Raw genomic sequence first — 113361 nt, forward strand, 5'->3', positions numbered from 1 at the left:
GGTTGCAGGACGGGTCCGGCACCCGGAACTCGATGCGCTTGGCCTTCGGGTTGGAGCCCGTGATCGGGATGCGGACGCAGGCCGACCGGTTGCGCTGCGAGTAGACGAGGTTGACCGGCGCCTCGTAGCCCGGCACCAGGCGGTGGTAGGAGTTGACCGTCGGGTTGGTGAAGGCCAGCAGCGACGGGGCGTGCTTGAGCAGGCCGCCGATGTAGTAGCGGGCGGTGTCGGACAGGCCCGCGTAGCCGACCTCGTCGTAGAACAGCGGCGAGCCGTCCTTCCACAACGACTGGTGGCAGTGCATGCCGGAGCCGTTGTCACCGAAGATCGGCTTGGGCATGAACGTGACGGTGTGGCCGAACTCCAGCGCCGTGCTCTTGATGATGTACTTGTACAGCATCAGGTTGTCGGCGGTCTTGAGCAGCGTGCCGAACTTGAAGTCGATCTCCGCCTGGCCTGCGGTGCCCACCTCGTGGTGCTGCATCTCGACCTCGATGCCGCACTCGATGAGGTTGCGGACCATCTCCGAGCGCAGGTCGGTGAAGTGGTCCATCGGCGGCACCGGGAAGTAGCCGCCCTTGTAGCGCGGCTTGTAGCCGAGGTTGCCGCCCTCGGTCGACTTGCCGGTGTTCCAGGCGCCCTCGATGGAGTCGATGTAGTAGTAGCCGGCGTTCTGCCGGGTCTCGAAGCGGACGTCGTCGAAGATGTAGAACTCGGCCTCCGGGCCGAAGTACACCGTGTCGGCGATGCCGGTGCCCTTGAGGTACTCCTCCGCCTTGCGCGCGACGTTGCGCGGGTCGCGGCTGTAGGCCTCGCCGGTGAGCGGGTCGTGCACGAAGAAGTTGATGTTCAGCGTCTTGTGCTGGCGGAACGGGTCCACGACGGCGCTGGCCGGGTCGGGCAGCAGGAGCATGTCGGACTCGTGGATCTGCTGGAAGCCGCGGATCGACGAGCCGTCGAACATGAGTCCGTCAGTGAAGACGCTCGCGCTGAAGTTCTCTACCGGGAAGGTGAAGTGGTGCGTCGTCCCCGGCAGGTCGGTGAACCTGACATCGACGAACTGCACCCCTTCGTCACTGATGAACTTCAGGACGTCGTCGGCGGAGTTGAACACTCTCGAACCTCCCTGGGGACTGGCCATCATTGCGACGCTAGGGCTAAGCGGTTTCCGTACGGTGTCCCAATTGTTTCGCACGTGTTACGCAGCGTCAGGTCTCCTGGGCCCTCCCGCAGCCCCCGCCGGGCTCCGGTTCGCCGGCGAACCTCGGGTGGATGTAGCCGTCGCCGGTGTCGCAGCGCGCCGGCGTGGCGTCGGCGCCCCACGAGGTCACCCAGGTCACCAGCCGGCCGCCCTCGCGGTGGATCCGCACCTCGCCCGAGGCGTGCGTGACGACCCGGACGACGGTCTCCGGCCGCCCGGGGCGTCGCACGGCGTACACGATAAGGTGGTCGAGCCGCACCTCGGCGCCGCCCCGGCCGTCCGCGCCGGACGGGCCGAGCGTGATCCGGCCCGTCACCTTGACGACGTCGGAGGCGAGCTCGGCCTCGCCGGGCGCGAAGCTGCTGACCCAGGACCGGCCGGGCCCGTCCGCGCCGGGCCGCGGCGTGAAGGCGGCGCGCTGCCCGGGGTCGAGGGCGGCGACGAAGGCGTCGGGGTCGCCGCCCCGCAGCGTGTCGCGATCGAGGTAGGCGGCGGCCAGCAGGTCGCGGACGCGGGCCAGCCCCTCGGCCACGTCCTCGCGCGACAGGCCGCCCACCGCCCTGGCCTCGGGCAGGACGAAGCCCGCGATCCCGTCGGCGTAGCGGGCGGCCGGCGACCCGGCGAACGGGTCGCGCGGGACGGCGTCCACCGCGCGCGCGGCCGCCTCCTCGGCCGGCGGGGCCGGCAGGCCGGGACGGAAGGTCACGACCAGGCCCGCGGCGGCGATCAGCGCCGTGACCGTCGCCATCGCGAGCCACATCCGCCCGGGGCGGCGCCGCGGCGGGTCGTACGCGCGGCCGGGGGAGGCGGGTAAGCGCCTCCGCCTCGGGCGCGGTGGACGCGCTCTGGCGGCCTTGGTGGCGGCGGCGCGCATGCGGCGCTGCTCGTCGGCGTCGATCTGGCCGACCAGCTCGTAGAAGCGCTGGTCGAGGTCATCCCCGTGTGGCATGCGGTCCATGGTGGCGGCCGCATGACGCGGTTGGGTCACGACGCCGACCGGCCACCCGGGCGGATACCGTGGAGGGCATGAGCAGCAAGCAGCCCCGGTGGACGCAGACGTGGCTCGGCGGGGTCAGGTCCGCCGGCATCGACCTCGGCTACCCGGGGGAGCGCCTGGGGCTGCCCGAGGAGGGCAGCGGGTCGGTCTCCGGCTGGGGCCGCAGGATCGGGGCCCTGGTGATCGACTGGATGATCTGCACGTGGGTCGTCGTGCAGCTGCTGCTCCGGATCGACCCGGCCGGGTCGCCGTGGGCGCCGGTGGCCGTGTTCGCCCTGCAGTACCTGCTGCTGGTCGGCTTCATGGGGCAGACGTTCGGGCACCGGCTGATGGGCGTGCGGGTGGCGGCGATGGACGGCGGCGACCCCCGGCTGCTGCCCGTGGCGGTGCGCACCGTGCTGCTGTGCCTGGCCGTGCCCGCGCTCATCTGGGACCGCGACCACCGCGGCCTGCACGACCGGGTGTCCAACACCGTCGTCGTCCGCATGTGAGCGAAAAACCATACCGGGTTCAAAAACGTACCCGGTATGGTTTAGGCTGTCCGCATGATGATGGCAGGACTGCGGGAGCGGAAGAAGGAGCAGACGCGGCGGCGCATCGCCGAGACCGCGCTGCGGCTGTTCGGCGAGCGCGGCTACGACGCGGTGACCGTCAACGAGGTCGCCGAGGCGGCCGGGGTCGCCAAGGTCACCCTGTTCAGCTACTTCCCGTCCAAGGAGTCCCTGGTCCTGGACGGCGTCAAGGACGACGCCGCCGCGGTCGTGGACGGGCGGCCGGAGGGGCGGACGCCGCTCGCCGCGCTGCGCGCCCACTACAGCGCGCTGGCGCACCAGGGCGACGCGGCCGGGGTGGACGTCGAGGGCATGCTGCTCAGGGTCCAGGTGATCACCGGCAGCCCGGCGCTGCTGGAGGGCGTCCACCAGGCCCGCATGGAGCAGCGCCACGAGCTGGCCGCCGCGCTCGCCCGCGCCCTGCCCGGCCGCGGGCTGGCCCCCCAGCTCATGGCCGCCCAGGTCACCACCGCCGTCACCACGCTCCAGGAGGTCTTCTTCCTGCGGCTGTCGGAGGGCATGCCGCTGGAGCAGGCGGCGCGACGCCTCGGCGAGGACGTCGAGCTGGCCTTCGACCTCCTGGAGCACGGGTTCGCAGCGATCGAAGGGGAGAGAGCGTGAAGAAGGGCATCAACTACGACACCGGTTTCCTGCCGGGCCAGGCCCTGTCCAGGAAGGCGTGGGACCCCGCCATGGTGGCCCGCGAGATGCGGGTCATCGCCAGGGAGCTGCACTGCGACGCGGTGCGCATCGGCGGGCGCGAGCCCGCCCGCATCGCCCTCGCGGCCGAGCACGCCGCCGCCGAGGGCCTGGAGGTGTGGTTCTCGCCGATCCCGGTGGACCTCGACGCGGACCGCACATTGGAGGTGCTCGCCGACGCGGCCGGCCGCGCCGAGACCCTGCGCAAGGGCGGCGCCGAGGTGGTGCTCGTCACCGGCTGCGAGCTGACCGCCTTCGGCCCCGGCTACATCGACGGCGCCACCTACCTCGACCGGCTCACCCGCATGGGCGCCGCCGGCCTCGACTGGTGGATGGGGCTCATGCAGGTCATGCCGCGCTTCAACGCCTACCTGGCGCGCGTCGCCGCCACCGTGCGGCCGCTGTTCGGCGGCCCGCTCAGCTACGCCGCCGGCGCCTGGGAGCTGGTCGACTGGACGCCGTTCGACCTCGTCGGCGTCAACCACTACCGGGCCGCCCACAACGCCCACGACTACGCCGAGGAGCTGCGCGCCCGCTTCGCGGCCGGCAAGCCGGTCGTGGTGACCGAGTTCGGCACGTGCCCGTACCAGGGCGCGGGCGAGCGGGGCGGCATGGCCTGGACGGTGCCCGAGGGCGCGCGGCGCGACGAGGGCGAGCAGGTGCGCTACTACACCGAGCTGATGGACGTCTTCGAGCGCGAGGGCGTGGCGGGCGCCTTCTGGTTCATGTACGCCGCCTACAACCGCCCCGGCGAGGCCGACCTCGGCTCCTACGGCGTGGTCAGGATGCTCGACGACACCCGCTGGGAGCCCAAGGAGGTCTTCGCGGCCATGGCCGCCAGGAACCGGGCGCGGACCGCTAGGGACGCGCGCAGCTGAAGATCGCCGTGCCGGGCAGGTGGCGGCCCCGCAGCGGGCTCCAGCCGCCCCACGTCCGCTCGTGCCCCTCGGGCCACTCCGGCTCCAGCAGAGCGGTGATGGTCAGCCCGGCGGCCACCAGCAGGCCCACCCAGTCGCCCAGCGTGCGGTGGTGCTCGACGTACGTGGGCGTGCCGGCGTCGTCGCGCTCCACGTAGGGGGAGCGGTCGAAGTAGGACCGGTCGGAGGTCAGCCCGCGCGGCCCGGGATCGTCGGGGAACGCCCACCGCACCGGATGGCTCACCGAGAACACGAACCGCCCGCCCGGCCGCAGCACCCTGCGCACCTCGCGGAAGACGGCCCCGGCGTCGGCCACGAACGGCAGCGCCCCGAACGCCGAGCAGGCCACGTCGAAGGCGGCGTCGGCGAACGGCATCGCCTCGGCGTCGGCCTGCACCGCGGGCACGCGCACCCCGGTGCCGAGGTCGAGGCGCCGGGAGTGCTGGAGCTGCCGGTGCGACACGTCGAACGCCGCCACCGCGGCCCCCTGCCCGGCCAGCCACCGCGCGCACTGGGCCGCGCCGCAGCCGATCTCCAGCACCCGGCGCCCGCGCACCTCGCCGAGCAGCCGCGCCTCGGCCTCGTCCACGCCTTCCGGGCACCACACGAACCCGGCGTCGCGCAGGAAATCGCCGTGCTCCAGCTGGTAGTCGTCGGCGTTGCCGTCCCACCACCAGCGGTTGGCCCGCGAGGAGGACGACAGCACTAGCGCATCTTGGGGCCGCGCGGCATGCGGGCCCCCTTGGGCATCGGGCCCTTGGGCAGCGGCATGTTGCGCGGCAGCGACCGCAGGCGGTCCTTGACCTCGTTGACCGCCGGCTTCTTCAGGTTGCGCGGCAGCTTCATCAGATGGCGCTGCAGCTTGCCGAGCGGCACCTGGCCCTCGCCGTCGCCGCACTGCACGTCGTAGATCTCGACGCCCAGCACCACCCGCGCGACCCGCTTCTTCTCGGCCGCCAGCATCTTCGCCACCCGGTTGCCCGGCCCCTCCGACACCAGCACCACGCCCGGGTGGCCGACCACCAGGTGCACGAGGTCCTGGTCGCGGTTGACCGCGATGGCCGGGGTGACCTGCCAGTTGCCGCGCATGCCCTGCAGCACCGCCGCCGCCGCGCCGGTCTGCCCGTGCAGGATCGAGTACTGGGCCTTCTGGGCGAGCTGCCCGAACACCACCAGGCCGACCGTGAACGCGGCCAGCACGCCGATGAACACCGAATACCACAAATAGCCCGTGACCAGGCCGATCACGACGATCACGGCAAGCGTGCCCACCGCGGAGAGGAAGACGAGGGGCATCCCCTTGGGGTTGGCCTGCTTGATGATCTGCGCGATCATGCGGAGCTGCTTGATGCGCCCCGGCTTCTCTGGGTCCTCGGACTTTGCCATGCTCTGAAGGATACAAACCAACTGGTGGAGTATGGAAAACGCGGCGGCCTATTTCGCCGTGGGCGGGATCCGGACGGTGACGGACGGCCCCGGCCCGGTGACGCCGCGTCCCGCCGTGACCACGTGCTCGCCCTCGATCGGCCGCCAGCCGCCGTCCTGCCACTCCTGGAAGGCCCGCTCGTCGAGGAACACGGTGGCCAGCACCGTCTGCCCGGGATCGGCCTCGACCACGTCGAACCCGGCCAGCCGCACGTCGTCGCCGCCGGCGGGCCGCGCGTAGAGCTGCACGACCTCGCGGCCCGGCCGGTCGCCGGTGTTGGTGACGGCGACGGTGACGGTCGTGCCCTCGGCGGCGACCTGGTCGTACGACCACGTCGTGTAGCCCAGGCCGTGCCCGAACCAGAACGCCGGCTCCGCCCCCGCCCGCCGCCAGGCCCGGTAGCCGATGCGCACGCCCTCGTCGTAGGCGAGCACGCCGTCCACCGGCGTCACGGCGGTGACCGGCGCGTCGGCCAGCCGGCGCGGCCAGGTCGTCGGCAGCCGGCCGCCCGGCTCGGCGTCGCCGAACAGCACGTCGGCCAGCGCCGTCCCGGCCTCCTGGCCGGGGAACCAGGTCAGCAGCACAGCCGCCGCGTCCGCCGCCCACGGCAGCTCGACCGGCGAGCCCGCGTTGACCACCACCACGGTGCGCGGGTTGGCCGCGATCACCGCCCGGATCAGCTCGTCCTGGCGGCCGGGCAGCGCGAGAGTGACCCGGTCGAAGCCCTCGCTCTCCACCTCCGGCGTGGTCGCGGCCACCACGACCGCCACGTCGCAGGCGGCGGCCACGCGCACGGCCTCGGCCAGCAGCTCGTCCTCGCCCGGCCCGGGCGCGGCGTGGCCCAGCGTGAACGCCACGAACGCCATGCCGCCGAACACGCCCGACGGGTGCGTCACGCACAGCTCGTACGGGCGGCCCGCCGCCATCGGCACGCTCACCCGCTGCTCGGGCGGCGACAGGAACGCCGCCGCCGGGTCGCCGCCGGGCGCCTCGACGGTCGCGTCGAGGACGACTTCGCCGTCCACGCTCATCGTGAACGCGCCCACCCCGGCGACCGACAGCACGTGCTCGCCCGAGACCTCCGGCGTGTACGTCGTCCGCAGCCGGACCGCCCGCAGCCGCTCGCCGTCCACGTCGCGCGGGAGCTGCCCGATCCAGCGGGCCTCGGCGACGGGCAGCGGGTGCGCGGCCAGCACGCCGCCGTCTGCGTCCAGGAACTCGGCCCTGGCGGGGGAGGAGATCGGCGACAGGCGGACGCGGGGGTCGGTGCCGAGGGCGTGCCGGACCTCGGCGCGGGCGCGCAGGCCCGCCAGCGGGGAGACGACCCGGTCGGGGAAGACCTGGGCGCTGCCGCCGCCCATGATCCTGGCCTCGCCGGCGGCGGCGCCGATGACGGCGAGCGTGACGCCCTCGCGGAGGGGGAGCAGGCCGTCGTTGGTCAGCAGCGTGCAGCCCCGCACGGCCACCTCGCGGGCGAGCGCCACCCCGTCGATCTCCTCGCGCGCCGGCGCGGCCTCCGCGGCAGCGGCGGACGAGGAGGCAGCGGGGGACGAGGAGCCGGCGGGGGAGGAGGCGGCGGACGAGGAGCCGGCGGGCGGGCGGAGGGCGCCGACGCGGTGGGCCAGGCGCAGGACGCGCCGGACCCGGTCGTCGATCGCGGCCTCGGGCACCCGGCCCTCGCGCACCGCCGCCTCCAGCTTGTCCCCCCACGGCCCGTACGGCCCGGGCATCGCCACGTCGGTGCCGCCGAGCGCGGCGGCCTCGGTGGAGCGCACCGCCGTCCAGTCCGACACCACGAGCCCGTCGAACCCCCACTCGTCCTTCAGCACCCCGTTGACCAGCTCGGCGTGCTCGGTCATGGTCGTGCCGTTGACCGCGTTGTAGGCGGTCATCAGCCCCCACGCCCCGGCCCGCACGACCCGCTCGAACGGCCGCAGGTAGACCTCGCGCAGCGCCTTCTCCCCGACCCGCACGTCGGCGGTGAACCGGTCGGTCTCGAAGTCGTTGGCCACGAAGTGCTTGGGCGTGGTGGCCACCCCGCCCTCCTGCACGCCCTCGACGTAGGCGGCCCCGATCTCGCCCGTCAGGTACGGGTCCTCGGAGTAGCACTCGAAGTGCCGGCCGCCGAGCGGCGAGCGGTGCAGGTTGAGCGTGGGCGCGAGCAGCACGTGCACGCCCTTGCGCCGGGCCTCCTGGGCGAGCAGCCGCCCGGCCCGCCGGACCAGGTCGAGGTCCCAGGTCGCGGCGAGCGCGGTGGGGCTGGGCAGCGCGATCGACGGGTCGCCGGGGCTCCACTGCTCGCCGCGGACGCCGATGGGCCCGTCGCTCATGACGAGCCGGTCGAGGCCGATCCGGGGCATCGGGGGGAGCGACCACATGTCCGCTCCGGTGAGCAGCCGGATCTTGGCGGTCAGGTCGAGGGAGGCGACAAGCACGTCGAAGTCCACGCCGACAGTCTTCACCAGAAAACCGACCGCTCAATAGGTTTGTAACCTTAGCGTTACCTCTGGGCGAAGAACTCCAGCAGCTCGGGCGCCAGCGCCTCCACCGCCACGCCGTGCGTCTGGTCCTCCAGCACCCGGTGCGCCGCGCCGGGCACCGCCGCGGCGACGGCCGCGCCCGCGTTGCGCATCCAGGCGGGGCTGTCCTCGCCGGTGAGCACCAGCGTCGGCCGGTCGATCGCGGCCAGCCGGGCGGCCGGCAGCGCGTTGCCCGGCCCCAGCACGGCCGCCTCGTAGGCGAGCGTGTGCGCCACGGCCTCCGCCTCCGCCCAGAACGGCTCCGCGCGCATCGCGGCCACCGTCGCGGCGGGCATCTCGGCCGCCTCGACCATGAACCGCTCCACGGCCTCGCCGCGCCGGCCGGCCGCCACCAGCGCGCCGAGCTGCGCGGCGAAGTCGTCCGGCAGCGGCGGCGCGGAGTCGTCCACGTGGTACGGCGGCTCCCACAGCGCCAGCTCGCGCACCCCGGGCAGCCGCCCGGCGGCCTCCAGCGCCAAGGCCGCCCCCGACGACCCGCCGAACACCTTCGCGCTCCCGCCGGCCGCCGCGACGACCGCGGCCAGGTCCTCGATCTCCCGCTCGACGGCGTAGGGGGCGGTGTCGCCGCTGCCGCCCCGGCCCCGCCGGTCGTAGCTGTAGACCGTGAACCAGGGGGCCAGGGCCTGGGCGAGGCCCGCCAGCGTCGGGTGGCCGCGCTCCATCATGGCCCCGGCCACCAGCACCACGGCCGGGCCGGAGCCGTAGCGGTCGTAGGCGATGGGCGTGCCGTCCGCCGAGACGGCCGTGCCGCTCAGGACGACGGCTGCACCAGGCACAGCGCCTCCCAGTGGTGGCCGTCGAGGTCGGCGAAGCCGCGCTGGTAGCGCACGCCGTCCTCCTGCTTGACGCCTGCCGGGGTGGCGCCGGCCGCCAGCGCCTTGTCCACCAGCGCGTCCACCTGCTCGGGGTTCTCCATGCCGAGGACGAGGATCGCCTCGGTGCCCGCGGTCGCGTCGGCGACGGGCTTGTCGATGTAGGAGGCGAACACCGGCTCGGTCAGCAGCATCACCTGCGTCTCCTGGTTGATCACGACCGACGCCATGCCCTCGGCCATGCCGAAGATGGTGAAACCGAGCGCGGTGAAGAACTCCTTCGACCGGTCCAGGTCCTTGACCGGCACATTCACGAAGAGCTGCATTTCCGGATCCTTCCTCTGCCAATCGGCTGAACACCTTCGATTCTGCCGATCAGGGAGGCGCCGGTCTTGCACGCGCGTGCCAGGCCGGTTGACGTTCAGCGCACGGCGCCCGCGCGCCGGTACTCCGCCGGCGGCATCCCGTACGCGCGCCGGAACAGCCTGCTGAAGTGCGCGGAGTCGGGCAGCCCGTAGCGGGAGGCGATGGCGCTGACCGGCTCGCCGCCGCCCCTGGCCAGCTCCGCGCGGCAGCGCTCCAGCCGCCGCTGCCGGATCCAGGCGGCCACGGTGGTCTGCTCCGGCTCGAACAATCGGTGCAGGTAGCGCACCGACACGTGGTGGGCGGCGGCGACGGCCGCCGGGTCGAGCTCGGGGTCGCCGAGGTGCTGCTCGATGAAGGCGTGCACGCGCAGCAGCAGCGTGCGCTCCCTGGAGTCCTCCGGCAGCGCCCGCGTCAGCTCCAGCCGCTCCGCGACGGCCGTGCCGACCAGGTCCATCACGACGCCCGACAGGCGGGCGGCGCTGGCCGGGGCGTACGTCTCGTGGTCGGCGGCCACCCGCCGCAGCAGCGGCACCGCCAGGGCGGCCGTGCCCGACTCGCCGCCGATCGGCACCGCGGCCAGCCGGGCCACGGCGTCCACGGGCAGCGTCAGCAGGTCGCGCGGGAAGCTGAAGACGGCCAGCCGCACCGCGCTGTCGTAGGCCAGCTCGTACGGCCGGGTGAAGTCGTAGATCGCGAACTCGCCCCGGCTGAGCTGCGTGGCCCGGCCGTCCTGGGCCAGGCGGGGGCTGCCGGACAGGGTCAGCACCACCCGGTAGAGCTCCGGGTTGTCGCGGCTGATGAGGCCGGGCGTGCGGTGCACGCTGTGCGGCGTGGACGTGCGCACGCTGCCCACCCCGACCGGGCCGAGCCGGCCCAGCTCGATCTCGCCGCGCAGCGGGGCGTCGGGGTCGATGCGCAGGTCGAGCGGCCCGAGCGTGTCACAGACGACGCTGCGCCACATCTCGTGGCGGCGCCGGGCGGGTAAGTCGCTGGTGCGGATCAGGACACTCATGACATCGGCCCCCGTCGTCGGCAGTCCCGCCATCGTAACGAGCCCCGCGGACACCGGCGACGGCACGCGAAAGGGCCCGGGGCCGCGCCCCGGACCCTCCCGTCAGCGCTCTCAGGCGGTCTGCCGCGCCGCGATGGCCTGCTGGTAGAGCCGGCCCGCCCGGTAGGACGAGCGCACCAGCGGCCCCGACAGCACGCCGGCGAAGCCGATCGCCTCGGCCTCGGCCTGCAGCTCGACGAACTCCTCCGGCTTGACCCAGCGCTCGACCGGGTGGTGGCGCGGCGTCGGGCGGAGGTACTGCGTGATCGTCAGCAGGTCGGTGCCGGCCGCGTGCAGGTCGCGCATGGCCTCGACGACCTCCTCGCGGGTCTCGCCCATGCCGAGGATGAGGTTGGACTTGGTGACCAGGCCGGCCTCGCGGGCCATGGTGATCACCTTGAGGGAACGCTCGTAGCGGAAGGCCGGGCGGATGCGCTTGAAGATGCGCGGCACGGTCTCGACGTTGTGGGCGAACACCTCGGGCCTGCTGGAGAAGACCTCCTCGAGCTGGCCGCGGTCGCCGTTGAAGTCGGGCACCAGCAGCTCGACGCCGCAGCCGGGCAGCAGCGCGTGGATCTGGCGGGCGGTCTCGGCGTAGAGCCAGGAGCCGCCGTCGGGCAGGTCGTCGCGGGCGACGCCGGTCACGGTCGCGTAGCGGAGGCCCATCTGCTGGACGGACTCGGCGACCCGGCGCGGCTCGTCGCGGTCGTACTCCTTCGGCTTGCCCGTGTCGATCTGGCAGAAGTCGCAGCGGCGCGTGCACTGGTCGCCGCCGATGAGGAACGTCGCCTCGCGGTCTTCCCAGCACTCGTAGATATTGGGACAGCCCGCCTCTTCACAGACCGTGTGCAGGCCCTCGCGGCGCACGAGCGATTTCAGCTCGGTGTATTCGGGGCCCGTCCTCAGCTTGGTCTTGATCCACGGGGGCTTGCGCTCGATAGGGGTCTCGGCGTTGCGCACCTCCAGGCGGAGGAGCTTTCGGCCTTCAGGAGCAACGGTCACCTTCTCAGCTTACGTCCGCCCGCGACGTCACCCGGCCGGGGGTCAGCTGATGAGGCCGAAGCCGCGCACGGCCCGCGCGTAGTGGGCGCGCAGCTCCTCGTCGACGCGGTCGGAGTCGGCGCCGGAGAGCAGCTCGGCGTCCGGGGCGGAGGTGAGCACGCCGTCGTCGGTGAGCAGGAACCGGGTCAGCGCGCCCTCCCTGATCGCGGCCACGCTCTCGCCGCGCAGCGCCGCCGCCTGCATCGGCGCGAGGTAGCCGCGCCCGGCCGCCAGCGCCTCCAGCTCGGCCAGCTCCTGCGCGGGGACCGCGCGCAGCGCCCGCTCCCGCTGCCTGCGCAGCACCGCCTCCTGGCTCGCCGGGGCCAGCCGGGCCAGCGCGTAGCGGGCCAGCAGCACCGGGCCGCCCAGCACCCGGCCGACCAGGCGGCCGAAGAAGCCCGCCACCTCGTACGCGGTGCCCGGCTGGTCGGCGTACCCCAGCGAGGACGCGGTGATCCTGGTCTGGGCCTCCTCCCTGACGCGCAGCGGCGCGGCCTCCATCAGCGCCTCGCGCCAGGCCTCCAGCGTCTCCATCGCCCCGCCGACCACCAGCTCCTCCCCGCCGGGCGCCCGCGCGTACGCCGTCACCAGCAGCGTCACCCGCTGCCGGGCGGGCAGCGCCAGCCACAGGGGCAGCCCCACGACGAGCACCGGCCGGCGGGCCGCGCCGACGGGGCCGTACCAGGCGTCGGCGGCCAGGTCGCGGAGCGCGACCACGCGCGGGCGGCGCACCCCGACCCGGTCGGCCACCCGGTCGGCCAGCGCGTGCAACTCGGGCGCGGCGGCGCGCTCCAGCACCTCGGCGTCGGCGGGCAGGGCGGGCAGGTGCGGGCGCAACACCCAGGCGACGGCCAGGCTGAGCCCGCCCAGCAGCCACGCGATCAACGATCCCGCGTGCGCGGCGATCGCCCACAGGCCGACCGCGGCGAAGCCCAGCGTCATCAGGTGCACCAGCGACGCGAGGACGAGAGCGAGGAGGCGCTTCACACCGGCGATGGTAAAACGGCGCTTGTCCGGATTCTGTCGAATATCGGTGGCGATTCGGTCACCGGCCCAACCGTCACCGGCGCAGCAGGTCCTCCTCGTGCAGGTCGAAGCCCTCCCTGCCGAGCGCCTCGGCCAGCCGCTTCTCCGCGATGGGCAGGACCTCCTCGACCACGATCCGGCGGCCGGTCTCCGCCGACAACGACGAGACGCCCACGTCGGGCAGCCCGCACGGCGCGATCCGGTTGAACCAGCGGGGGTCGTTGGCGCAGTTGAGCGCGAAACCGTGCATGGTGACGCCGCGCGAGACCCGGATGCCGACCGCGCCGAGCTGGCGGTCGGGCAGCCCCAGCGCGGGATCGCCGATCGCCCACACCCCCGCCCGGCCGCTCACCCGGCGGGCCGAGACGCCGAAGTCGGCGCACACCTGGATCATCGTCTCCTCCAGGCGGCAGGCGTAGGCCACCACGTCGGTGACGCCGACGATCGGGTAGGCCACGAGCTGCCCGGGGCCGTGCCAGGTCAGCCGGCCGCCCCGGTCGACGTCCACGACCGGGGTGCCGTCGGAGGGACGCTCGGCGGGCGCGGTGCGCCGGCCCGCCGTGTAGACGGGCGCGTGCTCGAGGAACAGGACGGTGTCGGGCAGCTCGCCCGCCGCCCGTTTGCCGTGCACCCAGCGCTGCAGCGACCAGGCCTGCTCGTAGGGGACGTCGACACCGAGTCGGACGATGGCCAGTGCGTGGGGATCGTCCCCGGGGATGGGGCGCATGAGCCTATTGTGCCGTTCCCTCACCCTTGAAGGGTAATTCAGGGGGTCAGCATGCGGGGCTCGATCCGCAACTCCTTCACCCCGTCGGCCCCGTCGTGTTCCAGCCGGTAGGCGTAGCCGCCGGGCTCGACGCTGACCGCCTGGATGAACTCGGTGCCCACGTAGTGCAGGCCGACGCCCTCGTCGGCGGCGTAACCGCCGGGCAGCTCGCCGCTCGCCACCGACTGCTGCAGCAGCGGCCGGCGCTGCGGGTCGGAGTCGTAGTGCACGCCGCACGAGTACGGCAGCAGGCCCAGCCCGTCGGCCCACACCCGCAGCTCGGGGCCGAAGGAGTCGGTGTTGCCGCCCACGTGCCAGCACAGCGCGCCCGCGCTCTGCCCCGACAGCACCACGCCGGCCCGCCACGCCTCGCCCAGCGCCTCGTCCAGGCCGTGCAGCCGCCACAACGCCATCAGGTTCGCCACGCTGCCGCCGGAGACGTAGATCATGTCCTGTTCCAGGATCCACGCTCTCGGATCGGGCACGTTGGGCATGGGGAACACCGTCAGATGGCTCAGCTCCACGTCCCACCCGGCGAACGCGCCGTACATCTTCAGGATCCAGTCGGAGTCGTCGCCCAGCGCGGTCGCCATCAGGCCCAGCCGCGGACGGTCCTGCCCGGTCAGGTCGAGGCCGTAGCGCAGCAGCCCGCTCGCCTCCAGGAACGAGTAGCGCGGGCTCGGGCGGAACGAGCCGCCCCCGATCGCGAGGATGTGCGACTGGCCTGACCGTGTCATCTCAAGAACTCCCCACCGGCAGAGAAACGAACGGCCACTAGAGTACGGCGCGCAGCGCCTCGTCGAGTCGGGTATGGGCGAAGCGGTAGCCGCTCGCGGCCAGCTTGCCCGGCAGCACGCGGTGGCTCGGCAGCAGCCCCGCCCGCGCGAACTCCCCGAGGCCGAGCGACAGCGCGAACGCCGGCACCGGGATCGGCATCGCGCCGCGCCGCACCGCCCGCGCCAGCGTGCGGGTGAAGGCGGCGTTCGTGACCGGGCCGGGCGAGGTGAGGTTGACCGGCCCGCGCACCTCCCGCTCGCGCAGCAGGTGCAGCACCGCCCCCACCCAGTCGGCCTCGGTGATCCACGACCAGTACTGCCGGCCCGAGCCGAGCGGCGCGCCGAGCCCCATCCTGAACAGCGGCAGGACGCGGCCCAGCATCCCGCCCCGCCCGCTCAGCACCAGGCCGGTGCGCAGCGTGACGGTCCTGATGCCGGCCTCCCCGGCCCGCGCGGCCTCGCCCTCCCAGCGCTCGCACAGGTCGGCGAGGAAACCGTCGCCCTTGCCCTGGCTCTCGTCGATCTCCCGATCGCCGGTGTCGCCGTAGAAGTCGACCCCGGAGGCCGACAGCAGCACCTCGGGCGGGCTGGACAGCTCGCGCAGCGCGTCGACCAGCGTGCGGGTGCCCGCGACCCGGCTGGCGACCAGCTCGCGCTTGTACGCCTCGCTCCACCGCCGGTCGCCGATCGGCGCGCCCGCCAGGTGCACCGCGGCCTCGGCGCCCTCCAGCGCGGACGGGTCGGCGAGCTTGTCGCCCGGCCGCCAGGTCACCTCACCGGGGCCGCGGGCCGGCCGCCGCACCAGGCGCACCACCTCGCGCCCCTCGTCGCGCAGCGCCTCGACCAGCGCCGTCCCCAGCAGCCCCGACGCCCCCGTCACGATGATCCCCATGACCACACAGTACGCCCGCCGGGACGCGAGAGGCCGGACGCCCCAGGAAGGGACGCCCGGCCCGGCGCACGTGCGGGAACGGCCTTACGCGAGGCCGAGCTGGGCCTCGAAGCGGCCCTCCTCCAGGCGGCGCTTGATCGTCGTCAGGAAGCGGGCGGCGTCGGCCCCGTCGACCAGGCGGTGGTCGTAGGTCAGCGCCAGGTAGACCATCGAGCGCACCGCGATGACCTCGCCCTCCGGCGTGTCGAGCACGACGGGACGCTTGACGACCGCGCCCGTGCCGAGCATGCCGACCTGCGGCTGGTTGAGGATCGGGGTGTCGAACAGCGCGCCGCGGCTGCCGGTGTTGGTCAGCGTGAACGTGCCGCCGGTGATCTCGTCGGGCGTCACCTGGTTGTTGCGGGTGCGCTCGGCGAGGTCGGTGACCTTGCGGGCGAGCCCGGCGAGGTTGAGGTCGCCGGCGTTCTTGACGACCGCCGCGAGCAGGCCGCGCTCGGTGTCGACCGCGATGCCGAGGTTCTCGACGTCGAAGTAGGTGACCTCGTTGGTCTCGTTGTTGATCGTGGCGTTGAGCTTGGGGTGCTGCTTGAGCGCCTCGACCGTGGCCATCGCGAAGAACGGGGTGAAGGTCAGCTTGACGCCCTCGCGGCGCAGGAAGTCGTCCTTCGCCCGCGCCCGGAGCTGCGCGATCTTGGTGACGTCCACCTCGACGACCGAGGTGAGCTGCGCGGCGGTCTGCAGCGACTCGACCATGCGCTTGGCGATGGTCTGACGCAGCCGCGTCATCTTCTCCGTACGGCCGCGCAGCGTCGTGTCGACCTCGACCGGCTCGGGCGCCGCGGCGACCGGGGCCTGCGCCGCCGGGGCCGGGGCCTGGGCGGCCTGGGCGGCGGCCGGAGCCGGGGCGGCCTGGGCCGCGGCGGCCTTCTCGCGCTGCGCCTTGGCGGCCTCCAGCACGTCCTGCTTGCGGATGCGGCCGCCGACGCCGGTGCCGTTGATCGCGTCGAGGTCGACGCCGTGCTCGTTGGCGAGCTTGCGCACCAGCGGCGTGACGTAGGGGCTCTCGCCCGACGGCTGCGCCGGGGCGGGCGCGGCCTGCGGGGCCGGAGCCGCCTGCGGGGCGGGGGCGGCCTGCTGGGCGGGCTGCGGGGCCGGGGCGGGCGCCGGGGGCGGCGTCTGCTGGGCGGGCTGCTGGGCGGGCTGGGCGGGCTGCTCGGGAGCCGGCTGCGGGATGGAGGAGGCGGGGGCGGCCTGGGCGGGCTCGGGCTCCGGCTCCGGCTCGGGCTGCGCCGCGGGGGCCGGGGACTCGGCGGCCGGGGCGGCCGCGCCCTCCTGGGCGTTCTCGTCGATGATGGCCAGCTCGGCGCCGACCTCGACGGTCTCGTCCTCGGCAACGACGATCTTCGTGAGGACGCCCGCGGACGGCGACGGGATCTCGGTGTCGACCTTGTCGGTCGAGACCTCCAGGAGCGGCTCGTCGGCCTCGACGCGCTCGCCCTCCTTCTTCAGCCAACGGGTTACGGTGCCCTCGGTCACGCTCTCGCCGAGCTGGGGCATCTGTACGGAGACCGGCATCGTTATTCTTCTCTCGCGTTCTGATCTCGAGGGCTGGACTAGTTGTGTACGTGCAACGGCTTGCCGGCGAGGGCCAGCATCGCCTCACCCATCGCCTCGGACTGGGTCGGGTGTGCGTGGATCAGCTGGGCGACCTCTGCGGGCAGCGCCTCCCAGTTGTAGATCAGCTGGCCCTCCGTGACGAGCTCGCCGATGCGCCGGCCCACCATGTGGACACCGACGACCGGGCCGTCCTTCTGGGCGATGACCTTCACCGCGCCGGAGGTGCCGAGGATCTGGCTCTTGGGGTTTCCCGCCAGGTCGTAGACCTGCTCGACGATCTCGATGCCGCGCTCGGCGGCCTGGGCCGAGGTGAGGCCGACCGAGGCGACCTCGGGGTCGGAGTAGGTGATGCGGGGCACGCCAGCGTAGTCGATGGGCGGCGGGTTGAGGCCGGCGATGTGCTCGGCCACCATGATGCCCTCGGCGAACCCGGCGTGCGCGAGCTGCGGCGTCGGGATGAGGTCGCCGATGGCGTAGACGCCCGCGACCGAGGTGCGGCAGTGCTCGTCCACCACGACCGCGCCGCGCTCGACGGCGACGCCCTGCTCCTCGAAGCCCAGGCCGGCCGAGACCGGGCCGCGGCCGACCGCGACGAGCAGCAGCTCGGCGTCGAGGGTCTTGCCGTTGGCCAGGGTGACCACCACGCCCGTCTCGGTGGTCTTGGCGCTGTCGAAGAAGACGCCCAGCTCGTACTTGATGCCGCGGCGGCGGAAGGCCCGCTCCAGCAGCTTGGAGCTGGACTCCTCCTCGGTGGGCAGCAGGTGCGGCAGCGCCTCGACGATCGTCACCTCGGCGCCGAAGGAGCGGTAGACGCTGGCCAGCTCGACGCCGATCACACCGCCGCCCAGCACGATCACCGAGCTCGGCACGCGGTCCATCCGCAGCGTGTGCTCGCTGGTGATGACGCGCTCGCCGTCGATCTCCAGGCCGGGCAGCGACCGCGGGGCCGAGCCGGTGGCGAGGACGACGTGGCGGCCCTCGTAGACCTCGTCGCCGACCTGCACCCGGTTCGCGCCGACCAGGCGGCCCTCGCCCTCGACCACCGTCACGCCCGCGCCCTTGAGCAGGCCCTGCACGCCCTTCCAGGCCCGCGTGACGATCTTGTCCTTGAAGGCGTGCACGCCCTGCACGTCGATGCCCTCGAAGCGGGCCTTGACGCCGTAGGACGCGCTCTCGCGGGTCTCGTCGGCGATCTCGGCCGAGTGCAGCAGGGCCTTCGTGGGGATGCATCCCCTGTGGAGGCAGGTGCCGCCGATCTTGTCCTTCTCGATGAGGACGACCGACTTGCCCAGCTCAGCCGCCCGAAGCGCGCACGCGTAACCGCCGCTGCCGCCACCTAGGACGACGATGTCGTAGGCCACAGGAAGGCTCCTTGGTCGGGGTGTTCGTGATGGCTCATCTTTTCATCTGTTTCAGATGCTCGCGTGCCGCTCGGCGAGTCCGATCAGGGTGCGGGTGACCGCGCCCGTGCCGCCCTTGGGGACGTATCCGTACGGCTCGCCCTTGTTGAACGCGGGCCCCGCCATGTCGATGTGCGCCCAGCGCACGCCGTCCGGGACGAACTCCTTGAGGAAGATGCCCGCGGCCAGCATGCCGCCGAACCGCTCGGGGTGCAGGTTGGCGATGTCGGCGATGGGGGAGTCGAGGCCCTTGCGCAGCTCCTCCGGCAGCGGCATGCCCCAGGCGTTCTCGCCGGCGGCGTTGGCGGCCTCGACGACGAGCTCCCTGACGGCGTCGTCGTTGGCCATGACGCCGGCCGTGCGCCAGCCCAGGGCGACGATCTGCGCGCCGGTGAGGGTGGCCACGTCGACGATCAGGTCGGGGTGGTCCTCGGCGGCGCGGGCGATGCCGTCCATCAGCACCAGGCGGCCCTCGGCGTCGGTGTCGAGCACCTCGACGGTCTTGCCGCTGTAGCTGTGGATGACGTCGGAGGGGCGCTGCGCGGTGCCGCTCGGCAGGTTCTCGGCCAGGCAGAGGTAGCCGACGGCGTTGACCGGCAGCCCGAGGCGGGCGATGCCGAGCAGCGCGCCGAGGACGGCGCCCGCGCCGCCCATGTCGGACTTCATCCAGTCCATGGACGCGGACGGCTTCAGCGACAGGCCGCCGGAGTCGAAGGTGATGCCCTTGCCGACGTAGGCGAGCGTCTTGGTCGCCTCGGGGTGGCTGTAGGCGAGGCGGACCAGGCGCGGCGGGTTGGCCGAGCCCTGGCCGACGCCGATGAGGCCGCCGTAGCCACCGTCGCGGAGCTGCTTGTCGTCGAGCACCTCGACGCTCAGCCCGGCCTCGGCGCCCTTCTGCTCGGCGATCTCGGCGAACCTGGCCGGCCACAGGTCGGAGGGCGGCGTGTTGACCAGGTCGCGGACGAGCGCGACCGACTCGGCCAGCACGCCCGCGCGCTCGGCGGCGGAATCGGGCTGCCCGGAGACCACGGTCAGCTCGGCGACGGGGGCCTGCTGCTCGCCGGTGGTGCGGTAGCGGCCGAAGGAGTAGGCGCCCAGCAGGCCGCCGAGCGCGACCGCCTCGGCCTCCTCGGGGGTGCCGGCGGGCAGGGCGAGCGCGGCGCGGGCGGTGCCGGCCAGCGAGCGGACGGCGGCGCCGGCGGCCCGGCGCAGCGTCTCGGCGCCGGCGCCCGCGGGGGCGCCCAGACCGACCGCGACCAGCAGCGGGGCGGCGATGGCGCCGAACGTGGGCAGCTTGGCGAGCTCGCCGCTCTTGCCGGTGAAGGCGACCGCGCGGAGCGAGGCGGCGAGCTTGCCGCCGAAGGCCGCGTCGAGGGATTCTGCGCCCGCGGCGGGGACGGGTCCGTCCTGGCCGTGCGTGAAGCCGACGATCAACGCGTCGGTGTCTAGCGAGACGGGATCTGCTGAGTTCAGCCGCACAGTGGTCACGTAAACCGATGCTATCCACGTCTTCTGACTACTCACAAACAGGGGTTCATCCTACAAATCAGCGGGCTCTGTCGTTGTCGGCGACATGGTGCTAGTGTCATTAGCATCATGCTGCTGACGCTCGACCTGAACGACGCCCGGCCCCTGCACGAGCAGGTCGCCGGCGCCATCCGGCGCGCCATCGGAGAGGGCTCCTACGCGCCCGGCGACCGCCTGCCGCCCGCCCGCGACCTCGCGCAGGCGCTCGGCATCAACCCCAACACCGTCCTCCGCGCCCTGCGGGACCTGCGCGACGAGGGCCTGCTGGAGTTCCGGCGCGGCAGGGGCGTCAGCGTGGCGGGCCCCGCCACCGGCGCCGTCGCCGGCCGCGCCCTGCTCGTCCAGCGAGCGCGCGAGCTGCTGGAGGAAGCCCGAAGGTACGGCTACGGCCGTGACGACCTCATCACCATCCTGGAGGAGCTCCCATGAACCCCCGAGTGACGGCCGCCGCCTGGGGCCTGCTCGTCACCGCCGTCCAGATCGGGCTGCCACTGGCGGTGCGCGGCCGGCTGCCGGAGCCCATGGCCACGCACTGGGGCGTGGGCAACCGGCCCGACGGCTCGATGCCCTTCACCCGCTACGTGCTGATCGAGACCCTGTTCTGGGTGCTGCCCTGGGTCACGGCGCTCGCCGTCGCCGGCACGGGCCGCGCTCTGGAGCACAGGCAGGGCCGCATCGCCTGGTGGGGCGGGCTGTTCGGGCTCGGCGTGTTCGCCGCCGGCCTCAACGTGAGCACCGTGCTCGCCAACCTCGGCGCCGCCCACTGGACGCAGGCGCGGCTGACGGCGCCGCACCCGCTGGTCGTCGTCGCCGCCGCCTGCGCGGCCGGCGCGCTCGCCGCCTACCTGGGACGCGGCGAGCCGGACGTCCTCCCCGCCGGGCACCGCGAGCCGCCGCTGCTGCGCCTGCGGCCGGGGGAGCGGGCGGTCTGGGTCGGCCACGTCACCAACCCCTGGCTGGCGCTCATCACCCTGGTCGCGGCCGGCGGGCTCGTCGTGCTCGGCGCGCTCTCCCTGGTGGGCGTGGCCGGGGGCCAGGTGGCCGCCGCCGTCCTGCCCGCGCTGGTCATCATGCTGGCGGTCGGGCTGCTGACCTCCTCCGCCTCGGTGCGGGCGGGCGGCGACCACGTGGTGATCCGTCTCGGGCCGCTGCGCGTGCCGGTCCGCCGCATCCCGCTGGCGAAGATCGAGTCGGCCTGGGCCGAGGACCGCTACCCCAGCCAGGTCGGCGGGTGGGGCGTCCGCGGGCTGCCCGGCGGTGCCACCATCATGTTGCGCGGCGGCCAGTGCCTGGTGATCGCCTACCGGTCGGGGGGCCGGCTGGCCATCAGCGTCGACGACGCCGCCCGCGGCGCCTCCCTCGTCAACGCCCTCATCGCGGAGCGGGTGCAATCATGAAGAAGCCTCTCGTCGTCTTCGTCGTCCTGGCCTTCGGGCTGTCCTGGCTGGTGGCGCTGCCCCTCTGGCTCGGCGGCGGGCTCGGCTCGCCGCTGCTGGTCGGGCTGGCCACGCTGATGATGTTCACGCCCAGCGTGGGCGTGCTCGGGGCGTGGGCGGCCGGCCGCACGCCGGTGCGGCAGTGGGCCCGGCGGACCGGGCTGACGCTCGGCGAGCGGAAGGGCCGCACCGGCCGGTACGTGCTCGGCGCCTGGATCGGGGTGCCCCTGCTGGTGCTCGCCTCCATCGGGCTCAGCGCCGCCGCCGGGCTGCTCAGGCTCGACCTCGACGGGCTCAGCCTGCTGCGGGCGGCGTACGAGGCCCGCGGCGTGCCCGCGCCCGACGACCTCGGGACGGCGGTCACGCTGCCGATCCTGCTGGGCGTGCTCGCCGGGCCCGTGCTGAACGCCGTCCCGGCACTCGGCGAGGAATGGGGCTGGCGCGGCTGGCTGCTGCCCCGGCTCGTCTCCTCCAACGGCGTCCTGGCCGGGCTGCTGCTGTCAGGGGCGGTGTGGGGGCTGTGGCACGCGCCGCTCACCCTGCTCGGCTACAACTACCCGCGGCTCGGGTCGTGGGCGGCGCTGTTCTTCATCGGCTTCTGCACGCTGGCCGGGGTGCTGCTCGGGTGGCTGCGGCTGCGCACCGGCAGCGTGTGGCCCGCCGTGGTGGCGCACGGCTCGCTCAACGCGGTGGCCCCCGCGGTCCTCATGCTGGGGGACGCCGCCGCGCCGCCGAACGAGGTGCTGGCCGGGATCACCGGGCTGGTGGGATGGGCGGTGCTCGCGGTGGTCTGCGCGGTGCTGCTCCGCCTCGCCCCGGTACGCCCGCCCGCGCCGCCCACCCCGGCCGAGCCCGCCCCCGCCTCGGCCGCCTGACCCGCCCCCGCCTGGGCTGCCTGGCCCGCCCCCGCCTCGGCCGCCTGACCCGCCCCGCTTTCGGCCCGTCGCCCGCGCCCTCGCCGCTCAGCCCAGGACGGCGCAGGCCACCAGCGCCGCCGCCGTGGCGGTCTCCACCAGCGCGCCCAGCACGTCGCCGGTGATCCCGCCGAGGCGGCGGCGGGCCCGCCGCAGCAGCGCCAGGGCGGCCAGCAGGCCGGTGAGCAGGGCGGCGGGCAGGGTGAGGAAGGCCGGCAACCGCAGCCCGCACCCCACCGTCACCGGGCCGTCCCGAAGTTCATCCCCGGTGTCGTCCGAGGTGTCGCCCGCGCCCATGAAGCGCGGGTCCCACCCGAGGGCGCCATCGGGGGTCGCGAGGAACGCCTCGTTGATCGTCTCCTCGGTGTCGCGGGTGTCCGAGCCGGTGAGCCAGGCCGCCGTCTCCGCCGCCCACGCGCGCGGCGCGTCCCGCCACCAGCCGATGTCGACGCTCAGCCCGAGCCCCGCGAAGGCGAGCAGCGCGGCCAGGGTGACGAGCCAGGGGGCGGCGGGACGCACCGAGCCGGCGACCGTCGCCCCCAGCCCGTCGGGCCGGGCGGCGGGCACGCCGGCGCGGCAGGCCCAGGTCAGCGCCAGCCGTCCCGCCACGCAGGCGGTGACCAGCGCCGCGAGCCCGGTGTAGGTCAGCGCGGCCACCTGCACGAGCAGCGTGAACGTCAGCGTCACCACGCCGAACGGCCCGATGTCCGACTTTCTCATGATGTCGAGCGCCTGGCCGGCGGGTCTGCCGCTGCCGAGGCCGTCCGCCAGGTCGGCCAGCCCGTCGAGATGCAGGCCCCGGGTGAGCAGCGCCAGCAGCCCGAGCGCCAGGGCCGCGTCGAGCAGCGGCGGCACGGGCAGCAGCAGCGGCAGCCCGGCGACCGCCGCCAGCACGAGCCCGATGACCGGCGCCAGCGTCATCGCCTGCCCCGCGACCTGCCGGTCCACGCGATCCACCCGGACGCGGAAGACGGTGAGCGTGCCGGCCGCGAACCGCAGCCCGTCCGTGAGGCGCCGCATAACGGTTGATCCTAGGGCCACTAGTGTGGCGGGATGCACGTGGTTGAACTCGAAGGCGTAGCGGTCCGCGTCACCGGCAAGACGCTGCTGGACGCCGTGCACTGGCAGGTGGACTACGGCGATCACTGGGTGGTCCTCGGCCCCAACGGCGCGGGCAAGACGACGCTGCTGTCGCTGGCCGGCGCGGTGCGCCACCCCAGCGAGGGGGTGGTGAAGGTGCTCGGCCACCGGCTCGGCCGGGTCGACCTGCGCGAGCTGCGCCGCCACCTCGGCCTGGTCGCGGCCAGCCAGCGGCTCATCGACGAGGAGCTGATGGAGGAGGAGGGCGCGACCGCGCACACCGTGGTGCTGACCGGGCACACCGGGACCAGCGCCCCCTTGTGGGACAGGTACGGCGACTCCGAGCGCGACCGGGCCCACCGCCTGCTCGCCGACCTCGGCTGCAAGGACCTCGCCGACCGGCCGTTCCGGGTGTGCTCCCAGGGCGAGCGGGCCCGCATCCGGGTGGCCAGGGCGCTCATGGCCGACCCGGCGGTGCTGCTGCTGGACGAGCCGTTCGCGGGGCTCGACCTGCCGGCCCGCGAGGACCTCATCACCGCCGTCGAGGACCTGGCCGCGACCCGGCCCGTCCTCACCACCATCACCGTCACCCACCACCTGGAGGAGGTGCCGGCGACGACCACGCACGCCATGCTCATGCGCGACGCCCGGGTGCTGGCCGCCGGGCCGGTGGCCGACGTGCTCACCCCGGCCAACCTCTCCGACTGCTTCGGCCGCCCGCTGCACGTGGACCGGCTCGACGGCCGCTGGTACGCCCGCGCCCTCCGCCCCTGACCCTGCCGGACGTTCGGGGTCGTCAGAGCTCCAGCAGGCGGCCCGCGACGACCAGGGCCACGTACTCGGACTCGGCGGCGAGGCGCTCGTTGAGGCGGCCGAGCGCGTCCCTGAAGGCGCGCCCGCTGGCCGTGGCCGGCACCACGCCCATCCCGACCTCGTCGGAGACCGCCACGACCGGCCCGGGAGCCTGCCGCCAGGCCGCGACCAGCTCGTCGCAGCGCCGCTGGACGGGCGCGCGGTCGCCGTCCCACGCCCCGTGCTCGTCGAACACCGCCGCCAGCCACGTGCCGAGCCCGTCGATGAGCAGCGGCGTGGTGGCGCCGCCGACGGCCGTCACCAGGTCGGTGGTCTCGACCGTCGCCCAGTGCTCAGGACGGCGTTCGCGGTGCGCCCGCACCCGGTCCGCCCACTCGCCGTCGCCCGTGCCGGCGGGGCCGGTGGCGACGTAGGTGACGTGCGGCTCGGCCGCCAGCCGCAGCTCGGCCTCGCCCGACTTGCCCGACCGCGACCCGCCCAGCAGCAACGCCCGCCGCACCCGCACCCTCTCGGCACCCGGGGCGGAGACGCCCGGCTGCGTGCCGTCCGGCACGGCGGTGTCCAGTTGCGTGCCGTCCGGCACGGCGGTGTCCAGCTCCGTGCCGTCCGGCACGGCAACCGCGCCCCACAGCCGCAGCCGCCTGGCCAGCTCCTCCTCCGACCGCACCCGGTGGTCGAGCCCCACGGCCACCACCTGGGCCGACGGGCACGCCCGCCGCAGCCGGCCCAGACGCTCGGGCCGGTCGAGCAGGTCGATGAGCACCAGGTCGGGCCGGACGGGCAGGCGCGCGGGCGGCTCGTGTCCCGGCGGCACGCACAGCAGCGTCCCGCCGTCCGGGCCGGTCAGCCCGAGCCCGCCGCCCCACGCCCGATAACCGGGCGGCGCCTCGCCGAACGGGAAGGCGACCAGCCCGTCCACCAGCAGCTCGAACGGACGCCGGCCGGCGGTCAGCCCGGAGCAGGACGCGCAGCGGCACCCCGGCTCAGGCCACCCGCTCCCGCCCGCCGTGCCGGAGAGAAGCACTTTCACCGGCCCGAGCGTACAAGGGCCGCCTCCGCCGAGGCCCCGCCGGGAGCGCCGCGCACCCGCCCACCCGCCCGCCCGGCCGCCCGGCCGCCCGCCCGCCCGGCCGCCCACCCGCCCGCCCGGCCGCCCGGCCGCCCGGCCGCGCGGTCACGCGGCCCGGCGGTCAGAAGGGCGGAGAAGCGGCGCGGGGGATCAGGGACGTGCGGCGGAGCGGCCGCCGTCAGGGGTCCGGGGGCGGGCGCGACGGCGGGCGGCCAGGACCGCGGCGCCGGCCAGCAGGACGACCGCGCCCGCACCCCCGGCGATCACCCCCACCGGCGTTCCCCCTGAGCTCCCGCCGTCCACCGCCGGGGCGGGCGGCAGCGCGGCGGCCCCGGCCGCCCGCGACGGGTGGCCGTTGACCGACACGACCCCGCCCCGCCCGTCCACGCGCACCTGGGCGGCCCCCGCCAGCAGTTGCGCGGCCGTGGCGTCCTCGGCCCCCGACACGCACGCGAGCACCCGCGAGGGCGGCCGGTCACCGGGGTAGGCGTCACCGGCCCCGTCACCGGCCCCGTCACCCGGCCCCTCGTCGGCCCCATCGCCGGCTCCGTCGCCGAAGTCCACCGCCAAGGCCACCCGCTTGTGCCCCGAGGCCGCCACGTCCTTGCCGCACACCGTCCCGAACGTCGGCAGGTCCCCGCCGGGCGGCTCGCCGGAGGAGCCGAAGGAACCGCCGGGGACCGCCGAGAGGCGCCAGCCGACGACCGCGCCGTCCGCCGGCCGCGCCTCCGCCGAGGTGGCGAGCCAGGCCGTGCCGTCGCTCTGCCACACGCTCCACAACCGGGTGGCATCGGGATCGGCCGCGCCGGGCAAAGGGTTGATGAAACGCGAGGAGGAAGGAGCGGCGGCGGCGGGAAGAGTGAGGGAGAGCAAGGCGGCCGCCCCCAGGGCGGCCCCGGCCGCAACACGGCACGCGCGCAGCATCGATTGACCTCCGAGCTCGGGAGTAGGGTTCCAGTGCCGTCGGAAGGTGCGCCGGCGAACCCGCGGAAAAGGAGCGTATGGCATGACATGGCGGTGGCGTTATGAAAACGCAAATGGTGGTGAGGTGACGGACCGCCCTTTGCCGCGAGAGGTTTTCCCGAGCCAGGCGGACGCCGAGTCCTGGCTCGGCGAGAACTGGCGTGACCTGCTCGAATCGGGTGTCGAGCAGGTGGCGTTGCTCGACGAGGACCGCGTCGAATACGCGCGATTGTCATTGCGTCAGGAGTGAGCCGGAAATAAGGAAAAACCCCTTGAGCCGTTTGTGGCTCAAGGGGTTTTTGTTGTTCCGCCGCGTGCTCAGCGAGCGGCCGGCGTAATGCCCGGGGTCACGGGCGGGTGCGCGGGCTCACGGTCTTGGCCGGGTCGCGCTCGACGATCGGGCCGAGCACGTCGTCGATGCGCCGCAGCACGTCCTCCTCCAGCTTGACGCCTGCCGCCTTGACGTTGTCGCGCACCTGCTCGGGACGGCTCGCGCCGACGATGGCGCTGGAGACGTTCGGGTTCTGCAGCACCCAGGCCACGGCGAGCTGCGCCATGCTGAGGCCGAGGTCGGCGGCGATCGGCTTCAGGTCCTGGACGCGGGTCAGCACGTCGTCGTTCATGAAGCGGGAGATCATCGTGCTGCCGCCGGCGGCGTCGGTGGCCCGCGAGCCCTCCGGCGGCTGCTGCCCGGGCAGGTACTTGCCGGTGAGCACGCCCTGGGCGATGGGCGACCAGACGATCTGGCCCACGCCCTCCTTCTCGCTGAGCGGCACGACCTCGCTCTCGATGACCCGCCACAACATCGAGTACTGGGGCTGGTTGGAGACGATCCGGTCGAGACCCATCTCGTCGGCGATCTTCAGCGCCTGGGCGATCTGGTCGGCGCTCCACTCGCTGACGCCGACGTAGAGGACCTTGCCCTGGCGGACGAGGTCGTCGAACGTCTTCAGCGTCTCCTCGAGCGGCGTCTCGTAGTCGAAGCGGTGCGCCTGGTAAAGGTCGACGTAGTCCGTCTGCAGGCGGCGCAGCGAGGCGTGGATCGACTCGGTGATGTGCTTGCGGGACAGGCCGCGGTCGTTCTGCCCGGGGCCGGTCGGCCAGTAGACCTTGGTGAAGATCTCCAGCGACTCCCTGCGGACGCCCTTCAGCGCCCGGCCGAGCACCTCCTCCGCCTTGGTGCCGGCGTAGACGTCCGCGGTGTCGAACGTGGTGATGCCCTCGTCGAGGGCCGCCTGCACGCACTGCTTGGCGGCGTCCTCCTCGACCTGGGAGCCGTGGGTGAGCCAGTTGCCGTAGCTGATCTCGCTGACCTTGAGACCGCTGCGACCGAGGTGTCGGAATTCCATGGATCTGACCTTAGTAGCGACACATGGGGTGATCTGTTTCGGGATAGGGTGCGCGACGTGCTGAAGCTCGTACGGCTGGCGCTGACGGCGGCCGTCCTGACCGCGATCGCCGTCCGGCTGCGCCGCCGCGCCCGCCGTCCCGACCACCGCCCGGCCCCCGCTGGAGCGCCGAGGAGCGCGCGGCGGGCGCGGCGGGTGTCGGTGGCTTCGATGTGGGCCGGGATCGCGGCGATCGTGGCGGTCGTCCTGGCCGTGGCGCTGCTGCCCGGCAGGACGCTCGACGCGGCGACCGCCACCCCGTCCCCGCAGCCCCCGCGGACCTCCCGGCCCGCGGCGCCGTCACCGGGGGCGACCCCGCAGGCGATCGGCCGGACACCGCCCTCGGTCCCCGACCCCCACTGCTCTCCCGCCTCCCGCCCCGTCGTCGTGCGGCCGATCGACCCGAAGGTCCGGCGGGCCGTCGACCGGCAGTGGCGGCGCATCGAGCGCTGGCTCAGGGCCAACGCCCCCCGCACCTACCGGACGCTGAACGGCCCCGGCCGGGCGGGTACGATCGCCGTCGCCGAGGCCCAGATGGGCGTGGACTTCCCCGACGACCTCCGCGCCTCCCTGCTGCGCCACAACGGCTCGCGCGGCAGGCACGCGTTCGGGCTCGCGTACTGGGCGGAGAGCTCCTACAACCTGGGCATCAGGGAGATCAGGGACGTCTGGCGGTGGCAGCTGTGCGGGCGGGACGGCGACTGGGACGCCGCCGACATCCCGTTCCTGCTCGACACGCGGCAGGACTTCGCCGCCTGGGACTCCTACGCGGTGGTCGACACCGCCTGGCGCGGGATCGCCTGGGACGAGGGAGCCCTCGGCATCGAGCGCAGGTCGTCCTACTACGCGCTGCTGCGGGCCGTCGCCGGCGCCCTGGAGCGAGGCACGCCGATCGACGGCCGCCGGCCGGTCGTGGAGCGCGGCGTGCTGCGCTGGCAGGACGCGCCGTAGCGGCTATCGCTTCGGCGGGACGGGCTTGCCGCCCGGGCGGACCGTGGGCGGCGGGAAGCGCAGCTTGCGGATCTGCAGCGCCCGCATGGCCGCGTAGAAGCCGACGCCCTTGACGGGCTCGTCCGGCAGCTTGGCGGCGACCTCCCGCTTCACCTTCCAGGCCACGTAGGCGCCGGTGACGACCACGCCGACCATCATGATCGGCCAGCCGACCGCGATCACGATGTTGAGCACCATCGCGCGGATCTCGATCGGCCAGGGCACCCAGGTGGCCAGCAGGATCACTAGCGAGAACGGCAGGAAATACTGGCTCGGCAGCCGCCGCGAGTCGACCCAGTCGCGCGCGAACTTGCGCGCCGCGCCCTTGTCGCGCGCGGGGTAGTACCGCTCGTCACCTGCGAGCATGCCCTTGCGGGCGCGGTCGCGCTCGGCGGCCTGCTTGGCCCGCATCTGCCGGTAGGCCTCTTTGCGATCCTTCGGCGCGTGAACGGGCTGGCGCCGGCGGCTCTCCTGATCGCGGCGCTTGGGTGTGGGACGTCCTTTACCTTGGGGCTTAGGATCGTCAACGGGGACGGGGGTGTCGTCCACTGAAGTCTGGGAACGGCGTCGCAACACGCGTCAACCCTACCTGGAGTGCAACTTAGTGACGCCCCCGTGCGTTATGCGTAGGGTAATCCCAAGGCGGCTGCGCTGCATTGGGTGAACACCAGCACGACCTAGAAGGGGACGGCCGACGCGCATGAGCGTGATGAAGAGACTTTCGATGATCTTCAAGTCCAAGGCCAACAAGGCGTTGGACAAGATGGAGGACCCGCGCGAAACCCTTGACTACTCCTACCAGCGGCAGCTTGAGCTGCTGCAGAAGGTGCGCCGGGGAGTGGCCGACGTGGCCACGTCGCGCAAGCGGGTCGAGTTGCAGCTGAACGGGCTTGAGCAGAGCGCCAGGAAGCTGGAGGAGCAGGGGCGCAAGGCGCTGTCGGTCGGGCGCGAGGACCTCGCGCGCGAGGCGCTGCAGCGGCGCTCCAGCGTCCAGAGCCAGATGGCCGACCTCAAGGTCCAGCACGACAACCTCCAGGCCGAGGAGGAGAAGCTGACCACGGCCTCGCAGCGGCTGCAGGCCAAGGTGGACGCCTTCCGCACCAAGAAGGAGACCATCAAGGCCACCTACACCGCCGCCGAGGCCCAGACGCGCATCAACGAGGCCTTCTCCGGCATCTCCGAGGAGATGGGCGACGTCGGCCTCGCGATCCAGCGCGCCGAGGACAAGACGGCGCAGCTCCAGGCCCGCGCGGGCGCGATCGACGAGCTGCTGGCCAGTGGCGCCCTCGACGACTTCAGCGGCAGCCGCGGCGACGACATCCAGGCCGAGCTCGACCGCATGGGCGGTGGCATGGACGTCGAGCTGGAGCTGGCGCGGATGAAGGCGGAGCTCGGGCAGGGTCCGGCGCCGCAGTCCGCGATCGAGCAGGGGCAGCCGCAGCAGCAGGCCCAGCCTCAGCAGCAGGCGGCCCCGCAGCAGCAGGGCCAGGGCCCGACCCAGCAGTACCGCCAGCCCGGAGGGGAGGGCGCATGATCGTCAGAATCATGGGCGAGGGCCAGGTCGAGATCTCGCCGGACGACATCGCGGTGCTCAACGAGCTCGACAACGAGCTGGAGGCCGCCATCGAGACGGATGACGAGAAGGTCTTCCGCGTCAAGCTGCACGCGCTGCTGGACAAGGTCCGGCACGTGGGCAAGGCGCTTCCCGACGACGCCCTTGAGCCGTCAGAGCTGATCCTTCCCCCCGCGGACGCCTCGATCGAGGAGGTCCGGGAGATGCTGGGCGACCAGGGCCTCATCCCGGGCTAGCGCCGTGCGCACCCGGTTCGCGGCCGACCGCGGCCTGACCAGCCGCATGGTCGTGACGATGTTCCTGCTCGGGTTGCTCTACGTGGTGTTCGTCGGCGTCCTGATCGCCCTGGGGGTCCGGGCGCTGACCGTGCTGGTGTTCGCCGGCGGCCTGCTGCTGGTGCAGTACTTCCTGTCCGACCGCATCGCGCTGTTCGCGATGCACGGCCGGGAGGTGTCGCCGCAGGAGGCCCCCGAGCTGCACGGCCTGATCGACCGGCTGTGCGCGCTGGCCGACATGCCGAAGCCGCGCGTGGCGGTGGCGGAGTCCGACGTCCCCAACGCCTTCGCCACCGGCCGCGACCAGAAGCACGCGGTCGTCTGCGTGACCACCGGCCTGCTGCGGCGGCTGGAGCCGCAGGAGCTCGAAGGGGTGATCGCGCACGAGCTGTCGCACGTCGCGCACCGCGACGTGGCGGTCATGACGATCGCCTCGTTCCTCGGCATCGTGGCGGGGCTGATGACCCGCTTCGCGCTCTACAGCGGGCTCGGCGGCCGCCGCAACGGCGGCGGCCAGGGCGGGGTGCCGGTCGGGGCGATCATCCTGCTCGTCTCGGCCCTCGTGTACGCCGTCAGCTTCCTGCTCACCCGCGCCCTGTCGCGCTACCGCGAGCTGGCCGCCGACCGGGCCGGCGCGCTGCTCACCCAGCGCCCGTCGGCGCTGGCCAGCGCGCTGACCAAGATCAGCGGCGACATGTCCAGGATCCCGACGCGCGACCTGCGCGAGGCGGCGCCGTTCAACGCCTTCTACTTCGTCCCGGCGCTGTCCGGGGGCCAGTCGATCGCGACCCTGTTCTCCACCCATCCGTCGCTGGAGCGCCGGCTCGACCAGCTCGCCGGCCTCTCGCGCGAGCTCGGGAAGGGGTGAGGCCGATGGGCTGGCTCGACGCGCTGCTCGGCCGCTCCAAGCCGGTCGAGCCGGACCTCGACGCGTTGTTCGCGCTGCCGTCCGCCGCGGTGACGTTGCAGGCGGCGACCGGCCTCGCGCCGACCGGCCTCGGCTCGGTGGCCTTCCGCGCCGCCGAGGGCGGGGCCTTCGCCACGCTGGAGCGCGACGTCAGGGCGCTGCTCGGCGAGCGGGTGGTGCGGAGCGACGACGCGTACGGCTACACCTGGCTGCTGGTCAACCGGCCGCCCGAGGCGGTCGCCGACCTCGTCACCGAGCTGCACGCGGTCAACTCCTCGCTGGAGGGCGCCGGGTTCGGCGCCTCGCTGCTGTGCTCGCTGGTGTCCTTCGCCGACCCGGAGGGACGCCGGCTCGCCGTGGTGTACCTCTACAAGCGGGGCACGTTCTACCCGTTCGCGCCGCTGCCCGGGCAGAAGCGCGACAACGCCCTCGAACTGCAGGTCAGAGGGGTGCTGGACGGTGAGCTGCCGCTGGAGTCCGATCTCGGCCGCTGGTTCCCGGTATGGGGCGCTCCTGGGCTTTGATCGCCCTTAGTGATCTAATGACCACGTGGAGCGACGATTGTGCGTGCTCGCGGCCGCCGCGTTCATCGTGGCGGCCGTGCTGGGCAGTGCCTGGATCACCGGCCAGTTCACCACGCCCGCGGTCGACCGCGCCAACGGCTACGTCAGCGAGCTGGCGGCCCGCGACCAGCCGTGGACGTACCTGTTCCGGGTCAGCGACGCCCTGGCGGGGCTGGCCTGCCTGCTCGGCGTGGCCCTGGTGCCGCGGGTGCCGGGGGAGGGGCCGGGCTGGGGCGCGCTGGCCGGTTACGGGCTGCTGCTGGCCGCGGGGGCGGCCCTGCCGCTGGACTGCGCGTTCCTGAGCGAGCCCGGCTGCGGCGGCCCCGGCCTGCCGCCCGGCCGCCTCGCCCACCTGGCGGCCGGGGCGCTCGCCACGGTCGCCGTGCTGTCGGCCATGGCGCTGCTGGCGGCGCAGTGGCGGGCCCGCACGGCGTGGCTGCTGACCGGGCTGAGCGCCGCCGCCACCGCGCTGGTCGGGGTGGCGCTCGCCGCCGGCGCGGCGCGGGCCTGGCCGACCGGGCGCAGCTCACGCTGGTCGCGGTCTGGCTGGTGTACGTGGCCCTGCGCCTGCTGGTCGCGGACCTGCCGCCGGCCCCGCACGGCGCCCCGCACGTCGTGCAGGAGGGCGAGGGCCCCGCGGTGCTGGTCACGGCGGGGCCGGCCGGCGCCTGGTTCCACTGGGACGCGGTGGCCCGCGAGCTGGCCGCCGCCCGCCGGGTCATCCGCTTCGACCGTCCCGGGCTCGGCCTGAGCCCCCGCTCGCCCGCCCCGCCCAGCCTGTACGCCGAGGTCGCCCGCCTGGCCGCGCTCTCGCCGCCGCATCCCGAGCGGGTCACCGTCGTCGCCCAGGGCGCGGCGTGCTGGCACGCCGAGGCGTTCGCCCGGCTGCACCCGCTGTGCGTGGCGGGGCTCGTCCTGGTCGAGCCGGCCTGCCCGGACGGGCGCGGAGCCGCAGGCGGGCGCGCGGGTCCTCGGCCGGTGGCTGCCCGCGCTGGGCGGCACCTGGGGGGCGGCCGCGCTGGCCCGGGCGGCGGGCCCGGCCGCGCACCGGCGGCTGTGCGGGGTGCCCGACCCGCACGAGGTCTACCGCATGGGCAAGGTGCCGGCGGCGGTGGCGGGGGAGTGGCTGGCCCGCCGCGCGATGGCCGCCGACCTGTGCCGCATCCGGCAGGACAAGCCGCTGCCCGGGGTGCCGGTGACGGTCGTGGCCGCGGCCGGCGACGCCTCCTGCGCCGGGCGGGTCGCCGCCGAGCTGGGCGGCCGGCTGGTCCGCGCGCCGCGCGCCCGCCGCCTGGTGCACCTCCACGACCCCGGCGTGATCGTGGAGGCGGTCCTGTCCACGGCGTGAGGAGCGGGGCACAATGGGGCAGTCAGCCGTAAGGGCACCCCAGCCGGAGTCCCGGGAGGACGCCATCGTGGACATCACCGTCGTCGGGGAGGGCGCGGTCCTGGCCGCGCCGGACGTCCTGCGCCTGTTCGCGGGCGTGGAGGCGCGCAGGCCGTCGGCCGCCGAGGCCTACACCGCGACCAGGGCCGCCGCCGCGCGCCTGGCCGCCGCGCTGCGCGAGGAGGGCGTCGCGGACGAGGACGTGCGCACGGTCGAGCTGTCGCTCGGCCCCGAGTACGAGGCCTACCCGAAGGTGTCGGCCTACCGCGCGTCCCAGGGCGTCGAGGTCGTGGCGCGCGACCTGGCGCGGGCCGACCGGCTCATCGACACCGTCGCCGGGGTCGGCGAGGAGGCCCGGCTGAACGGGCTGGCGTTCGAGCTGTCCGACCCGGCCGCCGCCCTGCGCGAGGCCAGGGCCAGGGCCTTCAGGGACGCCGCCGCCAAGGCCGCCCAGTACGCCGAGCTGGCCGGCCGGCCGCTCGGCCGGGTGGTGTCGGTCTCCGAGGACGTCAGGGGCGCCCCGCAGCCGATGCGCCTCGCCGCCGACCTGGCGGAGACCAAGGCCGCCTCGCTCAGCCCCGGCCGCCAGAGCCTCGCGGTGACCGTCCAGGTCGGCTACGACTTCGCCTGAGCCAGGACCTGAAGCGGAAGGGCCCCGCCCGGCGCGGGACGGCCGGGCGGGGCGGGGGCGCTCGTCCCGCTGGTCACATCGGGTGGCGCCGCAGGAACGCGTGGGCGGCCTCGCCCACGGCGACGGGGTTCATGCTCTGCATGCCGTGCGTGGCGTTCGGGATGCCCGCCCGCTCGGCCTGCGGGAGCCAGTCCATGAGGAAGCGCTGGGTCTCGCGGAAGCCCGGCAGCACCGACTCGCTGTCCAGGCCCATGGCGGCCAGCACCGGCATCTGCGGCTTGCGCGTCACCAGCCGGTCGGCCTCGGACGGCTTGAAGCCCCACTGCGAGATCGCCGGGAAGTCGACGGTGAAGGTGGTGTCGACGCACTCCTCGACGCGCTTCCACACGTCGAGCGGCCCGGTCATCTCCACGGCGGGCAGGAAGCTCGGCCCGCAGATGGCCTCCATGTAGAGGGTGGCCGCGCCCAGCTTGTCGCCCTGCTCGTACAGCTTCCAGGCGTTCATGAAGGCGTCGGTGTTGGCGGTGATGGCCTCCGGCTCCTCCCTCGGCAGGTACGGCTCCAGCAGGATCGCGCTGTGCGCCCGCTCCGGGTAGGACAGCAGGAACTGGAAGGCGATCACGCCGCCAAAGGAGAAGGCCAGGATGTGCGCCTTGTCGATGCCGAGGTGGTCGAGCAGCTCGCGGGCGTGCTGGGCGCCGCCCTCGATGCTGAGCTCCGGCTTGTCCAGCGTGCTGCCGTTGTAGCCGGCCCGGTAGTAGCTGATGAGCTGGTAGTCCTCCAGCAGCGGCGGGTAGAAGCGCAGCGGCGTGATGAGGCTGTCGGCGATGCTGGTGCCGTGGATGCACAGCACCGGCTCGCCCTCGCCGAGCACGGCGTAGCGCAGCTCGGCGTCGCTCACCCGCGCGCGCCGGTCGTGCTCGACGTTCCATTCCCGCCCGAGGTACAAGGCGTGGTTTGTCATGGTGCAGGCTCCAATCCGGCCAGCAGGCCGGTCTCGTCGAGGCTGGGCACGAGGTCGTGGACGAGGAACTCCAGGTAGTAGCGGCCCCACAGCAGGTCCCACAGCGGGAACCGCTCGTTGAACTCCTCGCCCCGCTCGCCCGCCAGCCGCTCCTCCAGGCTCCAGATCAGCGCGTCGAACTCGGCCGCGGTGAACGGCATGCCGGCGACCGCGGCGGCCGCGATCACCTCGTCCTTGGGCTTGTCCTTGAGCCGGTCGCACAGCTCGGGCCGCTCGGCCAGGCCGCGCAGGAACCCGATGAGGTTGGTCTCGCTCACGACAGCTCCTCCTCGCCGAACCGGGCCACCACGTGCTCGGCCAGGTAGTCCAGGTAGCGGCTGCCCCACATGTGCCGCCACAGGGTGCTGGACCCGTCGAAGGTCTCCTGGTCCTTGTGGACGACCACCCCGAACTCCAGGCGGCCGATGACCCGCTTGGCGTCCTCGCCGTCGAAGGCGTAGCCGTCGTTGCGGGCGTGGAACAGGACCCTCGGCAGGTCCATGGGCGAGTAGCGGGCCAGCAGCGCGGGGTCGGACCTGACCGCGCCGAGGAATCTGACGAACTCCGCCTCGGACACCGCTAGCTCTCCAGCGCGTGCCTGATGACGTCGTCGATGGCCTTGACGTCCGGTTCGGCCAGCCCGAACGTCGCCAGGTGGCCGAAGACGCTGTCGATCTGCCGGAACGTCGCGCCGGGGATCGCCTCGGCGTACTCGCGCAGCTCGTCGGGCGGGAACAGCGCGTCGCCGGTGAAGGCCGCGATGCTGGTCCTGGCCTTGATCCGGCCCAGCATGTCGCCCACCGCCTCGCCCTCGGCCCCGGGCCAGGCGGTGCGCGACTTGCGCGCCTGCACGGCCACGTCGGCGGGGTCCTGCGGCAGCCAGAAGCCCTCCCAGAAGCCGGCGACGAAGGCGTCCACGCTGTCGAAGCCGAGGCTGCGCCAGGTCTCGTTGGCCGGGTAGTAGAACGTGCGCGGCGGGGCGGTGAGCGCGCTGCCGTGGGCCACCTGGGCCAGGCCGTCGCGCCCGCGGGCGGCGATGGGCTCCTCCACGACCGTCCGCAGCCACAGCTTGGTCCACGGCGGCGGCGTGGGGGCGCCGGCGATGGGGGCGATGGCGCGCACGAGGCCGGGGAAGCGCAGCGCCCACTCGTACACCTGGATCGCGCCGATCGACCAGCCGAGCGCCAGCCGGACCTCGCGCACGCCGAAGACCTCCTCCAGCAGGCGCTGCTGGGCGACGACGTCGTCGGCGATCGACACCTCGGGGAAGTCGCCCGCGGTGTTGCTCGGCGCCGAGGACGGCGGGTTGCCGAAGTGGCCGGGCAGCACGATGAAGTGCGTGCGGGGGTCCAGCGCCCGGTTCTCGCCGATCCAGCCGTTGAGCACCTCGGCGGGGGCGCCGAGGAAGGTCGGGAAGACGACCACGTTGTCCTTGGCGGCGTTGAGCTCGCCGAAGGTCTGGTACGCCAGCCGGGCCCCGGGAAGGGTCGCGCCGGAGGCGAGGGGGAGGTCGCCGAGTTCGAAGATGTCCATCCTGGCTCCTGACGTCGTCACGCGTCGAACCGCAGAATCGTCTTGATGTTCCTGCCTGCCGCGAAGTCCTCCGCCGCCGTGCGGATGTCGGCGAAGTCGTACTCCTTGATGAGCGGCTGCACCGGCAGCCGGCCGCCGCGGATCAGCCGGGCCAGCAGCGGCACCAGGCGGTCGGGGTCGCTGTCGCCCTCGCACACGCCGAGGATCCGGCGGCCGGGCAGCAGCCGGTGCACGTCCACCGAGACCTCCACCCCGTACGGGGGCGCGCCGACGACGGCGACCGCGCCGCGCGGGGCCAGCGCCTCGATGCCGGCGCGCAGCACCTCGGGGTTGCCGACCGCCTCGACCACGTAGTCCACGCCCGCGCCGCCGGTGAGCTTGCGCAGCTCGGCGGCCAGGTCGGCGCCGGTCGCGTCCAGGGTGTGGGTGGCGCCGATCTTGGCGGCCAGTTCGAGCTGGGCGGGCCGCCGGCCCACCGCGATGATCTCGCTCACCGGGGTGAGCGCCGCGCCCATGATCGCGGCCAGGCCCACCGCGCCGGTGCCGATCACCGCGATCGAGCTGCCCGGCTCGGGCCGCAGCGTGTTCCACACCGCGCCGGCGCCGGTCTGCACGCTGCACGCCAGCGGGGCCAGCAGCTCGAACGGCAGGTCCTGGTCCACCTTGACCACGCTGCGCTCGTCGGCGATCGAGTGCCGGGCGAACGACGACTGGCCGAAGAACCGGCCGCCGAGCGGGGCGCCGTCCCGGCTGATCGGCGAGCTGCCGTCGGCCCGCTTGCCGCCGATGAGGTTCTGCGGGATCCACGTGGTGCAGTAGGCCGGGTGGCCGAGCCGGCAGGAGGCGCAGCTCCCGCACGAGGTGAAGGTGAGCACCACGTGGTCGCCCGGCCGGACCTTGGTCACGCCGGGGCCGACCTCCTCGACGACGCCGGCGCCCTCGTGCCCGAGCACGCCGGGCAGCGGGAAGGGGATGTGCCCGGCGGCGACGGTGAGGTCGGTGTGGCAGATGCCGGCCGCCTTCATCCTGACCAGGATCTCGCCGGCGCGGGGGGCGTCCAGCTCGACGTCCCGGACGGTGAAGGGCGCTCCTGGCGACTCGACCACTGCCGCTTGCGTCGTGGTCACGGCTGTCTCCGATCGTCGGGGGTGAGGGTGCAGGTGCTGGTGAGGCGGGTCCAGTCGGCGGGCCCCCACTCCGCGCCGTGCCCCGCCCGCGGCGGCTCGCCGGTCACCCGGACGACGTGGTAGTCCAGCAGGCCGGGGGCGCGGCGGGTCCAGATCGAGCCGGCCTCGTCGTGGTGGCGCTGGCCGAAGTAGAGCCGGTCGCCGCCGCCGTCCGGCGCGCCGGAGCGGGCCAGGCCGAGCAGGTCGTACTCGATGGGGCACTCGGCCGCGCCCGGCAGGTCGAGGATCGAGCAGCCGCGGTGGGAGACGTCCTGCCACTCGCCGGGCACCCAGTGGCCGTCGCCGGCCCCGACGCCGTCCGCGCCCGCGATCAGGCCCGGGTCGAACAGCCGCAGGCTCACCCGGATACGGGAGAAATCCGCGTCGCGCGCGCCGGGGGTGCGGGAGCTGGGGCCGAGCAGTTCGAACATGCCCATGATGACGAGCTCGAAGAGGCGGTTCTCGCAGCCGGGGTCCTTGTAGGAGTTGAAATGAATCGCCCAGAACGGGCTGTGCAGCCAGAAGTCGTCGACCCCGTAAATGCCCGGGAATACTTCGGCGGCCTCGGGACTGCGCCACCGGCCGGACAGTTCCCGGACCGTGAAATCGGCGCTGACATCCATCAAACCTCGCATATTCAATTGTTTTTCCGGCGGCCCGGCCGGCGTCAAAGGAACGACGCGTACATTGGCAAGTCGGCCGGGCCGCGCGAATGCATTACGTGCGGTGCGGCGCGGGCAGCAGCGCGGGCGGCACGTGCTCGCGCACCCGGTCGGCGAGGCCCGTCACCCGCTGCCGCGCCCTGGCGGCCACGGCCGACTCCTGCCCGCCGGCCGCGGCGGCCGCGGCGCAGCGCTCCTCCAGCACCCGCATCCGCTCGTGCAGCAGCGCCCACGACGGCTCGCGCCAGGGCACGAAGTTGCTCATCGCGTAGTACATCTCGTAGGAGAACCCGGCCGTGCGGCCCGGGTGCTCGGAGCCGATGGGCAGCCGAGTCAGCGCCGCGGTCATCGGCCGCAGCACGTCGGCCATGAGGCCGATCGACACGCCGATGAGCAGCCCGAGCTGCTCGCCGGTCTCGTCGGTGTGGGTGAAGAAGCGGGTCAGGGCGTGCAGCACCAGCTCGTACGCCACCGCCGCCAGCTCCGCCGTGCGCCGCGCCTCCGGGTCGGTGATGATCGGCTGCGGCTCGGCGATGTTGTACGGCTGCCGCAGGTAGCCGGCCAGCGCCGGCCGGGCGGGCTCGAAGCCCGGGTCGGCCGCCCGCAGCTCGCCGTAGCGCTGCCAGATGTCCAGGAAGCGCCCGTAGTGGGCCTGCCGCCAGTCGCCGCGGGCGCCCTCGCCCTGCTCGATGATGAGGTCGATGGCGGCCTGCGCCGACTTCATGTCCGTCACCGCCACGATCTGCGGCCAGCGGAACAGCTCCGGGGTGGCCTGGGCGTGCGGCGACCCGACGAACACCGCGTGCTCGCCGAGCCGCTCGCACAGGGCCCGCAGCCCTTCCTCCAGCCCGCGGTACAGGTGCCCGATCGTCTGGTACTCCTGGCCGCGCGGCATCAGCTCCTCTGGGTCGAGCCGGGTGCGGGAGGGCGGCACCGGCTCGAACTCCTCGGCGTCCTGCAACTGCATGCCCTCCGGGCGCTCCAGGTACAGGAAGTGCCGCAGCGCCTGCTCGCCGAAGGGCAGCAGGTCGAGCTGGATCCCGGAGGGGAAGTAGCCCGAGCGCTGCGGGAAGTTCGGGCGGCCGAAGGTGGGGGCGGCGCCGATGGCGGCCAGCAGGTTCGACACCAGCGCCAGGTGCAGCATCTCCTCGACCGCGATCGAGCTGAGCACCGAGCGCCAGCCGGCGACGGCCTCGGCCTGCTCCTCGGTCAGTCCCTCCTCCGTCCCGCTCTTCAGGCTCGCCTCGGCGAACAGGTACTGGCACAGGATCATGTGCTCGAGCTGTGAGGCCTCGTTCAGCAGCCACCACAGGTGCTCCCGGTTCGCCACGACGATCGGGGGCTCGGACATGCGGGGATCCTCCTCAGTCAGGCTGAAGCACGGCCCGGTACCGGACCTGGCCGGCCTCCACGCGTTTGAGAACGTCGTTGATCTCGCTGAACGGGTAGGTCTCGACGCGCGGCCGGACCTTGCCCGCGGCCATCAGGTTGAGCACCTCCACGAGGTCGGAGCGGTTGTTGTGGGTGCTGCCCTTGATGGAACACTGCTTGAACAGCAGTGTCATCATGTCCTCGACGCGCAGCGGCCCGGTGACGCCCATCGTCACCAGCCGGCCGCCGTAGCGCAGGCCCGACACCACCTGGGCGACCAGGTCGGCGGAGGTGGTGGTGGCCAGCACGACGTCGGCGCCGCCGGCGTCGGCCAGCGCCTTGCCCGGGTCGCCGGAGACCACGATGCCCTCGGCCGCGCCCAGCTCCTTCGCGTACTCGGCCTTGTCGGGCGAGGTGGTGAGCACCACCGTCTCCAGGCCGACGGCCGCGGCGAGCTGCACCGCCATGTGGCCGAGCCCGCCGACGCCGAGCACGCACACGCGCTCGCCCGGCCGCGGGTCGGCGTTGCGCAGGCCGCTCATCGAGGTGAAGCCGGCGCAGAACGCCACGGCGGCGTCGGTGTAGCCGAGGCCGTCGGGCAGCAGCGTGCAGCCCGACTCCCAGGCCAGCATGAGGTCGGCGTAGCCGCCGCCGAGGTTCATCCAGGTCTGCGTATGCTCGCAGGCGACGGGGTGCCAGCTCTGGCAGTGGACGCAGCGCCCCTCGCCACGCTGCATCCACGCCACCCCGACCCGGTCGCCGACCCGCAGGGTCGAGCAGCCGGGGCCGAGCGCCACGACCTCGCCGACCGGCTCGTGGCCGGGGACTATGGGCAGCTCCACGGGCCAGTGGCCGCGGTGGACCAGCACGTCGCTGAAGCACATGCCGCACGCCTTGATGCGCACGACGACCTGGCCGTGGCCGGGCTGCGGGTCGGGCAGGTCCTGGAACTCCCAGGCCGAGTTGAGTGCGGTGATCACGGCTGCGCGCACGGTCTCCTCCTTCGCGCAGGACGGTGGGGAGTCAACCATAGATTTCGCCTTGCCCGGCCTGGCACCCCGACTTAACGGAGCCGCATCTCTTTGTCCGGGGAAAAGGCATATCGGGCCGCCGAGAATGGTACGAAAGAAACCACCGCCCGCCTTCCACTGGAGATTTCCATGTCTTCGATCGCCGCCATCGCGCTGGCCGGCGGACGTGGCCTGCGCGCCCGGCCGCTCACCCTTGAGGGAACCGGTCACATTCGGAGCAAGGCGGCCGTGCCCTTTCTCGGCAGACCGCTCGTGGAATGGCTGGTCACCGCTTTCAGGGACCAAGGGGTGACGGATTTCCACATCGCCGCCAACGGCCGGGAGAATCGTTATCAGGTCAGGGACGCCCTCGGCTACGGCGAGCGGTTCGGCGTCTCGGTGCGCTACTCCCGGCCGGGCGCCGACCGCCGCAACACCGGCTCCGGCCAGGCCACCCTCAGCCTGATCGAGGAGCACGACCTGCGCGGCCACGCCCTGGTGTTCCCCACGGACTCGCTGTTCGAGCTGGATCTGCCGGGCCTGGTCCGCGACCACGTGGCGGGCGGCGCGGTGGTGACGGTCGCGACGGCGTACCGGAGCGCGCGCGAGGTGGCGGGCACCTACGGCACGCTGGTCGCCGACGGCACCGGCCGGGTCGAGCGCTTCGTGGAGAAGCCCTCGCTCGCCGAGGTCGCGGCCATGGCCGCCGACCCGGACCGGGTGCCGATCAACGCCGGCCTCTACCTGGTCGACTGCGCCCGGCTGCGCGCCCTGGCGAGGGGCCGGGACCTGGCGGCGATGGCCGGGCGGGGCCTGGACTGGGGGGCCGACCTGCTGCCGTGGCTGGTCGCGCACGGGCACCGGGTGATCAGCTCGCCGCTGGCCAAGGTCGGCGACCTCGGCAACCCGCGCGCGTACCTGAGCACCATGGCCGAGGCGCTGACGGGCGGCTACCCGAGCCTGCGCCTGCCGCGCGGGCCGGTCATCCACCCCTCCTCGCTGGAGCGGCGCGACGCGGTCAGCGGGATGACGCTGGCCGAGAAGCTGGCCGGGGGGCTCGTGCACGTCGGGCCCGGCGCGTGGATCGGCAGGGACGTCGAGGTGGGGCCGGGCGTGGCGGTGCGGCACTCCTACGTCGGCGACGACGCCGACCTGCACCCCTGGTGCCGGCTGGAGCGGGTGGCCTGCCTGGACGGCGCGTCCGTCGGGCCCGGCGCCCGGCTCAGCGACGCCCACGTCGGGGTCATGGCGCGGGTCGAGTCGTCGCTGCGGCGGCCCGCGGTGCTCGACGGCTTCACCGCCCTCGGCCATGAGGCGCGGGTGGCGGAGGGCGCGCGGCTCAGCGGCGTCCTGGTCTACCCGGGGGTGGCGGTCGCGGCCGGCGCCCCCGTCCCGTCCGGCGCGGTCCTGGACGGCCCGGCTCTGGACGGCCCGGCTCTGGACGGCTCGGCTGTGAACGGCGAGTGTCATTCGCCGGCCTCGTCCCGCTCCTCGGCCCGGTCGTAGCGGAGGCGCGCCTCCATGGCGTAGGCCAGGGGCGCGTACCGGGTGCGCAGGTCCTGGAAGACGCACCACGCCTCCAGCGGGTCGCGCTCGGCCGGCAGGCCCGCCTCGCCCGCCATGAGCAGCGTGTCGGAGAAGTTGCGCTCCTCGCGGCCCTGGAGGCTCACCGGGATGGGCGGCAGCGTGATGCACAGCCCGGCCGCCAGGCGCCGCATGCAGCGCGTCCCGGTGGCCAGCAGCGCCCGGGTGTGCGCGGGGGCCCAGCTCGGCGCCAGCGCCTCGGTGAGCGCGGCCACGTCCATGACGATGACCGCGGCCTTGAGCCAGTCGAGGTCGCCGGCGGGCCGGCGGAAGGTGAGCGCCGGGTGGGCGAGGTGGCTGTGCTCGACCTCGGTCATCCAGCCCGTCCACTCGGTGAACAGCGTGTCGAGGTGGTCGCGTGAGCCCGTCTTGAGGTAGACGGCGAGCAGCGTCTCGGCGTCGCGCGGGTTGCACACGCTGCCCGCCAGCCGCGCCACCAGCCGCTCGCGCCGGCCGTAGGCGGCGGCGAAGCGCACCAGGTACGTCGCGATGGCCGCGGCGAGCAGCAGCCGCGAGGTCCACTCGGCCTCGCGCAGCGGCGTGCCCTTCAGCAGCGCGAACCCCACCGAGGACGTCCCCAGCCAGATCCCCGCCACGCTCAGCACGGCGAGCGGCCCGCACAGGTCGAGCAGCGGCTCGCGCACCGCGGGCCGGACCCGGCCGCCGGCGGCGAGCAGCGGCCCGGCGAACACCCGCACGGTCAGCCGCATCAGCCGGGTCGGCCGGCCCCTGGGCGTGAACACGGTCAGCACCACGCTCAGCCACGCCGCCGCCACGAGCGCGGCGCCGGCCAGAGCCTCAAGCACGGCTGTCACCATGTTCCGTATCCTCCGGCCCTTGACACGATTACCCCAGAATCAGTTAGTGCTAGTAGTCGGAATACCAGCTTCGCGGGAGCGGGAACGGGGCCCGGCGTTCCCGCCGGGCCCCGTTCCCCGAGGTGCCCCGTTCCCGAGCGCCCAGTGCCCGGTGCCCGCCCGCCGTCAGCAGGCGGCGGCGCGTACCTCCGTCGTCAGGTCGAGCAGCGTGCCGGGGCCGAGGAGGTGGCGCACCGGCACGTCCACGCCGAGTTCGAGGCGCATGCGCTCGCGGAACCGGGTGGCGAGCACCGAGTCCAGGCCGAGCAGGGTGAGCGGCACGTCCACGCCGATCTCGTGGCCGGGCACCGCGAGGACCCGCGCCGCGAGGTCGGCCACCAGGGCGGCCACTCGCCGTGCGCCATGCCCTTCAGGTCGGGACGCTCGGCGGGCGCGGCGGGGGCGGAGGCTCGGCGGCCGGCCTGCGGCGCCTGCCCCTGGCGGCGCGGGCGCCGCCGGCCTGCGCCGCCGGCTCGTCGGCCGGCTCCGGCCAGTAGTGCCGGTGCTGCCACGGGTAGAGGGGCAGCCGGACGTAGGCGCCCGCCGGGTAGACGCGCTCCCAGCGGGGGCGGCAGCCCAGCACGTACGCCTGCGCCAGCGCCGTGGCCAGGGCGGCGGCGTCCTGCTCCCCGCGCCGCAGGCACGGCACGACGGCCGCGGCCGCGCCGGCGGCGGCGGCCTCATCCTCCAGCGAGGGCTGCAGCACCGGGTGCGGGCTCATCTCGATGAACACCGTCGGCCGGTCGCCGGCCAGCGCGGCCCGGACGGCCGCGGCGAAGCGGACCGGCAGCCGCAGGTTCTCGAACCAGTAGCCCGCGTCCAGCTCGGTGCCCTCGACCGCGCGGTCCCAGGCGCTGGAGTGGATCGGCACCTCGCACGGCGCCGGGCGGATGTCGGACAGGGCCTCCACCAGCGCCTCGCGCACCGGGTCGACCTGGGGGGCGTGGGAGGCGTAGTCCACGTCCACGCGGCGGCAGAACACGCCGCGCGAGCGCAGCGGCTCGACCACCCGCTCCAGCGCGGCCGGGTCGCCGGACAGCACCGTGGAGTGGCCGCTGTTGACCACGCCGACGCAGACCTGGCCGGCGTGCTCGCCGATGGCCCGGCGGGCCTCCTCCTCGCCGAGCCCCACCGCCCACATCGCGCCGGGGACCGGCATGTCGCGCAGCAGCCGGCTGCGGCGGGCCACCACGGCGGCGCCGTCGGCCAGGCTGAGCGCCCCGGCCGTGACGGCCGCGGCGATCTCGCCCATGCTGTGCCCGATGAGCAGGTCGGGCTCGATGCCCCATTCGCGCCAGACGCCGGCCAGCGCCACCTGCATCGCCCACAGCGTCGGCTGGACGCGGTCCACGCGCGACAGCTCCTCGCCGCTCCGGATGACCTCCAGCGGCGACCAGCCGAGCTCGGCCTCCACCGCCCGGGAGGCGCGGCGCAGCCGCCGGGCGAAGGCGGGCTCGGCGGCCAGCAGCTTGCGGCCCATGCCCGCCCACTGGCCGCCCTGGCCGGGGAAGACGTACACGACCTTGGGCGCCTTGGTGACCCGTCGCCCGCCGACCAGCGGCGACGGGCCGCCCGCGGGGGCGTGGCGGGCCAGGTCGCGCAGACACGCGGCCAGCGAGCGGGCGTCGGTGCCGACCGCGGCCAGCCGGTACTCGTGCGGCGTGCGCCGGGCGCCCGCGCTGAAGCAGACGTCCTCCAGGTCGCCGCCGGGGCCGGTGGCCGGGTCGAGCAGGTCGGCGTAGGCGTTGGCGAGCGCGCCGAGCGCCCGGGTCGCGCGCGGACAGCGGCAGCACGTGCGCGGCCCTGGGCCGGGCCCGCCGCCTGGCCGGCTCGGGCCGCGCGGCCGGCCGGGGCGCCTCGGCCAGCACCAGGTGGATGTTGGCGCCCGACATGCCGAACGAGCTGACGCCGGCCAGCGCCGGCCCCGGCCGCTCCGGCCAGGGGCCCGCCGTCAGGGCCAGCTCCACGGCCGACTCCGGGGCGCGCGCGACCTCGTACGGCTCGCTCACGTGCAGGGTGCGCGGGATGGTGCGGTGGCGCAGCGCGAGCGCCGTCTTGAGCAGCCCCGCGAGGCCCGAGACGAACTCGGTGTGCCCGAGGTTGGACTTCAGCGAGCCCACCGCGCAGCGCCTGCCGGGCTCGCGGCCCTCGCGCAGCACCGCGTCCAGCGCGGCCAGCTCGGTCGGGTCGCCCATGGCGGTGCCCGGCCCGTGCGCCTCCACGTAGTCCACGTCGCCGGGGGAGACGCCGGCGTCGGCGTACGCCTTGCGCAGCATCGTCTCGTGGCCCTTGCGCCCGGGGGCGACCATGGACGGGCCGGTGCGCCCGTCGTGCGTGGCGGCGCTGCCCAGGATCACCGCGTACGGCCGGTCGCCGTCGGCCAGGGCCCGCGCCAGCGGCTTGAGCACGATCGCCACGACGCCCTCGCTGCGCACGTAGCCGTCGCCCGACACGTCGCCGAAGCGGCACCTGCCCGACCCGGACAGCACCCCGGCGTCGGCCAGCGAGACGTACAGGTCGGGCACGATCTGCAGGTTGGCGCCGCCGACCACGGCCAGGTCGATCTCGCCCGACCACAGCGCCCGGCAGGCCACGTGCACGGCCGTCAGCGACGTGGCGCAGGCGGCCTCCACGCCCATGCTGGGGCCGCGCAGGTCGAGCCAGGTGGAGACGCGGCCGGGGAAGATGCCGCTGACGGCCGCCCCGAGCGCCGCGTGCATGTCGTACATGTCCGCCCTGCGCAGGACATCCCAGTAGCCGGAGGGCAGCAGGCTCGTGTAGACCCCCGTGTCGGTGCCGGCCAGGCCGGCGGCGGGCAGGCCGGCGTCCTCGATGGCCTCCCAGGTGACCTCCAGCAGGATCCGCTGCTGCGGATCCATCCGCACCGCCTCGAACGGCGTGATGCCGAAGAAGCGGGCGTCGAACCCCGTGATGTCGTCCAGGTAGCCGCCCGCCCCCTCCAGCACCCCGGGCCGCGGCCGGCGGGTGCTCGCGCCGAGGTCGAACCTGTCCTGGGGGATCACGCCGATCACGTCCCCGCCCTCGCTGACCACCCGCCACAGCTCCGCGGGGCTCTGCGCGCCCGGCAGCCGGCAGGCCGCGCCGACGATGGCGATGGGATCCCGCTCGCGATTCACGTGCATGAGTCCCGTTCCTGTCCGCGTCCGGGAGACGGAAATTCCGTGGCCCCCCGGGCGCTCTCGTAATGGCTCCACGACATCCCCTAAGGTCCGGGTCGCCGCCGCGGGGTGTCAATTGACAGATGACGAAATACCGAGCCGCCGCCGCGAATTCCGGTAATGGTCAGGCGGGCACCGGGAAATGGATGACCAGCCCGATCATCGGCTCGTCCGGGGTGACCAGCAGCGCCATGCGCAGCGTGTGCAGGCCCCGCTTGGGGTGGCGGAAGCGGCGCGTGATGGTGCGGTGCTCCTGCACGTCGTGGCGGCGCCACAGGGTGGCGAACAGCGGGCTGATGCGGGCGAACTCGGCGACCCTGGCGGTCAGCCCCTCGTCGTGCGGCCACTTGGCCAGCTCGGAGCGCCAGCGGGCGACGACGTCGGTGGTGACGCGCTCCCAGTCGGGCAGGCGCTCCTTGGCCTTGGGCGAGACCAGCAGCCAGCGCAGCATGTTGCGGTGCTCGGGGCAGTAGCCGGCCCAGTCGTCGTACCACTCGGTGCACGCGCGGTTCCAGGCGGTCAGGTTGCAGTGGATGTCGGTGGCGTAGACCGGGTACTCGCTGTCGTTCATGAGGCCGACCAGCGGGCCCATCACCTCGCCCGACCAGGCCGGGCCGTCCAGCGGCTGCGGGTTGGTCACCTGGCCGTGGACCAGGGTGTGGATGTAGCGGCGCTCGTCCTCGCTGAGGTCGAGCACCCGCGCCAGGCTGTCGAGCACCTGCACCGAGGGCTTGATGTCGCGGCCCTGCTCCAGGTACGTGTACCAGGTCGGGCTCAGCCCGGCCAGCACCGCGACCTCCTCGCGGCGCAGCCCTTTTGTCCGGCGGCCCCCGCCCGTCGGCAGTCCCACCTGCTCGGGCATGACGCGCGCGCGTCTGCTGCGCAGGAAGCGCGCCAGTTCCTGACGGCTCCAGTTGTCGCCTGACACGCGGACCCCCTGGATTCTCCCCGCTGCGTCGGCAGGTCGATCGGCTCGGTCCGAGTCTATGGGCCTTGTCGGATATTTGTCACGAAGGGTTGATTTCGTCAATTCGCCGTTGACATTACGGCATCATGCTAAAAGCATGAATTCTTGACTTTCTCTCTGGGGGATCGACGGCATGAAGTGGCATTTCGTCGGGCGGCGCGACCAGGTCGCCGCGATTCGGACGGTCCTCGCGACCGACGGCTACCGGCCCATAGTGGTCACGGGAGAGCGCGGCGCGGGGCGGACCCGGCTGGCCGAGCGGGTGCTGGAGACGCCCGAGGCGGCCCGGCACACGGTGGTGCGGCTCGACCCGCGCGAGTCGCCCGGCGGGCTCGCCGCCCGGGTCCGCGCGGCCGGGCGGCCCGCCGGGCCGCTGCTGCTGGTCATGGACGACGCGCAGGCCGGCTCGCACGAGAGCCTCCAGGCGCTGCGCGCGCTGGCCGGCGGCGGGCGGCGGGCCAAGGTGCTGGTCACCACCGTCTCCGGGGCGGCGGCCCGGCGTCCCGACCCGGTGGACTGCCTGCGCTTCGAGCCGAGGGCGCACACGGTCGAGGTGCCGCCGCTCACCGCCGCCGAGATGGGCGTGGTGCTGGCCGGGGTGACCGGCGGGCACGTGCAGCAGGCCACCGCGGGCGCCCTCCACGCGGCCACCGGCGGCAACCCCGGGCGGCTGCACGACCTGCTGGTGGGGCGGGGGCTGGGGGAGCGCCTGGTCAGGGGCCGGGCGGGCTGGGAGTTCGCCTGCGCCGCCGAGTGGCGCGAGGGCGCCGGGGTGACGCGGCCGGGCGAGGGCGGGGGCGCGCGGCCGGGTGAGCCGTCGGCGGTCGCCCCCGCGTCGTCGCCGCTCGTGCCCGCGGGGGCGTCGCCGCTGGTTGGGGCGGCGTGGGAGGCGTGGGCGGCGCCGGCCTTCGACCGGGCCTTCGAGCTGTGCAAGGCCGCCGCCTGGTGCGGGGAGGGGCACGCGGTCGCGGTGCCGCTGGCCCACCTGCTGCTGCTGCGCGGCCGGGGCCGGGACAGCACCTCGTTCCTGGACTCGCTGCCCGCGCCGGTCGTCGCGGGCACGCCGCACCTGGCGCTGGCCCGCGCCGTCAACCTGGCCTGCGGGCAGGGCCGGCCGGAGGCCGCGGCCGAGTTCCTGCTGCGGTGCGCCGTCGCCGCCGGGCCGGGCACCCGCCCGCTGCTGCTCGCCTACCGGGCCTGGATCCTGGCGCTGACCGGCCGCGCCGGGGCCGAGACCCGGTCCCTGGCCCGGCCGGACCGGGAGACCGCGCTGTTCGTGCACGCCGCCCAGGCGATGGCCGGGCTGCGCAGCCGTCCCGACGAGGCGGTCTTCCACCTGCGCCGCGCCCTCGCCCTCACCGCCGCGGGCAGCGCGCCCGGGAGCGCTCCCGGGAGCGCTGTCGGCAGCGCTGTCGGCAGCGCGGTCGGCCCGCCCTGGCTGCCGCCGCACCTGACGGCGTGCCTGATCGACGCCCTGCTGCTGGCCGGCCGGGCGGCGGAGGCGACCCTGCTGGCGACCGGCTTCCACCGGGGCGAGCCGCACTCGGGCTGGGACGTCGCCGTCGCGATGACCATGGTCGCCGCGTGAGGGCCGCACCTGGACCCGGGCCCGGGCAGCCGGACGGACCGCCCGCCCCCTGCGGGCGGCCGGTCCTTCGGGAGGCGGGCTCAGACCGGGTCCGACTCAGACCGGGGTCCGGCTCAGGGCCAGCGTGGTGATGTCGTCGGACTGCTCGGCGGTGCCGACGAAGGCGCGCACGGCGCTGTCCACCGCCGACAGCAGCCCCGGCGCGTGCGGCGCCGCGCCGCCCAGCACCTGCTGCAGGCGCGGCGTGCCGTACAGGGCGTGGGCGGCGTTGCGGGCCTCGACCACGCCGTCCGTGTACGCGAACAGCGCGTCCCCCGGCCCCAGCCGCACGTGCCCCAGCGTGTACGTGCTGTCGGCCAGGATGCCCACCGCCGGCCCGGTCGGCGGCAGCAGGATCTGCCGCCCGTCCGCGCGCACCACGACGGGCGGGTTGTGCCCGCCGTTGATGTACACGAGATCCCCGGAGGCCGGGTCGAGCACGCCGAAGAACATCGTGGCGAAGTACGCCTGCTTGAGATGGTTGCGGGCCATGTAGCGGTTGGTCCCGACGACGGCCTGGATGAGCGGCCCGGCCCCGAGCGACAGCAGGGGCAGCGAGGAGGCGCCGCCGCCCGGGGTGATGCCGAGCGCCAGGGCCGCGTCGTCGTCGCCGACGTCCTGGACCAGGCCGGTGTGCTCGGCCGTGTGCCGCAGCAGGGTCCTGATCAGCGCCATGAACAGCGCCGCCCCCACCCCCTTGTCGCACACGTCGGCCACGACCAGCGCCAGGCGCCGCCCGTTGACGATGGTGAACACGTCGTAGAAGTCGCCGGCCACCTGCCGGGCCGGGCGGAAGCTGGCCGCGATCTCCCAGCCGTCCAGGGCCGGCATCGACTCGGGCAGGAACCCGGCCTGGATCTCCCTGGCGATGCTGAGCTCCCGCTCGTACTCGCGCAGGCTGGCCAGCGCCGCCATCTCCTCCACGGCCGTGCTGAGCTGCCAGCGCTCCCAGCAGGAGTTGGCCCGGCTGCGCAGCAGGCCGGGCAGGAACGGCCGGGTCACGAAGTCGAAGCCGCCGCGCACGCACTCCTCCAGCGCGGCGAGGTCGTCGTCGGGGAAGGCGACGATGGTCGGCATCCGCCCGTCCACCAGGAAGCGCTGGCTCACCAGCGCCATCCGCTGCAGTCCGAGGGCGGCCGAGATGAGCAGCAGGTCGGGATGCGGGTGGCGCACCATCAGGTCGTCGGGCTCGACGCGCTGGACGTCGAAGCCCTCCTTGCGCAGCGCCCCGGCGAGTTCGAGCACCGCCGGGGAGGCGGGTTCAGCCGGTTCGGCGACCACCAGGGCCGTCGGCATGCTTACCTCCAAGCACGTGCATGATCAGGATGTTGCGGTTGCGGCCGCCGGCGTACTCGTAGCGGAACTCGTCGACCTTGCCCATCGCCAGGAGCAGCCCGTAACCGCCTTCCTCGCGCTGTCCGGGCGGCGGCGCGAGCCGCGGCGCGGGGTCGTAGCAGGCGGGGTCGAACGGGGGCGCGTCGTCCTCGACGCTGACCCGCAGCCGGTCGTGCTCGATCTCGCCGGCCAGCTCCACCACGCCCGGCCGGCCCCGGTAGCCGTGCTGGACGATGTTCGTGGTGATCTCGTCCGTGGCCAGCCGCAGCCAGTACGCCCGGCGGGGGGACAGCCCCGCCTCCTCTGCCAGCGCCTCCACGAAGTCGGCCACCACGCCCGGCAGGGACGGGTGCGGGACGTCGATCTTGAGCCGGCAGGCCAGCATCATTGCATCACGATGCTGCGGTCGAAACCGGTGAGCCGGATCGTCTCGGCCACCTCCGGGGTGGTGCCCACCAACGTGATCTCCGAGCCGCGCGGCAGCTTCTGGTGCGCGAACAACAGGCAGCGCACGCCGGCCGACGACATGTACGTCAGCTCGTCCAGCAGCAGGACCAGCTTGTCCACCTGACGGCCCACGGCCTGCGTCACCAGGTCGTTGAGCTGGGGCGCCGACCGGCCGTCGAGCTCGCCCGCCAGCCGGATCGTGGCGGTCTCGCCCTCCACGTCCATCTTCATCTTGCACGTCATGGCGTTGTTCCTCTCATCAACTAGCGCGTGACCAGGATCACGACGCTCCTGGGGCCGGCGACGAGCTGCGCCTGGTTGGCCAGCGGGGGCTCCTCGCCCGGCTCGAAGGCGTCCACGGGCGGGGCCGCGCCGGTGTCGGCGAACAGGTGCCAGCGCTGCCCGCGCGGCGCCTCGGGGAGCTCCAGCGCGTGCGGCTCCCAGTGGGCGTTGGCGGCGACGTACACGCAGTCGCCGCCGCCGCCGTCGAACATCGCGGCCAGCACCCGGGAGTGCGCCGACCAGTCCGGCTGCCAGGCACGCACCCCGTGCCAGTGCACCGAGGCGGGCGAGCCGCCGCGCAGCACCGGGTGCGCGCGCCGGAAGGCGACGGCGCGCCGGGTGAAGCGGAACAGGTCCGCGTTCTCCTCCAGCAGCCCCCAGTCCAGCCAGGTCAGGGGGTTGTCGTGGCAGTAGGCGTTGTTGTTGCCGCGCTGGGTGCGGCCCAGCTCGTCGCCCGCCAGCAGCATGGGCACGCCCCGGCTGGCCAGCAGGAGCAGCAGGGCGTTGCGCTGCTGCCGGGCGCGGGTGGCGAGCACCGCCGGGTCGTCGGTGTCGCCCTCCGCGCCGCAGTTCCACGAGTGGTTGCCGTCGTCGCCGTCCCGGTTGCCCTCGCCGTTGGCCTCGTTGTGCTTGTGGTCGTAGGAGACCAGGTCGCGCAGGGTGAAGCCGTCGTGCGAGGTGACGAAGTTGACGGTGGCGGCGGTGCCGCGGCGGCTGTACATGTCGGGCGAGCCGACCATGCGGGTGGCCAGCTCGCCGGTGACGCCGAGGTCGCCCTTGACGAAGCGGCGCACGGTGTCGCGGTAGCGGCCGTTCCACTCCGACCACCTGCTGTAGTGCGGGAAGCTGCCCACCTGGTAGAGGCCGGCCGCGTCCCACGCCTCCGCAATCAGCTTGCGGTCGCGCAGCACCGGGTCGTAGGCCAGCGACTCCAGCAGCGGCGGGTTGTGCAGCAGCTCGCCGCCGGGGCCGCGGCCGAGCACGGCCGCGAGGTCGAAGCGGAAGCCGTCCACGTGGCACTCGGCCGCCCAGTAGCGCAGGCAGTCGAGCACGAACCCGCGCACCACGGGATGGTTGCAGTTCAGCGTGTTGCCGGTGCCGCTGAAGTTGTAGTAGTAGCCCTCCGGCGTGAGCATGTAGTAGGTGGCGTTGTCCAGGCCCTTGAAGCTGATGGTGGGGCCGCGCTCGTCGCCCTCGGCCGTGTGGTTGAACACCACGTCGAGCAGCACCTCGATGCCCGCCCGGTGCATCTCCTTGACCAGGTGCTTGAACTCGTCGACCTGCATGTGGCTGCGGCCGGTCGCGGCGTAGGACGCCTTCGGCGCGAAGAACCCGATCGGGCTGTAGCCCCAGTAGTTCACCCCCGTGAACACGTTGTCGGTCTCGTCGAACTCGAACACGGGCATCAGCTCGACGCAGTTGACGCCCAGCTCCTTCAGGTACGGGATCTTCTCCACCAGCCCGGCGTACGTGCCGGGCGCCGCCACCCCGGACGACGGGTGCCGGGTGAAGCCGCGCACGTGCAGCTCGTAGATCACCAGGTCCTCGTGCGCCAGGCGCGGCGGCCGGTCGTCCTCCCAGTCGAAGTCGTCGAGCGCGACCCGCGAGCGGTTGCGGTAGGGGCCGTGGCCGGTCAGCATCCGCGCGTACGGGTCGCTGAGCACGACCGACGGGTCGAACCGGTGCCCCTCCCAGGGCAGGTTGGGCCCGTCCACGCGGTAGCCGTACTCCAGACCCTCGACGTCGAGGCCGAAGACGGTCATCGCGTGCACGCTGCCCACCCGGAACGACTCCGGGAAGGGCAGCTCGGCCATCGGCTCGGGCTCGCCCTCCCGGTACAGCACCAGCGTCACCGCGGTGGCGTGGTTGGAGTAGACGGAGAAGTTGACCCCGCCGGGCACCACCGTGGCGCCGAACGGCAGCGACCGCCCCGCCCGCACCGGGAACCCGGAGATCCGCTGGGTGGGGTAGGCGTCGATCGGCTCCAGGATCGTCATACGGTCAACGCCTCCACGCCCTCCTCGACCGACTCCACCACCGTGAAGAAGCCGAGGAAGCCCGTCGCGTCCATGATCGCCCGCACGTCGTCCGACAGCCCGGTCAGCGCCAGCCGCACCGCGCTGCGCTGCGCCTGCCGGTAGACCAGCAGCAGCACCCGCAGCCCGGCGCTGGACATGTACATGGTCCTGCTGAGGTCCAGCACCACCAGGCCGTCGTCCGGGAACAGAGCCTGCAGCTCCTGCTGGACGCGCGGCGCGGTCTCGCTGTCGAGCCGGCCGTCCATGCTGATGACGTTCACGCCGCCGTGCGACTCCTGTCGCAGCCGCATCCCCATGTCCTCACTCCTCCACCGGCGCCAGATGGGCGCGCACCGTCACCGGCGACGCCGCGTCCGGCAGTTTCACGGTCATCGCCGCTGCGTCGAAGAGCTGGTACGGCGCCCCGTCCACCTCGACCCACTCCAGCCGCACCCGGCCGGGCGGCAGCGCGTCCGGCGCGACCCGCAGCACCCGGTCGGTGAACCCGTCCGGCCGCGGCCGGAACCACAGCGTCAGGGGCCGCCGGTCGAGCAGCAGCCGCTGGTACACGGTCGCGAGGAAGCACAGCTCGGCCGCGTGGCACATGCTCATCGAGTGGCTGCCCTTGAACCGCTCGGTGCCCTGCAGGTACGGGTGCCCGCCGGCGAGCACGTTGAAGTACACGCCGCCCTCGTCGTGGTCCAGGAAGAACGTGCTGTAGAAGGCGGCCGACTCGCGCGCCCGGCGCAGGAACTCCGCGCCCCCTCCGTCACCCGCGCCGTTGCCGGCCAGGATCTGGTAGGCGAGGATCGCCTGCTCCTGCTGCCACCACGCCTTGCGGTCGTGCCAGGTGAAGCGGTGCACGCTCTGCCCGGGGGCGAGCCTGCGCTCCACCACGTCGTACCAGCCGCCGCGCTGCGGGTCGCTGCCGAGCGCCGGCATCTTCTCGCCGATCTCGGCGGCCAGCGCGCGGTAGCGCTCCTTCGGGCGGATGGCGTTCATCCGCATGAGGTTCCAGGCGATCTTGAGGTTGTGGCCGACCACGGCCCGGTCCTGCTGCCAGTGCCAGGTGGTGTCCGGCGTCCAGTCGGCGTGGAAGCGCTCCTGCACGTACGGGCTGTCCTTGCGCGGCATGTGCCGGGCGATCAGGTCGAAGGTGTCCTCCAGCATGTCGGCGTGCCGCTCGTCGCCGGTGGCCAGGAACAGGTTGATGAGGTAGGCCGGGGCGTGGTCGCCGACGGAGTTCCAGTTCTTGCGCGAGCGGTTCGGGCCCAGCGACTCGTGGTGCGGGCTGAGCAGGATCGGGTCGATGTGGGAGAAGTAGCCGCCGAGCTCCGGGTCGTGGAAGAACTTGCGGAACAGCCGCAGCGTGCCGTCGATGTCGGCGGCCAGGGCCGGGTCGCCGGTGAGGCGGTAGAGCTGCGTCGGGCCGGCCAGGGCGTAGATCTGCTCGTACATCGGGATGGCGTCGTAGTCGTCGCCGAACTCCGAGGTGAACAGCTTGCGCTCGGTGCCGCCGCGCTGCTCGACGCCGTGGTACCAGTACACGACGTCCTCGTCGCGGTCCACGAAGCGCATGTGCTCGCGCAGGTACGCCGCGCCGCGCTCGGCCACCTCCAGGAAGTCCTCGTCGCCGGTCAGCATGTACGCCGACGACATGCCGTACACCAGCCGCGAGATCGTGTCGGTCTCCTGGATCTCCTGGCCCGCCTTCTCGCCGCCGAGCCGCAGCATCGTGCGGTAGCCGGCGTAGTCGATCGGCCCGTCGGCGAACTGCGCCCTGCGGTAGAAGCGGCCCAGCTCGCGGATCTGGCGGACCCACCAGTCGGGCTCCTCGAAGGCGTAGTGGCCGGGCTGGCGGCCGAGGAAGGTCAGCGCCTTGGCCTCGATCGTGTACGCGCCGTCCTCGAAGTAGAAGATGCCGTTGACGAACACGTACATGCCGGGCGCGAGCAGCTGCTCCAGGTGCGCCGAGGCGTCCAGGTACGGCTCGCCCAGGTTGCGCACGAACTCGGCGGAGGTGGTGCCGGTCAGGCGCACCCGCAGGGGGCGGCCGTCGTTGGTGCGCAGCCGGATCTCGCCGTGCTCGAAGCCGGTCACGTACCCGGCGACGAGGTCGGAGAAGGTGTAGTCGGGCCGGTAGGACGTGCCGTCGGCGGCGCCGGCCGCCACCAGGTCGATGATCATGCGGGCGAACTCCGCGCAGTGGTCGGCGCTGCGGCCGGTCACCAGGTCGCGGTCCACCACGACGTCCTGGTCGGTGTAGACCGCGCCCATGTTGCGCGCGTCGGCGACCAGGTTGTTGTGGCAGGTCACGCGGCGGCCGGCGACGCTCTCGGGGATCGGCGCGGCCAGCCACAGGCCGTGGCAGATGATCCCCTTCACGATCCTGCGGTCCTCGAAGGCCGCCCGCAACAGCCGCACGGCGGGGGAGAGGCCGCCGGGCTCCTCGCTGTAGCGCAACCGGTCCGACACCATCCCGGACGGCACGATCAGCACGTCGATCTCGCTCAGGTCGGCGCTCTCCAGGTCGTCGCCCACGGTGAACGGCAGCTTGTACTCGTGGCCGTGGAAGGTCAGCGAGTCCTGCCCCCAGAGCCGGGTCAGGAAGCGGACCCGCGCCCCCTCCTCGGCGAAACGCCGCTGGTAGTAGTGCAGCTCCTGCTCGACGTAGTCGCTCTCCATGAGGATCGCGACGGTCCGCCCGGCCAGTCGCTTCTCGGGCACGATGCACCTCTCAGGTGGTAATCAGATGGACGAGGAACGGCCCGGGCGCCGCCAGCATCCGCTGGACCGCGGCCTCCACCTGGGCGGGCTTGCTCACCTTGACGCCGGGCACCCCCAGGCTCGCGGCGAGCCGCACGAAGTCGGTCGCGGGGTGGGACAGGTCGAAGCCCTCGGGATGGGGGTGCGCGGCGACGTCCCGCTCCCGCCAGTACTGCTCCAGGTTGTCGTCGAGGAGCTGGTAGCGGTGGTTGTCGCAGATCACGAACCGCGCGGCCACGCCGTGCCGGGCGGCCGTCCACAGGGCCTGGATCGTGTACATGCTGCCGCCGTCGCCGGTGAACGCGACGACCTCGGCCTCCGGGCGGGCCAGCTTGACGCCGATCGCGCCCGGGATGCCGACGCCCAGCGAGCCGCCCCTGGTCTGGAAGAAGCCGCCGGGGCGGCGGGGCGGGAGCTGCCGCAGCAGGGCGGGGGAGGCGGTCAGCGCCTCGTCGAAGACCACCAGGCCGGCGGGGGCGCGGGCGGCCAGCTCGGCGGCGAACAGGTCCATCATGGACGTGCCGTACGGCTCGGCCGGCGCGCGGGCGGGCAGCGGCCGGGCCGGGCCCAGCAGCGCGGCCAGCGCGGCCAGGGTCGGCTTGGGGTCGGCGACGAGCGCCACGTCCACCGGGTGGTTCTTGGCGATCTCGTAGTCGTCCAGGTCGACGTGCACGACCTTGGCGCCCTCGGCGAAGGGGCTGCTCAGCAGCGGGAAGACCTCGGGGAACAGGTACGTCCCGACGACGAGCGCCCCGTCGTGCCCGGCGAGCGCGGCGGCGCTGTGCTCGCCGAACATGTGGCCGAGGTCGCCCCGGTACAGCGGGTGGGTGGTGTCGATGGTCAGCTCCGAGGAGTTCACCGTCCAGACCGGGGCGCCCAGCGCCTCGGCGACCGCGGCCAGCTCCTCCTGCGCGCCCGACACCGAGACCCCGTCGCCGGCCAGCACCACCGGCCGCCGCGCGCCCCGCAGCGCCGCCGCGGCCCGCTCCAGCTCGGCAGGCACCGGCACGACGGCCCGGCTCGGGATCGTCGCGGGCACGGCCGGCTCGTCGGTCGGCTCGTCGAGCACGTCCATCGGCAGGGCCACGAACACCGGGCCGCGCGGGGGCGTCATGGCGGTCTTGACGGCCCGGCGCAGCACCCGCAGCACCGAGCCGGGATGCGTCACCCGCATCGCCGCCTTGGTCACCGGGCGGGCCATCGCCACCAGGTCCACCGCCATCTGGCCGTCCAGCGCCTCGTACCGCACGCCGGCCTCGCCGGCGATCACCACGAGCGGCGAGTGGCCGCGCCTGGCCTGGTAGAGCATGCCGATCCCGTTGCCGAGGCCGACGCCGGAGTGGAGCTGGACCAGCGCCGGGCCGCCGGTGGCGCGGGCGTAGCCGTCGGCGATCCCGACCGCGACGGACTCCTGCAGGGCCAGCACGTAGCCGAAGCCCGGCGTCTCCTCCAGCACGTCCAGGAAGCCCTGCTCCACCGTGCCTGGGTTGCCGAACATCAGCGAGACGCCGTCGGCCGCGAACTGCTCGAAGATCGCCTTCTTGGCGGGGCGGGCGGTCACGGTCACCAGCCGTAGCGCCGCAGGCCGGACTCCAGGACCTCGACCAGCTTCTCGCCGGACAGGAAGGAGTCGGGGGTGGAGCGGCCCGTCACGAACGGGTGGTCCACGATCACCGACGTCTCCTTGCCGACGTTGCCGTGGTAGCGGCCGCCGGGGGCGGTGGCGTCGCGCAGGATGTACTCCAGCGGGTACGGCGGCGGCCCCATGTTGAAGTCCACGCCGAGGAAGCCGGTGCCGTCCTTGTAGTCGTACTCCTTGCAGTGCCCGGTCACGTGCTTGCCGCGCAGGATGCTCTCGCGGTCCTCCCAGTCGCGGGCGAAGGCCAGGCAGGCGATGCCGTAGCACTCGGCGAGGATCGGCTTGTCGGCGCGGACGAAGGACAGGATCAGGTCGTGCACCCGGCCGTTGTTGGCCAGGTCCACGATCGGGCCGCTGCCGCCCACGATGACCAGGGCGTCGTACTGGGCGACGTCGCGGTCCACCCGGCCGAGCTCGCGGTGGTAGGCCTCGACCTTGCGCAGGTAGCCGTCCTCGCTGTTGTAGGGCCGCTCCGGGATCCAGTCGGCGAGGCTGAGCGGGGCGTCGAGCCGGTCGGACTCGTCGAGCCGGCGGGCGGCGACGGCCACCTCGGGCGTGGTCACCGAACGGCCGAGCGGCGGGTCGACGTAGGCGGGGTCGAGGCTGGGCGGCAGCGCGCGGGGGCGCTTGCCGGTGGGGGTGGCGAACACGCTCCGGTAGCCCTGCCGGTCGAAGGCGGCGAGCGGGCCGACGAGTTCCTCTCCCCAATATCCGTATTCGGAGAGAATGATAAGAATGGTGCGCGTCATGGGTTGATTGCAGCAATGCGCGGGATACGTCGACAAGTTCGGCGGACCTATTCCGTCAAGTCAATGAAAGCGGTGCGCACTTCGTCAGGTGCCGCGAGGGTGTTCCGGCGAATGCGGGCAGAATGGGCGTCAGCCGAATCGGGAGGGTTTGTGATGCCCGAACCACGCCGGCCGGTGCTCCTGGCCGTCGACGACGACGACCACGTGCTCCGCGCGATCCGGCGCGACCTGTCGCGCGCCTACCGCGACCGCTTCCGCGTGCTCGCGGCCGGCTCCGCCGCCGAGGGCCTGCGCGTGCTCGACACCCTGCGCGAACGCGAGGAGCAGGCCGCCCTCGTCCTGTCCGACCAGCGCATGCCCGGCATGACGGGCATCGCCTTCCTGGCCGAGGCCGCCCGGCGCTTCCCCGAGGCGCGCCGGGTGCTGCTGACCGCCTACGCCGACACCAGCGTCGCCATCTCCGCCATCAACGAGGTGCGCCTCGACCACTACCTGGTCAAGCCGTGGGAGCCGCCCGAGGAACGCCTCTACCCCGTGCTCGACGACCTGCTGTCGGACTGGGAGGGCGCGCACGAGCCGCCCTACCAGGGCATCCGGCTGGTCGGGCACCCGTTCGCGCCGGCCACCCACCGGCTGCGCGACCTGCTCACCCGCTACCGGCTGCCGTTCCGCTTCGAGGAGGGGCCGGCGGGCGAGGCGCGGCTGCCCGCGGTCGTCCTGCCCGACGGGCGCCGGCTGGACCGGCCCGGGCACGGCGAGGTCGTGGCCGCGCTCGGCCTGGCCACCCGGCTCAGCCACCCGCACTACGACCTCGCCATCGTCGGCGGCGGCCCGGCCGGGCTCGCCGCCTCCGTCTACGCCTCCTCCGAGGGCATGGCGACGCTGCTCATCGAGGCGTACGTGCCGGGCGGCCAGGCCGGCACCTCCAGCCGCATCGAGAACTACCTCGGCTTCCCCTCCGGCATCTCCGGCGTGGACCTGACCAGCCGAGCCATGGCCCAGGCCCGCAGGTTCGGCGTGGACGTGCTCGCCCCCGTCGAGGCCAGGCGGCTCAGCAGGGACGGCCGCGCCTGCGTGCTGCACCTGTCCGACGGCAAGGAGATCGGCGCGTCCACCGTGCTGCTGTCCACCGGCCTGTCCTACCGCAGCCTCGACGCCGACGGCGCCGCCCGCTTCGAGGGCGCCGGCATCTACTACGGCGCCGCCGTCACCGAGACCGAGTCCTGCGCCGGGCGGCACGTGTGGATCGTCGGCGGCGCCAACTCCGCGGGCCAGGCGGCCCTGCACTTCGCCCGGCACGCCAGCCGCGTCACCATGGTCGTGCGCGCGGCGGGCCTGGCCGGCGCGATGTCGGCCTACCTCGTGGACGAGATCGCCGCCGCCCCCAACATCACCGTGCGGGCCGGCACCCGCGTGGTCGCCGCCGAGGGCGGCGAGCACCTGGAGCGCATCACGTTGTGCGACGTCGCGACCGGCGAGCTGAGCGGGCACGACGCCGAGCACGTCTTCGTCTTCATCGGCGCGCGGCCGCGCACCGAGTGGCTGGACGGCCTGGTGCGCAGGGACCCGCACGGCTTCCTGCTGACCGGCCCCGACCTCGGGCCGGCCGCCGAGCTGCCCGCGTGGGACCTGCCCCGGCCGCCGCTGCTGCTGGAGACCAGCATGCCCGGCGTCTTCGCGGCCGGGGACGCCCGCGCCGGCTCGGTCAAGCGGCTGGCCTCGGGCGTCGGCGAGGGCGCGATGGCGGTGTCCATGATCCACCGCTACCGGTCGGAGAGCTGAGTCAGGGCTTCAGCGGCAGCCGCACCACGAAGCGGGTGTCGCCGGGCTCGGAGGTCACCTCCATCGTGCCGCCGTGCCTGGCGGCCACGATGTCCATGCTGACGTGCAGCCCGAGCCCGGTGCCCTTGCCCAGGTCCTTGGTGGTGAAGAAGGGCTGGAAGACCTGCGGCAGCACCTCGGCGGGGATGCCGGGGCCGTTGTCGCGGAACTCCACCACCGCGTGGTCGCCCTCGCGGCGGGTGAGGATGGTCAGCTCGCCCTCGCCGCCCATCGCGTCCACGGCGTTGTCGATGAGGTTCGTCCAGACCTGGTTGAGCTCGCTCGGGAAGGCCCGCAGGTCCGGCACGCCGCCGTACTCGCGGCGCACCCGCACGCCCCGCAGCTTGGGCGCCATCAGCGCGAGCGTGGCCTCCAGGCCCTCGCGCAGGTCGGCGTCGCGCTCGGGCGCGCGGTCCAGGTCGGTGTAGGCGGAGGTGCGCCGGACCAGCTCCACCACCCGCTCGGCCGCCTCGGCGACGTCGCCGGCCAGGGCCGCCGCCCGCAGCGCCGGGGCCAGGTAGTCCAGCGCCGCGACCAGCGCCGCCGGGCGCAGGGCCGCCGCCAGCTCCTCCAGCGCGGCCCGGTCCACGCCCTGCTCGGCCAGGTCCCCCGCGAGGTCCTCCAGCCCGGCGAGGTCGCCCGTGTGATCGCCCGCGTGATCTCCCGCGTGATCGCCCGCGAGGTCTTCGACGTCGGCCAGCCAGTCCGCGACGTCGTCGGCGGCCTCGGCCTCGGCCAGCGGGTCGCGGGGCGCGCCGGGGGCGGCCAGGCGCTCGCGCAGCCGGGCGACGTGCTCCAGCTCGGGCTCCTCGCCCACCCGCCCCCACCGCACGGCGGCGGCGGCGAGCGCGGGCGCGAGGGTACGCAGCTCCCGCGCGGCCCGCACGGCGGCCGAGGCCGGGTTGTTCAGCTCGTGCGCCAGCCCCGCCGCCAGCAGGCCGAGGCCCTCCAGCATGCGGCTGCGGCCGGCCTGGCGCTCCATCGCGTTGATGCGCCCGGCGAGCACGGGCAGCAGCACCCGGCACACCTGCGGGCAGCGCTCCAGCATGTCGTAGAAGGCGTCCCTGCCGTAGGCGACGACCTGCGCCCGGCACACGGCGAGCGCCGTGGCCAGGTACTCGTCGCTGGTCAGCAGCGGCAGCTCGCCGACGAACTGGTGCTCGAGCGTGTCGCCGACGTGCCGGGCCAGCACCTGCTCGCGCCCGGCCACCAGCTTGGTGACCACGATCTCGCCGCTCAGCAGCACGTAGAAGGCGTCGGCGGGGGCGCCCTCGACGAAGAGCACCTCACCGTCGTCGAGCGTGCGGACGACGCCCGCGCCGGCCAGCCAGTCGAGCTGCTCGGGGGACAGCCCCGAGAACAGCTCGATCCTGGCCAGCCGCTCGCTCAGCCATGCGGGAGCAGGCACAGTTCCTCCGCCTCCCGTCCGGCCCCGCCGCGCAGCAGCTTGTAGGCGTGGGCCACCGAGACCAGCGTGACGTGGTGGTGCCAGCCCTGGTAGGAGCGGCCCTCGAAGTGTTGCAGGCCGGACTCGGCGGCCACCGAGCCGAGCGCCGCGGCGGCCCGGTTGCGCATCCTGACCAGCCCGGCCAGGTCGGGCACCCGGTTGCGGCCGAGGTCGGTCAGCCACAGGGTGCGCGCGCCGGTCCGCGGCTGCCAGCCGCCGCCGGGCTGGAGCGGGCCGCGCTGGGCCGGCACCACGTGCAGCCGGGGCCTGGCCGGCTCCGGCACCGGCCGCGCCGCCGCGCCGCCGGAGGAGGCGCCGGGCCCGCTCACCGGCATCCCGTTGGGGGAGACCCGCACCAGGTACGGCAGTCCCCGCTCGGCCAGCCCGGCGAGCAGGCACTCCACGCCGGGCATCGACCTGCCGTCCACCACGACGGGCGCGGGCGGCAGGCCCCAGTCCAGCACCATCTCGTCCACGGCCTGCAGCAGGTGCCGCCAGTGCGGCCGGCTGCGCTCGTGCTCGGGCAGCCGGGCCCGCTCGCGCAGGCCGTCGTCGTCGTCCCAGCAGCGGGGCAGCAGCAGCCGCCAGTTGACCGGGCAGCCGCCCTCCTCGCCGACCAGCACGACCGCGAGCCCGACCTGGCAGTTGAGCAGCCGGCCCGCCGAGGGCACGAACTGCCGGGCGACGCCGACCGACTTGGAGCCGTTCTTGGGGAAGACCACCTCCTCCAGCACCCACGCCTTGGGCCGGATGGCCTCGACGAGGAGCTGGGCCAGGCGCTGGCGGACCGGCGCCCAGTCCCACGGGCTCTGGTTGATGAACTGCTGGAGGCACTGGTCGACGGGCCGTCCCACCACCTGTGCCGAGATCCGCCGGATGGATTTGCGGCCCGGGACGGAGAGCAGTCCCTGGACGTACACCTCGCCCCAGCGCCGCTGGTCCGAGCGGAGAAAAGTGGAGAAAAGATCCTCACAGAAAGAAGAGAGCCATATCTCCGGTGCGGTGAAATCCGAGTAGATGGTCATAAGACCAACCCCTATTAATTCGATCGTCCCCCTTTCCTCTCATTATGAGGAATACTCGGGCCGGAGTGACAGGAGCGGTTTATGCTGGCACTCTCACTTCTATTCACCCGGAGCCGGCCCCGGCCCACTGCGCCGCGCGTTCGGCGATCATCACGACCGTGGTGTGCGGGTGCGCGCTGACCAGCGTCGGCATCACCGAGGCGTCGGCCACGCGCAGCCCCTCGACGCCGCGCACGCGCAGCTCGGGGTCCACCACGGCCCGCTCGTCCACGCCCATCCGGCACGAGCCGGCGAAGTGGTAGTACGACCCGGTGTTGGCCTTGACCCAGGCGCGCAGCGCCTCGCGGCCGGTGACGTCCGGGCCGGGGGCGACCTCCGACAGGCCCCAGCCGTCCCTGAAGGCCCGGGTGCGGTAGATGTCCCTGGCGACCTCCACGACCTGCACCGTGCGCTCCAGGTCGGAGGGGTCGGCGAAGTAGTTCGCGCTGATCCTCGGCGGCAGCGCGGGATCGGCGCCCGCCAGCCGCACCCAGCCCCGCGACACCGGCGTCAGCAGGGCCGACAGGCTCAGGATGACGTGCGGGTCCACCAGCTCGCGCACCGGCTTGATGGGCTTGCCGGTCTGCGCCCGCCGCACCACGTTGGCGAAGAACTTCTCGCCGAACGGCGCCCGGTGCACCAGCGCCACCTCCAGGTCGGGCACCTCCAGCCCGTCCCGGGAGCCGCAGAACAGCGCGACCTCCGTCACCTGGCCGCGCGGGTCGTCGCCGGGCTTGGCCATGTAGCCGATGGGCCCGATGACCAGCGGATGGTCGTGGAAGTTGGCCCCGACGCCGGGCAGGTCGGCCAGCACGGGCACGCCCAGCGCGGCCAGGTCGGCGGCCGGGCCGAGGCCGGACAGCAGCAGCAGGTGGGGCGAGCGGATCGCCCCCGCGCACACCACGACCTCGGCCTCGGCCCGCGCCTCGTGCGCGACGCCGCCGCGCGTGTACGCGACGCCGGTGCAGCGGGTGCCCTCGAACAGCAGCCGGGTCGCCGGGGCGCCGTCCAGCACGGTGAGGTTCGGGCGCGCCATGGCCGGGTCCAGGTAGGCCTCCCGGGCGCCCCGGCGCAGGCCGTCCTTGATGTTGACGTGGTGCCAGCCGGCGCCGTGCAGGCCCGCGTTGAAGTCGTCCAGGCGCGGGTGGCCCAGCTCGGCGCAGGCGTCGATGAAGGTCTGCGAGATCGGGTTGCCGGTCTCGGCCGCGTCGGCGACGGTCATCGGGCCGCCCTTGCCGGCCGTCGGGTTGTGGCCGTCGCGCTGGTCCTCCAGCCGCTGCAGGTGGGGCAGCACGTCGGCGAAGGACCAGCCGGCGCAGCCCTCGCGGGCCCAGGAGTCGTAGTCCTGGGGACGGCCCCTGGTGTGCATCATGTGGTAGACGTTCGAGGAGCCGCCGAGGCCGCGGCCGGCCGCCGAGTAGACGCTGGTGCCGTCCAGGCCCGGCTGCGGCTCGCTCATGTACGCCCAGTCCAGCTCGGTGAGCAGGACCTCGTTCCACCGCCACGGCGTGCGCACCGCGTCGGTGACCTTGGCGTCGCCCGCCTCCAGCAGCAGCACGGAGGCGTCCGGGTCCTCGCTGAGCCGGCCGGCGACGACCGACCCGGCCGCCCCCGCCCCGACGACGATGTAGCGATAGGTGTTCGTTTCTGGCACGGGTCCTCCTTCAGGAGGTGAGCAGGTCCGCCGCGCGCTCCCCGATCATGACGGAGGCGGCGGCGGTGTTGCCTGTGGTGATGGACGGCATGACCGAGGCGTCGGCCACGCGCAGCCGCTCCACCCCGTGCACGCGCAGCGCCGGGTCGACCACGGCCATCGGGTCGCGGCCCATGCGGCAGGTGCCCACCGGATGCCACACGGTGGTCGCGGTGGCGCGGACGTAGGCGGCCAGGTCGCCGTCGCGGCCGGGCGCGCTCTCCCGCTCGTGCAGCGGGCTCATCGCCTCGGTGTGGGCCAGCTCACGGCACAGCTCGATGCCGTGCACCAGCGTCGCCAGGTCCTCCGGCTCGGCCAGGTAGGCGGGATCCACGAGCGGCGGGTCGGCCGGGTCGGCCGAGCGCAGGGCCAGCGTGCCCCTGCTGCGGGGCTGGGCCAGCACGGGCGCGAAGGTGAAGACCGGCCCGTCCACCCGGTACTCGTCGGCGACGAACTGCACCGGCCCGAACAGCAGCTGCAGCGCGATGTCGTCGGGCGGGAACAGGCCCGCCTCGGCCAGCAGCTCGGGCGCCGGCAGCTCGGCCCGCGCCCGGTAGGCGACGCCGAGGATGAGGTGGTCGTGCAGGTTCGCGCCGACGCCCGGCAGGTCCGCGGCCACCGCGAGGCCGTGCCGGCGCAGCTCGGCGGCCGGCCCGAGGCCGGAGAGCTGGAGCAGCTTGGGCGAGGCCAGCGCGCCGCAGGAGACGATCACCTCCTGGCCGGCGGCGGCGCGGCGCCGCTCGCCGTCGCGCACGTACTCGACGCCGGTCGCCCGGCCGCCGTCCAGCAGCACGCGGGTGGCCGTCGCGCCGGTCAGCACCGTGAGCCGGGGGTGGCCGCGCAGCGGGTCCAGGTAGGCGGAGGAGGTGCTGGAGCGCCGGTCGTCCTTGGTGCGGCTGGACTGGTAGGCGAACGCGCCCTCCTGGACGGCGCCGTTGTAGTCCCAGTCCGCGCCGCCGGGGAAGCCCAGCTCGCCCGCCGCCCGCAGGAAGGCGCGCGACACCTCCGACATCGACGACAGGCGGGCGACCTTCATCGGCCCGCCCGCCCCGTGGTACGGCCCCGCCCCGTCCTCGTAGTCCTCGGCGCGGCGGAAGCAGGGCAGCACGTCCTCGTACGCCCAGCCGTCGTTGCCCCGGGCGGCCCAGCCGTCGTAGTCGCGGCGGTTGCCGCGCACGTACAGCATGGCGTTGACCGAGCTGCCGCCGCCCAGCACCCTGCCCTGCGGCAGCGGCACGGTCCGCCCGCCGAGGCCCGCCTGCGGGACCGTCTCGTAGGGCCAGGTGACCTGGGGGTCGCCCCACAGCGAGGCCATGCCGGGGATGCCGGTCTGCTGGATGGCCGGCAGGTCGGCCTCCCCGCCGGCCTCCAGCAGCAGCACCCGCGCCTGCGTCCGCTCCACCAGCCGGGCGGCGACCACCGCGCCGGCCGCGCCGCCGCCCACGACGACGTAGTCGTGGGAGCTCTGGTCGTGGCCGCTCATCAGCGGGCCTCGGGCCCGATGACCCAGTGCTCGGTGACGGCCATGCGGTGCACGTAGCGCGGCTCGGCCAGCGTCTCCAGGTCCGCCTGGACCTTGGCGTACTCGGGCGAGGCGAGCGCCGCCGCCATCGACTCCCGGTCGTCGAACCACAGCAGGTGCGCCACGTCGAGCACGGCCTCGCCGATGCCGTACGCGCCGTCCCTGACGTGGCACTGCAGGTAGCGGCGCACGCCGGGCACGGCCGCGACCAGGGCGGCGTGCCCGCCGAGGCTCGCCTGCCGGAACTCCGCGCGGGGCAGCCCCTCGCGCCGCTTGGCCAGCACGATGAGCTTGACGCCGCGGGCGGGGGCCACGTCCGGCCCCGGCACCAGCTCGTGCGCGTCGGTGTCGAGCACGACCGTGCGCCAGAACGCCGCCCAGCGTGGCTCGTCCAGCCGCGCGCCCTCCAGGAACTCGGGCGTCTGCAGGGATTCGAGCTGCTCCTTCTCGTCGCGCAGCCAGATCTCCGCGACGCCGCTCCACAGCGGCTCGCCCTCCTCCGGCCAGAACGGGATCCGCGTGTCGATCAGGTACTTCCTGATCTGCGGGATCTTGCTGGCGTACCGGACGGCGTGCACGTTCAGCCAGTACTGCTGGAACTCCTCCTCCGTCATCCCCGGCCTGGGGGCGGCGAAGATCAGCTGATGGATCACGGTGTTCTCCTCGGTGGGGTTACGGCAGCGCGACGGACTGCGCGTGCCGGAAGACCTCGCGGGGGTCGTAGGCCGCCTTGGCCTGCTGGAGCCGCGGGTAGTTGCCCTTGTAGTAGAGGGTGTGCCAGGGCACGCCCGACCGGTTCCAGGCCGGGTCGGTGATGTCCGGGTCGGGGTTGTTGACGTAGCAGCCGTCGGCCTGGTCGCCGGGCACCGGGTAGCCGCCGGTGGCCGACCACACCGACGCGTACAGCTCGCGCAGCCAGCCGATGTTGGCCGCGTCGGCGGCCGGGTCCTGCCACTGCGTCTCGAACAGCGTCCAGAACGCGGCCCCCCGGTGCACGAGCGCGGTCCGGTCGGCGGGGACCGCGTTGATCGCCCCGCCGCTGAACCCGGCCAGCGTCACCGCGGCGGCCGGGTTGGCGAAGCCCGGCCTGGTGAGCGCGTCGTACATCGCGCCCGCCTGCTCGGCCGTGTACGACCGCCGCAGGTAGGCCGACTTCGACGAGCCGCGCAGCGTCGGGTTGATGAACGACGGGATGCTGGCCGCGATCAGCTTGACCGCGCGCAGCCACGGCAGGCGCTGCGCGGGCTGCGCCGCGACCACGGCGTCCACGCCGAGCCCGGCGGTCAGGTCGCGCAGGTAGCCGGACAGGATCGTCTCCGCGCCGGGGGCGGCCGCGTCCACCTGGGTCAGCAGGAACACGTTCCCGCTGGAGCGGTGGGCGAGGGAGGCGACGCCGGACAGGACGCGGGCGGGGTCGGAGGGGGCGGCGTGCTGCTCGTACCAGGCGCCCCAGTTCGTCACCAGCGTGGCGAACGTCGTGCGGTCCAGCGCGCTCCACGGGATGCCGACGGCGCTGAGCAGCACGTCCTTGGGCGGGTTGACGAGCAGCCGGCCCGGGTCGGAGCCGCTCGCGCCGGGCGTGCGGAACCAGAAGCGGGTGACGATCCCGAAGTTGCCGCCACCGCCGCCGGCGCACGCCCACCACAGCTCGCGGTCGGGGTCGCCGGGCTCGCGGCTCGCCACGACGACGCGCGCCCGGCCGCTCCGGTCCACGACCACGACCTCGACCGCCGCCAGGTGGTCGATCACCGTGCCGTGCTGGCGGGACAGGAAGCCGTAGCCGCCGCCGGTGGCGTGGCCGCCGATGCCGACCGTCGGGCACATGCCGCCGGGGATCGTCACCCCCCACTGCTTGTACAGCCGGTCGTAGACGCCCGACAGCCGGGCGCCGCCCTCCACGGCGAACGCCCGCCGCTGCGCGTCGAAGTACACCGCGTCCAGGCCGGACAGGTCGATGACCACCTCGACGTCAGGGTTGAACACGAACGGGGCCAGGCAGTGGCCGCCGCACACCACCGAGATGCGCTTGCCGGCGTCCACCGCCTCCTGGACGGCCGCCACGACCTGCGCGGTCGAGCTCACCACCCGGACGTAGTCGGGCCGGCCGACCCAGCGCTGGTTGTAGCCGACGGTCAGCTCCTGGTAGCGGGGGTCGCCGGGGAGGACGGTGACCGGGCCGGTCACCGGCGCCCCCGCCGTCTCCGCCCGCGCGGGGGAGGCGGACACCGCCGCCGCCCCGGCGGCCAGGGCGGCCCCGCCCAGCAGCCCCCGTCTCGACGGACCTTCCATGATCGCTCCTTCTTCAGGTTTCGACGAGACCCCGGCCCAGGTAGTCGCCGGGGCCGGGCGCGCCGGGCAGCGCGAAGTAGAACCCGCCGCCCTCGGGGCGGGTGAAGGCCTCCATGGGCTCGCCCTTCAGCCGCTCCTGGGCCGCCAGGAAGTTGGCGAGCCTGCGCTGGTAGCCGACGAACGCCAGCCCCTGGTCCAGCAGGCCGCCGGCGTCGAGGCCGCGGGCGTAGTTGAAGCCGCGGCGCAGCATGGCCTTCTCCGGGCCCGCCGTCCGCGGGTTGGCCAGCCGGATGTGGGCGTCCAGCGGGGTGCGCGCGCCGGCCGGGTCCGCGGCGTAGCGGGGCGCGTCGGTCTCCCTGACGCCGTCCAGCGGGGCGCCGGACGCCTTGCGGCGGCCCATCACGCGCTCCTGGGCGGCCTCGGGGACCTGGTCCCAGCGCTCGACGAACAGCCTGATCAGCCGGACGGCGACGTACGTGCCGCCGGTGGCCCACGCGGGCTCGCCGTCGCCGGGGCCGACCCACACCACGCGGTCCATGAGGGCGGGGTCGGCGGCGTCGGGGTTGCCGGTGCCGTCCTTGAAGCCGAGCAGGTTGCGGTTGCCGGTGGCGCCGCGCGTGGCGAGCGCGTCCGGGCGGGCGAAGCCGTCCTGCGACCAGACGGGGACGAGCGAGCCGCCCGCCGCGGCCGTCAGGCGGCGCAGCGCGTGCACGCACACGTCGGGGTGGTCGGCCTGGAACAACACGAGCAGGTCGCCGTGCAGGCGGGCGGGGTCGAGCCGGTCGTTGGCCAGCGCGGTCATGGGGACCAGCTCGGCGGGCCGGCGGCCGGCCAGGCCGTAACGGGCGTCGAAGAGCGACGCGCCGACCGAGAGCGTCGCCACCACCGGCTGCCGGCCCTGCCCGAGCAGCAGCGCGCTGTCGGCCACCGGCCCGCCCGTGGCGCCCGGGGCGGCGCGGCCGGAAGGGGCCGGGCCGGTGGCGCCGGCCGGGGCGTGGCCCGCCATCAGGGCGTCGAGCTCGGCCGAGACGGCGCGGAGCGTGCGGGCCAGCCCCGCCCGGTCCCGGTCGCGGCAGCGGAACGCGGCCAGCAGGCAGGCCAGGGCCGGCCCGGTGAGGATGCCCGGCTGGTGGGCGGCGCGGAAGGAGGCGGGGGAGACCCGCCCGTTCCCGGACAGGGGCGCGCCACCGGCGGGGCCGGACGAGGGCGCGCCGGCGGGGCCGGACGGGGGCGCGCCGGCGGGGCCGGACGGGGGCGCGCCGGCGGAACCGGCCTGGGTGGCGGCGGCGGTCAGGGCGCTGCCCGCCGCCAGCCCCGCCCCCGCTCCGAGGAACCACCGGCGCGAGGGCCGCCGCCCGCCGTCCGCCGCCCCTTCCGTGCCGTTGTGGGACATGTCGCCGTCCACTCCAGGTGATCGTCAGGACACCCTCATGGTGTCCCGGACCGGCCCGGACGGCGCCGAAAAGGGACGGAGTCCGTTATCTGCACGGAATCCGCGGCGGACGTGACGAAGTACGGCTCAGGGCTACGGAAGCGCCAGCATCCGGTCCAGGGCGACCTTGGCCCAGTGCGTGGTGCCGGCGTCCACCGTGATCTGGTTGGGCACCTCGCCGAGCACCAGCGACTCCAGCGCCCACACCAGGTGCGGCAGGTCGATGCGGTTCATGGTCGAGCAGTAGCAGACCGTCCGGTCCAGGAACGAGACGTTCTTGTCCGGGAACATCTGGGCCAGCCGCTTGACCAGGTTCAGCTCGGTGCCGACGGCCCAGCTCGACCCGGCGGGCGCCGCCTCCAGCGTCTTGATGATGTACTCGGTGGAGCCCACCTGGTCGGCCTTGAGCACGACCTCGTGCCGGCACTCGGGGTGCACCAGCACGTTCACGCCGGGGACGCGGGCGCGCACGTCGTCCACCGACTCGGCGGTGAAGCGGCCGTGCACCGAGCAGTGGCCGCGCCACAGGATCATCCTGGCCCGCGCCAGCTGCTCGCGGGTCAGGCCGCCGCCGGGCCGGTGCGGGTTCCACACGACGCAGTCGTCGAGCGTCATGCCCATCTCCAGCACGGCGGTGTTGCGCCCGAGGTGCTGGTCGGGCAGGAACAGCACCTTCTCGCCCTGCTCGAAGGCCCATTCGAGGGCGCGGCGGGCGTTGGAGGAGGTGCACACCACGCCGCCGTTGCGCCCGCAGAACGCCTTGATGTCGGCGCTGGAGTTCATGTACGTGACCGGCACCACCAGGTCGGCGAGGCCGGCGTCCTCCAGCGCCTCCCAGCACTCCTCCACCTGGTCGAAGGTGGCCATGTCGGCCATCGAGCAGCCGGCCGCCAGGTCGGGCAGGATCACCTTCTGCCCGTCGCCGGTCAGGATGTCGGCCGACTCGGCCATGAAGTGCACGCCGCAGAAGACGATGTACTCCGCCTCGGGCCGCGCGGCGGCCTGCTGGGCCAGCTTGAAGGAGTCGCCGGTCACGTCGGCGAACTGGATGACCTCGTCGCGCTGGTAGTGGTGGCCGAGCACGAACAGCCGCTCGCCCAGGGCCTGCTTGGCCTGGCGGGCGCGCTCCACCAGCCCCGGGTCGGAGGCCGGGGGCAGCTCGCCGGGACAGTCGACCCCCTGCTCGCTGTGCGGATCGGCGCCCCGCCCGAGGACGAAGAGCGGGAGCCCAGTCTGGGTGGCCATGGCCACACCCCCCTAATGAGGCACTTATCGTCAGAAAGACGATACTCACTATGACACACGGGGGAAGCGCGTTGTTCCCGGGGCGGCAGCCCCCGGGAATGTGTGGCATGGGCCGGGTGTTGGTAGCGTCATCAGTAGGACGTCGAGAACAGACAGCCCCAGTTAGGGAGTCAGCGAGATGACGGTTGAGAGCAGCGAGACCACGACGCAGGGCCTGATCCTGACCGACGCGGCCGCCGCGAAGGTCAAGAGCCTGCTCGAGCAGCAGGGCGAGGAGGGTCTGCAGCTGCGGGTCGCGGTGCAGCCGGGTGGTTGCTCCGGCCTGCGCTACCAGCTCTTCTTCGACGATCGTTCGATGGACGGCGACGTCGTGTCGGAGTTCGGCGGCGTCAACGTCGTCACCGACCGGATGAGCGCTCCTTACCTCATGGGCGCCTCCATCGACTTCGTCGACACGATCGAGAAGCAGGGGTTCACCATCGACAACCCCAACGCCACGGGCTCCTGTGCCTGCGGCGACTCGTTCAACTAGCCGACGGGCCGCCCGGTCCCGCCCGCCTTTGTGCGCGCGGGACCTTCGCGTATTCTCGTGGGGCTCACTGGCTTGCTGACAACGAGGAAGAAGAATCCCGTGCGCATCGCCGTAACCGGCTCCATCGCGACAGACCATCTCATGACCTTCCCGGGCAGTTTCGGCGATCAGCTCATCGCCGAGAAGCTCGACCGGGTGTCACTGTCGTTCCTGGTCGACGACCTGCAGATCCGCCGCGGCGGCTGCGCCGCGAACATCGCCTTCGGCATGGGCTGCCTGGGGCTGCGGCCCGTCCTGGTGGGAGCCGTCGGCGCCGACTTCGCCGACTACCGGTCCTGGCTGGAGCGCCACGGCGTCGACTGCGACTCCGTGCACGTCTCGGAGACCCAGCACACGGCGCGCTTCCTGTGCACCACCGACGAGCACCACAACCAGATCGCCTCGTTCTACACCGGGGCCATGGCCGAGGCGCGGCTGATCGAGCTCAAGCCGGTCGCCGACCGCGTCGGCGGCCTCGACCTCGTGCTGATCAGCCCCAACGACCCCGACGCGATGCTCCGGCACACCGACGAGTGCCGCCAGCGCGGCATCCCCTTCGCCGCCGACATCTCCCAGCAGCTCGCCCGCATGGCCGACGAGCAGATCCGCCAGCTCGTCGACGGCGCCGCCTACCTCTTCTCCAACGACTACGAGAAGGGCCTCATCGAGCAGAAGACCGGCTGGTCCGACGAGGAGATCCTCGACCGCGTCGGCGTCCGGGTCACCACGCTCGGCCCCAAGGGCGCGGTCATCGACCGCAAGGGCGAGCCGTCCATCCAGGTCGCGCCCTCGCCGGAGCGCGGCAAGGCCGACCCCACGGGCGTCGGCGACGCCTTCCGCGCCGGGTTCCTGTCCGCGCTGGCCTGGGGCCTGTCGCTGGAGCGCTGCGGCCAGGTGGGCAACCTCACCGCCACGCACGTGCTGGAGCGCGTGGGCGGCCAGGAGTACGAGCTCGGCCAGGGGGCCTTCCTGGAGCGCTTCGCCGCCGCCTACGGCCCGGACGCCGCGGCCGAGGTGGCCGGGCACGTCCGCTGCCACCACCCGTAACGTCCCCGTCCCCCGAACGGCGGAGCGCCCCCACAGGTGATCGCGGGGGCGCTCCCTTCACGTCGTCCTAGTCGGTGCCGTACACCCGGTGCACGAACTCGGCGAGCTGGTCGTCGGGCAGGTGCCGGGCCAGGTCGGCCTCGCTGATCATGCCGATGATCCGGTCGCCGTCCATCACCGGCAGGCGCTTGATCTGGTGCGCCTCCATCCGCGCCAGCGCCTCCTCGACGCTGGTGTCGGCGGTCACCCAGACCAGGCCGGTCGCCAGCTCGCCGGCCGTCACCCGGGCCGGGTCGTGGCCCGCGGCCACGCACTTCACGACGATGTCGCGGTCGGTGATGATGCCGGTCACGCGGTCGTCGGGCCCGCACACCGGCAGCGCCCCCACGCCGTTGGCGCGCATCATCTGCGCGGCGCGGTCGAGGGTCTCGTGCGCGCCGATGCACTCGGCTCCCGTGCTCATCACGTCGCGGGCGGTCTCGGGTGTGTGCTCGCTGGTCATGGCTTACCCCCGAAGGTCGGTGACATCCGTACGGGGGAGCCCCTACCCAGCCAAACCGGATAAATCAGTAATTACGCCTCACGTGTATCGCCCAGCCGCCCCCGGGCAGCTCGTACGAGCCCACGTGGCGGTGCGACTTCAGCCGGCACCAGGCCGGCACGTCGTTGTAGGCCGCCGGATCGTCGGCCAGCACCGCCACCACCGCGTTCAGCGGCACGGCGTTGATCTGCTCGGCGAGCATGATGATCGGGATCGGGCACTTCTTGCCGAGCGCGTCGATCGTCAGGGCGGGCTGAGCTACGTCGGTCATGAGACTCCTGCGTCCTGGCGGATGCGGCGCACCAGCTCGGGCAGCACGGCGAGGAACCTGTCGACCTCGGCCGCGTCGGCGCCCCTGGGCAGCGACACCCGGACATTGCCATGCGTGAGCACGCCCATCGCTTCGAGGACGTGCGATGGACGAAGCGTACTAGCGGTGCACGAACTTCCGGACGACACGGCGAACCCGGCCTTGTCGAGCTCGGTCAGCAGCGCCTCGCCGTCCACGTAGAGACAGGAGAAGGTGACGATGTGCGGCGCCCGGTCGACGGGGTCGCCGATCACCTCCACGTCCGGGACGATCGTCGGCACGGTCTCCCTGATGCGCGTCACCAGCGCGGAGAGCCGCGCCTGCTCCGCCTCCGCCTCGGCGCTCACCGCGCGGAGCGCCGCCGCCGCGGCCACCGCGGCCGGGACGTTCTCGAAGCCCGGCACCCGCCGCCGCTCCCGCTCGTCCTCCGGCAGGTACGACCGGAACCGGGTGCCCTTGCGCACCGCCAGCACGCCCACCCCGGCCGGGCCGCCCCACTTGTGCGCGCTCGCCGTCAGCACCGACCAGCCCGCCGGCACCGGCAGCCGCCCGGCCGTCTGGGCGGCGTCGACCAGCAGCGGCACCCCGTGCTCCGCGCACGCCGCGGCCGCCTCGGCGACCGGCTGCAGCGTGCCCACCTCGTGGTTGGCCGTCTGCAGGCAGGCGAGCGCGGTGCCGGGCCGCGCCACCGCCGCCGCGAACGCGGCCAGGTCGACCCGGCCGGTGAGGCCGACGCCCACCGTCTCCATGGTGCCGCCCTCGCGTTCGTGCAGGCCGCCGGCGTGCAGCACGCTGGAGTGCTCGACGGCGGAGGTCACCAGGTGGCGCCCGGCCCTGCGCCTTCCGTGTAGGGTGCCGAGGACGCCGAGATGCACGGCCTGCGTGCCGGAGGAGGTGAACGCCACCTCGTCCGGGCGGGCGCCGAGCACCTCGGCCACCTCCGCGCGGGCCTGCTCCAGCAGCAGGTGCGCGCGGCGGGCCGCGCCGTACAGTCTCGCGGGGTCGGCCCAGCCGACGTCGATCGCCGCCAGCAGCGCCTCGCGCGCCTGCGGGTGGAGCGGCTCGGTGGAGGCCGCGTCGAAATACGCCACGAGACTTATCGTCCCACTTGCGGCGCCACCGAGGGGTCGCGCGGTGGGGCGGGGCACCTGCACGCTAATGTGTCTGCAATCAGCTGTGCATAGGAAATACGAGCACCCGAGGGAAAGACCCTTGGGCTTCATCTGTGGGGTAGGCGATCCGTGAGTCCGACCCGCCGTACGCGGCGTTCGTTGGCCCGGCGCAGGGTGCCACGCGCCGCCGCTCTGGCGTTGCTGCTGGCCACTGCTACGGCGTGTGCTAATGACGTGCCCGAGGCCGACTGGTCTCGTGGCTTGCTTCCCAAACACATCACCGAGCAGGGCGGCATAGTCCAGACCCTGTGGAACGGGGCCTGGATCGCCGCGCTCGCCACGGGCGCCGTCGTCATCGTCCTGATCCTGTGGGCGTCGTTCTTCCACCGCAAGCGCCGGGCCAAGGCCGACCTCCCGCCGCAGGTGCGTTACAACCTGCCGATCGAGATGCTCTACACCTTGATCCCGCTGGTCATGGTGTCGGTGTTCTTCTTCTTCACCGCCCGCGACAGCGAGGCGCTGACCAAGGTCGACGGCAACGCCCCGGTCAAGGTGAAGGTCGAGGCCTTCCAGTGGAGCTGGCGCTTCACCACCACCTACAACGGCAAGAGCTCGCAGCCGGTCGCCGGCACCCCGGTGCACGACTACCACCAGGGCCCGCAGCTCGTCCTGCCGGTCAACCAGAAGGTGGAGTTCGACCTGTCCACCGAGGACGTCATCCACTCCTTCTGGGTCCCCGACATGTTGTTCAAGCGTGACATCATCCCCGGCATCCCCGAGGGCAACCCGGGCCGGAAGTTCCAGGTCACGACCCTGAACAGGCCGGGCGTCTACGCCGGCCGCTGCGCCGAGCTGTGCGGCGTCGACCACAGCCGCATGCTGTTCTCGGTGAAGCTCGTATCGCAGCAAGAGTTCGACCAGTACATCGCGACACACCAGGCTGGGAGCGCCCAGTGACCGCCATCCAGGAACCACCCGTCCGCACCGCGGTGATCCGGCCCGTCACCAAGGGCCAGATCATCGCGAAGTGGATGTCGTCCACTGATCACAAGATCATTGGGCACATGTACCTCATCACGTCGTTCGTGTTCTTCCTGATCGGCGGCGTGATGGCGCTGATCATGCGGGCGGAGCTGGCGCAGCCCGGGCTGCAGTTCACCTCCAACGAGCAGTTCAACCAGCTGTTCACCATGCACGGCACGATCATGCTGCTGATGTTCGCGACGCCGCTGTTCGCCGGCTTCGCCAACGAGCTCATGCCGCTGCAGATCGGCGCCCCCGACGTGGCCTTCCCGCGGCTCAACATGGTGAGCTACTGGCTCTACCTGTTCGGCAGCATCATCGCGGTGTCGGGCTTCCTCACCCCGGGCGGCGCGGCCTCCTTCGGCTGGTTCGCCTACACCCCGCTGTCGGACGCGATCTACTCGCCCGGCGTCGGCGGCGACCTGTGGATCATGGGCCTGGCGCTGTCCGGCCTCGGCACGATCCTCGGCGCGGTCAACTTCATCACCACGATCATCACCATGCGCGCGCCCGGCATGACCATGTTCCGCATGCCGATCTTCACCTGGAACGTGCTGCTCACCAGCATGCTCGTGCTGATGGCGTTCCCGGTGCTGGCCGCCGCGCTGCTGGCGCTGGAGGCCGACCGCAAGCTCGGCACGCACATCTTCGACACCGCCAACGGCGGGCCGATGCTCTGGCAGCACCTGTTCTGGTTCTTCGGCCACCCCGAGGTGTACATCATCGCGCTGCCGTTCTTCGGCATCGTGACGGAGATCCTGCCGGTCTTCAGCCGCAAGCCGATCTTCGGCTACATCAGCCTCGTCGCCGCGACCATCTCGATCGCGGGCCTGTCCATCACGGTCTGGGCGCACCACATGTTCCCGACCGGGCAGGTGCTGCTGCCGTTCTTCTCGTTCATGACGTTCCTCATCGCGGTGCCGACCGGGGTGAAGTTCTTCAACTGGATCGGCACGATGTGGCGCGGCCACCTGAGCTTCGAGTCGCCGATGCTGTTCTCCGTCGGCTTCCTCATCACCTTCCTGCTCGGCGGCCTGACGGGCGTCATCCTGGCCTCGCCGCCGCTCGACTTCCACATCAGCGACACCTACTTCGTCGTCGCCCACTTCCACTACGTGGTCTTCGGCACCGTGGTGTTCGCGATGTTCGCGGGCTTCTACTTCTGGTGGCCCAAGTTCACCGGCCGGATGCTCAACGACAAGCTGGGCAAGCTGCACTTCTGGCTGCTGTTCATCGGCTTCCACACGACGTTCCTCGTGCAGCACTGGCTGGGCGTGGCGGGCTTCCCGCGCCGCTACGCCGACTACAGCGCGGCCGACGGCTTCACCGACCTCAACATGATCTCGTCGGTGGGCGCGTTCGTGCTCGGCCTGTCCACGCTGCCGTTCTTCTACAACGTCTGGAAGACCTGGCGCACCGCGCCCAAGGTCACCGTGGACGACCCGTGGGGCTACGGCGGCTCGCTCGAATGGGCGACCTCCTGCCCGCCGCCGCGGCACAACTTCACCAAGCTGCCGCCCATCCGGTCCGAGCGGCCGGCGTTCGACCTGCACTACCCGCACACCACGGGCGGCACGTCCCACCACAAGAACGTCACCAAGGCTGACAAGCCCGCCGGGGAGGTCGAGGCCTGATGAAGGTCCAGGGTTGGCTGTTCCTGCTGTGCGGCCTGTTCTTCGCCGGCGTCGACGTCGCCTACTGGTTCTGGACCAAGGCGGCGACCGGCGTGGGTGAGCCGGTCGGCACCACCGCGATGGCGATCTCGGTCGGCTTCGCGTTCATGGTCGGCTACTACCTGATGTTCACCGCGCGGCGCATCGGCGCCCAGCCGGAGGACAACAAGCAGGCCGACATCAGCGACGGCGCGGGCGAGATCGGCTTCTTCAGCCCGAGCAGCTGGTGGCCGCTGTTCCTGTGCCTGGCGGCGGCGTTCGCCTTCGCCGGGTTCGTGATCGGCTTCTGGATGTTCCTGATCGGGATCTTCCTGGTCATCATGGCCATGATCGGGTTCGTCTTCCAGTACTACCGGGGCAACTTCTCGCACTGAGGTCGCCTCGCCGGGGCGGGCGCCTTCCCTCTTGAGGGGCGGCGTCCGCTTTTTGGCGTTCTTTACCAGTGTCCGGATGCGGCCATTCGGTCACTCAGGGTAATAAAGGAGGCAGAAGCGGACCGATCTTGGGCGAGGGAGTCACTCGTGGAGCGCGGAGCGTATGGAACGGCCGGCCTGCTGGCCGTGGCCCTGCTGGTCGCGTGCTCGGCGTGCTCGGCGGGCGGCGACGGCAAGGACGGCACCGCCATGGCCGGCGGGGCCCGCGCGGCCTCGGTGGCGTTCACGCCGCAGGACAAGAGCGTGAACGTGCCCACCGACCAGACCGTGGTCGTCTCGGCCTACGGCGGGCGGCTGACCGGCGTGCGCGTGGACGGCGGCAAGGACGGCGCGCTGGCGGGCGAGCTCAGCTCCGACGGCACCCGCTGGCGCAGCACCGCCACGGCCCGCCCCGGCGCCTCCTACACGGTCACCGCCGTCACGGTGGACCCCGCGGGCAAGCGCAGCCAGTCCACCAGCACGTTCACGACCGTGAAGGGCAAGGGGACGTTCGACGTCAAGACCATCACCCCGAACAAGGACGACACGGGCCTGACGGTCGGCGTCGGCATGCCCATCATGATCGCCTTCGACAAGCCGATCACCGACCGCGTCGCCATCGAGCGCAACCTCGTCGTGCGCAGCACCAAGCCGGTCGAGGGCGCCTGGCACTGGTTCGACTCGACGCACGTGGACTTCCGGCCCCAGCAGTACTGGCCGGCCCACACGAAGGTGCGCCTGGAGGCCAGCCTGGCGGGCGTGCGCGGCGCCCCCGGCCTGTACGGCAAGCGCGACGTCCGGCTCGACTTCAAGGTCGGCCGCGCGCAGATCACCAAGGGCAGCACCGACGAGCACGTGCTCGTGGTGCGGCGCGACGGCCGGCGCATCAGGACGATGCCGATGAGCGCCGGCCAGGGCGGCCAGTGGAAGTACTACACCACCTCCGGCATCCACCTGGCGATGTCGCGGGAGCCGGTCACCGTCATGACCTCGCCCGGCATCGGCCCCGGCCAGGCCGGCTACTACCAGATGACCGTCTACAACACCGTGCGCATCTCCAACAGCGGCGAGTACGTCCACAGCGCGCCCTGGTCGGTCGGCTCGCAGGGCAACTCCAACGTCAGCCACGGCTGCGTGAACGTCAGCCCGGAGAACGCCGCCTGGTTCATCAAGAACACCCTGATCGGCGACCCGATCATCATCACCGGCACCCCGCGCAAGCTGGAGCCGACCAACGGGTGGGGCCACTGGCAGGAGAAGTGGCACGAGTGGCTGAAGTGGAGCTCGCTGAAGTCGGGCCCGACCATCACGTTCTGAGCACGAGAAAGGCGCGCCCCGGAAAGGGGGCGCGCCTTCGCCGCGCTCAGCAGGAGCCGCTGACCTCGACCCAGCGCTCCAGGACGGCCTTGGCGGCCCCTGAGTCGACCGCCTGGGCCGCGCGCTCGTAGCCGGCGTGCATGGACGCGTCCAGGTCGTCGCCGGGCCCCTCGTGGGCCACCAGGGCCGCGGCGGCGTTGAGCAGCACCGCGTCGCGCACCGGGCCGGTCTTGCCGCCCACCAGGTCGTGGACGGCCTGGGCGTTGAACGCCACGTCGCCGCCGCGCAGCGCGCCCACGTCCGCGCGCGGGATGCCGAGCACCCGCGGGTCGAAGGTGGTCTGCGTGGCCGCGCCGTCCCTGACCACCCACACCGTCGAGGTGGCGGCGATGGTCAGCTCGTCGAGGCCGTCGTCGCCGCGGAAGACCAGGGCCGAGACGCCGCGCTCGGCGAAGACGCCGGCCATCACCGGCAGCATGCGGGCGTCGTAGACGCCGATGGCCTGGGCGGAGGGCCGGGCGGGGTTGGTGAGCGGGCCGAGGAAGTTGAAGATCGTCGGGATGCCGATCTCCCTGCGGGTGGGCCCGGCGTAGCGCAGCGCGGGGTGGTAGACGGGGGCGAAGCAGAACGCGATGCCCGCCTCGCGCGCCACCCGCGCCGTCTGCTCGGGCGTGAGGTCCAGGCGGATGCCCAGGTGCTCCAGGACGTCGGCGGCCCCGCACGAGGACGAGGCGGCCCGGTTGCCGTGCTTGACCACGCGGGCGCCGGACGCGGCGGCCACGATCGCGGCCATCGTCGAGACGTTGACGGTGTGCGCGCGGTCGCCGCCGGTGCCGACGATGTCGACCACCGGCCCCTCGACGCTCAGCGGCGTGGCGAACTCCAGCATGGTGCGGGCCAGGCCCACGACCTCCGACACCGACTCGCCCTTGGCGCGCAGCGCGATCACGAACCCCGCGATCTGGGAGGGCGTCGCGGAGCCCGACATGATCTCCCGCATCGCCCAGGCCGTCTCGTCCGAGGTGAGGTGCTCGCCGGCGAGGAGAGCGGACAGCAGGGCGGGCCAGGTCGTCCGGGAGTCCATGGGCACCTACTTCGCGTTGAGTCGGGTGGAGGAGCGGCGGCGCATGAGGTCGGCCACCGTGTCGGCCAGCACCATGGGCTCCAGGGGCTGCGGGACGACGGCGTCGGCCTTGGACCAGTCGGCCAGCCAGCGGTCGTCGCGGCGGGCGATGAGCAGGCAGATCGGCGGGCAGTCGTAGACCTCGTCCTTGGCCTGGCGCGAGACGCCCATGCCGCCCGCGGGCTGGGTCTCGCCGTCGAGGACGGCCACGTCGATCTCGCCGGACCCCAGCCACTGGTGGACCTTGGGCTCGGTGGCGCACTCCACGACCTCGACGAAGGGCACGTCGGCCGCGGGCCGCCTGCCGATGGCCTGGATCACCTCTGCCCTCGTGGCGGCGTCGTCGCTGTAGACGAGGACCTTCATCGTGTCGTCGGTGCTGCCTGATGACGTCACTGTCGCGCTCACTATCGCTCGTAGCGGTATGGTCACCCTGGATCGTACCGGTGCGTCGGCGTGCAGACCCAGGCCGCCGCCCCTGCGGGGCGTTTTGCGGCAATTATCCCAGGTTGGATGCCGGTTTGTACCTGCTAACGGGGGGTCGTGCGCCGGACCGACCACCAGAGCCGCAATAATGCTGCCCGTGGCGACAGCATCCGCAATAACTTCGACGACGACAGCACAGCCGTTCCGCAGACCCAACCTGGTCAGCGTCGGGACGATCGTCTGGCTGTCCTCCGAGCTCATGTTCTTCGCGGCGCTGTTCGCGATGTACTTCACCATCCGGTCGGTGAGCATCGGCAAGGGCCTCGACTGGGCGCCCGCGCTCCTTCCGGCGGGCACGCACGCCGCCGAAGGCGCTCACCTGAACATCCCGTTCGCGACGGTCAACACGATCATCCTGGTGCTGTCAAGTGTGACGTGCCAGCTCGGCGTGTGGGCCGCGGAGAAGGGGCAGGTCGGCAAGCTCCGCTTCTGGTACATCGTCAGCTTCCTCATGGGCGCCGTCTTCGTCGCCGGGCAGCTGTACGAGTACATGGAGCTGGCGTCAGAGGGCGCGACCCTGTCCGCTAACGCCTACACCTCGGTGTTCTACCTGACGACGGGCTTCCACGGCCTGCACGTGACCGGTGGCCTGATCGCGTTCCTGTTCATGCTGGGACGCACGTACGCCGCGAAGCGCTTCACGCATGAGCAGGCCACCAGCGCCATCGTCGTGTCCTACTACTGGCACTTCGTCGACGTCGTCTGGATCGGTCTTTTCGCGACCATCTACATCATTCGGTAAGGAACGGGATCTCTGTGACTAGGATCACCGCTTGGCGGCGGCATCCCCTCGCGAGATACGCCGTCCTGATTTTGGCGTTGGCGCTGGTCGGGATGGTATACGCCGCCTTTGTCCAGGCGGGCAAGCCTGCCGACGCGGCACTGGCGGCGGGCAAGGTCGATGACGTGGCCGAGGGCAAGAGCCTGTTCGTCCAGCACTGCTCCAGCTGCCACGGCGTGAACGCGGAGGGCACCAACACCGCCCCCACGCTCATCGGCGTCGGCGCCGCGGCCGTCGACTTCCAGGTGAGCACCGGCCGCATGCCCGCGGCCAACCCCGGCCCCCAGGCCCCGCGCAAGCCGCAGGCCCCCTGGGTCAACGAGGAGACCACCCGCCAGCTGGCCGCCTACGTGCAGTCGCTCGGCGGCGGCCCGCAGGTGCCCGGCGCCGAGCAGGTCGACGCCAAGCAGGGCGACGCCGGCCGGGGCGGCGAGCTGTTCCGCGCCAACTGCATCCAGTGCCACAACTGGGTGGGCGCCGGCGGCGCGCTGACGCAGGGCAAGTACGCCCCCAACCTCAACTCGGCGTCCCCGACGCAGATCTACGAGGCGATGGTCACCGGCCCGCAGGCGATGCCGGTCTTCAACGACACCACGATCACGCCCGAAGAGAAGCGTGACATGATCGCCTACATCACCCAGGTCCGCGAGCAGAAGGACCCGGGCGGCTTCGGCCTGGGCCGCATTGGACCCGTGACCGAAGGTCTCGTAGCGTGGATCGTGGGTCTCAGCGCCCTCGCACTCGCCGCCATCTGGATCACCGCGAAGAAGCGACAGAAGTCATGACAGACAACGAGCACGAGATCGAGCAGCCGGACGAGCGTGTACCCAAGCGCGTCATCGGCACCCCCGCGCCGGGCACCTCGATGCTCGGCGCCGCGGAACCGGCGGACGCCGCCGGCAAGGACGTCCCCGGCGTGACGCTGCAGGACGAGGCGAAGGCCCGCAAGGCGGAGAAGATCGTGGCGCTGTGCTTCACGATCACCTTCCTCGCGGCCGTCGCGTTCATCATCTCCTACGTCGTGTTCCAGGTGGGCACGCCCGAGACGACGGGGGTGTCCAACCTCGCGCTGGGCAGCTCCCTGACCGTCGCCATCCTCGCGCTGGCCGTCGGCATCGTCGTCTGGGTCCGGATGATCATGCCGAAGTACGCGCTCATCCAGGAACGCCACGAGATGGCCTCGGCCGAGCCCGACCGCGAGATCGTGGCCGACACCTTCGTGCAGGGCGCCAACGAGAGCGGCTTCGTCAAGCGCAAGCTGCTGCGCCGCACCCTGCTGCTGGCCGCGGCCCCGCTGGGCCTGGTCCCGCTGGTGCTGCTGCGCGACCTGGACAACAGCAGGATGCCGGGCGCGAAGTTCAACAAGATGCTGCGCCACACCGTCTGGGGCGAGAAGAACAAGGAGGGCAAGCCGCTCAGGCTCGTCGTCGAGGGCACCGGCCAGCCCATCAGGGCCGCCGACTTCAACTCGCCCGGCGGCATCCTGTCGGTCGTCCCCGAGGGCTACGAGCACGACCTCAACGCCCTCGCCAAGGCCACGCTCATCCTGATCAAGTTCCGGCCGGAGGAGATCAAGGGCGGGGTCAACAAGAACTGGATCCACGACGGCATCGTCGCGTACTCCAAGATCTGCACCCACGTGGGCTGCCCGGCGGCCCTGTACGAGCAGAACACCCACCACATCCTCTGCCCGTGCCACCAGTCGACGTTCGACGCCGCCGACGGCGCGAAGGTCATCTTCGGCCCGGCCGCCCGGCCGCTGCCGCAGCTGCCGATCACCGTCGACGAGCAGGGCTACCTCATCGCCCAGAGCGACTTCCACGTGCCCGTCGGCCCCAGCTACTGGGAACGCGGCGACGCGGAGGCAGAGGCCAGGAAGGGGAGCCAGGCATGAGCGCCGGCGAACTGAACAACGTGCCCAAGGGCATCGCGGGGCCGTCGAGCTGGCTCGACGACCGGCTCGGCGGCGCCAACTTCCTCAAGCGCAACCTGCGCAAGATCTTCCCCGACCACTGGTCGTTCCTGCTGGGCGAGATCGCGCTCTACTCCTTCGTCATCCTGCTGCTGACCGGCACGTTCCTGACGCTCTGGTTCAAGCCCAGCATGATGGAGATCGCCTACGACGGCCCGTACGCGCCGCTCAAGGGCGTCATGATGTCCGAGGCCTACGCCTCGTCGCTGGAGATCAGCTTCGAGGTCCGGGGTGGTCTGCTCATCCGGCAGATGCACCACTGGGCGGCCCTGCTGTTCGTCGGCGGCATGATGATCCACATGCTGCGGGTGTTCTTCACCGGCGCCTACCGCAAGCCGCGTGAGATCAACTGGCTGATCGGCGTGCTGCTGCTGACGCTGGCCCTGTTCGAGGGCCTCACCGGCTACTCGCTGCCCGACGACCTGCTGTCCGGCGCCGGTCTGCGCATCACCGAGGGCGTGGCGATCTCGCTGCCGCTGGTCGGCACGTACATCACGTTCTTCCTGTTCGGCGGCGAGTATCCGGGCGAGGACGTCATCCCGCGCTTCTACTCGCTGCACATCCTGCTCATCCCGGGCATCCTGCTGGCGCTGGTCTCGGCCCACATGGTGCTCATGTGGGTGCAGAAGCACACGCAGATGCCGGGCAAGGGCCGCAAGAACACGAACGTGGTCGGCGCGCCGTTCTACCCGGCCTTCATGGCCAAGGCGGGCGCGTACTTCCTGTTCACGCTGGCCGTGGTCGCGGGCCTGGCGACGTTCACCCAGATCAACCCGATCTGGCTGTTCGGTCCCTACACCCCGGCCGACATCTCGGCCGGCTCGCAGCCCGACTTCTACATGGGCTTCCTGGAGGGCTCGCTGCGGCTCATGCCGCCGTGGGAGTGGAACATCTTCGGCACGGCCCACGCGGGCACGCTGCCGCTGAGCGTCATCATCCCGGCGCTGGTGCCGCTCGGCATCATCATGACGGGCCTGGCGCTCTACCCGTTCCTCGAACAGTGGGTGACCGGTGACCGGCGCGAGCACCACGTCGCCGACCGCCCGCGCAACAACCCGCACCGCACCTCCATCGGCATCTCGGCCATCACGTTCTACGGCCTGCTGTGGCTGCTCGGCGCGAACGACGAGATCGCGGCGAACTTCCACATCAGCCTCAACTGGACGACCTACATCGGCCGGGCGCTGATCTTCATCGGCCCGGCGCTGGCCTACCTGATCACCTACCGCATGTGCCTCGGCCTGCAGCGCTCCGACGCCGCGGTCATCTCGCACGGCGTGGAGTCGGGCGTCATCAAGCGGCTGCCGCACGGCGAGTTCATCGAGGTCCACACGCCTCCGGCGGACGACATCGAGGCCCACGTGCGCGGCAAGCAGCCGGTGCTGACGCTGCCGGTCCAGGAGGACTCCGCGGGCATCCCGCCGAAGGGCATGCGCGGGCCGCTCGGCCGGCTCCGCGCGCGGATGTCCCGGGCGTACGGCGGGGAGAAGATCCCGCTGGACGACGGGCACGGACACGGTCACGGGGACGGCGAGCACGCCGCCATCGGCTCCGGTGGCGACGACGACCGCAGCCTCACGCACTGACCGCTCCACATCGCGACGCCACACCGCGCGGGCCCGGGACGACCACACGGTCGCCCGGGCCCGCCGGTTTCCCAGCCCTGCCGGACCCCGTGGCGAGGCCCTCCGCGTCACGGCCGTTCCGGGCGAGCGGCCCCGCGCACACCGGGCGCTCTGCCGCACGGGCGGGTGAAGCCCCGGGTCGGGCGGCCCGCAGGCCATGGGGCCCGCAGAGGGCCGCCCGCGGATACGGGCGGTGCGGCGCAGGCAGGAGCCGGGGCGCTCGGGCACCCCGATGGTGCGGTGCAGCAGGGCCGCGTCGCGCGATCGCCCACGTCCGGGCGCGGCGCGAAGACAGCGGGCGCCTCGAAGCGGGCTCAGGGCCGCAGCGGGCACGCGACCGCAGCGGGCCCCGCCGCGTTCGGAAGCAGGTGCCGCCTCTGGGGCGGGCGGGCCGTGAGGCGGGTGGGCCGTCAGTCGGCCTCGGGGAAGCCGATGGAGAAGGCGGCGTCCAGGTCGTGCTTGGAGTACGCGCGGAAGGCGATGTGCGTCTCGGTGTGCAGCACGCCCTCGACCTTGTTGATCCGCCCCGGCACGACCTCGGCGATCTGCTCGTAGACCGGCACCCGGACCATGGCGAGCAGGTCGTACTCGCCGGTGATGGAGTAGACCTCGCTGACGCCGTCGATCTCGGCGATCGTCTCGGCGACCTCCGTGATGCGGTCTACCTCAGCATTGATGTGGACGATAGCCGTGACCATGGACCAACTCTATCGGTTCACCGCAAAGGTCGCCCCTCCCGCCCGCGTCCCTGGTCGAGGTGCCGGTAGGCGAGGTCGATGCGGGCCTTGTGCCGGGCGGCCCCCTGGGCGGGCAGGCTCCAGGTGCCGTCGACCTCCACCAGCCGCACCCCCGGCGACTCCAGCCACCGCAGGATGCACTCGGTCTCCTCGGCGCTGGCCGCGGGAACCGGCCCGGGCCCCGGCAGCACCGACTCCGCCGCGGCTGTGAGCGCCGCCACGAACGGCGTGGGGTGCGCCCCCTTGGGCAGCACCCCGGCCGCCGCCAGCCGCCCGTAGCGGACGACGTGGACGTCCCAGCCGCCCCCGAAGGCCGGGCTCGCCGCGACGAGCTGCGGGATGCGGGTGAGGGCGCTCAGCCGCTGCATGCGGGCCGCGGTGCGGACGAAGGAGGCCAGCCGGTCGCGGTCGACCGACGCCTCCTCGTAGCGCTGCTCGGCCGACAGCCGGTCCATGCGGGCCGACACGGCGCTGAAGACCGGCGTGGCGTCGAGGGTCATGGCGCGCCTGGCCGCCTCGACGTGCGCGGCGTACTCCTGCGGGCTCTCCCGGCCCTCGCACGGCGCGCCGCAGCGGCCCATCTCGTGCAGCACGCAGGCCGCCCGCCGGGTGCGCGGCCCGATCGGCTGCGTGCACTGGCGCAGCGGCACCGCCTCGTGCAGCGCGATGCGCGCGTCGTCGGCCAGGCGGGCGCTGCTGAACGGCCCGAGGTAGGTGGCCTCGTCGTCCTTGAGGTCGCGGACGATCGACAGCCGCGGGAACGGCTCGGCCGTGAGCTTGAGCCACACCATCTTCTCCGGGAAGCGGGAGCGGCGGTTGTAGCGCGGCTTGGCGCCGCCGATCAGGCGCAGCTCCCTGACCTCGGCCTCCAGCGCCGTCGCGCACACGATGTGGCGCACCCGCTCGGCGATGCCGATCATCTCGCGGATGCGCGGCCGGGTCTCGCCGGCGGTGAAGTAGGAGCGCACGCGGTTGCGCAGGTTGGTGCTCTTGCCGATGTAGAGCACCTCGCCCCGGTCGTCCTCGAACAGGTAGACGCCCGGCGCGTGCGGCACCGAGTCGGCCAGGTGGCGCTTGCGCTGCTGCTCGGGCGTCGGCGCGCGGACGAACGACTTCAGCTCCTCCAGCGTGTGCACCTGGAACGAGCCCGCCCGCTCGATGAGCCCGTGCAGCACGTCGACCGTGGCCCGCGCGTCCTGCAGGGCCCGGTGGCACGGCTCGACCGGGCTGCGGAAGAAGCGGGCCAGCGTGGCCAGCTTGGCGTTGGGCGTCTCGTCGCGGGTCAGCACCCGCCGGGCCAGGTCGACGGTGTCGAGCACCGGGTTGAGCGGGGCGGGGTAGCCGTGCGCGGCGCAGGCGGCCTTGACGAAGCGGGTGTCGAAGCTCGCGTTGTGGGCCACCAGCACCGACCCGCCGACGAACTCCAGGAAGCTCGGCAGCACCGCCTCGATCCGCGGCGCGGCCACCACCATGGCGTCGGTGATGCCCGTCAGCACCGAGATGAACGGCGGGATCGGCCCCCCGGGGTCGACCAGCGTGGAGAACTCGCCCAGCACCTCGCCCGCCCGCACCTTGACGGCCCCGATCTCGGTGATCGCGTCCTCGGCGGGCGAGCCGCCGGTCGTCTCCAGGTCGAACACGACGAACGTCACCTCGCTGAGCGGGGTGCCGAGCTCGTCGAGGGTGCCTTGTACCGCTTCCACGAATCAAGACCATAGAGAGACCGACCGACAGGATCGAATCACCAACCCTGTTGATCGTTGGTTACCCTTCCCTTTATGTCGGCGGGAAGACTCGCCGGCCGCTACTCCCTGCTGCGCCCGCTGGGCGCGGGCGGCATGGGGAAGGTGTGGCTGGCCAGGGACGAGATGCTCGACCGCGACGTCGCGGTCAAGGAGCTCACGCTGCCCGAGGGGACGTCGCCCAAGCAACGGGCCGACTCCGTCAAGCGCGCCGTGCGCGAGGCGCAGGCCACCGCGCGGCTGCGCCACCCCGGCATCGTCGCCCTGCACGACGTCGTGGTCGAGAACGACCGGCCGTGGCTGGTGATGGAGCTGCTGCGGGGCCGCACGCTGGGCGACACCGTCCGCGAGTTCGGCCCCATGCCGGCCGAGCACGCCGCCCGCATCGGCGCCGACGTGCTGGAGGCGCTGTCGGCCGCGCACGCCCAGGGCATGCAGCACCGCGACGTCAAGCCGGGCAACGTGTTCCTGACCGACAGCGGCCGGGTCGTGCTCACCGACTTCGGCATCGCCCGGCAGGAGGGGCAGGCCACGCTCACCGAGCAGGGGCTGATGATCGGCTCGCCCGGCTTCATCGCGCCCGAGCGGCTGGAGGGCCAGCCCGGCGGCCCGGCCAGCGACCTGTGGTCGCTCGGCGCCACCCTGTACGTCGCGGTCGCCGGCGTGCCCGCCTACGAGGGCTCGGCCGCCCAGCGGGTGCGCGCCACGCTGCTCAACCCGCCGCCGCTCGCGCCGGGGCCGCTCGGCCCGCTGATCGCCGCCATGATGGCGCAGCACCCGGCCGGCCGGCCCGACCCGCGCGTGGTCGTGCCCGCGCTGCGCCAGGTCGCCGCCGGCGGCCCGCTGCCGCAGCTCCCGTCCGACCACAGCGTGACCACGCCCGGCCGGGTCAGGAGGCGCGGCCGCGCGGTGCTGTGGGTCGCGCTGGCGGCGGTGCTCGTGGCGGCGCTGGCGGCCGGGGGCTACTTCGCGGTGCGCGGCCTGCCGGGGGACGGGTCGGCGCCCGCGGCGTTCACCGTCCCGATGGACGTGTGCAAGCTGATCGGCGCGGAGGAGGTGCGCCTGCTGCTGCGCACCGCCACCGCGCCCAGGCCGCAGCCCGGCTCCGACGAGGTCGGGCCCAAGTGCGGGTGGCCGATCTCCGGCACCGGCGTGGGCCTCCAGGTGCAGAAGGACTCCGACACCGTCGACCCGTGGTCGATGACCCCGGTCACGGCCCGCACGCTGTTCCAGAACCAGCGGCGCTACTGGGGCAAGTACACCAGCGTCGACTGGACCTGGCCGGAGATCGGCGTCAAGACCTCCAGGAAGGCCACGCTGACCCCCGTCCACCAGATCGGCGGCCTCGGCGAGGAGGCGTTCGGCTTCGAGCTGAAGGGCCCCACCGGCCGCGTGCACTCCGCGCACGTCTACTACCGGCTGGCCAACCTCGTGGTGAGCGTCGAGTACTCCACCCTGTCCGACCGGCCGACCGACGAGGACGTCCGGCAGGCGGCGCTGAAGGCCGCCCGGGCGAGCGAGCAGGCGTTGCGCCATGCCGCATGAGCTCTACCTGCTGGCCGGCCGCTACCGGCTCCTGGAGCGGCTCGGCCAGGGCGGCGCCGGCACGGTGTGGCGGGCCATCGACGAGATGCTCGACCGGCAGGTCGCGGTCAAGCAGGTACGCGTACCCGGCGGCCTGACCCCGCACCAGCACGCGCAGTTCGTCGAGCGCGCCATCCACGAGGCCCGCTCCGCCGGGCGGCTGCGCGACCCGGCCATCGTGCTCGTGCACGACGTCGTGCTGGAGGGCCACCAGCCGTGGATCATCATGGACCTGGTCACCGGCCGCTCCCTGGACAAGCTCATCAGGGAGCGGGGGCCGCTGCCGCCCGGCGCGGTGGCCAGGATCGGGCTGCAGGTGCTGTCGGCGCTGGAGGTCGCGCACGCCCACGGCGTGCTCCACCAGGACGTCAAGCCGGCCAACATCCTGCTCGACGCCGACGGCTCGGGCATGCTCACCGACTTCGGCATCGCGGCCCCCATGGGCGGCCCCGGCGACCGGCACGGCAGCGCCGGCTCGCCCGGCTACATGGCCCCCGAACGCCTCAACGAGCAGCCCTCGGGCGCCGCCTCCGACCTGTGGTCGCTCGGCGCGAGCCTGTACACGGCGGTGGAGGGGCGGGCGCCGTTCGAGCGCGACCTGCCCGCCGCGGTGGCGGCGGCGGTGCTGCTGCACGAGCCGCCGTTCCCGGCGCGGGCCGGGCGGCGGCTCGGCGGCCTGCTGATGGCGATGCTCGCCAAGGACCCTGCAGTACGCCCCACCGCGCCGCAGGTCAGGCAGGCCCTCACGGCCCTGCTCCAGGCCGGCCCCGAGCCGGCGGGCGGCCGCCGCCGGTGGCTGCTGCCCACCGTGCTCGCGGGCGTCGTGGCGCTGGGCGCGGGCGGCTGGTACGCCGCCTCCGCGCTCCGTCCCCGGCCCGAGACCGGCCGCTACGCCGCCGCCCCCGACCCCTGCACGCTGCTCACCGACGCGCAGGCCAGGCAGCTCACCAAGGGCACGCCGGTGCGCAGCGCGAGCCGGCCGGGGGAGTGCCAGTGGATCGTCCGCGACGAGCCGGGCCGCACGCTCACCGTCCGCGCCTGGGCGGAGAAGCCGGACGGCGACCTCGGCGGGCCGCAGGTGGCGCAGCGGCGCTTCGCCAGCGAGAAGGCCACCCGGGCGGCGGGCAAGGGCGCGGAGGGGCGCGACGTGCGCGGCGGGGTGTCCGACGTGCCGGGGGTGGGGGAGGCGGCGATCCTCCAGAACAGCTTCACGTTCTACATCAACACCAACAAAAGCGGCAGATCCGACAGCGTGCTGCTGTTCCGGGCGAGTAACCTGCTCGGCGAAGTGGTCTGGCACCGCGACGACGTGCCGGCCTCGAAGCCGGCGGACAAGGAGACGGCCGTCGCCGCGGCGCGCCTGGTGGCCGCGGCCGCCGGCGGATGAGCGTCCGCCGGCGTCGCAAGCATCTTGCAAGGGGCGTGACTAGCATGTTCTCCCGCAAGTCAGGGCAATCCCAGGAGTCCCAGTGAACCCCGGAAGCGAGTACGAGCCGCCGACCACTCCGTACCCGTACCCCGGCCAGGAGGGCCAGGACGGCCAGGAGGGTCAAGACGGCCGGCCGCCGGCCTCGCCGGGCGCGCACCCCCATCCGGCCCCGCCGCGCCAGGACCCGTACGCCCAGCACCCCTACGCCCCGCCCGCGCCGCCGCCCCAGGGCCCCTACGCGCAGGGCCCCCAGCCCCAAGGCCCCTACGCGCAGGGCCCCCATGCTCAGGGCCCCGCCGCCAACGGCTGGCCGCCGCAGAGCGGCCCCCAGTTCTCGGGCCCGCAGCCCTCGGGTCCGCAGCCCTCGGGTCCGCAGCCGTCAGGCCCACAGGCGGCGGCTCCTTACGCGTCTGGTCCGCAGGCGGCGGCCCCGTACGCGCCCGGCCCGAACGTGACGACCCCGTATGCGCCGGGCCCGCCGGCCGCGGGCCCGTACGCGACCGGGGCGCGCGCGGCGTACCCGATGGGGCAGCCGCAGAGCGGCCCCCAGCAGCCGGGCGCCTGGCCGCCCGTGCCGCCGTCTGTGCCTCCCGCCGTGCCGCCGTTGTGCCTCCCGCCGTGCCGCCGTCTGTGCCTCCCGCCGTGCCGGCGCCGCCTGTGCCGCCGCCGCCCGGCACCGGCGCCACCGTGCCCCGGTCCCCGCCCCGGCGCGCCGGGGCGGCCGGGCTGGCTGATGCCCGCGCTGGCCGCCGGTCTGGTGGTCCTGGTGGCGGCCGGCGGCGTCGGCGCGTACGCCCTCTACTCCGGCGACACCCCGACCGGCCCGCCCGAGACCGGCGGCAGGCCCGGGACGTCCTCGTCGGCCCCGGTGGCGGCGGTCGGCGCGGCCGGCCCCGACGTGTGCGCCATGCTCCCCAAGGAGGAGGCCGACCGCCTGGTGCCCGACGCCACCGTCGCCAAGAGTTCCAGGGACGGCGAGTACACCGTCGACTTCGGCTGCAACTGGGTCAACCGCCGCATCTCGTTCGGCGAGTTCTGGCGCAGCAGGGAGATCGACGTCAAGATCGCCCAGTACAAGGGCGAGGGCGCGAAGACCGGCCGCACGATGGCGCAGAACTCCTACGAGGTGGAGTACCGCGGCGGCAAGTACGCCGCCACCGCCAAGCCGTCGCTCGACCCGGACGAGAAGGAGTACATCTCCCCGCTCAAGGACGTCCCCGGCGTCGGCGACGGCGCGTTCGCCCAGTACACCTGGCGCCGCGACAAGCTGCTGTGGTACTCCTTCGGCACCGCGCACGCCCGCGTCGGCGACTTCACCATCGAGGTCAGGTTCCAGGCCGACCAGCAGAAGAAGGACGCCCAGATCCTGTCGAACGAGACCCGGCAGTCGATCACCGAGGACAACGCGCTGCGCGAGGTGAGCGGCCTGGTCGGGCACTTCGCCAAGGGCGTGGCCGCCTGGCAGGCCCGGCACCCGAACGTACTGGCCAAGGCCGACCAGCCGGCCGTCACCTCCTCGCCCACCGCCCGGCCGTCGGCCTCGCCGACCGTCCTCGCGGCCTTCCCGGCCGCCTGCACGGCGGTGGGGGCCAAGGCGAGCGAGCTGGTGCCGTCCCCGACGACCCGGGCGCGGCTGCTGGAGGACGGCGGGGACACCCAGACCGAGTGCCGCTGGCTCAACCTCGACCTGCCCGGCGACGCCGAGGGGATCAAGAAGATCCGCAGCGTGCTGATCACCGTCCACTCCTTCAGCGACCGCACGGGCGCGGCCGACGAGACCGGCGCCAGGTCCTACTACGCCACGCAGCGCGGCGGCGACAAGAACATGGCGGGCTCGTCCATGGGCGGCATCACCTGGGGCGAGCTGGTGGACCTCGACGACCTCGGCGACCAGGCCTACCGGCAGTTCGTCGGGACCAGGCACGGCGACGTGGCCGCCGGCAGCGGCTCGGTGCTCATGCGCAAGGGCGCGGTGGTGGTGCGCGTCGACTACTCCGGCCACCAGCGGCCGGAGAACGCGGCGGCCAACTCGCCGAAGGTCGAGCTGATGTCCGAGAAGGAGGCCATGGCGGGGGCCCTGCCGATGGCCAGGCTGTTCATGCAGGAGATGACCAGGCAGCCGGTCGGCAGCTAGGCGGGGGTGTCGCGGAGGCGTTCGACGCGGATGCCGCGCAGCAGCAGCTCCGCCACCACCACCGCGGCCAGCAGGCTGACCAGCAGGGCGGCGCCCACGACGAGCGCGACGGGCGCCGCCGCCACCTCGTGCGGCAGCGGCGGCGTCACCGGCGCCTCGGCGAACTGCGGGATCCGGCCGAGCGCCGCCCAGGCCGCCAGCAGGCCCGCCGCCAGCCCGGCGAGCGTGCCCGCCGCCGTCGTGACGACCTGCTCCAGCAGCAGCGCCACCCGCAATGCCCGCACCCGGGCGCCGGCGGCCTCCAGCGCGGCCAGCTCGTACCCGCGTCTCCTGGCGGCCGTCTGCAGGGCGAGCACGGTCCGGCCGAGCGCCAGCGCGGCGGCGGCCAGCGCGGAGGCCAGCAGCAGCAACAGCGCCAGCCCTGGCCCCTGCCCGGCGAAGGACGCCGTCAGGTCCGCCACGTGCCGCCGCGACACCACCGACAGCCCCTGCCGCTCCAGCTCCCGCTCCAGCGCGGCGGTGTCGCTGAGCCGGGTCCACACCTGGTGGACGGCCTTGTCGTGCACGCCGTAGGCGATCCGGTCGGCCTGCTCCAGGTCCATCAGGACGCCCGCGTCGGTCAGCCCGGGCGCGGCGGCCGCGTCGACGGCGGCCTTCACCGGCGCGGCGTAGCCGTTGTCCAGCCCCGGCACCGCCTTGGCGCCGACCGGGCCCACCACGACGGCGGCCGGCTCGGGGGCGTAGGTGTCCGGGCGCAGCGTCTGGTTGCCGGTCATGGTGATCGCGAACGAGCCGTCGCGGGCGTCCGGGTCCTCATCCACCCGCCAGGCGGGCAGGTCCAGGGCACGCCAGCGGCCCTGCTCGCGCACGGCCAGCCCGGTGACGGACACCCGCACGTACGCGGGCTCGTCGAACTGCGGAGGCGGCACCGGCTCGCCGCGGAGGGCGCGCAGCTCGCAGGTCTCCCGGGCGCAGGCCGGCGGCAGGTTCCAGGCGTGCGTGCCCGACCCGCCGCGCAGCTCGCCGAGCGGCAGCAGCGCGGGCCGCAGCGTCCCCGGCACGCGGAGGACGGCCGACAGCCGGACGGTCCAGCCTCCGGCGGCCGGTCGCCGCACCCGGACGCGGAGCCGGTCGCCGCGCAGCAGCACGCGCGGCGTGCGCGGGCCGGTCAGCGCGGCGGCGGCCCGCCCAGCGACGTGCCGCCCGCCAGGGCGGGCCGCCAGGCGGCGCCGATCGCGGCCAGCCGTTCCGGGTCGGCGGCGACGAGCTGGGGCGGGCCGGGCAGCGTGATCACGGGCGCGGCGGTGCGGCCCCCGGGGTCGGCGGCGCGCACGGCGGCGATCAGCCGGGCCGGCTCGACCGGCCGCACGGTGATCGCGGTGGCCGCGCCGTTGTGGAACCTCGCGGCCTCGGCGTAGTCGCCCGACGTGGCGCTCCACGCCGACACCGCGAACGTGGCCAGCCCGAACGCCGCCCCCAGCACGACCACGCTGCCCGCCGTGACCGGCCCGCGCGCGACCTGCCGCAGCGCCAGGAACGGCCCGAGCCCGCCGTGCCGCCTGGTCACCCCGAACAGCCGCCGGCTGAGCGCCGGCAGCGCCCGGCTCGCCAGCAGCGCCACGCCGAGCGCGATCAGCCCGGGCACCGCCATCGCGCTCGACGCGCGCCCCGACACGTCGGTGAGCACGCCGGTCGCCAGCAGCTCGACCAGCCCCAGCGCGGTGACCGCGAGGACCACGGCGTCCAGCACCCAGCCGCGGGCCGACCTGCGCGGGGTGCGCCGCCACTCCTCGGTGACGGGCCGGGTGGCCACCCGCCAGGCGAGCGGCGCGGCGGCCAGCAGCCCGCCCAGCATGGCCGCGGCCCCGGCCAGCGCCGCCTCCACGGGGAAGGTGACAGGGATGCCGGCCGGCAGCAGCGCGCGGATCATCACGCGCGCCGCGGCGTGCCCGGCCAGCAGCCCGAGCGGCACCGCGGCGGCCAGCAGCAGCAGCGGCTCGGCCAGCGCGAACAGCCACACCCGGGCCCGGCCGAGCCCGCGCAGCCGGGCCAGCGCGATCTCCGGGCCGCGGGCCCGCACCAGGTCGCCGACGGTCTGGAAGAGCAGCATCCAGCCGAGCGCGACGAGCTGCGCGATCACCAGGAGGGTGGGCACGCCGAGCGAGCCGGTGTTCGCGGTCACGACCCGGAGCGTGTCGGCGACGCGGGAGTAGACGATGGCCCGGCTGGTGCGCCCGGCGTTCTCGGCGGCGGCCTGCATGGCGGCCAGCCGGTCCAGGTCGGCGCCGTCGAGGCGGGCCGGGTCGATGGAGACGACGGCGTAGTCGGTCCAGCCGCCGGGGTCCTGGGCGGAGCCGATGGAGACGCCGGAGTTGACGACGTAGGTGTCCGTCCGGGTCTGCGGCACGGTGAACAGCGCGTCCGCCTTGTCCGGGCTGGGCTCGCCGGTGGGGGAGAACAGCGTGCGGCCGAACCAGAACGGGTCGGCCGCCGAGCCCGGCCGGTAGAGGCCGACGACGGTCAGCGGCGCGGGGTCGCGGCCCGTGGCGCCGGGGCCGCTCGCCATGATCGAGGTCAGCTCGACCGTCCTGCCCACCTTGAACCCGCTCGCCTGGCTGGCCATCACCTCGCGCCCGGCGCGCGGGCAGCGGCCCTCGGCGAGGGTGAGGTGCGCGCACTGCCCGTCCTGCCAGACCAGCGTGAACGCCCGCCGGTCGTCGTGCCGGCCGCTGGTGACCTCCATGCCGGGGATGGGCGGCCGGGTGAAGTCCGCGCCCGCCGTGAACGCCGCGAGCCTGGCCGCCAGGTCGCCCTCGGTCGTGGTGTACCGCCAGCCGCGGCCCTCCACCGGGGCCGCCGCCAGCGCGTCCCTGGCGATGGTGGTGCGGGCGGCGGCGGCGTAGATCGGGCCGACGGCGGCCGAGGCGATCGGCACGACCGCGATGAGCAGCACGACCAGCGACAGCGTGCGGCGTTCCCAGAGGCCGCGCCAGATCACGGCTCGGCCCTCCGCAGCGCGATGCCGTCCCGGAGCTCCTCGATCCTGGCCATGGAGCCGGGCGGCAGCAGGTGGTGGTACTCGGGCGGCACCTGCACGGCGCCCTCCCTGCCGACCACCACGAAGTCCTCGCCGCGCCGGCCCTCCGCGCCGACCCGGCCGTCCCTGATCGTCACCGTACGGCCCAGCGCCTCGCCCACGGCGGGGTCGTGGGTGACCACGACCGCGGTCGTGCCGTCCCCGGCCGCGTCCCTGATCAGCTCGATCACCCGGCGTCCCGACTCCTCGTCGAGCTGGCTCGTGGGCTCGTCGGCCAGCAGCAGCCGGGGCGCGTTGGCGAGGGCGACGGCGAGCGCGAGGCGCTGCTGCTCGCCGCCCGACAGGCGCCCGGCGGGCCGGCCGGCCGCGTCGGCCAGGCCGACGCGGGCGAGCAGGTCGCGGGCCCGGCGCCGGCCCTGACGCCGGCTGCGGGCGGTGGCCCGCTGGGCGAAGGCGATGTTCTGGGCGGCGGACAGGTGGCCGATGAGGTTGCGCGACGGGTTCTGCAGCACCATGCCGATGTGCGTGGCGCGCAGCCGGTCCAGGGTGCGCTGGCCGAGCCTGCCGAGGTCCGCGCCGTCCAGCCACAGGCGGCCCGCGCTGGGCCGCAGCAGCCCGGCCAGCAGCCACAGCAGCGTCGACTTGCCCGCTCCCGACGGGCCGAGCAGCGCGACCGTCTCGCCCGCGTCGATGACCAGGTCAACGTCGCGCAGGGCGACGACCTCGACGTCGCGCGCCCGGTAGATCTGCACGACGCCGTCGCACCTGACGAGGCTCACGGCCCCCTCCTCGCCCGCCGGGCCGTGGCCGCCGGCGTCCGCAGCTCGATGACCCGGTCGCAGCGCCCGGCCGCCTCCGGGTCGTGGGTGGCGATCACCAGGGCGGCGCCCCCGTCCGCGACCGCGAGCAGTTCGTCCAGGACGAGGGCGCGGTGCCCGGCGTCCTGCTCGGCCGTGGGCTCGTCGGCCAGCAGCACCCGGGGCCGCAGCGCCAGCGCCCTCGCCACCGCGACCCGCTGCTGCTGGCCGCCGGACAGCTCCTCGACCAGCAGCTCGGCGAATCTCGCCACCCGCAGCCGGTCCAGCGCCCCGGCCGCCAGCCGCATCGCCTCGCGCGGGGTGCGGCCCGCCGCCCGCAGCGCGACCTCGACGTTCTCGGCCGCCGTGAGCAGGCTGAGCAGCCCGTACGACTGGAGGACCAGCGCCAGGCCGGCCCGCAGGTCCGGGCGCTCGTCCAGCGGGACGCCGCCGGCCAGCACCCGGCCCGCCGCGGGTGGGAGCAGCCCGGCGAGCGTGGTGAGCAGGGTCGTCTTGCCGGAGCCCGAGGGGCCCATGAGCGCGACCCGCTCGCCCGGCCAGAACTCCAGCGTGAGATCTTCGATGATCGTGCGCCCGCCGGCCCGGCAGCTCAGCGCGCGGCAGGCGAGCGCCGGTCCAGGCGCCACGCGCGGATCATCCCCCTGACCGATGATCTCCGTCAACGGTTAATACGGCTGCAACTAGGTTGCAAGTGAGCCAAATACCGTTATGTCTGCAAGCACCTGAGCCGCGGGATCGGATCTGTCCAGTACAGGGGCATGGGCAGTCCGGGGAGATCACGCGGCTCTCCCTTTTGCGTCGCGGGCGCGGGCGGGCGGCCGGTGCAGGAACGGCTCCAGCAGGCCGGGCACCGCCCGCGCCGCCAGGTCCAGGCCGTCGCCGCGGCCCACGTCCACGACCTCGTAGTGCCCGTCGCCCGCCGCCGTGGCGGCCGAGACCGTCACCAGGCCGGCGCGGCGCTGGAAGAACGACTCGGTGACCGTCCAGCCGGCGATGCCCGCCCGGTCCAGCGCGACCGTGCGCCGGACCAGCGCCCCGCTCCTGGTGACCAGGTGCTGGCGGGTGAGGGCGTGCCCCAGGCCGCGCGCCGCCGCCGCCGCGGCCCACAGCGCCACCGGCAGCGCCGCCGCCGGCACCGCCCAGACCCACGCCCGCAACCAGGGGAACACCCCGGCCCAGGACGCAGCCCCGGACGCAGCCCCGGACGCAGCCCCGGACGCCGCCCCGGCCGCGAGCGCCAGGGCCGACACGGTGACCAGCGCCCGCACGTACCGCCGCCGCCGCGCCGCCGGCGGGCGCGGCCAGCCTGGGCCACGCGTCCGCCGCCCGCCCTCGCGCAGGACCGCCGCGGCCAGGCGGGCGGCCCGGCGCGGGGAGCGGCGGGGTGAGCGCGCCGACGTCCTCGGTCTCGTTCTCCGCCTTGGCCAGGCCCGTGGCGACGGCCTGGACCCGCGCCCCGCCGCCCAGCCGCAGCAGCAGCGGCTCGCGCAGCTCCACCCCGCGCAGCCGCCGCACCTCCAGCGTCAGCGACCGGGACGTCAGCAGGCCGCGCCGCAGCCGCAGCCGCCCCGGCTCGCGGTCCAGCCGGTAGCGCCCCCACGACTCGGTGAACAGCGCCACCGCGCCCAGCGCGCCCACCGCGAGGTTCGCCGCCGCCAGCAGCCCGGCGGCGGGCAGCGGGCGATCGGCCGCCCAGTCCCACACCGGGCCGGCCGCCCGCTCGGCGACGTCCTCCAGCCCGAGGTTGTCCACCACCTTGTACGCCACGCCCGCCAGCGCGGCCGCGCCCGCGAACGTCCAGCCCGACAGCGGCGCGTACCGGATCCACGACCACCGCAGCTCGGCCAGCGGCCCCTCGTCCGGGGCCGCCCGCTGCGGCGCCCGTGCCCGCCGCGGCGCCCGTGCCCGCCGCGGCGCCCGTGCCGCCGCGGCGCCCGTGCCCGCCGTGGCGCCCGTGCCCGCCGCGGCGCCGGTCAGCAGCGCGCGGCGCAGCTCCTCGGCGTCGCGCCGGGTCAGCGGGTCCAGCGTCAGCTCCTCGCCCTCCGCCGCGCGCTCGCCGGTGCCCACCTTGACCACCACCAGCCCGAACAGCCGCAGCACCGGGTCGGCCCGCAGGTCCACGCTCCGCACCCGGTCGCGCGGGATCGCCCTGGCCCGGCGCACCGCGATCCCGGACAGCAGCTCCAGCCGCTCGCCGGTCAGCCGCCAGCGGGTCGTCCTGAGCCGGGCCACGTCGTAGGCCGCCACCCCGGCGGCGGCGAGCGCCAGCACCCCCGCGCACGCCGCCACGACCGCCCCGGCCGGCCAGTCCGCGCCGGCGAGCAGGCGGGCCAGCACGACCGCCGCCGGCCCGCCGAGCGCCGGCGACCTGACCGCCGAGGCCGCCACCGACCGCCCCGCCGGCCGCCGCCAGCCGTCCCCTCCCGCCGCGGAGCGGTCCGCGGGCCGCCCGTTCCCGGGCGTCATGTCGCGTCCCCGGGGACGGCCTGCGTACGGGCGGTCAGCCGCTCGGCCAGGTCGGCGGCGAGCCGGTGGTCCAGGGCCGCGATCGTGACCGCGCCCGCCGACGAGGCCGTGGTCACCGTGACGTCCGCCAGCCCGAACAACCGCTGCACCGGCCCCCGCGCGGTGTCGATCCGCTGGATGCGCGACATCGGCGCCACCCGCCAGGTGTGGGTCAGCCACCCCGTGCGCGTGTAGACCGCCTCGTCGGTGACCTCCCACCGCTCGGTCCGGTAGTACGCCCGGGGCGCCGCCACCGCCAGCGCCAGGCAGCCCGCCGCGAACCCGGCGGCCACCACGCCCAGCCACAGCGGCCGGTCGGTGAACGCCCAGTACGCCCCGAGCGCCGCCGCGCCCACCGGCACCATGAGGATCAGCCACTGCGCCGTCCACCAGGCCACCGCCCGCCGGTCGGGCCGGTGCCGCGGCGGGCGCAACGCGGTCCCGCTCATCTTCTTCCCTCCGTCTTTCCCACGGTCTCCGCGAGGGCGAGCAGCACGAAGCCGAGCACGCCGATCACGATGGCCGCGAACACCTCGTACCCGTCGAGGAACCCCACGTGGTGGACCACGAGCAGCCGCTCGGTCCACGGCCACAGGCCGAGCAGGGTGTTCCCCAGCCCGGCCGTGCCCTGCAGGAGCAGCAGCCAGCCGAGCAGCGTCAGCACCGTTCTCACCGCTCCAGGCTCGCGCGCGGGCCGCCGCGCCCGCGTCGTCCCGAGGTCTCGGAAGGCACCGACTTTGGTCGCTGTCGCCGCGACCTCCGCAGGGCCTAACCTCGGGAGACGTGAAGGACGCGCGGGGGAGGGACACGCTCACGCCCGAGTACCGCTGGGCGCTGCCGGCGGTGCTGCTGGGCGACGGCGGCGGCAGCCGCCCGGTGCGCCGCTCCACCCGCGACTGGCTGGTCGACATCGCCGTGTTCCTGCTCGCCTGCGGCGTCACCCTGGTGACCCTCGACGAGCTGCGCGGCGTGCCCGCGCCGCTGCTGCTGGCCGAGCAGGTGCTCGGCGCCCTCGCCTGCGCGTCCGTGTGGCTGCGCCGCCGCTGGCCGGTGGGGCTGGCGCTGGTGCTCACCGCGTTGTCGACGTTCCTGGAGCTGGTGGGCGGCGCCAGCCTGGTGGCGCTGTTCACGGTGGCGGTGCACAGGCCGTTCAAGGTGTCCGGGCCGATCGCGCTGCTGAACGTGCTGACGATCCCGCCGTACCTGCTGATCAGGCCCCAGCAGGAGCTGCCGCCGCTGGAGTGGGGGATCGTGCTGGGCGCGCTGCTGCTGACCGTCTACGCCTGGGGCATCGTGGTCCGGGCCAGGCGGCAGCTCATCTGGTCGCTGCGCCAGCGCGCCGACGCCGCCGCCGAGCAGGCCAGGCAGGCCGAACGCGAGCGCATCGCCAGAGAGATGCACGACGTGCTCGCCCACCGCGTCTCCATGCTCAGCCTGCACGCGGGCGCGCTGGAGTTCCGCCCCGACGCGCCCGCCGCCGACATCGCCCGCGCGGCCGGCGCGATCCGCGCCAACGCCCACCTGGCCCTCCAGGACCTCCGCCAGGTGATCGGCGTGCTGCGCCACCCGGGCGCGGGCGGCGACGACCCGGTGCCCGAGCGGCCGCAGCCCACGCTCGCCGACCTGCCGTCGCTGGTCGAGGAGTGCCGCCAGGCCGGCATGGACGTACGCCTGGAGCAGCGCGCCGCCGGCGCCCCCGACGGCCTGGGCCGCAACGTGTACCGCATCGTGCAGGAGGCGCTCACCAACGCGCGCAAGCACGCCGAGGGCGAGCCGGTGACCGTCACCGTGACCGGCGCCCCCGGCGAGGGGCTGGCGGCCGAGGTCCGCAACCCGCTCGGCGACCCGCTCGCGCACCGGCACGCGCCGCGCCTGCCGGGCGCGGGGGCCGGGCTGATCGGGCTCGCGGAGCGGGCCGAGCTGGCCGGGGGCCGGCTGGAGCACGGCCCCACGCCGGAGGGCCAGTTCGTGGTGCGCGCCCGGCTGCCGTGGCCGCGCGGGACGACCGGGGAGAACACGTGATCAAAGTGCTGGTCGTCGACGACGACCCCATGGTCCGGGCCGGGCTGTCGATGATCCTCGGCGGCGCCGGCGACATCGGCGTCGTGGCCGAGGCCGGCGACGGCTCCGAGGTGCCGCCGCTGGTCGCCGAGCACCGGCCGGACGTCGTCCTCATGGACATCCGCATGCCCGGCGTGGACGGCCTCACCGCCACCGAGCGGCTGCGGGCCGCCCCTGCACCGTCCGGGGGGCCGCCCGAGGTGGTGGTGCTGACCACGTTCCACGCCGACGCGCAGGTGCTGCGGGCGCTGCGCGCCGGCGCGGCCGGGTTCCTGCTCAAGGACATCCCGCCCGGCGACCTGGTGGCGGCGATCAGGAGGGTGGCGTCGGGGGAGCCGATCCTGTCGCCCGCGGTGACCCGGCAGCTCATCGCGCACGTCGCCGACGGCGGCGCGGGCGAGCGCGCCGAGCGGGCCAGGCGGCTGCTCGGCCGGCTCAGCGAGCGCGAGCGGGAGGTCGCGCTGTGCGTGGGGCGGGGCCGCTCGAACGCGGAGATCGCGGGCGAGCTGTACATGAGCGTGCCCACGGTCAAGGCGCACGTCTCGCGCATCCTCACCAAGCTCGACCTCAACAACCGGGTGCAGGTGGCGCTGCTAGTCTACGACGCCGCCCCGTGAGTCAGCCGGCCGCGAGCAGCTGCTCGATCGTGGCGCGGTGCAGCACCAGGTCGTCGGGGTCGTCCGGGTCGGGCTGCTCGCCGAAGTGGATCCTGCGCTGCCAGACCCTGGCCATGATGATGCCGTGCCGCAGGGCCGCGTACATCTCGTAGAAGGCCAGGTCGCGCGGCTCGTAGCCGGTCAGCTCGCGGTAGGCGCGGCAGACGTCGGCGGGGCGCATGAAGCCCGGCATGCCGGGCAGCCCCATGGCGACGGTGAGGTCCTGGAAGAAGCGGTGCAGGAAGATCATCCAGGAGAGGTCCAGCTCGCGCGGCGCCACGGCGGCCATCTCCCAGTCGAGCACCGCGACCGGGACGAAGTCGCGGAACATCAGGTTGCCGATCCTGGCGTCGCCCCAGCACAGCACGTCCGGGCCCGGCTGCTCCGGCCAGTGCGCCTCCAGCCAGGCGAAGGCCCGCTCCAGCAGCGGGATCGGGCGCCTGCCGTGCGCCCACTCGTAGTAGGCGTACTGGGCGTCCACGTGGGCGCGCAGCCCGGCGGGCCCGGCGAGCGCCAGCTCCGCCGCGCTGAACGCCGTCCCGTGCAGCGCCGCCACGACGCCCACGCTCGCCTCCTGCAGCCTCCGCTGCTCCTCGGGCGACGCCTCGCAGAGCCAGCCGCCGAACGTGTAGGGCAGCACGTCGGGCGGCACCAGCCCGTCGGCGCGCTCCATGACGAAGAACGGGCTGCCGAGCGGCCCCGGGTCGGGCTCGAACCACAACGTCCTCGGTGCTGGGATTCCAGCTTTTTCCCTGGCCAGCCGCATGATCTCGAACTGCGACCGCAGATCGTAGGAGGGGAAGACTGGAACAGCTTCTCCCGCGGGCGCCAGCCGCGCCACGCAGCGGGTTCGCCGTCCGCCCCAGGCCGCGGTGAAGAACAGGGTCTCGCTCGACATGCCGTTGTCGGTGGGCCGGGCCAGCTCGGACACGGTGGCGTCCCCGCCGACCCGGCCGCGCAGCCACGCGGTCACCTGCTCGCGCAGTTCTCCCAGGTCGCGGGTGGAGGTGCGCATCTGCTCCGTCACGGTGGGCCTCCCAGACGAACATCCGCCGTTCACCTGTCGTACACCCCCAACCAAGCGCTCGTCCATACACGGGTGGCCGTTACGGTCAGGTACGCGGCAGCCGTACCCTTGTCTGAAAGGGCATGTCACGAAGGGACAAGTGGGATGAGTTCAGCGGGTGAAGGCCTGTCTCGCCCGCTTCCCGAGCAGGTGCGGCTCAATGTCGTCGACCTGGCGGCCACGGTTCTCGGGACGATGCCCCCTGCCACGATCCCGCCGCCCCTCCGGGGCATCGCCAAGTTCGAGGCCCGCAAACGGGCCAAACTCGGCAGCGCGCCCATCGCCGCGCAGCTCGAGAACGACAAGAAGTTCCGCGAGCTGGTCGCCGAGTCGGTGGCCGCCGGCTGGCCCGAGCTGGTGTCCTCGCTGGCCGACGGCGTCATCCCGCCCGCCGCCGACCCCGTGCTGGTGGCCGCGGCGGCCTACCTCACCCGGCCGCCCGGCTGGGAGGAGATGATCGAGCTCGCCCGCAGCGACCTCGCGCAGTCCGCCGTGGCCGCCGAGGGCTCCGAGCGCGAGGAGGTCGTCTCCCGGCTGCGCGAGCAGCTCGCCGCGCAGAAGAGCGCCGCCAAGGAGGAGTCCGACCGGCTGCGCGAGCAGCTCAAGCTGGCCCGCGCGGAGAACTCCGACCTGCGCCGCAAGCTCCACGACGCCCGCGAGCGGGCCAAGGCCGCCGTGGCCCGCGCCGAGGAGATGGAGCGCGCGGCCGAGGAGGCGCGCACCGCCGCCGTGGCCGCGGGCAGCGCGGGGGAGTCCGAGCTGCGGCGGCTGCGCGAGCGGCTGTCGGACGTGGAGAAGCAGCTCGAAGCCTCCCGCCGGGCCGCCCGCGAGGGCCGCAGCCTGGAGGACGCCCGCATCCGGGTGCTGCTCGACGCGCTCCAGGACGCCTCCGCCGGGCTGCGCAGGGAGCTCGGGCTGCCCACCACCATCAGCCGGCCCGCCGACTCCGTCACCGCCCACACCGGCGAGCGGCCGGGGGTGCGCGGCGTGCCCGCGCGGGCGCTGGCCGACGACGACCCGCAGCTCCTCGACCAGCTTCTCGCGGTGCCGCAGGTCCACCTCATCATCGACGGCTACAACGTCACCAAGACCGGCTACGGCACGCTCACGCTCGCCGACCAGCGCAACCGGCTCATGACCGGGCTCGGCGGGCTGGCCGCGCAGACCCGGGTCGAGGTGACGGTCGTCTTCGACGGGGCCGAGCTCAACGCCCCGGTGCAGGTCGTGGCGCCGCGCGGGGTGCGGGTGCTGTTCAGCGACCCGGGCGAGATCGCCGACGACCTCATCCGGCAACTCGTGCGCGCCGAGCCGCCGGGGCGGGCCATCGCCGTCGTGTCCTCCGACCGCGAGGTGGCCGAGTCGGTGCGGCGCATGGGCGCCAGACCCGTTCCGTCTGCTTTGCTGCTGCGTCGCCTGGGTCGCGCCTAGATTACGACTTGCTCGTTTTGGGCGTTCGGGTGAGACCCCACGCGCCACTTCTGTACTATTCGCCCCAGATGTTTACCCCTGGGAGGCGACGCAGTGAGGTTTGGCCGGGTACCGGTGGCCGCGGGGATCGCGTTCGGACTGGTGCTTGCACCCACGGGAGCCGCGGTCGCTGATCCCAAGCCCACGCTCGCCCAGGCCAAGGCCAAGCTGGAGAAGCTCAACGACAAGGCGGACAAGGTCGTCGACCGCTACAACACCGCCACCGAGCGCTACAAGGCCGCCAAGAGCGCCTACACCAAGCTCAACGAGAGCTACAAGCGCAAGCTGGCCACCGTCGCCGACCTGCGCGCCCAGGTCATCACCATGGCGGTCGACAGCTACCAGCTCGGCGGCGACGTCACGTCCCTGCCGGGCTTCCTCGGCTCCGACGACCCCGACGACTTCCTCGCCCGGCTCGCGCTGGCCGGCCAGGTCTCCAAGGAGCGGGCCGAGAAGCTGAGCGCCTTCGACCGGGAGAACCGCGGGCTGAAGACCGAGCGTGACAAGGCCGAGAAGGCGCTGGAGTCGGCCGACGAGGAGCGCGACGGGGTCGAGAAGGAACGCTCGGAGATCCTCAAGCTGATCGCCGAGCAGAAGAAGCTGCTGAACAAGCTGAACGCCTACAAGGCCGGCAACCCGAACAGCACCGGCGTCAAGTACACCGGCTCCGCCTCGGGCAGCGCCGCCGCCGCGCTGCGCTTCGCCTTCGCCCAGGTCGGCAAGCCGTACGTGTTCGGCGGGACGGGCCCGGGCGGCTGGGACTGCTCGGGGCTCACGCAGGCGAGCTGGCGGGCCGCGGGCGTGTCGCTGCCGCGCACGACCTGGCAGCAGTGGGCCTGGGGGGCGAGCCGGCGGGTGAGCCTGGACGCGCTGCAGCCCGGCGACCTCATCTTCAGCGAGGGGCTGGGCCACGTCAGCATGTACGCGGGCAACGGGCAGATCGTGCACGCCCCGCAGACGGGCGACGTCGTCAAGATCGTCAAGCTCTCGTCGTACGGCCGGTCCCTGGTCGGCGCCATCCGGCCCTGAGCCCGGATCGCCCGCGTTCCGGGCTGTCGCCTGACTGGTTTCGGTCCCATCAGACCCGTGTCTCCCGGGGGTCTCGTGGGAGCGTGCCCACGTGTCAGCCCTGTGACAGGTGTGACAAAAGTGACAATTGGTACCTTACAGCGGCGTGTGCCGGGAATTGTGAGAAGGGTCACATTTAGGTAACGGAACCTGGTGTTCCAGCAGGGGTTTCGATTCTGACTCGACCCCCTGTCTGATCTTGACAAGCTGACTGGCGTTTTGCCGTTCCTTGACCTTCGGCGTAACTTCTGGCGTCGCAGCGGCACGCCATGTCGCGGCAACCTCCATCGGTTCCCCCCGATGTGTGACAGATAGACAATCCGCCGGTCGCCCCCGCATCCCCATGCGCGCGAAGACGCGCTTCCAGGGCGGCGACCTGCCGAATCCGTGCAGCCAGGAGGCACGGAGCCGGGGACCCATCGATCCCGTTCGCCAGGGATCAGGGGTGAATCGGCGCCACCGCGGCGCCGTAGGGCTACTTCCAGGCCCGAATCCGTCAGCTAACCCGGTAGGCGTTCGTGGAAGACTCAAGGAGAAATCCTGTCTACCTCCCCTCTCAACCCCCGTCTGTCCCGCCTTGCCCTCAGCGGCGCGGCGCTCACCATGACCGTGACGGCCGGAGGTGTGATCCTCCATGCCCCCGCGGCCCAGGCGGCGGCGGCAAGCGACACCTCCACGGCCTCCACGGCCCGCACGACCACGTCGGCGAAGACCACCCGGTCGGCGAGAACGACCAGGTCGGCCAGGGCCGCCAAGGCCGCCCGGCAACAGGCGAGGGCCCACCGGGCCGTCGCCGTGGCCAAGAACCAGATCGGTGACCCGTACCGCTACGGCGGCACCGGCCCCGGCTCGTTCGACTGCTCCGGACTCGTCCAGTACGCCTGGAGGAAGGCCGGGGTCAGGCTCCCTCGCGTGGCGAGCAGCCAGTTCGCCCGCATCAGGACGAAGGTCTCGTGGAAGCACCTCAAGCCAGGCGACCTGATGTTCTTCAACGGGCTCGGCCACGTGGGCATGTACGTCGGCAAGGGCAGAATGATCCATTCGCCGCGGACAGGCGAACGGGTACGCATCGACAAGCTGAGCGGATGGCGCAGGTCGTCGTTCGTGGGCGCGGTCCGTCCCGGCATGTGACACGGCCCCGCCACGATCCCCGCGAGGGGATCGGGCGGGGCTGTCCCCTTCCCGCCCCCGGCCGCCCCGCCCCCGCTAGCATCGGGCAACGTGTCCGAGCAGGTGAGCCGACGAGCCGCGACGGGCGCCCTCCTGCTCCTCGCCCTCGTCCCCGCCGCGAGCGCGGCCGTCCCCCGCGCGTTGTGGCCGGGGGAGACCGTCACGGCACGCGGGGCCCGCTCCGTGGTCGTCGGGCACGGCACGCCGGCCGCGACGCTCGCCGAGCTGGCGCGGCGGGCCGACACCGCCGCCCTCCGGGTCGCGGACGTCCTCGGCGAGCCGGTACGGCCCCTGGTCGTCGTCCCGGCGAGCGCCGCCGAGGCGGCCCGGCTGGTCGGCGCCGGGCCCGTGGCCGGCCTGGCCGCCCTCGCCGACGGCGACCGCGTCATCGTCGTCCCGGACGCCTTCGCCCGCCTCAACCCCACCGGCAGGGACGTCGTGCTCACCCACGAGCTCACCCACGTGGCCGCCGGCACCGACCGCCTGCCCCCCTGGCTGTACGAGGGGTTCGCCGACTACGTCGGCTACCGCGACGCCGGGCTGCCCGTGCCGGTCGCCGCCGCCGAACTGGCCGGCGAGGTCCGGGCCGGACGCCTGCCCGGCGAATTGCCCGGACCCGCGGCTTTCGCGGCGGACGGGCGCGACCCGGCGCGGCTCGCGCGGGCGTACCAGGAGGCGTGGCTGGCGTGTCGCTTCCTCGCGGACCGGTTCAGTGAGGGGACCCTGGTACGGCTCTACCGTGCAGCCCAGGCGACGGGCGTCGAGCGGGCGCTCGCCCCGCTGGGGCTCTCCGTGGCCACGCTGACGGCGCGGTGGCGCGGGTACGTGCGGGAACAGCTCGGGTAGGAAGGGGAGGCGGATGAGCGAACGACGGGAGACCGGCGACCCGGCGGCACCCGCGAACACGACCCGGACCGGCGGGAACCGGGCCGGCGGGAACCGGGCCGGCGCGCACGACGCCGTGAGTGGCGGGCGCGGGGCCGTGAGCGGCAGGGGCCGGGCCCGCAGGGACGAGGCCGTGAGCCGCAGGGGCCGGGCCCGCGGGGACGAGGCCGTGAGCGGCGGGGACCGGGCCGTGAGCGGCGCTCCCGCCTACGAGGGCAAGCCCGTCGCCGATCGCCTCTGCGACGACGACGGCCGCCTGCGCCGCCAGGCCGCGCTCGCCCTGGCCGCCCTCGCCGCCGTCCTGCTCGCCGTGGCCGGCCTCACCACTCCCTGGACCACTCCCTGGACCACTCTGGCCGCCGCCCCGCCCGACCCGTCGCGCGACTTCAGCGCCGCCGAGATCGCCCGCTCCCGGGCGTTCGACGCCGCCACGAGCCTGCCGGGCCATCTGTCGCTGGCCCTGACGCTGCTCGTCGCCGCCGTCCTGATCGCCACCCCGCTCGGCGCGCGGGCCGTCGAGCGGCTGCGCGGCCCGTGGTGGCTGCGGGTGGTCTGCGGCGTCGTGGTCGTCTCCGCGTTCACCACGCTGGTCCGCTGGCCCCTCGGGATGTGGTTCGAGACGATCCTGCGCGCGTACGGCCTGTCCACCCAGGACTGGGCGTCCTGGACCGGTGACCGGCTGAAGAACGCGGCCGTGGAGACGTTCCTGCTCTGCCTGGCGCTGGTCGTCCTGGTGGCGCTGGCGCGCCGCGTGCGGCGGTGGTGGATCCCGGCGGCGGCGGGCGCGTTCGTCCTGACGGTGGCGGCCTCGTTCGTCTATCCCGTGGTGTTCGAGCCGATGTTCAACGACTTCACCCCCATGCGCGAGGGCCCGCTGCGCGCGGACCTGCTGGCCATGGCCGCGCGGGACGGCGTCCCGGTGCGGGACGTGCTGGTGGCCGACGCCTCGCGGCGCACGACGGCGCTGAACGCCTACGTCTCCGGCTTCGGCGCGACGCGCCGCATCGTCGTCCACGACACGCTGCTGCGCGCCCCGCGGCAGGAGGTCGCGCTGGTGGTGGCGCACGAGCTGGGGCACGCCGAGCGGGACGACGTCCTGCACGGCACGATCGTCGCGGCCCTCGGCTCGGCGCTGGGCGCCGTCCTGCTGTTCCTGGTCTTCGAGGCGGTGCGCCGGAGGGCCGGCGTCGGCTCGATCGCCGACCCCCGCGCGGTCGGGGCGGTCATCGGCCTGATGAGCCTCGGCGCCCTGCTCCTCGGCCCCGTCGAGAACGTCGTCAGCCGGCAGGTCGAGGCCCGGGCCGATCTGCACGCGCTGGAGCTGACGAGGGACCCGGCGACGTTCGTGGCCATGCAGAGACGCTTCGCCGTGGCCAATATTTCCGACTTGTCGCCTGATGCGGTGGAATATGTGCTCTATGCCTCCCATCCCTCCGGTCCCGAGCGGATCGCCACGGCCCGCGCGTGGGCGAGACTGAACGGCGTCCCCGTGCCGTGACGGGGGCCGAGACAGGCGCGCTGCCGAAGGTGGTCATCGTCACGAACGACTTCCCGCCGCGGCCGGGCGGCATCCAGTCGTTCGTGCACGGGCTGGCGCTCCGCACGCCCGGCGTGGCGGTGTACGCGCCCGCCTGGCCGGGCTGCGAGGAGTTCGACCGGCGTCAGCCGTACCCCGTGGTGCGGCACCCCACCCGGCTCATGCTGCCGACCCCCGCCGTGGCCCGCCGCGCCGCCCGGCTGGTGGCCGAGCACGGGGCGCGGACCGTCGTGTTCGGGGCGGCGGCCCCGCTCGGCCTGCTCGCGCCGCACCTGCGCCGGGCGGGCGCGCGGCGCGTGGTCATGCTCACCCACGGCCACGAGGCGTCGTGGGCGAGCGCGCCGGGCTTCCGCGCCGTGCTGCGCAGGATCGGCCGGCACGCGGACGTCGTGACGTACCTCGGCGACTACACCCGCCGCCGCATCGAGGCCGCCGTCGCGCCGGACAAGCTCGTACGGCTGGCCCCCGGCGTGGACGCCGAGCAGTTCCGCCCCGGCCTGCCCCCGGCCGAGCCGGGGCTGGCGGGCCGTCCCGTGGTGGCCTGCGTGTCCCGGCTGGTGCCGCGCAAGGGCCAGGACCGGCTCATCCAGGCCTGGCCCCGGGTGCTGCGCGAGGTGCCCGACGCCGTGCTGCTGCTGGTCGGCGGCGGCCCGTACCGCAGGACGCTGGAACGGCTGGCGGGCGGCCACCCGTCCGTCCGCTTCACCGGGACCGTCCCCGCCGCGAGCCTGCCGGGCTACTACGCCGCCGCCGACGTGTTCGCGATGCCGTGCCGCACCCGCTGGAACGGCGTGGACGTGGAGGGCCTCGGCATCGTGTTCCTGGAGGCGTCGGCCACCGGGCTGCCCGTGGTCGCCGGGGCGTCCGGCGGCGCGCCCGACGCCGTCCGTCCCGGCGAGACCGGCCTGGTCGTCAACGGCGAGAACCCCGCCGAGATCGCCCAGGCCGTCGTCGAGCTGCTGACCGACCCGGACAAGGCGCGCAAGCTGGGCGTGGCCGGCCGCGACTGGATCACCCGCGAGTGGACGTGGGACCAGGTGGCCGCCCGCTTCCACGCCCTCCTGTGACCCTCCCCGCGAACGCTCACCCCTTGGTCGCCCCCAGCGTCAGCCCGGCCACGAACTGCTTGTGCAGGAGCTGGAAGACGATCAGCGTCGGCAGCGCCACCAGCACCGACCCGGCGGCCAGCAGGTTGTAGTCGGTGAAGAACTGGCCGCGCAGGTTGTTCAGCGCCGAGGTGACGGGCAGCTTGTCGCCCGACGACATCAGCACCAGCGCCCACAGGAAGTCGTTGTACATCCAGGTGAACTCCAGCGTGGCCAGCGCCGCCAGCACCGGCCGGCACAGCGGCAGCGTCAGCCGCCAGTACCGTTTCCACACCCCGGCCCCGTCCACCAGCGCCGCCTCGTTGATCTCCTCCGGGATCGTGCGCATGAAGTTGGCCAGCACGAACACGCAGAAGCCGAACTGGAACGCCACGTGGATGAGGATCAGCCCGAGGTAGGAGTCGTACAGCGACTGCGAGTCCGACAGCCACGCGGGCAGCGGGATCAGCGTGTAGAGGGTGTAGAGCGGGGTGATGAGCACCTGCGGCGGCAGCAGGTTGCCCGCCGTGAACACGATCAGCAGCGTCCGGCGGCCCGGGACGCGCAGCCGCGCGATCGCGAACGCCGTGAACGAGGCCAGCAGCAGCGTCACCACCATGGCCGGCACCACGATGATCAGCGTGTTGAGGTAGTAGCGGGGCAGGTCGGCCTGGGTCCACGCCTCCCCGTAGTAGCCGAGCGTCAGGTGCTCGGGCAGCGAGAAGTAGCCCAGCCTGGCCGTCTCGTCGTACGGGCGCAGCGAGGCGTACACGGCGAGCGCCAGCGGCAGCAGCCACCCCAGCGCCACCAGCGCGAGGAACACGTGCAGCAGCGCCCGCGCCGGCCGCAGCCGCCGGCGGGCGGGGACCGCGCTCATCGCTCCTCCTCGCGGAACAACTGCGCCAGGTACGTCACGATGAACCCCAGCGAGATCACCAGCAGGATCACCGCGATCGCCGAGCCGAACCCGATCCGGCTCGCCTCGCCCACGATGTTCTCGGTGACCAGCACCGACAGCAGCTCCAGCCCGTTCCTGCCCTTGTTGATGGCGTAGACGATGTCGAAGGCCCGCAGCGCCTCGATCACCGTGATCACGAACACGATCACGTTGACCGGCCGCAGCGTCGGGAACACCACGCGGAAGAACGCCTGCCGCTCGTTCGCCCCGTCGATGGCCGCCGCCTCCTTCAGCGCCGGGTCCACCGCCTTCAGCCCCGCCAGATAGATGATCATGACGTAGCCGACGTGCCGCCAGCCCGCCGCGACCATCACGACCCAGATGTTGACCGCCCGGTCGCCGAGCCAGTCCACGTGCAGCCCGGTCACCGCGTTCAGCACGCCGTAGTCGGAGGACAGGACGAGCTGGGCGATGAAGCCCACGACCGCCAGCGACAGCACGACCGGCATGTAGAGCGCGCTCTGGTAGAGCCGCGACATCCGCAGCCGCCGGTCCAGCAGCACCGCGCAGAACAGCCCGAACGGCGTGGCGACCAGCCCGAGGAAGCCCAGCCACAACACGTTGTTGCGGACGGCCGACCAGAACGGCGGGTACGTGGTCGCGAGGTCGTGGTAGTTCCGGCCGCCGATCCACCCGATCGGGCCGATGCCGGTCCAGTCGGTGGCCGACAGGCCGACGCTGGCCAGCGTGGGCCCCCAGACGAGGCCCACGTTGACGACGATGGCCACCCCCAGCCCGGCGACCAGGACGGTCACGTCGCGGGCGGAGTAGCGACGGGTCTTGACGGCCATCAGCGGAAGATGGTGGCCTTCTGCTTCTCGATGCTCGCCAGCAGCGGATCGATCTCGTCCGGTTTGCCGACGAACGACTGCAACGAAGGGATCATCACGGTGGAGGCGAAGTCGGGACGCGTGTCGCGGTCGAGGAACTGGGCGATGTGCGTCGCCTTCGACACCAGCTCCGCGCCGCGCTTCTGCAGGGCGCTGTAGCCGGAGGTGTCGGCCTTGCCGTTGGAGGCCAGCGTGCCCGGGTCGAGCTTGGTGGCGATGTTCTGCGAGGAGGCCTGGGCGAGCTGCTTGACCAGCGCCTTCGCGCCGTCCACGTTCCTCGCCTTGGCCGAGACCATGTAGCCGTCGATGGGCGCGTCGATCGAGTCGGTGCCGTAGGCCGGGTTGACCTCGGGGAAGGTGAAGAAGTCGAGGTCGTCGCGGTCGGCCTCGGGGAACTGCTGGGCGACGAACATGCCGAGCAGGTACATCCCGGTCTTCTTCTGCGCCAGCGACTGCGCGGCCTCCTGCCAGGTGCGGCCCAGCGCCGCCGGCTGGTGGTACTCCATCAGCCCCCGCCAGGTGTCGAACACCTGCCGCACCTTCGGGTCGGTCCACGACTGCTTGCCCTGCATGAGCTGGACGTGGAAGTCGTAGCCGTTCGTCCGCATGTTGAGGATGTCGAACGTGCCCATGGCGGGCCAGCCGTCCTTGTCGGCGAACGCGATCGGGATCAGGCCGTCGGCCTTCATCTTCTTCGCCAGGGCCGTGAACTCGTCCAGCGTCGCGGGCGGCTCGTAGCCCTTCTCCCGCCAGACGCTCTTGCGGTAGAAGACCGCCCACGGGTAGTAGGTGGACGGGATGAAGTACTGCTTGCCGTCCACGCCGGTCGACTGGTCCTTGAACGCCTGCGTGAAGTCGCCGCCGATGTCCCGCCAGACGTCCGACAGGTCGAGCGCGAGACCCTGCTCGGCGAAGAACTGCATCCGGTAGCCCGCGAACCAGGTGAACACGTCGTCCGGGGTGCCCCGGAGGTAGCGGTTGATGTTCTCCTGGAAGGTGTTGTGGTCCACGGTGTTGACCTTCACCGTGGCCTGCGTGAACGCCTTGAGCTGCGCCTCCAGCGACTTCTTCGGCACCTCGTCGGAGGCGTTCGAGCCGAGGGTCACCGTGCCGAGCCCGGCGGCGGCCGACCCGCCGCCCGCCTTCTGAGCGGGCTCCCCGGACCCGCACCCGGCGAGCACGGCCGGCACCCCGAACGCGGCGGCCCCGAGGAACAACGAACGACGTGAGATGGTGTGGGACGACGGCACAGACGGCGGCACGGACGACGGGACAGAGGTGTGGCGGGACAACGGCGGCCGATGGTCCATGTGAGGTTCCTCCTACCGAACCCTTCAGATTCCCCCGACTTCGCTCACCTTCATTCATCGAAAAGCCAACATTTCCGACTTGTCAAAGCACGGTTTCATGACAACCCGCCCCGACCCGCCCCGACCCTCTGCACCGAGGGCCGCGCACAACGGCCATGGGCGCGCCCCGGCCGGCCCTGCGCGTCTCCCGCGAACCGCCGACATCCGGCCCGGCACCGCACCAGGACCAGCCGCATGAGGCCGTGCCGCCATCCGGACGCCCGCGCCCCCACGTACGCCAAGGGCGGGCCCGCGCCGGAGCCGGCACGAACCCGCCCTCGTGACGCGCTGGGATCAGGCGGCGGCGAGCTTCTGCTGGATGCCGACGAGCACGTTGAGCATCTGCTGCTGAGTCTCCTGCACGCCGTCGACCCGCGTGCCGATCCCGTGGATGTGCTCGCCGAGGCCGCCGACACCAGCGCTCATCGTCTCGAGGTGGCCTGCGAAGGCGTCGAGCTGGTTCTCGACGGCGTCGAGCCGCCCTTCGACGGCGCCGAGCCGGAGGTCCAGCTTCTCGACCTTGGCGTCGACCGCGTCGATCTTGGCGTCGAGGCGGGAGAACCGTGTCTCGCACCTGGAGTCGAGGTCCTTGAGGCGGTTCGCCACGTTGTTGACGCGATCGGTCAGATCCTGCGCCAATTCCTTCTGGTCTGCCCGGATTTGGATGAATTCGTTCTCAAGAGCCGTCGTGAAAGCCGGCCCGGCATCCTTGATGTTCACGCCTGTTCTCCCTTACCGTGGGGTAAGGGACCGGGGATGGTATAGATTCCCGGTCCCGTTTTCTTTGCCCCGAGAATACCCGGCGGGCGGCGGCGAGAAAGCGGGATTCGAAGGAAGATTCCCCTGGTCACGCGGCATATGGATGCTTAAATCCGGACGGATCGCCTTATGTTGTTCCGGCTTTTCTAGTGCCCGCCGTACAGCTTCTCGATCTGGTCCGCGAAGTC

110 protein-coding genes, 4 pseudogenes and 1 riboswitch (2 of these 115 running past the window's edge) are annotated in these 113361 nt (G+C 73.5%); of the genes and pseudogenes, 41 read left to right on the forward strand and 73 right to left on the reverse strand.

Going from position 1 to position 113361, the window contains the following annotated elements; translation table 11 throughout:
• A protein-coding gene (gene glnA, locus MF672_RS43405) for a type I glutamate--ammonia ligase (RefSeq protein WP_302893373.1) crosses the window boundary here: on the reverse strand, positions 1–1114 show its 5' portion. It extends 311 nt beyond the left edge of the window; the window shows 1114 of its 1425 coding nt (coding positions 1–1114); the start codon lies at positions 1112–1114; its stop codon lies beyond the left edge, outside the window.
• 94 nt (positions 1115–1208) lie between these two features.
• Positions 1209–2150, reverse strand: coding sequence for a hypothetical protein (locus MF672_RS43410; protein ID WP_242381320.1), 942 nt, complete (start codon positions 2148–2150; stop codon positions 1209–1211).
• Positions 2151–2227: 77 nt separating this feature from the next.
• Between MF672_RS43410 and MF672_RS43415 the strand changes: the two genes are divergently transcribed.
• From MF672_RS43415 to MF672_RS43425, 3 genes are read left to right on the forward strand one after another with little or no spacing between them, the layout of a single operon-like run.
• Positions 2228–2689, forward strand: a complete 462-nt coding sequence (locus MF672_RS43415; RefSeq protein WP_242381319.1) for an RDD family protein — start codon at positions 2228–2230, stop codon at positions 2687–2689.
• 54 nt (positions 2690–2743) lie between these two features.
• Positions 2744–3370, forward strand: a complete 627-nt coding sequence (locus tag MF672_RS43420) for a TetR/AcrR family transcriptional regulator (RefSeq protein ID WP_242381318.1) — start codon at positions 2744–2746, stop codon at positions 3368–3370.
• Positions 3367–4326, forward strand: coding sequence for a glycoside hydrolase family 113 protein (locus MF672_RS43425; protein ID WP_242381317.1), 960 nt, complete (start codon positions 3367–3369; stop codon positions 4324–4326). Before MF672_RS43420 ends, MF672_RS43425 begins: the two co-directional genes overlap by 4 nt.
• Here the strand turns inward: MF672_RS43425 and MF672_RS43430 are convergent.
• The 14 genes from MF672_RS43430 to MF672_RS43495 all read right to left on the reverse strand — a co-directional run bounded on the left by MF672_RS43430 (position 4307) and on the right by MF672_RS43495 (position 19566).
• Entirely contained in the window at positions 4307–5071 is a 765-nt protein-coding gene (locus tag MF672_RS43430; protein WP_242381316.1) for a class I SAM-dependent methyltransferase, read from the reverse strand. The genes MF672_RS43425 and MF672_RS43430 overlap by 20 nt on opposite strands.
• Positions 5071–5751: a DUF4191 domain-containing protein gene (locus MF672_RS43435; RefSeq protein WP_242381315.1), complete on the reverse strand. Its 681-nt coding sequence runs from the start codon at positions 5749–5751 to the stop codon at positions 5071–5073. Before MF672_RS43435 ends, MF672_RS43430 begins: the two co-directional genes overlap by 1 nt.
• Before the next feature lie 48 nt (positions 5752–5799).
• Positions 5800–8253, reverse strand: a complete 2454-nt coding sequence (locus tag MF672_RS43440; protein WP_242381314.1) for a glycoside hydrolase family 3 C-terminal domain-containing protein — start codon at positions 8251–8253, stop codon at positions 5800–5802.
• A 38-nt stretch (positions 8254–8291) separates the two neighbouring features.
• Complete coding sequence (locus tag MF672_RS43445) at positions 8292–9107, reverse strand: alpha/beta fold hydrolase (RefSeq protein ID WP_242381313.1); 816 nt, start codon at positions 9105–9107, stop codon at positions 8292–8294.
• Positions 9083–9469, reverse strand: coding sequence for a VOC family protein (locus MF672_RS43450; RefSeq protein WP_242381312.1), 387 nt, complete (start codon positions 9467–9469; stop codon positions 9083–9085). Before MF672_RS43450 ends, MF672_RS43445 begins: the two co-directional genes overlap by 25 nt.
• Before the next feature lie 95 nt (positions 9470–9564).
• A complete protein-coding gene (locus MF672_RS43455) occupies positions 9565–10521 on the reverse strand; it encodes an AraC-like ligand-binding domain-containing protein (protein ID WP_242381311.1) in 957 nt (318 codons plus the stop codon).
• A 111-nt stretch (positions 10522–10632) separates the two neighbouring features.
• Positions 10633–11562: a lipoyl synthase gene (gene lipA / locus MF672_RS43460; RefSeq protein ID WP_242381310.1), complete on the reverse strand. Its 930-nt coding sequence runs from the start codon at positions 11560–11562 to the stop codon at positions 10633–10635.
• Between the two features lie 42 nt (positions 11563–11604).
• Positions 11605–12588 (reverse strand): M48 family metalloprotease, encoded by a 984-nt coding sequence (locus tag MF672_RS43465; RefSeq protein ID WP_242381309.1) that lies wholly within the window; start codon positions 12586–12588, stop codon positions 11605–11607.
• A gap of 73 nt (positions 12589–12661) precedes the next feature.
• On the reverse strand, positions 12662–13354 hold the full coding sequence (gene lipB, locus MF672_RS43470) for a lipoyl(octanoyl) transferase LipB (protein ID WP_242381308.1): 693 nt from the start codon (positions 13352–13354) through the stop codon (positions 12662–12664).
• Positions 13355–13392: 38 nt separating this feature from the next.
• Entirely contained in the window at positions 13393–14130 is a 738-nt protein-coding gene (locus tag MF672_RS43475; protein WP_242381307.1) for a Type 1 glutamine amidotransferase-like domain-containing protein, read from the reverse strand.
• 37 nt (positions 14131–14167) lie between these two features.
• Entirely contained in the window at positions 14168–15061 is an 894-nt protein-coding gene (locus MF672_RS43480; protein WP_242381306.1) for a TIGR01777 family oxidoreductase, read from the reverse strand.
• Positions 15062–15145: 84 nt separating this feature from the next.
• On the reverse strand, positions 15146–16636 hold the full coding sequence (gene sucB, locus MF672_RS43485) for a 2-oxoglutarate dehydrogenase, E2 component, dihydrolipoamide succinyltransferase (RefSeq protein ID WP_247815729.1): 1491 nt from the start codon (positions 16634–16636) through the stop codon (positions 15146–15148).
• A 38-nt stretch (positions 16637–16674) separates the two neighbouring features.
• Positions 16675–18039, reverse strand: coding sequence for a dihydrolipoyl dehydrogenase (gene lpdA / locus MF672_RS43490; RefSeq protein WP_242383855.1), 1365 nt, complete (start codon positions 18037–18039; stop codon positions 16675–16677).
• Positions 18040–18090: 51 nt separating this feature from the next.
• Positions 18091–19566 (reverse strand): leucyl aminopeptidase, encoded by a 1476-nt coding sequence (locus MF672_RS43495; protein WP_242383856.1) that lies wholly within the window; start codon positions 19564–19566, stop codon positions 18091–18093.
• A 108-nt stretch (positions 19567–19674) separates the two neighbouring features.
• Here MF672_RS43495 and MF672_RS43500 point away from each other — a divergent pair, with 108 nt between their 5' ends.
• The 3 genes from MF672_RS43500 to MF672_RS43510 are packed head-to-tail and all read left to right on the forward strand — an operon-like array spanning position 19675 to position 21916.
• Positions 19675–20034, forward strand: a complete 360-nt coding sequence (locus MF672_RS43500; protein ID WP_242383857.1) for a GntR family transcriptional regulator — start codon at positions 19675–19677, stop codon at positions 20032–20034.
• Complete coding sequence (locus tag MF672_RS43505) at positions 20031–21002, forward strand: SdpI family protein (RefSeq protein ID WP_242383858.1); 972 nt, start codon at positions 20031–20033, stop codon at positions 21000–21002. The genes MF672_RS43500 and MF672_RS43505 overlap by 4 nt, the downstream gene beginning before the upstream one ends.
• A complete protein-coding gene (locus tag MF672_RS43510; RefSeq protein WP_242383859.1) occupies positions 20999–21916 on the forward strand; it encodes a CPBP family intramembrane glutamic endopeptidase in 918 nt (305 codons plus the stop codon). The genes MF672_RS43505 and MF672_RS43510 overlap by 4 nt, the downstream gene beginning before the upstream one ends.
• An 87-nt stretch (positions 21917–22003) precedes the next feature.
• On the opposite strand, the gene MF672_RS43515 is transcribed toward MF672_RS43510, so the two are convergent.
• Positions 22004–22975 carry an adenosylcobinamide-GDP ribazoletransferase gene (locus MF672_RS43515; RefSeq protein WP_242384064.1) on the reverse strand — a complete coding sequence of 324 codons (972 nt, stop codon included), beginning with the start codon at positions 22973–22975 and terminating at the stop codon, positions 22004–22006.
• Positions 22976–23008: 33 nt separating this feature from the next.
• Between MF672_RS43515 and MF672_RS43520 the strand changes: the two genes are divergently transcribed.
• Entirely contained in the window at positions 23009–23809 is an 801-nt protein-coding gene (locus MF672_RS43520) for an ABC transporter ATP-binding protein (protein ID WP_242384063.1), read from the forward strand.
• Between the two features lie 22 nt (positions 23810–23831).
• Here MF672_RS43520 and MF672_RS43525 read toward each other — a convergent pair whose 3' ends face one another.
• Both MF672_RS43525 and MF672_RS43530 read right to left on the reverse strand, forming a co-directional pair.
• Positions 23832–24878: a bifunctional adenosylcobinamide kinase/adenosylcobinamide-phosphate guanylyltransferase gene (locus tag MF672_RS43525; protein ID WP_242384062.1), complete on the reverse strand. Its 1047-nt coding sequence runs from the start codon at positions 24876–24878 to the stop codon at positions 23832–23834.
• 189 nt (positions 24879–25067) lie between these two features.
• Positions 25068–25730, reverse strand: a complete 663-nt coding sequence (locus MF672_RS43530; RefSeq protein WP_247815730.1) for an SCO2322-related protein — start codon at positions 25728–25730, stop codon at positions 25068–25070.
• Positions 25731–25923: 193 nt separating this feature from the next.
• Here MF672_RS43530 and MF672_RS43535 point away from each other — a divergent pair, with 193 nt between their 5' ends.
• Positions 25924–26130 (forward strand): hypothetical protein, encoded by a 207-nt coding sequence (locus MF672_RS43535; RefSeq protein WP_242383732.1) that lies wholly within the window; start codon positions 25924–25926, stop codon positions 26128–26130.
• 97 nt (positions 26131–26227) lie between these two features.
• Here the strand turns inward: MF672_RS43535 and MF672_RS43540 are convergent, their stop codons facing one another.
• Positions 26228–27229 carry an aldo/keto reductase family protein gene (locus MF672_RS43540; RefSeq protein WP_242383733.1) on the reverse strand — a complete coding sequence of 334 codons (1002 nt, stop codon included), beginning with the start codon at positions 27227–27229 and terminating at the stop codon, positions 26228–26230.
• A 57-nt stretch (positions 27230–27286) separates the two neighbouring features.
• Here MF672_RS43540 and MF672_RS43545 point away from each other — a divergent pair, with 57 nt between their 5' ends.
• Entirely contained in the window at positions 27287–28219 is a 933-nt protein-coding gene (locus tag MF672_RS43545; protein ID WP_242383734.1) for an SMI1/KNR4 family protein, read from the forward strand.
• A gap of 3 nt (positions 28220–28222) precedes the next feature.
• On the opposite strand, the gene MF672_RS43550 is transcribed toward MF672_RS43545, so the two are convergent.
• On the reverse strand, positions 28223–28807 hold the full coding sequence (locus tag MF672_RS43550) for a DUF3043 domain-containing protein (protein WP_242383735.1): 585 nt from the start codon (positions 28805–28807) through the stop codon (positions 28223–28225).
• 175 nt (positions 28808–28982) lie between these two features.
• On the opposite strand from MF672_RS43550, the gene MF672_RS43555 reads away from it, so the two are divergent.
• The 7 genes from MF672_RS43555 (at position 28983) to MF672_RS43585 (ending at position 33594) form a co-directional block, all read left to right on the forward strand.
• The gene (locus MF672_RS43555) at positions 28983–29792 is read left to right on the forward strand and encodes a PspA/IM30 family protein (protein WP_242383736.1); all 810 of its coding nucleotides are present in this window, start codon (positions 28983–28985) and stop codon (positions 29790–29792) included.
• Positions 29789–30067: a PspA-associated protein PspAA gene (pspAA, locus tag MF672_RS43560; RefSeq protein ID WP_242383737.1), complete on the forward strand. Its 279-nt coding sequence runs from the start codon at positions 29789–29791 to the stop codon at positions 30065–30067. The genes MF672_RS43555 and pspAA overlap by 4 nt, the downstream gene beginning before the upstream one ends.
• A 4-nt stretch (positions 30068–30071) precedes the next feature.
• Positions 30072–30974 carry a zinc metalloprotease HtpX gene (htpX, locus tag MF672_RS43565; protein ID WP_302893375.1) on the forward strand — a complete coding sequence of 301 codons (903 nt, stop codon included), beginning with the start codon at positions 30072–30074 and terminating at the stop codon, positions 30972–30974.
• A 5-nt stretch (positions 30975–30979) separates the two neighbouring features.
• On the forward strand, positions 30980–31537 hold the full coding sequence (gene pspAB, locus MF672_RS43570; RefSeq protein ID WP_242383738.1) for a PspA-associated protein PspAB: 558 nt from the start codon (positions 30980–30982) through the stop codon (positions 31535–31537).
• Positions 31538–31562: 25 nt separating this feature from the next.
• Positions 31563–32327, forward strand: coding sequence for a DUF998 domain-containing protein (locus MF672_RS43575; protein WP_247815731.1), 765 nt, complete (start codon positions 31563–31565; stop codon positions 32325–32327).
• A gap of 312 nt (positions 32328–32639) precedes the next feature.
• On the forward strand, positions 32640–32924 hold the full coding sequence (locus MF672_RS43580; protein WP_247815732.1) for a hypothetical protein: 285 nt from the start codon (positions 32640–32642) through the stop codon (positions 32922–32924).
• A 67-nt stretch (positions 32925–32991) separates the two neighbouring features.
• Positions 32992–33594 (forward strand): SIMPL domain-containing protein, encoded by a 603-nt coding sequence (locus tag MF672_RS43585; protein WP_242383201.1) that lies wholly within the window; start codon positions 32992–32994, stop codon positions 33592–33594.
• A 73-nt stretch (positions 33595–33667) separates the two neighbouring features.
• On the opposite strand, the gene MF672_RS43590 is transcribed toward MF672_RS43585, so the two are convergent.
• The 8 genes from MF672_RS43590 to MF672_RS43625 all read right to left on the reverse strand — a co-directional run bounded on the left by MF672_RS43590 (position 33668) and on the right by MF672_RS43625 (position 40321).
• Positions 33668–34558 carry an alpha/beta fold hydrolase gene (locus MF672_RS43590; protein ID WP_242383199.1) on the reverse strand — a complete coding sequence of 297 codons (891 nt, stop codon included), beginning with the start codon at positions 34556–34558 and terminating at the stop codon, positions 33668–33670.
• A complete protein-coding gene (locus MF672_RS43595; protein ID WP_242383197.1) occupies positions 34555–34875 on the reverse strand; it encodes a Nif11-like leader peptide family natural product precursor in 321 nt (106 codons plus the stop codon). Before MF672_RS43595 ends, MF672_RS43590 begins: the two co-directional genes overlap by 4 nt.
• The gene (locus MF672_RS43600) at positions 34872–35174 is read right to left on the reverse strand and encodes a Nif11-like leader peptide family natural product precursor (protein ID WP_242383196.1); all 303 of its coding nucleotides are present in this window, start codon (positions 35172–35174) and stop codon (positions 34872–34874) included. The genes MF672_RS43595 and MF672_RS43600 overlap by 4 nt, the downstream gene beginning before the upstream one ends.
• Before the next feature lie 2 nt (positions 35175–35176).
• Positions 35177–36130 (reverse strand): alpha/beta fold hydrolase, encoded by a 954-nt coding sequence (locus MF672_RS43605; RefSeq protein WP_242383194.1) that lies wholly within the window; start codon positions 36128–36130, stop codon positions 35177–35179.
• A 17-nt stretch (positions 36131–36147) separates the two neighbouring features.
• The gene (locus tag MF672_RS43610; protein ID WP_242383192.1) at positions 36148–37257 is read right to left on the reverse strand and encodes an NAD(P)-dependent alcohol dehydrogenase; all 1110 of its coding nucleotides are present in this window, start codon (positions 37255–37257) and stop codon (positions 36148–36150) included.
• Positions 37254–37919 (reverse strand): hypothetical protein, encoded by a 666-nt coding sequence (locus MF672_RS43615; protein ID WP_242383190.1) that lies wholly within the window; start codon positions 37917–37919, stop codon positions 37254–37256. The genes MF672_RS43610 and MF672_RS43615 overlap by 4 nt, the downstream gene beginning before the upstream one ends.
• Positions 37920–38013: 94 nt before the next feature.
• Positions 38014–39309, reverse strand: coding sequence for a ferritin-like domain-containing protein (locus tag MF672_RS43620; protein WP_242383188.1), 1296 nt, complete (start codon positions 39307–39309; stop codon positions 38014–38016).
• A gap of 13 nt (positions 39310–39322) precedes the next feature.
• The gene (locus MF672_RS43625; RefSeq protein WP_242383186.1) at positions 39323–40321 is read right to left on the reverse strand and encodes an alcohol dehydrogenase catalytic domain-containing protein; all 999 of its coding nucleotides are present in this window, start codon (positions 40319–40321) and stop codon (positions 39323–39325) included.
• Positions 40322–40489: 168 nt separating this feature from the next.
• On the opposite strand from MF672_RS43625, the gene MF672_RS43630 reads away from it, so the two are divergent.
• Positions 40490–41845 carry a sugar phosphate nucleotidyltransferase gene (locus MF672_RS43630; RefSeq protein WP_242383185.1) on the forward strand — a complete coding sequence of 452 codons (1356 nt, stop codon included), beginning with the start codon at positions 40490–40492 and terminating at the stop codon, positions 41843–41845.
• On the opposite strand, the gene MF672_RS43635 is transcribed toward MF672_RS43630, so the two are convergent.
• The 5 genes and pseudogenes from MF672_RS43635 to MF672_RS52350 form a co-directional block, all read right to left on the reverse strand.
• Entirely contained in the window at positions 41806–42729 is a 924-nt protein-coding gene (locus tag MF672_RS43635; protein ID WP_242383183.1) for a hypothetical protein, read from the reverse strand. The genes MF672_RS43630 and MF672_RS43635 overlap by 40 nt on opposite strands.
• A gap of 177 nt (positions 42730–42906) precedes the next feature.
• Positions 42907–43131: an acyl carrier protein gene (locus MF672_RS43640; protein ID WP_247815733.1), complete on the reverse strand. Its 225-nt coding sequence runs from the start codon at positions 43129–43131 to the stop codon at positions 42907–42909.
• 19 nt (positions 43132–43150) lie between these two features.
• Positions 43151–44299: an acyltransferase domain-containing protein gene (locus MF672_RS43645; RefSeq protein WP_247815734.1), complete on the reverse strand. Its 1149-nt coding sequence runs from the start codon at positions 44297–44299 to the stop codon at positions 43151–43153.
• A 147-nt stretch (positions 44300–44446) separates the two neighbouring features.
• A pseudogene (locus tag MF672_RS52345) lies at positions 44447–44512 on the reverse strand (hypothetical protein); the annotation flags it as partial.
• A gap of 334 nt (positions 44513–44846) precedes the next feature.
• Positions 44847–45089 (reverse strand): annotated as a pseudogene (locus MF672_RS52350) (hypothetical protein); the annotation flags it as partial.
• On the opposite strand from MF672_RS52350, the gene MF672_RS51655 reads away from it, so the two are divergent.
• Positions 45088–45219 (forward strand): hypothetical protein, encoded by a 132-nt coding sequence (locus MF672_RS51655; RefSeq protein ID WP_302893376.1) that lies wholly within the window; start codon positions 45088–45090, stop codon positions 45217–45219. The pseudogene MF672_RS52350 and the gene MF672_RS51655 sit on opposite strands and share 2 nt — an antisense overlap.
• Positions 45220–45227: 8 nt before the next feature.
• On the opposite strand, the pseudogene MF672_RS52355 reads toward MF672_RS51655, so the two are convergent.
• Both MF672_RS52355 and MF672_RS43665 read right to left on the reverse strand, forming a co-directional pair.
• Positions 45228–45923 (reverse strand): annotated as a pseudogene (locus MF672_RS52355) (beta-ketoacyl [acyl carrier protein] synthase domain-containing protein); the annotation flags it as partial.
• A gap of 160 nt (positions 45924–46083) precedes the next feature.
• Entirely contained in the window at positions 46084–46887 is an 804-nt protein-coding gene (locus tag MF672_RS43665; protein ID WP_242381557.1) for a helix-turn-helix transcriptional regulator, read from the reverse strand.
• Between the two features lie 172 nt (positions 46888–47059).
• Here MF672_RS43665 and MF672_RS43670 point away from each other — a divergent pair, with 172 nt between their 5' ends.
• Positions 47060–48514: an ATP-binding protein gene (locus MF672_RS43670; protein ID WP_242381558.1), complete on the forward strand. Its 1455-nt coding sequence runs from the start codon at positions 47060–47062 to the stop codon at positions 48512–48514.
• A gap of 96 nt (positions 48515–48610) precedes the next feature.
• On the opposite strand, the gene MF672_RS43675 is transcribed toward MF672_RS43670, so the two are convergent.
• The 8 genes from MF672_RS43675 to MF672_RS43710 are packed head-to-tail and all read right to left on the reverse strand — an operon-like array spanning position 48611 to position 57789.
• Positions 48611–49849: a PP2C family protein-serine/threonine phosphatase gene (locus MF672_RS43675; RefSeq protein ID WP_242381559.1), complete on the reverse strand. Its 1239-nt coding sequence runs from the start codon at positions 49847–49849 to the stop codon at positions 48611–48613.
• Positions 49815–50276 carry an ATP-binding protein gene (locus MF672_RS43680; protein ID WP_242381560.1) on the reverse strand — a complete coding sequence of 154 codons (462 nt, stop codon included), beginning with the start codon at positions 50274–50276 and terminating at the stop codon, positions 49815–49817. Before MF672_RS43680 ends, MF672_RS43675 begins: the two co-directional genes overlap by 35 nt.
• The gene (locus MF672_RS43685; RefSeq protein ID WP_242381561.1) at positions 50273–50578 is read right to left on the reverse strand and encodes an STAS domain-containing protein; all 306 of its coding nucleotides are present in this window, start codon (positions 50576–50578) and stop codon (positions 50273–50275) included. The genes MF672_RS43680 and MF672_RS43685 overlap by 4 nt, the downstream gene beginning before the upstream one ends.
• Positions 50579–50598: 20 nt before the next feature.
• Positions 50599–52614, reverse strand: coding sequence for a glycogen debranching protein (locus MF672_RS43690; protein WP_242381562.1), 2016 nt, complete (start codon positions 52612–52614; stop codon positions 50599–50601).
• The gene (locus MF672_RS43695) at positions 52611–52946 is read right to left on the reverse strand and encodes an STAS domain-containing protein (protein WP_242381563.1); all 336 of its coding nucleotides are present in this window, start codon (positions 52944–52946) and stop codon (positions 52611–52613) included. The genes MF672_RS43690 and MF672_RS43695 overlap by 4 nt, the downstream gene beginning before the upstream one ends.
• A gap of 10 nt (positions 52947–52956) precedes the next feature.
• Positions 52957–55362: a DJ-1/PfpI family protein gene (locus tag MF672_RS43700; RefSeq protein ID WP_242381564.1), complete on the reverse strand. Its 2406-nt coding sequence runs from the start codon at positions 55360–55362 to the stop codon at positions 52957–52959.
• Between the two features lie 10 nt (positions 55363–55372).
• A complete protein-coding gene (locus MF672_RS43705) occupies positions 55373–56968 on the reverse strand; it encodes a thiamine pyrophosphate-binding protein (RefSeq protein WP_242381565.1) in 1596 nt (531 codons plus the stop codon).
• The gene (locus MF672_RS43710) at positions 56965–57789 is read right to left on the reverse strand and encodes a type 1 glutamine amidotransferase domain-containing protein (protein ID WP_242381566.1); all 825 of its coding nucleotides are present in this window, start codon (positions 57787–57789) and stop codon (positions 56965–56967) included. Before MF672_RS43710 ends, MF672_RS43705 begins: the two co-directional genes overlap by 4 nt.
• A 153-nt stretch (positions 57790–57942) precedes the next feature.
• On the opposite strand from MF672_RS43710, the gene MF672_RS43715 reads away from it, so the two are divergent.
• Positions 57943–59571, forward strand: coding sequence for an NAD(P)/FAD-dependent oxidoreductase (locus MF672_RS43715; RefSeq protein ID WP_242381567.1), 1629 nt, complete (start codon positions 57943–57945; stop codon positions 59569–59571).
• A 1-nt stretch (position 59572) separates the two neighbouring features.
• Here MF672_RS43715 and MF672_RS43720 read toward each other — a convergent pair whose 3' ends face one another.
• From MF672_RS43720 to nadA, 8 genes are all read right to left on the reverse strand, one after another.
• Positions 59573–61018 (reverse strand): ATP-binding protein, encoded by a 1446-nt coding sequence (locus MF672_RS43720; RefSeq protein WP_242381568.1) that lies wholly within the window; start codon positions 61016–61018, stop codon positions 59573–59575.
• Positions 60997–62082, reverse strand: a complete 1086-nt coding sequence (locus MF672_RS43725) for an IS701 family transposase (protein ID WP_242381569.1) — start codon at positions 62080–62082, stop codon at positions 60997–60999. The genes MF672_RS43720 and MF672_RS43725 overlap by 22 nt, the downstream gene beginning before the upstream one ends.
• A 103-nt stretch (positions 62083–62185) precedes the next feature.
• Complete coding sequence (locus MF672_RS43730; RefSeq protein WP_242381570.1) at positions 62186–63775, reverse strand: GMC family oxidoreductase; 1590 nt, start codon at positions 63773–63775, stop codon at positions 62186–62188.
• A 10-nt stretch (positions 63776–63785) separates the two neighbouring features.
• Positions 63786–65297, reverse strand: coding sequence for a GMC family oxidoreductase (locus tag MF672_RS43735; RefSeq protein WP_242381571.1), 1512 nt, complete (start codon positions 65295–65297; stop codon positions 63786–63788).
• Positions 65297–65989, reverse strand: a complete 693-nt coding sequence (locus tag MF672_RS43740; RefSeq protein ID WP_242381572.1) for an EthD domain-containing protein — start codon at positions 65987–65989, stop codon at positions 65297–65299. The genes MF672_RS43735 and MF672_RS43740 overlap by 1 nt, the downstream gene beginning before the upstream one ends.
• A 19-nt stretch (positions 65990–66008) precedes the next feature.
• The gene (locus MF672_RS43745; protein ID WP_242381573.1) at positions 66009–67625 is read right to left on the reverse strand and encodes an FAD-binding oxidoreductase; all 1617 of its coding nucleotides are present in this window, start codon (positions 67623–67625) and stop codon (positions 66009–66011) included.
• Positions 67626–67638: 13 nt separating this feature from the next.
• A complete protein-coding gene (locus tag MF672_RS43750) occupies positions 67639–69030 on the reverse strand; it encodes a Dyp-type peroxidase (protein ID WP_302893377.1) in 1392 nt (463 codons plus the stop codon).
• A gap of 120 nt (positions 69031–69150) precedes the next feature.
• A complete protein-coding gene (nadA, locus tag MF672_RS43760; protein ID WP_242381777.1) occupies positions 69151–70302 on the reverse strand; it encodes a quinolinate synthase NadA in 1152 nt (383 codons plus the stop codon).
• Between the two features lie 178 nt (positions 70303–70480).
• Between nadA and erpA the strand changes: the two genes are divergently transcribed.
• On the forward strand, positions 70481–70834 hold the full coding sequence (erpA, locus tag MF672_RS43765; protein WP_242381778.1) for an iron-sulfur cluster insertion protein ErpA: 354 nt from the start codon (positions 70481–70483) through the stop codon (positions 70832–70834).
• Positions 70835–70933: 99 nt separating this feature from the next.
• Positions 70934–71920: a carbohydrate kinase family protein gene (locus MF672_RS43770; protein ID WP_242381779.1), complete on the forward strand. Its 987-nt coding sequence runs from the start codon at positions 70934–70936 to the stop codon at positions 71918–71920.
• Between the two features lie 67 nt (positions 71921–71987).
• On the opposite strand, the gene MF672_RS43775 is transcribed toward MF672_RS43770, so the two are convergent.
• The 3 genes from MF672_RS43775 to MF672_RS43785 all read right to left on the reverse strand — a co-directional run bounded on the left by MF672_RS43775 (position 71988) and on the right by MF672_RS43785 (position 73862).
• Positions 71988–72422 carry a CBS domain-containing protein gene (locus MF672_RS43775; RefSeq protein WP_242381780.1) on the reverse strand — a complete coding sequence of 145 codons (435 nt, stop codon included), beginning with the start codon at positions 72420–72422 and terminating at the stop codon, positions 71988–71990.
• A gap of 64 nt (positions 72423–72486) precedes the next feature.
• Entirely contained in the window at positions 72487–72732 is a 246-nt protein-coding gene (locus MF672_RS43780; protein ID WP_242381781.1) for a sulfurtransferase TusA family protein, read from the reverse strand.
• A complete protein-coding gene (locus MF672_RS43785; protein WP_242381782.1) occupies positions 72729–73862 on the reverse strand; it encodes a cysteine desulfurase family protein in 1134 nt (377 codons plus the stop codon). The genes MF672_RS43780 and MF672_RS43785 overlap by 4 nt, the downstream gene beginning before the upstream one ends.
• Before the next feature lie 195 nt (positions 73863–74057).
• Here MF672_RS43785 and ctaC point away from each other — a divergent pair, with 195 nt between their 5' ends.
• The 4 genes from ctaC to MF672_RS43805 all read left to right on the forward strand — a co-directional run bounded on the left by ctaC (position 74058) and on the right by MF672_RS43805 (position 78309).
• On the forward strand, positions 74058–74840 hold the full coding sequence (ctaC, locus tag MF672_RS43790; protein ID WP_444861121.1) for an aa3-type cytochrome oxidase subunit II: 783 nt from the start codon (positions 74058–74060) through the stop codon (positions 74838–74840).
• On the forward strand, positions 74837–76540 hold the full coding sequence (gene ctaD / locus MF672_RS43795) for an aa3-type cytochrome oxidase subunit I (RefSeq protein ID WP_242381784.1): 1704 nt from the start codon (positions 74837–74839) through the stop codon (positions 76538–76540). Before ctaC ends, ctaD begins: the two co-directional genes overlap by 4 nt.
• Complete coding sequence (locus MF672_RS43800) at positions 76540–76953, forward strand: cytochrome c oxidase subunit 4 (protein WP_242381785.1); 414 nt, start codon at positions 76540–76542, stop codon at positions 76951–76953. The genes ctaD and MF672_RS43800 overlap by 1 nt, the downstream gene beginning before the upstream one ends.
• A gap of 147 nt (positions 76954–77100) precedes the next feature.
• Positions 77101–78309 carry a L,D-transpeptidase gene (locus MF672_RS43805; RefSeq protein WP_242381786.1) on the forward strand — a complete coding sequence of 403 codons (1209 nt, stop codon included), beginning with the start codon at positions 77101–77103 and terminating at the stop codon, positions 78307–78309.
• A gap of 46 nt (positions 78310–78355) precedes the next feature.
• Here MF672_RS43805 and trpD read toward each other — a convergent pair whose 3' ends face one another.
• A complete protein-coding gene (gene trpD / locus MF672_RS43810) occupies positions 78356–79393 on the reverse strand; it encodes an anthranilate phosphoribosyltransferase (protein ID WP_242381787.1) in 1038 nt (345 codons plus the stop codon).
• 6 nt (positions 79394–79399) lie between these two features.
• Complete coding sequence (locus MF672_RS43815; RefSeq protein ID WP_242381795.1) at positions 79400–79798, reverse strand: hypothetical protein; 399 nt, start codon at positions 79796–79798, stop codon at positions 79400–79402.
• A gap of 208 nt (positions 79799–80006) precedes the next feature.
• Between MF672_RS43815 and ctaE the strand changes: the two genes are divergently transcribed.
• Genes ctaE through qcrB form a run of 4 tightly spaced genes read left to right on the forward strand, consistent with a single transcriptional unit; the run spans position 80007 to position 84257 of the window.
• Complete coding sequence (gene ctaE / locus MF672_RS43820) at positions 80007–80660, forward strand: aa3-type cytochrome oxidase subunit III (protein WP_302893378.1); 654 nt, start codon at positions 80007–80009, stop codon at positions 80658–80660.
• A 14-nt stretch (positions 80661–80674) separates the two neighbouring features.
• A complete protein-coding gene (gene qcrC / locus MF672_RS43825) occupies positions 80675–81484 on the forward strand; it encodes a cytochrome bc1 complex diheme cytochrome c subunit (RefSeq protein ID WP_242381788.1) in 810 nt (269 codons plus the stop codon).
• Positions 81481–82593 carry a cytochrome bc1 complex Rieske iron-sulfur subunit gene (qcrA, locus tag MF672_RS43830; RefSeq protein ID WP_242381789.1) on the forward strand — a complete coding sequence of 371 codons (1113 nt, stop codon included), beginning with the start codon at positions 81481–81483 and terminating at the stop codon, positions 82591–82593. Before qcrC ends, qcrA begins: the two co-directional genes overlap by 4 nt.
• A complete protein-coding gene (qcrB, locus tag MF672_RS43835; RefSeq protein ID WP_242381790.1) occupies positions 82590–84257 on the forward strand; it encodes a cytochrome bc1 complex cytochrome b subunit in 1668 nt (555 codons plus the stop codon). The genes qcrA and qcrB overlap by 4 nt, the downstream gene beginning before the upstream one ends.
• 449 nt (positions 84258–84706) lie before the next feature.
• Here qcrB and MF672_RS43840 read toward each other — a convergent pair whose 3' ends face one another.
• Positions 84707–84994: an Lrp/AsnC family transcriptional regulator gene (locus MF672_RS43840; RefSeq protein ID WP_242381791.1), complete on the reverse strand. Its 288-nt coding sequence runs from the start codon at positions 84992–84994 to the stop codon at positions 84707–84709.
• 17 nt (positions 84995–85011) lie between these two features.
• Complete coding sequence (locus MF672_RS43845) at positions 85012–86736, reverse strand: DEDD exonuclease domain-containing protein (protein ID WP_242381792.1); 1725 nt, start codon at positions 86734–86736, stop codon at positions 85012–85014.
• Between the two features lie 75 nt (positions 86737–86811).
• Between MF672_RS43845 and MF672_RS43850 the strand changes: the two genes are divergently transcribed.
• The 3 genes from MF672_RS43850 (at position 86812) to MF672_RS43860 (ending at position 91922) form a co-directional block, all read left to right on the forward strand.
• Positions 86812–88320 carry a serine/threonine-protein kinase gene (locus MF672_RS43850; protein WP_242381793.1) on the forward strand — a complete coding sequence of 503 codons (1509 nt, stop codon included), beginning with the start codon at positions 86812–86814 and terminating at the stop codon, positions 88318–88320.
• A complete protein-coding gene (locus MF672_RS43855; RefSeq protein WP_242381794.1) occupies positions 88310–89746 on the forward strand; it encodes a serine/threonine-protein kinase in 1437 nt (478 codons plus the stop codon). The genes MF672_RS43850 and MF672_RS43855 overlap by 11 nt, the downstream gene beginning before the upstream one ends.
• An 82-nt stretch (positions 89747–89828) precedes the next feature.
• Positions 89829–91922, forward strand: coding sequence for a hypothetical protein (locus MF672_RS43860; RefSeq protein ID WP_247815738.1), 2094 nt, complete (start codon positions 89829–89831; stop codon positions 91920–91922).
• On the opposite strand, the gene MF672_RS43865 is transcribed toward MF672_RS43860, so the two are convergent.
• From MF672_RS43865 to MF672_RS43895, 8 genes and pseudogenes are all read right to left on the reverse strand, one after another.
• Positions 91919–93070, reverse strand: coding sequence for an FtsX-like permease family protein (locus MF672_RS43865; protein WP_247815739.1), 1152 nt, complete (start codon positions 93068–93070; stop codon positions 91919–91921). The genes MF672_RS43860 and MF672_RS43865 overlap by 4 nt on opposite strands.
• Before the next feature lie 20 nt (positions 93071–93090).
• Positions 93091–94920, reverse strand: coding sequence for an FtsX-like permease family protein (locus MF672_RS43870; protein ID WP_247815740.1), 1830 nt, complete (start codon positions 94918–94920; stop codon positions 93091–93093).
• Positions 94917–95738, reverse strand: a complete 822-nt coding sequence (locus MF672_RS43875) for an ABC transporter ATP-binding protein (RefSeq protein WP_242383961.1) — start codon at positions 95736–95738, stop codon at positions 94917–94919. Before MF672_RS43875 ends, MF672_RS43870 begins: the two co-directional genes overlap by 4 nt.
• Positions 95735–96403, reverse strand: a complete 669-nt coding sequence (locus MF672_RS43880) for an ABC transporter ATP-binding protein (protein ID WP_247815741.1) — start codon at positions 96401–96403, stop codon at positions 95735–95737. The genes MF672_RS43875 and MF672_RS43880 overlap by 4 nt, the downstream gene beginning before the upstream one ends.
• Before the next feature lie 150 nt (positions 96404–96553).
• Positions 96554–97045: a PH domain-containing protein gene (locus tag MF672_RS52360; RefSeq protein ID WP_407654813.1), complete on the reverse strand. Its 492-nt coding sequence runs from the start codon at positions 97043–97045 to the stop codon at positions 96554–96556.
• A 181-nt stretch (positions 97046–97226) separates the two neighbouring features.
• Positions 97227–98243, reverse strand: a pseudogene (locus MF672_RS52545) (PH domain-containing protein); the annotation flags it as partial.
• The gene (locus MF672_RS43890) at positions 98240–98731 is read right to left on the reverse strand and encodes a PH domain-containing protein (protein WP_242381405.1); all 492 of its coding nucleotides are present in this window, start codon (positions 98729–98731) and stop codon (positions 98240–98242) included. The gene MF672_RS43890 and the pseudogene MF672_RS52545, both read right to left, overlap by 4 nt.
• Positions 98728–98955, reverse strand: coding sequence for a hypothetical protein (locus MF672_RS43895; RefSeq protein ID WP_242381404.1), 228 nt, complete (start codon positions 98953–98955; stop codon positions 98728–98730). The genes MF672_RS43890 and MF672_RS43895 overlap by 4 nt, the downstream gene beginning before the upstream one ends.
• Before the next feature lie 110 nt (positions 98956–99065).
• Between MF672_RS43895 and MF672_RS43900 the strand changes: the two genes are divergently transcribed.
• Both MF672_RS43900 and MF672_RS43905 read left to right on the forward strand, forming a co-directional pair.
• Positions 99066–100304: a sensor histidine kinase gene (locus MF672_RS43900; RefSeq protein WP_242381403.1), complete on the forward strand. Its 1239-nt coding sequence runs from the start codon at positions 99066–99068 to the stop codon at positions 100302–100304.
• Positions 100301–100960, forward strand: a complete 660-nt coding sequence (locus tag MF672_RS43905; protein WP_302893379.1) for a response regulator — start codon at positions 100301–100303, stop codon at positions 100958–100960. Before MF672_RS43900 ends, MF672_RS43905 begins: the two co-directional genes overlap by 4 nt.
• A gap of 1 nt (position 100961) precedes the next feature.
• Here the strand turns inward: MF672_RS43905 and MF672_RS43910 are convergent, their stop codons facing one another.
• Entirely contained in the window at positions 100962–102026 is a 1065-nt protein-coding gene (locus MF672_RS43910; protein WP_242381402.1) for a phosphotransferase family protein, read from the reverse strand.
• Positions 102027–102170: 144 nt separating this feature from the next.
• Between MF672_RS43910 and MF672_RS43915 the strand changes: the two genes are divergently transcribed.
• From MF672_RS43915 to MF672_RS43940, 6 genes are all read left to right on the forward strand, one after another.
• The gene (locus MF672_RS43915; RefSeq protein WP_242381401.1) at positions 102171–103493 is read left to right on the forward strand and encodes an NYN domain-containing protein; all 1323 of its coding nucleotides are present in this window, start codon (positions 102171–102173) and stop codon (positions 103491–103493) included.
• Between the two features lie 141 nt (positions 103494–103634).
• Positions 103635–104561, forward strand: a complete 927-nt coding sequence (locus MF672_RS43920; protein WP_242381400.1) for a C40 family peptidase — start codon at positions 103635–103637, stop codon at positions 104559–104561.
• Between the two features lie 406 nt (positions 104562–104967).
• Positions 104968–105130: riboswitch (cyclic di-AMP (ydaO/yuaA leader) on the forward strand.
• 73 nt (positions 105131–105203) lie between these two features.
• Positions 105204–105731, forward strand: a complete 528-nt coding sequence (locus tag MF672_RS43925; RefSeq protein ID WP_247815743.1) for a C40 family peptidase — start codon at positions 105204–105206, stop codon at positions 105729–105731.
• 90 nt (positions 105732–105821) lie between these two features.
• A complete protein-coding gene (locus MF672_RS43930; RefSeq protein WP_242381398.1) occupies positions 105822–106616 on the forward strand; it encodes a basic secretory family protein in 795 nt (264 codons plus the stop codon).
• A 13-nt stretch (positions 106617–106629) separates the two neighbouring features.
• On the forward strand, positions 106630–108153 hold the full coding sequence (locus MF672_RS43935; protein WP_242381397.1) for a M48 family metallopeptidase: 1524 nt from the start codon (positions 106630–106632) through the stop codon (positions 108151–108153).
• 20 nt (positions 108154–108173) lie between these two features.
• Positions 108174–109259 carry a glycosyltransferase family 4 protein gene (locus tag MF672_RS43940; protein WP_242381406.1) on the forward strand — a complete coding sequence of 362 codons (1086 nt, stop codon included), beginning with the start codon at positions 108174–108176 and terminating at the stop codon, positions 109257–109259.
• 16 nt (positions 109260–109275) lie between these two features.
• On the opposite strand, the gene MF672_RS43945 is transcribed toward MF672_RS43940, so the two are convergent.
• The 5 genes from MF672_RS43945 to MF672_RS43965 form a co-directional block, all read right to left on the reverse strand.
• Positions 109276–110154 carry a carbohydrate ABC transporter permease gene (locus MF672_RS43945; RefSeq protein WP_242381396.1) on the reverse strand — a complete coding sequence of 293 codons (879 nt, stop codon included), beginning with the start codon at positions 110152–110154 and terminating at the stop codon, positions 109276–109278.
• A complete protein-coding gene (locus MF672_RS43950; protein ID WP_242381395.1) occupies positions 110151–111026 on the reverse strand; it encodes a carbohydrate ABC transporter permease in 876 nt (291 codons plus the stop codon). Before MF672_RS43950 ends, MF672_RS43945 begins: the two co-directional genes overlap by 4 nt.
• Positions 111026–112375 carry an ABC transporter substrate-binding protein gene (locus MF672_RS43955; RefSeq protein ID WP_242381394.1) on the reverse strand — a complete coding sequence of 450 codons (1350 nt, stop codon included), beginning with the start codon at positions 112373–112375 and terminating at the stop codon, positions 111026–111028. Before MF672_RS43955 ends, MF672_RS43950 begins: the two co-directional genes overlap by 1 nt.
• A 333-nt stretch (positions 112376–112708) precedes the next feature.
• Positions 112709–113134 (reverse strand): hypothetical protein, encoded by a 426-nt coding sequence (locus MF672_RS43960; RefSeq protein ID WP_242381393.1) that lies wholly within the window; start codon positions 113132–113134, stop codon positions 112709–112711.
• Between the two features lie 185 nt (positions 113135–113319).
• On the reverse strand, positions 113320–113361 hold the final stretch of the coding sequence (locus MF672_RS43965) for an AMP-dependent synthetase/ligase (RefSeq protein ID WP_242381392.1). Its footprint extends 1707 nt past the window's final position; only the last 42 of its 1749 coding nucleotides appear in the window; its start codon lies off the right edge, out of view — the gene reads right to left on this strand; the stop codon is at positions 113320–113322.

The sequence above is a fragment of the Actinomadura luzonensis genome (assembly GCF_022664455.2).
GTDB classification, from domain to species: domain Bacteria; phylum Actinomycetota; class Actinomycetes; order Streptosporangiales; family Streptosporangiaceae; genus Nonomuraea; species Nonomuraea luzonensis.

Excerpts from the sequence above, each read along its gene's own strand:
- MF672_RS43455 (WP_242381311.1), bottom strand. The coding sequence starts at position 10,521 with ATGAGTGTCCTGATCCGCACCAGCGACTTACCCGCCCGGCGCCGCCAC.
- MF672_RS43745 (WP_242381573.1), bottom strand. The coding sequence starts at position 67,625 with ATGGAAGGTCCGTCGAGACGGGGGCTGCTGGGCGGGGCCGCCCTGGCC.
- MF672_RS43955 (WP_242381394.1), bottom strand. The coding sequence starts at position 112,375 with ATGGACCATCGGCCGCCGTTGTCCCGCCACACCTCTGTCCCGTCGTCC.
- MF672_RS43945 (WP_242381396.1), bottom strand. The coding sequence starts at position 110,154 with ATGAGCGCGGTCCCCGCCCGCCGGCGGCTGCGGCCGGCGCGGGCGCTG.
- MF672_RS43715 (WP_242381567.1), top strand. The coding sequence starts at position 57,943 with ATGCCCGAACCACGCCGGCCGGTGCTCCTGGCCGTCGACGACGACGAC.
- MF672_RS43800 (WP_242381785.1), top strand. The coding sequence starts at position 76,540 with ATGAAGGTCCAGGGTTGGCTGTTCCTGCTGTGCGGCCTGTTCTTCGCC.
- MF672_RS43605 (WP_242383194.1), bottom strand. The coding sequence starts at position 36,130 with ATGGACATCTTCGAACTCGGCGACCTCCCCCTCGCCTCCGGCGCGACC.
- MF672_RS43505 (WP_242383858.1), top strand. The coding sequence starts at position 20,031 with ATGAACCCCCGAGTGACGGCCGCCGCCTGGGGCCTGCTCGTCACCGCC.
- sucB (WP_247815729.1), bottom strand. The coding sequence starts at position 16,636 with ATGCCGGTCTCCGTACAGATGCCCCAGCTCGGCGAGAGCGTGACCGAG.
- MF672_RS43630 (WP_242383185.1), top strand. The coding sequence starts at position 40,490 with ATGTCTTCGATCGCCGCCATCGCGCTGGCCGGCGGACGTGGCCTGCGC.
- MF672_RS43815 (WP_242381795.1), bottom strand. The coding sequence starts at position 79,798 with ATGAAGGTCCTCGTCTACAGCGACGACGCCGCCACGAGGGCAGAGGTG.
- qcrB (WP_242381790.1), top strand. The coding sequence starts at position 82,590 with ATGAGCGCCGGCGAACTGAACAACGTGCCCAAGGGCATCGCGGGGCCG.
- MF672_RS43410 (WP_242381320.1), bottom strand. The coding sequence starts at position 2,150 with ATGCCACACGGGGATGACCTCGACCAGCGCTTCTACGAGCTGGTCGGC.
- MF672_RS43710 (WP_242381566.1), bottom strand. The coding sequence starts at position 57,789 with ATGACGCGCACCATTCTTATCATTCTCTCCGAATACGGATATTGGGGA.
- MF672_RS43450 (WP_242381312.1), bottom strand. The coding sequence starts at position 9,469 with ATGCAGCTCTTCGTGAATGTGCCGGTCAAGGACCTGGACCGGTCGAAG.
- MF672_RS43690 (WP_242381562.1), bottom strand. The coding sequence starts at position 52,614 with ATGACGATCCTGGAGCCGATCGACGCCTACCCCACCCAGCGGATCTCC.
- MF672_RS43775 (WP_242381780.1), bottom strand. The coding sequence starts at position 72,422 with ATGACCAGCGAGCACACACCCGAGACCGCCCGCGACGTGATGAGCACG.
- MF672_RS43695 (WP_242381563.1), bottom strand. The coding sequence starts at position 52,946 with ATGCGGCTGCGACAGGAGTCGCACGGCGGCGTGAACGTCATCAGCATG.
- MF672_RS43725 (WP_242381569.1), bottom strand. The coding sequence starts at position 62,082 with ATGACCATCTACTCGGATTTCACCGCACCGGAGATATGGCTCTCTTCT.
- MF672_RS43680 (WP_242381560.1), bottom strand. The coding sequence starts at position 50,276 with ATGATGCTGGCCTGCCGGCTCAAGATCGACGTCCCGCACCCGTCCCTG.
- MF672_RS43855 (WP_242381794.1), top strand. The coding sequence starts at position 88,310 with ATGCCGCATGAGCTCTACCTGCTGGCCGGCCGCTACCGGCTCCTGGAG.
- MF672_RS43535 (WP_242383732.1), top strand. The coding sequence starts at position 25,924 with ATGACATGGCGGTGGCGTTATGAAAACGCAAATGGTGGTGAGGTGACG.
- MF672_RS43480 (WP_242381306.1), bottom strand. The coding sequence starts at position 15,061 with ATGGGGATCATCGTGACGGGGGCGTCGGGGCTGCTGGGGACGGCGCTG.
- lipB (WP_242381308.1), bottom strand. The coding sequence starts at position 13,354 with ATGCGCCCCATCCCCGGGGACGATCCCCACGCACTGGCCATCGTCCGA.
- MF672_RS43840 (WP_242381791.1), bottom strand. The coding sequence starts at position 84,994 with ATGGTCACGGCTATCGTCCACATCAATGCTGAGGTAGACCGCATCACG.
- MF672_RS43915 (WP_242381401.1), top strand. The coding sequence starts at position 102,171 with ATGAGTTCAGCGGGTGAAGGCCTGTCTCGCCCGCTTCCCGAGCAGGTG.
- MF672_RS43540 (WP_242383733.1), bottom strand. The coding sequence starts at position 27,229 with ATGGAATTCCGACACCTCGGTCGCAGCGGTCTCAAGGTCAGCGAGATC.
- MF672_RS43520 (WP_242384063.1), top strand. The coding sequence starts at position 23,009 with ATGCACGTGGTTGAACTCGAAGGCGTAGCGGTCCGCGTCACCGGCAAG.
- MF672_RS43415 (WP_242381319.1), top strand. The coding sequence starts at position 2,228 with ATGAGCAGCAAGCAGCCCCGGTGGACGCAGACGTGGCTCGGCGGGGTC.
- MF672_RS43890 (WP_242381405.1), bottom strand. The coding sequence starts at position 98,731 with ATGAGCGGGACCGCGTTGCGCCCGCCGCGGCACCGGCCCGACCGGCGG.
- MF672_RS43735 (WP_242381571.1), bottom strand. The coding sequence starts at position 65,297 with ATGAGCGGCCACGACCAGAGCTCCCACGACTACGTCGTCGTGGGCGGC.
- MF672_RS43615 (WP_242383190.1), bottom strand. The coding sequence starts at position 37,919 with ATGGATGTCAGCGCCGATTTCACGGTCCGGGAACTGTCCGGCCGGTGG.
- MF672_RS43555 (WP_242383736.1), top strand. The coding sequence starts at position 28,983 with ATGATCTTCAAGTCCAAGGCCAACAAGGCGTTGGACAAGATGGAGGAC.
- MF672_RS51655 (WP_302893376.1), top strand. The coding sequence starts at position 45,088 with ATGGACGGGCCGGTGCGCCCGTCGTGCGTGGCGGCGCTGCCCAGGATC.
- MF672_RS43675 (WP_242381559.1), bottom strand. The coding sequence starts at position 49,849 with ATGCCGACGGCCCTGGTGGTCGCCGAACCGGCTGAACCCGCCTCCCCG.
- MF672_RS43510 (WP_242383859.1), top strand. The coding sequence starts at position 20,999 with ATGAAGAAGCCTCTCGTCGTCTTCGTCGTCCTGGCCTTCGGGCTGTCC.
- MF672_RS43850 (WP_242381793.1), top strand. The coding sequence starts at position 86,812 with ATGTCGGCGGGAAGACTCGCCGGCCGCTACTCCCTGCTGCGCCCGCTG.
- ctaE (WP_302893378.1), top strand. The coding sequence starts at position 80,007 with ATGCTGCCCGTGGCGACAGCATCCGCAATAACTTCGACGACGACAGCA.
- MF672_RS43435 (WP_242381315.1), bottom strand. The coding sequence starts at position 5,751 with ATGGCAAAGTCCGAGGACCCAGAGAAGCCGGGGCGCATCAAGCAGCTC.
- MF672_RS43475 (WP_242381307.1), bottom strand. The coding sequence starts at position 14,130 with ATGACACGGTCAGGCCAGTCGCACATCCTCGCGATCGGGGGCGGCTCG.
- MF672_RS43420 (WP_242381318.1), top strand. The coding sequence starts at position 2,744 with ATGATGATGGCAGGACTGCGGGAGCGGAAGAAGGAGCAGACGCGGCGG.
- MF672_RS43685 (WP_242381561.1), bottom strand. The coding sequence starts at position 50,578 with ATGACGTGCAAGATGAAGATGGACGTGGAGGGCGAGACCGCCACGATC.
- MF672_RS43515 (WP_242384064.1), bottom strand. The coding sequence starts at position 22,975 with ATGCGGCGCCTCACGGACGGGCTGCGGTTCGCGGCCGGCACGCTCACC.
- MF672_RS43925 (WP_247815743.1), top strand. The coding sequence starts at position 105,204 with ATGACCGTGACGGCCGGAGGTGTGATCCTCCATGCCCCCGCGGCCCAG.
- MF672_RS43620 (WP_242383188.1), bottom strand. The coding sequence starts at position 39,309 with ATGTCCGAGCCCCCGATCGTCGTGGCGAACCGGGAGCACCTGTGGTGG.
- pspAB (WP_242383738.1), top strand. The coding sequence starts at position 30,980 with ATGGGCTGGCTCGACGCGCTGCTCGGCCGCTCCAAGCCGGTCGAGCCG.
- qcrA (WP_242381789.1), top strand. The coding sequence starts at position 81,481 with ATGACAGACAACGAGCACGAGATCGAGCAGCCGGACGAGCGTGTACCC.
- MF672_RS43670 (WP_242381558.1), top strand. The coding sequence starts at position 47,060 with ATGAAGTGGCATTTCGTCGGGCGGCGCGACCAGGTCGCCGCGATTCGG.
- MF672_RS43590 (WP_242383199.1), bottom strand. The coding sequence starts at position 34,558 with ATGACAAACCACGCCTTGTACCTCGGGCGGGAATGGAACGTCGAGCAC.
- MF672_RS43780 (WP_242381781.1), bottom strand. The coding sequence starts at position 72,732 with ATGACCGACGTAGCTCAGCCCGCCCTGACGATCGACGCGCTCGGCAAG.
- pspAA (WP_242383737.1), top strand. The coding sequence starts at position 29,789 with ATGATCGTCAGAATCATGGGCGAGGGCCAGGTCGAGATCTCGCCGGAC.
- nadA (WP_242381777.1), bottom strand. The coding sequence starts at position 70,302 with ATGGCCACCCAGACTGGGCTCCCGCTCTTCGTCCTCGGGCGGGGCGCC.
- trpD (WP_242381787.1), bottom strand. The coding sequence starts at position 79,393 with ATGGACTCCCGGACGACCTGGCCCGCCCTGCTGTCCGCTCTCCTCGCC.
- MF672_RS43935 (WP_242381397.1), top strand. The coding sequence starts at position 106,630 with ATGAGCGAACGACGGGAGACCGGCGACCCGGCGGCACCCGCGAACACG.
- MF672_RS43500 (WP_242383857.1), top strand. The coding sequence starts at position 19,675 with ATGCTGCTGACGCTCGACCTGAACGACGCCCGGCCCCTGCACGAGCAG.
- MF672_RS43950 (WP_242381395.1), bottom strand. The coding sequence starts at position 111,026 with ATGGCCGTCAAGACCCGTCGCTACTCCGCCCGCGACGTGACCGTCCTG.
- erpA (WP_242381778.1), top strand. The coding sequence starts at position 70,481 with ATGACGGTTGAGAGCAGCGAGACCACGACGCAGGGCCTGATCCTGACC.